Source organism: [Clostridium] cellulosi (assembly GCF_036762875.1).
In the GTDB taxonomy this organism is placed as follows: domain Bacteria; phylum Bacillota; class Clostridia; order Oscillospirales; family Ethanoligenentaceae; genus Ruminiclostridium_D; species Ruminiclostridium_D cellulosi.
In genome coordinates this window covers 1-115,343 of sequence record NZ_JBAIZF010000002.1, presented here as the reverse complement: position 1 = coordinate 115,343, position 115,343 = coordinate 1, and the positions used below count along the sequence as shown (strand labels likewise).

Below are 115,343 nucleotides of genomic sequence, written 5' to 3'. Positions count from 1 at the left end.
AGTCACTTATGAAAACCAGAGAAGAAGGCAAACCGCTGGATTTGGAAGTTGCTAACGTAGTAGCTAACGCCATGAAAGAATGGGCCATTGAAAAGGGCGCGACCCATTTCACTCACTGGTTCCAGCCGATGACCGGTATTACAGCGGAAAAACACGACAGCTTCATTTCTCCTATGGATAACGGAAAAGTTATTATGGAGTTTTCCGGCAAGGAACTTATTAAAGGGGAACCTGATGCCTCCAGCTTTCCGTCCGGCGGGCTGAGAGCCACTTTTGAGGCCAGAGGCTATACCGCCTGGGACCCAACCAGTGACGCATTCGTGAAAGATGGAACATTGTGCATTCCCACTGCGTTTTGTTCCTATGGCGGCGAAGCGCTTGATAAAAAAACGCCTCTTCTCCGCTCCATGGAAGCAATCAACAAGCAGGCCTTGCGCGTGCTTCGGTTGTTTGGCAACACGACTGCCCGTCGTGTCATCACCACGGTCGGCCCGGAGCAGGAATACTTCCTCATCGATAAAGCGCAATACGAAAAAAGGAAAGACCTGATTTATACCGGCCGAACCCTGTTCGGAGCGAAACCCCCGAAAGGTCAGGAACTGGAGGACCATTATTTCGGCGTAATTAAGCCGCGCGTCGCCGCTTATATGAAAGATTTGAATGAAGAACTCTGGAAGCTCGGTATCTTTGCGAAAACAGAGCATAACGAAGTTGCCCCGGCACAGCATGAACTTGCACCGATTTTCACTTCTGCCAACATCGCCACCGATCACAATCAGCTTACCATGGAAATAATGAAAAAGGTTGCAGCAAAGCATGGGCTGGCTTGTTTGCTTCATGAAAAACCATTCGCTGGCGTCAACGGCAGCGGTAAGCACAACAACTGGAGCATTTCCACAGACACCGGAATCAACCTGCTGGAACCCGGTGACTCTCCGCGTGAAAATGCGCAGTTCCTGCTCTTCCTCGCCGCCGTCATCAAAGCAGTAGACGAACATCAGGACCTTATACGCGCTTCCGTTGCCACCGCGGGTAATGATCACCGTCTGGGCGCGAACGAGGCTCCTCCCGCAATCGTCTCTATATTTGTCGGAGATGAACTGGAAAAAATTCTGGAATCCATTGAGAACGGAAGCGATTACCATCATAAGGGTAAAACATTCATGAAAATCGGCGTTGACGTCCTTCCGGCCATTCCGAGGGATACAACTGACCGCAACCGCACCTCTCCGTTTGCTTTCACGGGCAATAAATTTGAATTCCGCATGCTTGGCTCTTCTCTCTCAATCGCCTGCCCGAACCAAATTCTGAACATTATTGTTGCAGAGTCCCTTTGTGAATTTGCGGACGAACTTGAAAAAGCGGACGATTTCACCGACGCTTTGAATAATCTCATTCGCAGAACCATTAAAGAACATAAGCGTATTATTTTCAACGGCAACAACTATTCCGAAGAATGGGTCGCAGAAGCGGAAAGGCGCGGCCTGCTGAATCTAAAATCCACCCCTGAAGCATTGTCTTACTATATTTCCGAGAAAAACGTTGCCCTCTTTGAAAAATTCGGAGTGCTTTCCAGAGCTGAGATGCATGCACGTTATGAAATCCAGCTTGAGAATTACTGTAAACAGCTTCATATTGAGGCTTTGACTATGATTGACATGATCAAAAAGGATATCATCCCGGCCGTCTGCTCTTACATGAAGGATATAAGCAAGGAAGCCCTCAACAAGAAGCAGCTTAATGCGGAAATTTGCTGTGAGCTGGAAGAAACCTTGCTCAAAAAACTTTCCGCTCTTTCCGCCGAGCTTTACCGTAAGATGGAGGCTCTTGAAAAGGTCGTTAACGAGCAGCCCTCTTTCGAAGATATACTGGAAAAAGCAATGTACTACCGCAATTCTGTGTTCGCTTCTATGGAAGACACACGTGCCACAGCGGACGAAATTGAAAGCCTGGTCGGCGAAAAATACTGGCCGTACCCCACTTACGGCAAGCTCCTTTTCAGCGTGGTCTAATCATTTCGCAATCCCAAAAGGCATGTGTTCCGCGCCTAATCTAATATTCTCTTTTTGTTCGCTATAACGCATATATGCTCATATTTACGCTCTGAAAGTGCACCCCTTGCATAAGCAGGGGTGCCACTTTCCCCTTCCGTCGTGCGTATCACTTGCAATCTCCCATCAGTTTTGTAAACACCTTTTATCAAAAATAATTATTTGATTACTTTTGAATTTTATTATTTATTATTATTCATTTTGTAGTAATCTATAATCAAGCAGCAAAATCAGTATACGAGGTATAAATCAAGCTATATTGGCATTTGTTCAATATTATACAATTTTTTGATTAAAAAGCGAGATACTTTTTATAATTTTTATTTGCAATTTTCAGAAATAAATATTGCAATTTTGCATATACTGTGGTATAGTATATGCAAATTGATGCAGTGATCTGGCAAAGGGGCCATAGTCTACAGTAAAGCGTAATGTAGACGTTGGCCTCTTTTTTATATTTGATTTGCCGGCAGTCAGATATAAAATCTGGATTATTGCGAAAACTCATTTCATCTATAGGAGGGTAATAGCATGAACGCATTAAATTCAGGCGATATATCCTGGTTACTTATATCTTCAGCATTGGTTTTTATAATGACTCCTGGCCTCGCTTTCTTTTACGGAGGTCTGGTTAAACGTAAAAATGCAATCAACACTATAATGTCATCCGCCTTTATCATGGGGCTTGCCTCATTGCTTTGGGTTCTGATTGGTTTTTCGCTTTCCTTCAGCGGAGGGGCGGGAGGATTCATCGGTGACCTGAACTGGTTTGGTATGCGTCTGACGGAAGGCTCAGCGGCCACAGCTTACGCACCCAACACCGTTTGCTTCGCAGTCTTTCAAATGATGTTTGCCATAATTACTCCGGCGTTGATTACAGGTGCCATTGTTGAGCGTATGCGTTTCTCCGCTCTGTTTATTTTCATCGCAATATGGTCCATTATTGTTTATTATCCTTTAGCACACATGGTCTGGGGCAATGGCTTCCTGATGAAACTTGGAGCCATTGACTTTGCTGGCGGCACTGTAGTTCATATTAGCTCCGGTGTCAGTGCGCTGGTAGCTGCCATTGTACTTGGAAAGCGCAAGAATTACGGTAAGGCAACCTATCATCCGCACAACATTCCTTTTGTATTCCTCGGCGCGGCCCTTCTATGGTTCGGCTGGTTCGGGTTTAATGCAGGCAGTGCAGGTGCAGCCAACTCCCTCGCTATACACGCCTTTATAACTACGAATACCGCCTGTGCAACGGCAATTCTTTCCTGGATGCTGATTGAGAAAATTAGAAATAAAAAGCCCACTTTAGTTGGTGCATCAACCGGCGCGGTTGTCGGGCTTGTCGCTATTACGCCTGGCGCAGGCTATGTTCCAATCTGGGCCTCGATCATTATCGGCGCATTGGTCAGTCCTATCTGCTATTTCTTTATTTCTGTTGTGAAGCCAAAGTTAGGCTATGACGATTCGCTCGACACCTTTGGCTGCCACGGTATCGGCGGTATCTGGGGCTCAATCGCTACCGGCCTGTTTGCCAAGAATGGCTTCAACCCCGACCCAAAGTTAGATGCGGTTCAGTGGAACGGGCTTGTTTTCGGCCAATGGCAACTCTTTGTCCGTGAACTGGCGTCAATCGGTATTGCAATTGCGGTTGCCGTCGTCGGTACATTGATCGCACTTGGTATTACTAAACTTTGCGTTAAAAAGCTCAGGGTATCGCCTAAAGAAGAGGATATCGGGCTTGACACTGTTGAGCACGGAGAATCCGCCTATCCATCCTTCAACGGCATGGATTAATTCAGAATTATGGGAGGTGGCACTATGAAGAAGATTGAAGCTTTCATCAGGCCCGAAAAGTTGGAAGAGATTAAAGATGTACTCAAAGCCCTGAACTTAAACGGTATGAGCATCGTACAAGTTATGGGCTGCGGTAATCAAAGCGGGTGGAAAGAAATTGTTAGGGGTTCAGAAGTGGACATAAATTTCTTACCCAAAATCAAAATTGAACTTGTTGTTCAAGATAACCAGCTTGAAGATGTCATCAAGAATATCTGCGAAAAAGCCAAGACTGGCGACGTGGGAGACGGGAAGATATTTATTTCCGATATTTCTGACGCAATTCGTATCAGAACTGGCGAAAGAGGCATAGACGCCATAAAATGAATTTCTTCAATCAAATATGGTTGAACGTATTAAGGCGGTTACATCCTCAATTGGGGATTGTAACCGCCTTTAAAGTTAAGTCTCTTCTTAATTACTTGGTTTCACTCAACTTTTTGTTCATCGCCTGAACCTTCTGTTTCATTTTAGTATACTGGCTGCACCAGATTATTACATAGATAACGACGAAGATTCCGAAGTACAACAATATTCCGGCAGCAGTATGATCCATCCATCTCATTAGATAGGCAATAGGAAATGTAGCGATAGAGCAGATAATAAAATGAGTAACTGTCATTCTCAAAATACTCCAATCTGTATCCCATATGGCAGAGGCACCGCCGAATACTGCTCCATAAAGCATTGAGAAAATGGCCTGAATCAAAACCGCGTTCATCTCTGTCCCGAAATCCGATGCTAATTCGGGCACTATAGCATGGTATCTGCCGTCGTTGACAATCAATGAAATAACTATCGTAACTATGGTGCTGACAGCAAGTCCGATTGGCGCGCCAGCCAAGCAACGCAGCAATATTTTCTTTTTCATAACGGATCACCTCATATCCCTAAAACCTCTTTGATTCTTGATACATATCTCCTTGAAACATACGTAACGGTTCCATCAGTAAGAGTGACGCAGATTGTACCGGTGAAACTAAGGTCAAAGTTTTTAACTTTCTTCAAATTAACAACTTCCGAGTTGGATATCCGCACAAATGATTCCCGTTTCAAACATTCCTCCAGCTCATACAGCCTGTATCTAAGAACATACTCATCTGAGGCAGTGACTGCGTAAACCTTGCCGTTTGCGGCATATATCCGCAGGATATCTCTTTTATCCAGCATGGTAACGGTGTCCCCTTTGAACCCGGCAATCATCTGTGGCTGCGTTCCCGAGATCGTTCTGACAATCTCGTTTATTTCTTCTGTCATCTTATCAGTCACTATAATAATTTTGGGTTCGGAAACAGACTCGTCGATTTTTACTTCAACCTTCACGATTTCACCTCCTGCGCCTTTGTCAATTTCATTATATATAAGAAAAGCGACCAAATCTATTGATTTTCAATAGATGGTCGCTGTGAAAACATAAGTGGTCGAATACGTTAAAGCCACTTCCAATTAAGACTTAATTTCTTTTATTATTTGACCTTAAATGGCATACCATCGAATTGCAATGAGCAATTAGTAAATTTTTAATCAATAAACAAGTTTTCTTCCATCTCTCTTATTTCATTGCGGCGTTTTTCGGTTTCAGATTTGTTAACAGTAACCTCGATGATATCCCCTTCCCTTGCTTCAGCAGGGATGGCGATCCGTGGGATATCTGCAAATTTTCCGTTTTCTAATTCTACAACCGCAAAATTTCCTTCAAAACGATCTATCGTATATTTCATACTAACACCTTAATTCCGGCGGACTAAACTTACTATATGGTTTATCCGCGCGATTTTATGATATTCTTCTGCTATTGGCGTTTGATTAGGGGGCATTTTCCTTAATGCTTGACGCATTTTTATTTACTGTTATTACATTCCCATCTGATGTAAAAATTATTGTACCATATTCATCAGTGCGGTATACTTTGGCACCGACTGACTGCAAACGCTTCAAGCACTGCGCTGTTGGGTGACCGTAACTATTACCTTTGCCAACTTCAATTATAGCATATTTAGGACTTACTTTCTTGATAAAACTTGCACCAGTAGACGTTTTGCTGCCATGATGTCCGACTTTAATGACATCTGCTTTTACATCGGCGGTTATTTCATTTTCTGAAACGTTTCCCGCGTCACCCATAAATAGAAACTTAATATTTCCATATTGTAACATGAGTACAGCAGAATATTGATTCAAGTCGCCATAATTTGTTCCATTTGGCGCTATCATCTTTATGGATAAAGAGCCTGTGTCAACAACCGTTACACCGGATTTGGCTGTATTTATTTTAAGCCCTTTATTTTTTATCGCTGACAACAGATTTTTATAAACCTTTGTTGTTGGCATATCTGAGCTTGAAGTACGCGGCATATATATTTTGCCTATCGCAAATGAATTTACGACTTCTGTCATGCCGCCAATATGGTCAGCGTGGGGATGTGTGCAAATAATATAATCAATTTTATTGTACCCGAGGCCTTTTATGTAGCTTACGATGCCGGCTCCGCGTTCTTGAACCCCAGCATCTATCAACATGGTTTGGCCGTTGGGCAATTCTAAGAATTCACTATCGCCTTGTCCCACATCGAGATAATGAACCTTTAATTTCGCGTTTGAAGCTTGAGCAGAAGATTCAGTTGCCGTGTCTGTTGTCTGTGAAGATGATTGCGCTGGCGCTGATGAAGAGGATGATTCAGATGATGAAGTTGCAGATTTGATAGCGGAACTTGTTTCTGTAGTTAATGTTTTTTCTTTGTCTGTCTGCGCCGGGAATATGCAGGCAAATACTATAGTTATTATTAAAGGGGCTATAACCGCTGCTATTGTGGTTGTTTTCTTAATGTAAAACTTTTTCTTGGCAGTTAATTTTCTAAAAATCGGATTTAGGAGTATTGCCGGAATAATAAAAGATAACAGTCCAGCGCTTGACGGCATACTACATAATCCCGTCAGTACCAAAATGACGCATATGATTGATGTGAGCCATAGGACCGCACTCTTTAGTATTTTCATTGTGCCCTTCCTCTGTTTTGCTTTTATCAATATTGTGATACATAATTGTATCACAAAGCAAATTCAGATTCTATCATAAATATTTGACACCTTAATTTGATAGATAAGTATGGTTTAGTTAGGCTATTGGCGGTTATTGATAGACATAGGATAGTCTCTTCTTTTTTGGTGTAAAAAGGGATATAATGGAGAAAATAAAATATTAGAGGGATTGTAATGATTACAACTGTTATTTCAGCGATTATTTCATCTATTACCGGTTTACTCGGCGCCGCTTTAGGCGGAGTTATAAATTGATCCTTCCTGTAAAACTTTCCTATCCACCGCAGCTCCAAGCAGCAAACCTGCGCAGTCAATCGGTCTGATATTACATAAAAAACGTCCCCGCTAACCGATAGGTCAGCGGGGGTGTTGTTATTTTTATAATCACATATTAGTCCAGCTCAACTGCGCCGGTATAAAGCTGATAGTATCTGCCGCCCATATCAAGCAGTTCTTCATGGGTACCCTGCTCAATAATTTCACCATGTTCCAATACTATAATCCGATCAGCATTTCGGACAGTAGATAGCCTATGGGCAATTACAAATGTGGTTCTGTCTTTCATCAGCCTGTCCATACCGCGTTCAATATATTTTTCAGTCCTTGTGTCGACAGAGCTGGTGGCCTCGTCAAGTATCAAAATTGGCGCTTTGGATATGGCAGCGCGGGCGATATTGAGAAGCTGACGCTCACCTTGGCTCAGATTAGCACCATCGCCTTCCAATACGGTATCATATCCCTGGGGCAGCCTTTCGATAAAGGAATGAGCACATGCCGTCTTTGCGGCAGCAATAACTTCTTCATCTGTTGCATCAAGACGCCCATACCGAATATTCTCTCTGACTGTTCCGGAGAATAAATGGGTATCCTGAAGTACCATCGCTATATTGCTTCTCAGGGAATCCTTTTTAATATTCTTAATATTGATGCCGTCAATCAAGATTTCTCCTTCTTCAATGTCATAAAACCTGTTAATCAGGTTCGTAATGGTCGTCTTTCCTGCGCCAGTAGAACCAACAAAAGCGATTTTCTGGCCGGGTTTAGCTGTTACATTTATATTTTTCAGTATCGTCTTACCGGGCTCATAACCAAAGGTCACGTTCTTCAGCACTACTTCCCCTTTGATTATCTGTGCACCTTCTACCCTGTTTCCTTCGGCACAAATCTCTATCGCATCTTCTGGGTCAGCTTTTTCAGGCGCCTCGTCCATCACTTCAAACACTCTTTCCGCGCCGGCTAATGCAGCAAAAATTATGTTCATCTGCATAGACAATTCATTAATCGGCCTTGAAAAATGTCTTGAATAGTTTGTAAATATGGTGAGGCCGCCGATATCAAAGTTTGCCGTCAAGCACAAGATACCGCCAATTGTCGAAGATAATGCAAAGCTAACTTGGCCTAAGTTACCCATAACAGGTGCTATAATGCTGCCGAAAAATTGTGCCTTCATCTGTTTTTGACGCAAGTCATCACTTAGGAACTCGAATTCCGCCATTGTTGTTTCTTCATGGGAGAATACCTTTATTACCTTCTGACCAGTGACTGTTTCCTCAACATATCCATTGACTGCGCCAAGTGCCTGCTGCTGGCCTATAAAATACTTCCTGCTTTGCTTTCCTATCAAATTTCCTACATAGACTAATAAAGGTATTGTCACAACAATAACTAATGCGAGTATCCAATTTGTGACGAACATAAGTATAACGGTACCAACCAAGTTGATAATACATGAAAAAATCTGAGACAGGGTATTATTGAGCATTTCACCGACCGAATCAAGGTCATTTGTGAAACGGCTCATGACGTCACCATGGGTGTGCGTATCATGGTATTTTACAGGAAGTTTTTGAATCTTGCGGAATAGCTCTTCCCTGATTTTAACCAAGGCATTCTGGGAAACACCTATCATGATTCTTTGCTGCAGGTAAGTACATATAACGCCGACCAAATAGATACACGCCATAGTAAGTATACCGAGTACAAGGTTGCTTATTTTCTCCTGCGCAGTGCTTTTGGCATCAACCAGATTGTTGATGATAGGGCGCAAAAGATAACTTCCTGCCAAATTTGTCAAGGTGCTGCTTAACACACAAGCAAAAACAAACAGTACTTTAATCTTATCCCGTCCAATATAGGCAAGCAGCCTATTAATTGTAGCCATTGCGTTTTTCGGTTTGCCACCGCCTATATGGCCCCGTGGGCCCCGGGGCCCAAAACCGCCTGGCCTTCTTCCTCCGGGAGCAGGCGGTGTTACTTTCCCCGGGCCAGAATTTATATTTTTACTTCCATACCTGCGTAGTAATATTTCTTTTCTTTCTTCACTGATACGACTCATTATGCTGTTACCTTCTTATCCATTTGTGAGTAGTAGATTTCGGAGTATGTTGCACACTTTTTCATTAGCTCGTCGTGAGTACCTATACCGGCAATTTTTCCATCATCGAGAACAATAATCTTATCTGCATTGATTACTGAAGAAATCCTTTGGGCAATGATAATCTTCGTCGTACCTTTCAACACGTTATTAAAGCTTTCCCTGATTTTTGCTTCCGTTGCCGTATCAACTGCACTTGTGCTGTCATCAAGAATTAATATCTTCGGCTTTTTCAGCAATGCTCTGGCAATACATAATCTTTGCTTCTGACCGCCGGACACATTGACACCGCCCTGACCCAGTTCGGTATCATATCCATCCGCAAATGAAGTGATAAATCCATGTGCCTGCGCAATTTCTGCATATTGGGCTACCTCTTCATCACTTGCATCTTCATTGCCCCATTTGAGGTTTTCCTTTATAGTTCCAGAAAACAGAACATTTTTCTGAAACACTATGCCGACTCCGTCGCGAAGATTCTTTAGCGAATAGTCTTTGACATTAACGTCATCAACCAGCACTTCCCCGCTGTCCACATCATATAATCTTGGAATCAACTGCACAAGGCTTGACTTGCCGCAGCCGGTTGGACCTATAATGCCTATCGTTTCACCAGGATTGATAACAAAATTGATATTCTCTAAAACCCATTTTTCACTGTCTTTATAGTATTTGAAGTTAACCCCTCTAAACTCGATTTTGCCGCGCTGAACAGTGAGGTCCTTATGCAGGGCTTTTTCATCAGTAAGGTCAATTTCTGTATTGAGAACCTCATTGATACGTTTTGCAGATGCAAGGGCCCTTGAACCGTTCAGAATAATAAAGGAAACCATCATCAGCGACATGAGGATCTGGACAACATAGTTTACAAATGCAGTTAAAACGCCAGAAGTCATTTCGCCTACAATAATCTGATTTCCGCCATACCATACAACTGCTATAGTTGTAATATTCATCGCAAGGGTCATAACTGGCATGGTAAAGATAACAGCCTTCAATGCACTTAATGTGCTTTCCTTTAAGTCAGTATTAGCTATTTTAAATTTCTTCTCTTCAAACTTTTCTCTGACAAAGGATTTTACAACCCTGATATTTGTTAAATTTTCCTGTGTGGTAGTATTAAGTGCGTCCAGCTTCTTCTGCATGGTTGTAAACCTCGGGAAGGCTACTTTCATAATTAAGTAGATTGCAAGGGATAACAGCGGTATTACGCACAAAATTACTAATGCCAGCTTTGGATTTAATACAAAAGCCATTATCAGTGCGCCGATAAGCATACCTGGCGCCCTTAATGCCAATCTTAACATCATCTGAATCATGTTCTGTATTTGGGTGATATCATTCGTCAGTCTTGTGATTAAAGAACCTGTATTATATTGGTCAATGTTCTTAAATGAAAACTTCTGAATTTGATTAAACAGATCTTTTCTCAAATCGTTAGCAAATCCTGTGGAGGCCTTAATTGCAAAATAAGCGCCGCCTACACCGCCTGCCATCATGCACATTGCGGTCAATACCATAGTTATACCAGTCGTTATTATATATGGAATGCCCCTGCGGCCAACTACTCCGTTATCAATGATATTGCTAAGTAGCAGAGGCATTACAACTTCGCCAATAACCTCCACAATCATTAGAATTGGCCCTATTATAAATGCAGGTAAATATGGTTTAGCATATTTCCAATACCGTTTCATCCATTGTACCCTTTCTTTTTTTGTTTTATTTCATCTTCCATCTTGGCTAAATTGGCATCAAGTTTTTTTAATAAGCCTGATAAAGTATGCTTCTCTTCTTCGGTAAGCCCCTCAAAAACCTTTTGGTCTGCATAGTCAAAAATTTGTTTACTTTGTTCTACAACCTTATTCCCTTTCTCAGTTATTATAATCTTATTTAGGCGGTTATCCTCTTTAACCATCTCTCTCTTAATATAACCTCTCTTTTCTAATTTTTTTAAGGATACCGCTACCGCTGCCGCGGATATATCCATTGACTTTGCAATATCATTCTGTGAAGCATCAGGATTATGAGAAATTACCATCAATAAGCGATGCTGAGAATGATAAACGCCTGTTTCATCCAAATAACACTGCATAATCTTCCTATGTTTTATAACAAAATCAATTAATTGATGAATAATCTCCTTGTTGCTGACTTTATGCGTGCTGATTTCCATATTTTATTATTTCACCTCCATACATAAAAAGTTATTATTAACTTATTAATCATTATCGTCATAATTATTAGCTAGTTAACATTCACATATTTTATTATACCTTTTGGCTTATGTCAATAGTTATTTTACTTGCTTTTTCAATCTGTGACGAAATTTGTTTCCATAAAAACAAAACGCCAATAAAATACCGTCTGATAGAAATCAGGCGGTGCTTCTTTAAATTAGCGTCATAATGCACGGGATAACAATCACACAGGCAACGGAAGTAATCGCCGTCGCAAAACTGGCGAATTTATAATCAGACCCATATCCTTTTGCTACAATACTAATGTTTGTCATAACCGGCATGGCGGATTGGATTATAAAAACCTTTGCCATAAGCTCGGGCACGTGGATAAAATGCAAAAGTATAAAGACAAGCAGAGGGGAAAAAATGAACCTTCCAAAAAGGACAAGCAATATGTCCTTGTCTATCCTCCATTCAGATAAATGAATTGAATATAATACAAAACCGATAAAAAGCAGCGCAAGCGGTGTCGTCAGGTTCCCAAGGCTGTGGAAGCTGTCCATCGCGAAATGTGGCAAAGAAACTCCTAAAAAAATCAAGATTAACCCGATGATAAAACCCAATAGTGCCGGCGTTGCGATTTTCTTTAAAGAGGACAAGGATAACAGCGGGACGGCGGACAAACCGTCTTTGCTGATTTCATAGACGCCAAGTGTCCAGAACAGAGTGGTATTAACTATGTAATACAAAAGGACATAGGGAACACTTTTTTCACCGAACAACGCCAAATTGATGGGCAAACCGACAAAAATCGTATTGGAGCAGAAAAATGCGGTCCGGAAAACCCCTCTTTTCTCCCTTGGAATCTTGAACAATATACTGAGTAAAATGGATACTACATATCCGATCAACATGGAAAGAAAAGGGATTAACATGCCGCTGAAAAGCATCAAAAACTTATCCCGGTCGAAAGAATTTGTTATATTCCAAATCATGTAGCATGGCAGAGAAATGTTTAAAATGATTTTGGTAAAAGCATTCCCGATTTTTTCATCAATCCAGCCTATGCGGGCAGAGCAGTAACCGACAAGAATCATAACGACAACGGGTAAAATGCTGTCGACAGAGGTTCGGAATGTTTGAAGCATAAAAGTTCACCTGCTTGCAAGATTAACGGTTATATCATAGCACGTCAGGCGGACTAATGCAAAAAATAAAACAAGGTACTTCATTTTTCTTACAAGCTCGTTATTGACATCAATTGCTTTACGAGTTATATTGAGAGTATTATTGGAAGCCATTATTGTCAGGGAGGTTAACGGCATGCCCAAAATTGGTCTTGTTTTAGAGGGAGGCGGGATGCGAGGAATAATTATCATCAAAATTATTGACTAGTTAAGTATGTTGTTTTTGTTGACGTGTTTGACTAATGCCACTTTGAAATTTTTTGTGTATTTTATTTCATTGTTATTTTTATAATATAAGTCCGTCTTGATATACATCGGTATAAATGGTATACTTCAATATGTTGGATAATAATGTTTTTTTCGTGATGCTTCTATAAGAAAATCTTACTTATTATGGACCAAATTTGGAGGTAATTAAGTAGATCAGAGATGAAATACATCATTTCCAGAACAAAGTGAAACCTAAAAGCAAAACTGAATTCAATGCAGAGATTTATTGGTGCAAGCTTTTTGCTTGATATGCTTGGCTAATATGGGGAGGGGTTTTGATGGCAGGAAAGTTTAGATGGATGATGTTTAAAGACGTCAATCTATGCGATGATTTTTTTGCCCCTCTTAAAGCCGATTATAAGGATTTCTCAATATGGTTCAAGAAAAAGAGTGATACGGGTGAAAAAGCTCTTGTTTTTCATGATGAAATTGGCGTTGGAGCCTTTGTTTATTTGAAACTTGAGAATGAAAGCATAGTATTGTCTGACCGTATATTGCCTTCTATTCCTCGTTTAAAAATTGGCACATTGCGTCTAGCTGAACGATTCAGAGGGAAACGTTTTGGTGAAGGTGCTTTAGGAGTTTCTCTTTGGTATTGGCAAAACACAAAAACGGATGAAGTATATATAACTACCTATGAAAAACATACAGATCTTATCTATCTATTAAAGCGATTCGGATTTGTTTGTGCAGGCAAAAACAAAAACAAAGAACTTGTATTTATCAAGAACCGGCATACACTTGATTACAGCAATCCATATCTGTGCTTTCCATTCATTAGTCCTTCGATTAAGAAAGCAGGAATCTTGCCCATCTACGATCGCTTTCATGATCGGCTTTTCCCTTATTCTGAATTAAAAGGTCAGAATCAAATCATCGAAGAAACCGCGGGTAACGGCGTCACAAAAATTTATATCTGTGCTCCATACAGCGCCATACAATATAGCATAGGTGAACCAGTCTTTATCTACAGGATACATACTGGATCAGGAACAAAGTCCTACAAATCAGTTGTTACTTCATACTGTACTATTACGAAAGTTGATGTTATCAAAAGCGCCGGTAAAATCATGATGAGTCTCGATGAATTTATCAAAGGTGCTGGAAATAAAACAGTTTTTACTAATCAAGAATTAACAACCCTTTATAACAAAAAGAACAATAATCTAATTATGATTGAGATGGTATACAACGGCTTTTTCGGTAAAGGTAAAAATATTACCTATAGGGCCCTTAGCGATCAAGGGCTATTCCCGACATATCCGTATAACATTCAATATAACAAAGATCAGTTTATTAAAATATTAGAAATGGGTGGCGCAGATGTCTCGAATATTATTATCAATTAATCCGGAGCATGTCAAAAACATACTAATCGGTAAGAAGCGATTTGAATTTAGAAAAGTCCGGTGCAGGTCTGATGTAAATAAAATTCTAATTTATTCTACAGCTCCTGTAAAAAAGGTCGTAGCTGAAGCGAATATTGAGTATATTATTGAAGGTGATATCGAAGAAGTGTGGAATATTACCAACGAATACTCTGGAATTTCTTACGATTATTACGCTTCATATTACGAAGGAAAAAATAAGGCCATCGCCTACAAACTATGTAATGTCAGAAAATACAAGGAACCAAAGTCGCTATCTGAATTCGGTATCCAATATGCACCGCAGTCCTTCGTTTACTTACCATCAAATATTTGATCATTGTCAGGAGGTTAACGGCATGCCCAAAATTGGTCTTGTTTTAGAGGGAGGCGGGATGCGCGGCCTTTTTACTGCAGGCGTGCTTGATTTTTTTATCGACCGGAATATTGATTTTCCGTATATTATAGGAGTATCTGCCGGCGTTTGCCATGGAACCAGCTTTGTAACAAAGCAGCGTGGCCGGACAAGGGATATCAACATAGACAATATCCGCGACAAGCGTTATGTAAGCTTTCAGAATTTTTTAAAAACCGGTTCGTTATTTGGGATGGATTTTATCTTTGATGAGATTCCAAATAAATTGTATCCTTTTGATTTTGACGCATTTAATTCTTCAAAAACAGAATTTATTACCGGCGTTACGGATGTTCATACCGGCAAACCAAAATATTTCGGGCGGGAATATTATAAATGGATTAATACCATCGCTCGCGCATCATCGTCCATTCCGCTTTTCTCTCCAATTGTCGATTTTGAAGGCGGGCAGTATCTTGACGGCGGAACATCCGACCCCATTCCAGTACGCAAGGCATTAGCAGACGGATGCGACAAAGTTGTAACCATCTTGACGCGTGACCGCAGTTTTGTGCGTAAACCCGAAAAGTTTCGCTGGATTTACCGGAGAGCTTTCAGAAATTATCCTGAGATGGTTCGCTGCCTTGATGAGCGGCATAAAGTATACAACAGTACCCGTTCATTCCTTTGGGATCTTGAAAAGCAAGGCAAGGCTTTTGTCATAGCACCGCCAACACCGGTCACTATCAGCCGGTTTGAACGTAACAAGAGCAAACTGCTGGCACTTTATAAGCAGGGCTATGATACCGCAGCAGAGCTTGCCGAGAAGCTGAACGATTTCATGAGCGCAGAGTAAATTTTACGGTACATCATAAAAAAGCCCGCAAAAGCGGGCTATTAATATAGGCTATAAACAGTTTTATATTTTTGTTTAGATTTGTTCCGCTATAACTTGGTTTGTGATCTGGCAATATATTTTGTAACCGTAGACAAATTTTTCATCTCCAAAAAGGTTATCATACTATTTAAAATATGAATGACCGCCAAAGTTTGTCCCAGATATTCGCCATTTTTTGACAAAGGCAAATTGAAACCAATATAGTAATCGTATAAAAATATCCCCGTTGGCTTTGTCTGCCGGCGGGGATTTAATTTATAGTCATAACTTGCACGGTATATTTAAATAACCTGCGGACTGCTAAAATTTAAATCCGTCTTTATAATCCACATAGCCGAACTTTGTTTCCATGCCCTTTTTAGTATTATAGAGAAGCGCATATCTTTTACCAGCGGGATAGAGCGGCGTCGCTTTTTCATACGGGAATATGGTTCCTATCCTATCGTTTCCTGACGGGCTGCCGTAAACCGGTTCATTTGTACTGCCGTTGTGCCACTTATAGTGCCACCGATTGCGAAGCAGATTTTGCAAATTACGAATCCAGCCATGTACCCAGCATGATTTTGCAGGATACAGGACTTCCGCAAGCTGAGTATCATAATTTACGCTGAGGATTATTATTCGGTCACCCTTATATACCTGTCTTCCTTTCACTACTTTCCCATCAGCAGTGCGTACGTCAAAATTAGCGCCGGCTGTTGAATTCCATTCGCAGGGCAAAGATGAGGCTGGCACCTCATAAACATTATTGCGGGAAGATGAATCTGCGAAAGTTTTTACTGCTGTTGGCTTTGCGGCTGGGGCATTATTAATCAATATGTCAGTTGTAAACTCGTCAAGGTCATAGGGTTTATTTGTGTATTGAAATCCTGCCCACTTATCCCATATGCCATTATCACCAGGGGTATTGACGCCGTAATGCGCAACCCACAGCGGTAGGCGTTTAATCTCCGGGGTGAAATGCTGCTTTATAAAGTATGTGTTTGAATAAACACAGCAAGGAATACCGGTTTTCGCCTTAAAATTGTCGGCAAACTGCAATATCTGCGCGGTTACTTGCTGAGGCGTGCCGCCATGATAACCGTCGTCCTCTATGTCAATAGCAAACAGGCAATCAAGCTGTTTCCCCTGCAGAACAGAAGCCGCATTATCAACCTGCGGCTGCACAGAATAGCTCCCTCCGACATGAAAGAAATGATATGCGCCGATTTTCTTGCCGGCGGCTCTGCATTTGGCATAAAGGTCATTAAATGCCGGGTCTTTAGTGTGTTGCCCTTCGCTTGCTTTCAAATAAACTACAGTGCCTGGTGTGGATTTTACGTCGATACCGGATTGATAATGTGATAGGTCACAGCCTTGCATGTTATTTGGGTTCCTGCTTTGCATATATTTATTCCCTCCTATTAAATAATATGAAAAAAGCGCCCCATATGGGACGCTTTTGTATGCTGCCAAGATGTAATTTAATTAGCTTTCCGCCATTTATTGTGATAACTAATGTTACTTGCGGAAAACACTGGCTGACTGCGCAGGCACGACAAGAGTGTTTCCATCCTGCCGTACAGCGCTGTTCAACTGATAGATACAGGTGCCCAGCGTTTGAGCGTATTCCACGCGCTTTTCTTCCGCCGATGGATTGATGATTACCAGCAAGTTCTCATCGCCAGAGGAGCGCAAGTACATCAGTGGATAGCCGGCATGGACAAACTCGATTTCACCGAAGTTTTGCAGTGCAGGATGAGCCTGGCGCAAAGCAATCAGCCTCTGCACCTCGCTTCTAAGGGAAGTCGGGTCTGCCATCTGATCGGCGGCAGTGGGACGGTCGGCTGCTGGATCCAGTGGGATGTAGAGCTTTTCCGCTGGAGCTGTCGAAAAGCCAGCGTTAGTGCTATTATCCCACTGCATTGGAGAACGGGAACCGGTACGCCTGTATCCGCCCTCCACAGAATGCAAGCCTTCCACATAGCGCATACCGATTTCATCGCCATAGTAGATGTATGGTGCACCGGGCATAGTCAGCAGGAAGGCAAATGCCACTTTCAGCTCATCGCCATGCAGTGTCCTCGCAAGGCGGTCTATGTCGTGGTTACCAGAAGGAATGCAGATTAGACCCTTGTTCTTGGTTTTGTTATGATACTCCACATATTTATCTACGAAGGCAGTCACATCGCCCTTGCCACGGCTGGAGAAATACGGTTCTTCGCAGCGGAACAGATCATTGTAATGGGATGGGCCAGATTGAAACAGGAAATCCATGTGGAAGCCGCCTTCCAGCGCTTTGTCCGGCTCCCCCCATTCAGATATTATCGCCGCCTCTGGAAACTCCTTGTCGAGAAATGCACGTACCTTCTGCCAAAGGGCGATGGTTCCCTTTCCGTCTTTGTCGTTCTTTACCAAAGAACCTGCCATGTCAACTCTAAACCCATCGCAGCCGCGAGAAAGCCAGAAACGCATCACGTCCATCATCGCTTCCAGGGTCTTGCGGGGGCCTTCTGCATCTATGGGCTGCTGCCATGGACGCTCGGGGTTAAAGAAGCCATAGTTCAGCGCCGGCTGATGGGTAAAGAAATTCACCAAACAGGAGCCGTCCCTTTCAGAGATACCGCGCAGTGAGCCATATCCTGCGGCCTCCTCCCAAACGCTGTCCGTCCATACATAGCGATCGGTGTATTCATTCCGTTCCGCCTTCATGGAAGCCTTGAACCACGGATGATTCCACGACGTGTGTCCCGGAACCAAATCGAGTAATATGTGCATCCCGCGCTTATGTACTTCGTCAAACAGTTGGATCAGGTCGTCATTGGTACCATAGCGGGGTGCAGCCTTATAATAGTCGGCTATATCATAGCCAGCGTCGAGAAAGGGAGACTCAAAGCAAGGATTCATCCAAATAGCGTTGCAACCCAGATCTTTGATGTAATCCAGCTTGCTTATAATGCCTTGAAAATCGCCAATGCCGTCGCCGTTGCTGTCACAGAAAGACTGGGGGTAAATTTGATAAAAGATGGCGTTATCCAGCCATGCAGGATGTCTGCTCATAATATTTTCCTCCTAATTAGCAGAGTTGTATATTAACTTTATGTATGATAGAATACTCCTGAAAATACATTGATTCTAATACAATATCACAGAATTATGATACTATACTACGATATGGAGAAATAATTATGGAAAAGGCAGATATAAAAGAAAAACGGCAGCACGCAACAGGATGGATACCCTATAGCTACTACGCCAGCGCCATTCCGGATTACTTTGCCAATGTGCCTTTGCACTGGCATGAAGAATTTGAGATAAACTATGTCCTGCATGGGCAGGGCGAGTTTCTCTGTGGTGAGGAACGGTTTATTGCAAAGGACGGTGACATTGTTATAGCCACACCGGGCCTGCTCCATGCTATGTTTCACTGCGAAAAAACCGCTGTGCGCTATGAAACGGTCGTTTTCAGTGCTGACATGCTGGGGATAGAAACACAGGATAGATGCAACGCTACATACATATATCCTCTTGTAAATGGCACATTCGGCATCACTCCGCACATTACGCCTGATACGCCACATTATTCCGAACTGCGTACCTGCGTATCCACAATCATTGATTGTGCCAAAGCAAATAATCCGATGGCAGATCTTTTGATGAAAAGTGCGCTTATGCGTTTTTTCTACATGCTTTGGAATGGCGGCAGCGTCACCGTACGGGACAAGGAGAGTAGATTGAGTGAGATGCTGCGCCCGGCACTGCAATACATCAGCGATCATCTAACAGAAGCACTCACCATTGAGCAGCTGGCCAAAAGTGCTCACATGAGTGAGAGCTACTTCATGGAACAGTTCAAGCATTTAGCCGGTATGAGCGCAATTGCCTATGTGAACCAACTGCGCATCCGCAGAATCTGCGAGCTGCTGCGCACTACCACGCTTACTATTTCCCAAATCGCCTTCGACAGTGGCTTTCGTAATCTTTCCAACTTCAACCGGCAGTTTAGGCGAATGATGGGTTGTACTCCGCAAGAATACCGCAAATTTAATTCAGGCATACAAGAATCTATTGAACCTAAGTAATGGCTGCCTTCTCACCGCTTAAGAGACATAAGAATATTTGCTAAAATGCGTATCCCTAATCAATATCTGGCATATCGTTTAGATATCTTTTACCTATAAAATATACTGGTACAAAATTTATAAAAATTTTTATCATATTTTATTGACAATATATAAAATGGTTGCTATAATTAACGTAAACGATTACTAAAGGATGAATTTTATCAATTATGCACAATGATTTGACATTAAAAGACATAGCTAAAATAGCAAATGTATCAGTAGCAACTGTATCAAGGGTACTTAATAATTTAGGTGGATATTCTGAAGAAACTCGGAAAAAAGTATTAAAGGTTATTGACGAGTACGGTTACCGGCGCAATGCAGCAGCCCGTAATTTAAAGACGAAAAAATCTAACACAGTCGCTGTTTTGCTGCCGCAGGTAGAAACAACCTATTACATAACTATTCTCAATGGAATTGGGGATGCTGCCCAGCAAAATGGATATAGCGTTTTAGTATGCCATGTTGGCGCTTCCGGAAGCCGGACTAAAGAGTATATGAATGTACTTGGCGAACAAAGGGTTGACGGAATAATTGGGTGCAGCCTTCCTCCGAATGAAGAAATAGATTCACTGATGGCAAATTCATATATACCAAGCGTTCTTGTTTCAACTCTTTCATATAACTATACCATTCCGTATGTTAAAGTAGATGACTATAAAGCTGAATATGAAGCTACTAACTATTTAATAAAAAAAGGACATAGAAATATAGCTTTTTTATCTGGCCCAATATCTGATGTTGTCGCAGGTATGCCCCGCCTTCAAGGTTACAAACAAGCACTTGAGGATAATCACATCCCGTTTAGAGAGGAATTGGTAGCCTACACATCATTCAGCTTCGAAACTGGAATCCGTGCTTTTAAAGAAATTCTGAGCAGAAACGTTGATTTTACTGCTGTTGTTGCATGTTGTGATGACGTTGCAGCTGCAACCTTATCTGTGGGATATAAGCAAGGTCTGACAGTACCTCATGATTTTTCAGTCATTGGATTTGATAACACGAGAATATCAGAAATGACTGTTCCGCCGCTTACAACCATTGCGCAGCCATTATATGAAATGGGCACAATTGCTTTTAACATGCTTTTGTATGAAATCGAAACCGGCGTTAAACCTAAGAGCCAAATTATTCCTTTTGAAATTGTGGAAAGGCAATCAGTAAAAAAATTAAGATAAGAGTTATTTTTTCTTACTTACGTAAACGTTTACGTTAAACGTTTAACATATTATTTATAATAATTTAGGAGGATTTCTATGAAAAAAACTAAAACCACACTGGCGGCATTGCTTAGCCTGGCTTTGATTGGTTCAACTTTTGCCGGATGTTCCAACAGTGCTAGCAACAAGGAAAATTCGTCAGGCGCTTCCGGCGGCACAGTCAAACTTGAACTCTTTTCCACAAAAGCCGAAAACCTCGATATTCTGAAAACCCTTGTCAGTACATATGAGAAGAACAATCCCAATGTAAAAATCACAATCACAGCACCTGGTTCCAGTGCCGGTACGGCTCTTAAAACACGCCTTACAAAGAATGATCTTCCTGACATTATCGCTATGGGCGGAGATGCAACTTACACAGAAGTTGAGAGCGCAGGCGTTCTGGAAGACTTGAGCAATGAACCTTTTGCTGCAAACATACAGGATGCTTATAAGCAAATGGTTTATGATGTGCAGGAAAATAGGGAAGAAACACTGTATGGTGTACCATATGCGACCAATGCATCGGGAATACTTTATAATGAAGACATCTTCAATAAATACAACATTAGTGTTCCTAAAACATGGGATGAGCTGATATCTGTCTGCAAAACACTTCAGAGCAAAGGAGTTCAGCCATTCATGTTTACTTTCAAAGATGCTTGGACCAGCCTTTGCCCGTGGAACAGCATGGCGCCTGACCTTTCTCCTGAAAACTTCCTGACCGAAAGGCTTGAAGGAAAAACCACATTTGCTGCCACTCATAAAGAAATTGCCCAAAAATATCTTGAGTTATTGAAATACGGCCAAAAAGATATGTTAGGTACAACATACACAGACGGCAATAAGCTTTTTGCAGAGGGCAAGGCCGCTATGATGATTAACGGTAACTGGACAATCCCAGAGTTCAAGAAAACCAATCCAAACTTTAATGTTAACCTTTTTGCACTTCCTGCATCCAACGATACTTCGAAAAACTATGTAACATCCGGTGTTGATGTACTTTTTGCAATATCAAAGAGTGCATCCAATATTGATGCCGCTAAGAAATTCCTCGAATATATGATGGAACCTGATACTGCGCAGAAATACATAGACAATCAGTTTGCATTTTCGGCAATAAAAGGTGTCACACAGAACGATAAATCAGTTGCAGGTGTCAAAGAAGACATTGCTAACGGAAAAGTCGCAAACTTCCCGGATCATTACTATCCTTCTGGTTTCGACCTCGCCTCTATTACCCAGAATTTTGCGAAAAACGCTCAAGCTGGCATGGATGAGACCAAAAATATAAATGACTTCCTTGCCAAATGCGATAAAGAGTACGACGCTGCGAAATAAGAGTGAGTAAATAACTGCCGGAACAACCCGATTGTTCCGGCAGACCTATCATGGAGATGAAGCGTAAATGAGTAAAAGGCGAAATATAAACCTCGCATTTTATATAATGACAATCCCAATGGCTATTCTGTTTTTTTCATTTCATACAGTCCCATTTTTACAAGGCGTCTTCTATAGCTTTACTAACTGGAAAGGTTATGGGCGTTGGAAATTTGTCGGATTCAGCAATTATATTCACATTTTCAAAGATTCCGATGTAGGCAACGCATATCTTTTCACATTCTTTTTTGCCACTCTCGCAACAATTCTTGTAAATGTTTTAAGTTTGCTCATCGCACTATGCCTGAATGCAAATATAAAATTCAAAAACGGATTGAAAGCCATATTCTTCCTTCCGTACATGCTGGGTAATGTAATCATCGGGTTTATTTTCAATTTTATTTTTGCAAACCTGCTTCCGCCAATAGGAAAATCACTTGGCATTCCAGCTCTCAGCGTCAATATTTTAGGAACAGACAATGCGTGGATTGGGGTATTGTTCGTTACTGTGTGGCAGTCCCTCGCCTTTAATACCCTTATTTATTTATCAGGACTGCAAACGGTCAATCAAGATTTGTATGAAGCGGCCGATTTGGACGGCGCTTCCTCCTGGAAACGTTTTTCAAGCATTACATTCCCCCTTATTGCTCCTTTCTTCACTATTAATATGGTGCTTTGCATAAAAAGCTTTTTAATGGTCTTTGACCAGATAATGGTAATGACAAACGGCGGCCCGGGTAGCGCAACAACGAGTATTTCAGTTCTCATATACAAGCGCGGTTTCCAAGGCGCTCAGTTTGCTTATCAATCTGCAGATGCAGTGCTGCTGTTTGTCATAGTCGCAGTCTTGTCATTCCTGCAGCTTTTTGTACTCCAAAAGAGGGAGGATAAAGTATTATGACCGACAGTTCATATCTCCTCATTAATACAAAAGCGAAAGAAAAAGTTTCATGGCCAATAACTATATTTTTGATTGTTATTGCGATTATTTTTATCTTCTTCCCGCTATATTTAACGGTTGTCATTGCGTTAAAAGATCCAAGTGACATGGTCAACGTTTGTGCTCTTCCAAAAAAGATTAAGTTTCAGAATTTTGTTGACGCTTGGAACATCACAGAATATCCGAGAAAATTCGCAAATACTTTCCTTATAACTGTACTGGCTCTGATACTTACAATAATAACAAACTCAATGGTTGGGTTTGCAATAGGAAGAAACCAAAAAAAGAGCCGCCTTTTTAATTTCTTATACTACTACTTTATCAGCGCACTGTTTATACCGTTTAATGTAATTATGCTCCCTCTTGTAAAAGAAGCAAGTGCTGTTCATATTGACAACATCTTAGGCATTACGTTTTTGTATATTGTTTTCGGCCTGCCAATGAACACATTGCTGTATACGGGATACATTAAAAGCATTCCAAAAGAACTGGATGAAGCAGCAACTATTGACGGCGCAAATACGTGGCAGCTATTCTTTAAAGTCATTTTCCCAACAATGGGGCCAATAAACGCCACAGTTGTTATTTTAACAGTAATGTGGACCTGGAACGACTTTCTTATGCCGCTTGTTTTGCTCAGTAAACCGGAACAGCAAACACTGCAGCTTTCACAATATGTGTTCCAGGGACAGTTCTCGACTAATTACAATCTCGCGTTTGCTTCTTATCTAATGGTATTGCTGCCTGTTCTAATCGTCTATGTTTTTTGTCAGAAATGGATTACTGCCGGGATTACAAACGGCGCGATAAAACAATAAACAGTTGGCCCTAATAAGGCGGGCAGGCAATTAAATCTTAGGATAAGAAATTATCCTTTTTGAAGGTGAACAACTTGAATTTATTAAGCGAAAGCATTAACGTTATCTTAGAAAACCAATCCGATTCCGGCTCATTTATTGCATGTCCAAATTTCAGGACTTATAATTTTTGCTGGATAAGAGATGGAAGTTTTATTGCAAATTCAATGGATGTGGTTGGTAAATATGATTCTGCTGAGAAATTCTTTTCCTGGGTTGATCGGGTAATTACAACTTGTGAACCTAAAATTGAAAATCTAAAGAATTCGCTGAATGAAGGAAAGAAAATCGATAAAAACTGCGTTTTCAATGCCAGATTCACATTGGACGGCAAAGAAGAAAAAGGTTCAAAATGGGGTAATTTTCAGTTAGATGCATATGGAACTTGGCTTTGGGCGTTAGCAGAACATATTGAATATACCAGAAATACTGAACTGCTTAATAAGTTCAGAAAAAGTATTGATCTTACCATTCAGTATATTGATAATTTATGGTATTATCCCAATTTTGATATTTGGGAAGAAAACAGTGATAAGATTCATACATCTACACTCGCTTGCCTTTACGGCGGTTTAAATGCAATCGAAAAGTTAATAAGCAGTGGAGAAATACGAACATTGAAAAACCGCATTCGTTCGTACATACTGACCAACTGCGTTAAGAATTCCAAATTTGTAAAATATGTTGGTTCTGAAGATGTCGACGCAAGCCTGCTCTGGCTGGGCGTTCCATTTAAAGTAGTTGACTTGAATGACCAGATATACAAGAATACCGTTCATAGTATTGAACAAGAGCTTTTGTGCGGCGGTGGCGTACACCGGTACAAAAAAGATACATATTACGGCGGCGGAGAATGGATTCTGCTGTCATGCTTCCTTGGATGGTACTATGTGTTAACAGGAAACATTGAAAAAGCAAAGTCTATTTTGAATTGGGTTGAAGGTACGGCTGACAAAAACGGACATTTGCCTGAGCAAGATTGCTCACATATGCTTGATCCAAACTATTATGATCACTGGGTAAAGCTATGGGGTAAGCCGGCTTCGCCTCTGCTTTGGTCACACGCAATGTATATCATTCTGCTAAAAGAAATCGAAAAGGCTGAACAAGCTCAATTATCTTGACAAGGAAAAGAAATAATATCTGTTATCCATCCGACCACATTTAAAATTGTTAATACTCCCCTTCTTTATACATCATACACAAAGAAAGCCCGTTGAAAAACGGGCTTTCTTTGTGCACGCGCGGGCTTAAAATAGTTCTTCTATATTCAGCTTCGGTTTTAGATATCAGTCTTTTACCTTCTTGCAAAAAAACTGCAATCATTTCCCGCTACTATCACGAATACTTAGTACTTCCCTCTCCGTTTTATAGCGACTCACAGAGAAACATAAGATAATATCGCTCTATATATTAAAATGCAAACAAATATTACACTAATTTAAACATAAAAGCATCCCCGCTGTCCGTGAAACAGCGGGGATTTTTTGAAACTATCTATACCATGTACCGGGATTCATGTTTAATTACATAAAACATTTAAATTTCTGCGCTATCCCTTGCGTCTTTAAGGCTCTTGACATACTCCTCGAGCTGTTTAATATCTCCGGTTTTCTTTAATAGCGCACTTCCGATAAAGCAGCCTTCCGCTTTCGCTTCTGCAACCATTTTTACATCATCAGGTGTGCTGATACCTACACCGGCGTATATCGGATTTTTTATTCCCTTGTCTCTTAAATACTTTACGCATTGAGCAAGAGTTTCACAGCCGGGGCGGACGTTTCCGTCGGGCTTTGCCTGAAGATAAATGAAAGCATTGGAATTGCGGGCGCTTTCAATTTCATTGTCTGGAAGCCCATAAGTGATATAGCATGAGACATTGAAGCCATTCGAAATAAGGGTATCCTTTACGGATTCGTCTTCGCTGCCTACAAGAATGATATCTTTTATGCCGCTCTTGCTGGCACGCTCAATAAACTTGTCGACACCCACGTAATCACGTATGATGTGATCATACATAAGCAGTATTACAGGAGTATCGGCGTGCCTTTTGAGAAGCTCGTCAACAGCGTCGAAAACTGCGTCTGCGTCTTTGAAGTTGTTATAAGCGCATTTCAGAGTATTTCCGATATATTCATTATCTAAATAAGGGTTATCGCAGGGAAAACCGATTTCTATTATATCTATGCCGCTCTTGACGTATGAATCAGCAATCTCCATGCTTCTCTCAACGTCAGGGTAACCTATCGAAAAATAACCTATAAGTTTTGTTTTCACGTTTACACCTCTTATTCAAAAGATAGCAGGACTATTTATTCGCCGTAGTAAACTTTCTTGACAAGTTCTTTCATGGTCGGATGGTCAGGAATAATCGGTGACGTCTTAGTGCAGCCGTCTGCTATTGACTTCTCACTTACAAGATCAAGATATTTTTCAAACTTTTCGTCATCGTTGATTACATCTTTCATACGAGGCGGAATGTTAAGCCGCTTTTGAAGTGAGCAAATCGCATCATAAAGATTCTCTGCGCCTAATTTTTCTGCAATCACATCATATTTTGCCTTTGCGGCTTCGCAATCAAAATTGAATTTCACAATATAGGGAAGCACAATGGCGTTTGCCAGGCCATGCGTTACACCGAAAACTGCACCAAATGAATGGGCTATGCTATGTACTATACCCAATGAGCAGTTTGTAAAAGCAAGTCCTGCTACCATTGAATAAGTGAGCATCTTCTCACGGTAGAGCAGGTTATCCCCATGTTCGTACGCAAGGGGCAGATACTTCAATATTTCAAGAACTGCTTTTTCAGAAAGAGTATCAGTGAGGTCATTCGCACGCCTTGAAACATAGGCTTCAAGTGCATGTGTGAGGGCATCAAACCCCGTCTCTGCTGTAAGTTTTGGCGGCATTGTTGCAGTAAGCTTTGGCTCAAGAAGAGCTACGTCAGGCATCATTTCCATATCGCCGATACCTTGTTTGATATTTCTCGTCTTGTCGCTTATTACAATAGACCGGCTGACCTCACTGGCGGTTCCGCTTGTTGTCGGAATAGATACCATAATAGCCTTGTTTCTCAGCTTTGGTATTTTGTTCGGAGGTGTAATATCCTCAAGGGTTTTCAGCTCCGGATGTTCGTAAAATACCCACATCGCCTTTGCGGCGTCCATCGCTGAGCCGCCGCCGACACCAATAATAATGTCGGGCTGAAACTCATTCATAAGTTCTGCACCCTTAAGCACACTCTGAATGCTTGGTTCAGGCTCAACACCATCAAATGAAGTGCTTTCTATCCCAGCCTTTGCGAGCTTAGATGTGATAAGGTCGAGTGTTCCGTTCTTCTTAAGGAAATCGCCGTTCATAACAATAAATGCTCTTTTGCCCTGCATGGTCTCAAGATAATCAAGAGCACCCTCGCCAAAAACAAGTTTATCACCGGCGAGTTTCATAGGTCTCATCATAATTAAAAGTCCCCTTTTATCTTCAATTATTCCTTATTTCAAGCTATCAACAAGTTCACGCACTTTCGCGCCGTCAATTTTGCCGTCGGTCTTTAAACTTGAACCGACTATGGCAGCGTCAGCAATTGAAAGCTGTGACTTTGCATTTTGTGCATTAAGTCCACTTCCTATGATTACCGGGCACTTTACTGCGGCCTTAACGCGCTTGACTGTCTCAATCGGAGTTTCAGAGCCTGTTGCAAGGCCGGTAACAATTATTGCATCCGCGCCTGAAGACTGTGCAACCTGTGCGGACTCTACAATATCGACATCCTTGATAAGCATATGTGTATGCTTCACCTGAACATCAGCAAAAATCTTGACATTCTCGGCACCTATGCTTTTTCTGTAAGGAACCGCATAGCTGCAGCAGGGTTCGATTATGCCTGCAAAGCATACTACAGTATCGACAAAGACCGCAAGTCGGACAAAATCAGCCATTGCGGCTTTTGCCCCGGCAAGTGCCGCCTTATAATCGCAGAAAGCAGCGTCTATACCGACAGGCAAGTTAGTTTCGTGTTTGATAACCGCCGTAACGGCCGCAAGCGCTGTTGCCTGCTCAATGGTCAACGTCTTTCCATAAGGGGCATCACTGAAATTTTCTACCATCAGCATTTTGATGCCGTTTTCTTTGAGCGTTTTCGCATCTTCAAGGGCACGATTATAAACTTTCTCCATGTCGCCGTCAAATCCGGCACTCCCCGGAAGCGGCAGCAAGTGCACCATGCCAATTAGATTATTGCCTTCTTGGAACATTACAGCATTTGACATCAATACTATCCTCTTTTCTTATCTAGATTTTTTAGAAAGCTATGATTTGTCCTTTCGAAAGTGTTAGCGTTATGCCTGTTTTTCGGTTCAGATAAACTGATTTATCTATTATCGTTTGCGAAGGAATACAGCCCTTCAATGACAACGGTTATAAGTTTTTCTTCCGCCGCAATACGGTCGTCGTCTTTGAGCATGCCTTTGCGCCCTTCGAGGATTGTTGTTACTGTTACAGAGCAGGCCTTGATATTCATTAAAGAACCGAGTGTGAGTATAAGGCTTGTCTCCATGTCTAAGCCGACAACATTGTATTTCTTAAGTTCTGATATCGTTCCGTCTATATCTTTCTGCATCTGCTCGGAAAGCTTTGAACTCTTCATCTCGCTGTAATAGCCATCCATGCTGCATATGATACCATTCGTGTATACGCCGTTTTGTTTCTTTACCGCAGCGTTCATATATGATACAAGCTCTATATCCGCAGCAGCAGGATAACCTTTTTCCACATATGTAGAACTTGTGGACTCACGGCGAATAGCAGCCCGCGGAATGATAAAACCGCCGAGATTATCAATGAGTCCCATAACTGTTCCAAGCCTTACGGCAACTTTCATGCCACATTCATACATTTCCTCCATTGCGATTGCAGCAGACGGGGCGCCGATGCCGGTAGAGGTTACAGTTACGGGCATGCCTTTATAATTGCCGGTATATGTCTCAAATTCACGGTTACATGCGATATTTTTCACATTAGAAAGATGACTGCAAACTTTCTTTACTCTGCCAGGGTCACCTGAAAAGATGACATAATCAGCTATATCTCCTGGTGCAGCTTTTAGGTACAATGTTTTCATAACTATTCTCCCTCAATTGCAGTAGCAACATTATTCATAAAATTTGTAACAGCAATGTGCAGTCGCAATTAGTATTCTTCATTATAAACAGCCTTATAGCGTGCTTTGACTTCATCCATAGTCTTCATATTGGTAAGGCAGCCCTTCTTTTCAACAATAAATGAAGACGTTATTGTCCCGAGCTTTCCGCAGGTCCAGACATCCTTGCCATCCATATAAGCTTTTACAAATCCCGCTATATAAGCGTCGCCTACTCCTGCGGTATCCACCGGTTTTCCGACATCCTGTATCGGTATAGTTTTCATTTTGAAGCTTTCGCCATCTTTTACATAAACATCGCTTCCCCTTCTCCCCTTTGTAACAACAAGTATTTCAGCGGCATGTGATTTAAAGCAGTCAGTAATATCGTCAAGATTAAACGTAGTTTCTATCTTATTTTTCTCAAACTCGTTCATCATGATGATTTTGCAGTGGTGAATCAATTCTTTAAGAAAATCCTTTGGAAATGCGCTTGTGTCCCATTTCATACTAAGCAAAACCGGCACGTCATTTTTTATGCACTTATTCATGAAGTCCCTGTTGTAATCAGCATTTCCGACAGTGATTATTCCGAGCTTGGAGCGTCTAACAATATCTTCATCTATAGAATACGGATACTTTGAGTCCATGGCCCCAGGGTAGAACAGGGTAACATGATCGCCGTTGGGGTTGCTGATAAGATAAGCGCATGACGTATAATCTTCCTCTATAACCTTGACACCGCTCACATCGACATTATTGCTCTCCAAAAATTTCTTGAAGCCGCTGCTTTCAAAATTTTTGCCGACTTTCATTAAAACGGCGCTTCTAAGTCCCATACGCCCGCAGAATGCAGCAATATTTACATTGCATCCTCCGAAAAAGCACTCGTCTGTATAATCTTTTATGATTGATGTTGTGCCTACCGCAATGTCGTTTTCACATTCAATAAGCGTATCCATGCTTGGATATCCGCACGCGGTAATATCTATATCTTTAATCACAGAATTCCACCTTCAAACTTTTCAAACAGCTCGTCCATCGTTACTACATGTCCGAGGTACTTGTTAATATCCTCAAGGTGTACTCGATTTACCGTCTCATCATTTGTTGCCACACATTCAGACACCACATATACTTCATAGTTGAGATAATACGCATCTGTCACCGTTGCCCGTATGCAACAGTTAGTCTTTGTGCCAACAACAATTACATTCTTTACACCATTTTCACGAAGGACCAAGTCAAGGTCTGTTCCAAAGAAACTGCTGTAACGCCGCTTCTTTATCACATAGTCTTTAACAGGGTCAACCTTAAGGGACGGGTCTATTTCGTCGCCGCCTGTACCCTCAATACAGTTTACACGCATTGTCTGCAAATTCTTATCATACTTGTCTTTCCTATAGCTGTTTCTTATAAAGATTATGAGGGCACCGTATTCGCGGCACTTGGCGAGTACCTTCTGGATATTTGGAAGTATTGCCTGATTCTGAGGATAAAAGACCTTTCCGTCAGGTGACGTAAAGTCCCTAACCATATCTACAATAATTAATGCGGTCTTAGCCAATGTTAAAACTCCTTGTCTTTTTATGTTTAATTTCAGTTGCGGAAACTACTGCAAGTACAATAACCATTGTAAGATATGGGACAGCGTCTAAGAGCCCAGATATACCACCAGCATAAATACTCAGACTGGTTGAAAGGGCCTGCGCCAATCCGAAAATCATAGCAAAAAGTGTTGACTTGACAGGTTTTCCTTTACCGCAATAGAAGGCAGCCAGTGCAATAAATCCGCGTCCCGCTGTCATATTATTTGTATAAAGCCCCATTCTCTCTACCGAAAGATTCGCTCCGGCAAGGGCGCACAGCACAGCACCGATTATAATTGCTGCATACTTAATCGCACCTACTTTCATGCCTACTGACTTTGCCGAATCTTCATTTTCACCTACAACCCTGATGTAAAGCCCTAACTTCGTTTTATAGAGTATAACGTATACGGCAATTACCAGCAGAACTGCAATGTATGTAAGTGCAGGGTGCCCACTTAGTATATTGCTGACTATTGGTATATCTTTAATGAGGGGTATGTTTATTTTTAATCTATTGACATCAACTATTGCGCTGAGATTGAGGTTTGCTTCCTGCATATATTGGAGCACAAATGCGCTGAGGGCTGACACAAGGATGTTGATGCCAAAACCGGTAATGATGAAGTTACTCTTCAAATTTACGCTGAGGTATGAAAAGATAAGCCCGAGAATACAAGTCGCAACTACGCCAATGGCCATACCAGCAACAATGCTTCCTGTCATCAGAGTAAAGAGCGCGCCTGAAAAAGCCCCCATCAGCATCATGCCTTCAAGGCCGATGTTAAGTACATTGGCGTTGTATGAAAACAATCCACCGAGTGTGCACAGCACAATAGGCGTGCTGTAATACACTGTGTCATACAGGATACTTCCGAGTAAATTCATTTACTTCGCCGCCTTTCTCTGCAGGGCATTATTCTTCGTTTGGAATTTAGCTTTGATTTTATCGGTAATATGAAACTTCATATCAACTAACTGGAAGGATACAAAGAGTATGATAATACCTTGAACGACCCCAACTATATTCTTTGGTACATTCGTAAACATATCTACATAATCGCTTCCAGTTTGAAGCGCAGCGAAGAATATGGCAGCGATAAGTATGCCTATCGGATTCTTGCGTCCGACAAGCGCTATGAGCATGCCTGTCCATCCGAGCCCCGGATTTCCTGAAAAGTCGAGTGTGTACCTGTATTTCTCACTCATCATGTAGCCTGCGCCGGCAAGTCCGCTTAGCGCGCCACTTATAAGCATAATGATTATGATTTTTTGGCGTACATTCATACCGGCCGCTTCAGAAAATTCTGAATTAAATCCCATTGCCGTTATTTCGTATCCAAGTTTAGACTTCTTAAAGACAAAGTACATTATTATAAACACTGCTATCGCTATGAAGAAGAACGATGTAAGGTTGGAATCGAAAAGCTTTTGAAACATCGCGCTGTTATTAATTGTATAAGTCGAGACATATCCTGAACTTGGGTCCTTGAAAACGCCCTCTGCAAGGTACTGCAGCACGATTACCAAAGCATAGTTGAGCATGAGTGTAACAACCATCTCATCAACATTCAGATATGCCTTGAGCAGCGCAGGAATAATTGTGAAAACCACACCAGCCACGACACCTACTGCCAAGCAAAGTGTGATATGAGCGACCGGTGACAGCCCGGTAATTGAAAATCCGACCACTGCGGCAAAAAAGCCGCCAAGCACAGCCGAACCTTCGACTGCCATATTGTATACATTTGCTTTAAATGTGACTGCAATTGCAAGTGCCGTAAGTATAAGCGGTGAAGCAAAATGCAGGGTTTTCAGTATTCCGTCATAGCTGAAGAGGGATTGCTGTATCATAACACCGTAGGTCGTAAGCGGGTCTTCACCTATGGCAGCAATAACTATTCCACCGACTATAAATGCGGCAATTATGGGAATTATTGTACTTAAAACATTTTTTACGATGGCAATCCGTTTACTCTTATCCATAATATACCCTCGATTGCTTGTTTGAATTATTTTGCTGAGGCGGTTATGCCTGCCATCAACAAACCTATTTCACGGCTATCTGCGCCTTTGCCCGGTACTTCTCCGATTATTCTGCCTTTATACATAACCAGAATCCTATCGCTGAGCCCCATTACCTCGCTCAGCTCACTTGAAACAATAAGCACCGCTTTGTTCGCCATACTGAGTTCAAGAATTTTGTTATGTATAAACTCAATTGAACCTACGTCGACGCCTCGGGTCGGCTGGCTTGCAATAAGCACCTTTGGGTCAGAGTCGAATTCTCTTGCTATGATAATCTTCTGTGCATTTCCTCCGGAAAGTTCTGAAACATATCCGTTCTTGTCTCCAACCCTTATGTCGTACTTCTCAATTAGCCTGTCCATGTTTTGGCTGATAGCTTTGCTGTTCATTATCCCCATTTGACAGAACTTCCGGCTCATATGATAGCCTGCTATGAGGTTTTCAGAGATTCTCATTTGCCTGCAAAGCCCCTGAGCATACCTGTCTTCAGGTATCATAGCTATACCGGACTCACGCAGCTGCCTCGGCCAAAGGTTAGTGACGTCTTTATCATAGAGTTTGACCGACCCTTCCGTACATTCCATAAGGCCCGTCAGCACACTCACAAGCTCACTCTGGCCATTTCCCTCAACCCCGGCAATCCCGAGTACTTCGCCTTCACGGATTTCAAAGTTTATATCATCGAGTACCTTATCGCCTGAAGAATTTTCAGCGGACAGATGCTCTACCCTATAAGCTACTTTATTCTTACTGACATCGTTATACTTTTTATTTACCCTCAAAAGGACCTTTCGTCCAACCATCATGTCAGCAAGCTGTTCTGGATTCGTTTCCGATGTAGGCATTTCACCGATTACCTTGCCGCGCTTTATAACGATAACTTCATCGCTGACATCCATGACTTCCTGTAACTTATGCGTTATTAGTATTACGGTTTTGCCTTGGCTTTTCAGTTTCCTCAAACTTTCAAGGAACTGTTCTACTTCCTGAGGTGTTAAAACAGCAGTAGGTTCATCAAAAATTAAGATATTGACATTCCGGTACAGCATTTTGAGGATTTCAACCCTCTGCTTTGCACCGATTGAAATCTTTGCTACAACATCATCTGGGGAAAGCGCAAACTTGTAATGGTCAATTAACTCCTGAACCTTGCGCTTCTCCTCTTTCGCATTTATGATAGGGGTTTTTAAACTTAACTTACCGAGCTTAAGTTTTTTATTTTCTTCTATTCCAAGCATGATGTTCTCAAAAACTGTGAGGCTGGGCACCAGCTTAAAATGCTGGTGCACCATACCCAATCCACAGTTTATCGCATCAAGAGGTGAAGAAAAATGAACCTTTTTCCCTTTTATATAGATTTCCCCGCTTGTCGGTTGCTCAAGGCCATAGAACATGTTCATGAGCGTGCTTTTGCCTGCCCCATTTTCTCCGACAATAGCCGTGATTAAGCCCTGCTTAATCTTAATGTTGATATTGTCATTCGCCAAACATCTGCCGTAATTCTTTGTCAAATTGACTGTTTCGATTATGTTCATAATATTCCCCTCAATACGATACGGCTGCCGCCTTAATAGACAGATATTATTCGTTAGGCATTACAACATTTTTAAGCGAGCTCTTGTCAAATTTTTCGCCTGCTTGTGCATTGACAACCTTAATTTCACCAGAGCTAATCTTCGCTTTAACATCATTAAGCTCGTCAAGGATTTTATTCCATGTCTCTTTGTCGGTAACCTTTGAAGCAATTGTGCTCAGGTCGGTAATGCCAGTAGCGCCGCTTCCGAGGTCATAAGTCAGAACTTTTCCGCCTTCTTCTGAAAGCTTGCCTTCGTTATAATACTTGGAGATTTCGACAACTGGTACTTCAGTGTTCTTAATAACACTGGTAAGAATATAGCCTGGCTGGTTCGAATCCTTGTTCGCGTCAACCTCGATAGAAAGTTTCTTAACTTCTTTTGCCTTTGAGTCAATACCATCGCAGACTGAACCCGCACAACCATAGATTATGTTTGCGCCGTTGGAGAAGAAGGTGTTAGCCAATGTTGAGCCGGCTGCTGAATCGGTGAAACCAGCGTCATAGTTGGTGTAGATAGTGTATTTCTTGCCAAGCTTCTGTGCTTCATAGTTTACGCCTGATGCAAATCCATAGCCGAATACTGTTATACCGTTTGATTTTGAGCCGCCGATAAAGCCGAGTTTATTGCCGGCATCACCTTTCGTGAATGAATAGTCTGAGGAGCTGAAAAGTTTGTCAGCGTTTTCATTTACAAGTACGCTGAGCGCACCGGCAAGGAATGATGACTCGTTAACGTTAAACATTACAGAGATAACATTTTTGTGAAGCACATTGCCGGACGAATCAACGTTCGGGTTGTCGTTGAAAACGACAAAGGTTGTGTCAGGATACTGTTCAGCGATCGGCTTTTTGCCGCCCACGCCTTTAATCAGCGCATCGAAATTGTACTCAAGGCTGAAAATTAGCTTATAACCCGCTTTTGCGAGCGTCTCAAGGCTGCCGGGAATATCAGTTGATTCTACAACCTTGTAGTTGATGCCCATTTCTTCCTTAACTTTCTTAAGGCCATTGATTGCAGACTCGTTGTAGCCGTTATCATTGGCTCCCGCTGCTGAACAAACAAGGGCAATCGCTTGCTTGCTTGATTTCGCTGTCGATGCTGATGAGGTTCCTGATGATGTTCCTGCTTTACCACATCCAGCCAAAACCGACATAACCATAACTGTTGATAACGCCAAACAAACTAACTTTTTAATCCTTTTCATTTTTTCCCCTCCAAAGAGAAAATCTTATTATTAAAGCCCGTGTGGCTTCAAATGCTGGAAAGAAACTTAGTGTTTGCCTTAGTGTATATTTGAAAAACAGTAGTTGTCGTTCACATGTTGTCGGTTTAGGCTTTTTGCACCTAATTTGGATCGCAGGCTCATCATTTAACTTATTATCTTGCCTGCTTAATAAAGAACTTCATCTTATCTGAGCGATAAAAACTTTTGAAAGTCTCGATAGGACGTTCAGCACCATTTACCCTGCCGAATGTTATTCCTCTGAACAACAAGACTGGAGCATTTTCTTTCATGTTGAGATAGTCAGACACCTCATTCTGCACGGTTACAGCCTCTAAAGTGCGTTCAGCCGTCAGAATTTTGACCGCATAATGCTTCTCCATGACGTCGTAAACTGATTCTTTTTCCCAATCAAATTTCTCGATATCAGGGAAAATCTTGTATGGAAGATATATGGTCGTATAGTTCAGCGGCTCTCCGTCAGCATAGTAAATGCGCTTCGCATAGAAAACTTTATCACCTTCTTCAAGCTGTAATCTTCTCTGACGAACTTTATCTGCTTCAATTACTCCCGACTCAATTATCTTTTTGGTCGGTTTCATACCCATTCTCTTTATTTCCTCTGTACAACTTGTGAGCTGAAATAGATCTTGGTTGAATTCATCACCTTTTACATATGTACCTTTCCCTTGCACCCGATAAAGATATCCTTCGTTTACAAGGTCATCAATAGCTTTTCTGACAGTGATACGGCTAAAACCGTATTTTTCCATTAGCTCACGTTCGCTTGGAATCATGTCATTTTCCTTGAGCTCTTCACTGTCGATCATTTCGACAATTTTCCTCTTCAGCACATAATACTTTGGCAACATTTCTAACATTATCTGACACTTCCCTTTGTAATATTGTCTATACATCATGTCGGTATGTTGTCATGACCACCTGACATTATGATAGCATGGCTTATATGTAATGTCAATAGCTTTTTTTAATTTTAGCGCTCTTTTATAATAAAATTGAACAATATTTTTATTTGCGTTATCCGCGTTAAAATAAGGAAGCGCATTAAAGTAAACATCTTGAATCATGAGATAATAGCTATTATAATTTACCATAATGATATTGTTGGGGCACTTGGTATGCTATTCATAACATATAAGGTAGATGGAACATGCCTAAAGATCTGTATATTAAAGAGATATCACTAAAGAGGGACAAGATTGAAAATTACAATCAATACCCATTCTCCCTGCCTATAATCAGGCATTTAGACACTTTAAAACTATCGAAAAACGTATCCATTATTGTTGGTGAAAACGGCAGCGGGAAATCAACTCTTTTAGAAGCTATTGCCGTAAATTTGGGATTTAACCCTGATGTGGCACTAAGAACTTTGTTTTTTCATCCTATGACACTCATTCACCACTGTTTGACTATGTGACAGTCACAAAAGGATATATGCGTCCGAAAGACGGGTTTTTCCTAAGGGCCGAAAGCTTTTATAATGTAGCAAGTTACATTGAGAAGTTGGACATGTCAACTAATGCGCCCATACCCTTCAAAGATTATTACGGCGGTTCATTGCACGAAAAATCACATGGAGAAAGCTTATATCCCTCGTGCAGAATAGATTTGGCGGAAATGTACTCTAATTTTGGATGAGCCTGAAGCTACACTTTTCCCCATCACGGCAGCTCACGCTGATGGTTTTAATAAATAATCTGGTGAAAAAGAATTTCCAGTTTATTATCGCGACTCACTCGTCTATATTGCTTGCCTTCCCTGATGCAGACATTTTTGTATTGAGTGAAGAAGGAATTTCTAAAAAGCCATATTATGAAACAGAACATTATATGCTGACAAAGCAATTTTTGAATAACCCTGAAAGAATCTTAAAAGAATTGTTTAAATAGGTGAAAGCAGCAAAAAAGCCATCGTCACAGGTTGAAAACTGCGACGATGACTTTGTATGTTATCTTATTTTGGACAAGCTATATGCGTAATATTGACAAGCCCTATTTCATAGCATATAATAAAAGCAAAGGGTAAAACCGTATAAACGGTTAGCCCAGTTTCACGGAAAAATAACCGCTTCCATTGGACCGGAGGGCGGTTATTTTTTTACGCTTTTTATGTATCCTGTAGCAACAATCAATAAAATAATTACGGCTACAATATACTCCATGCGCATCACCTCCCTTTCGGGAGAGTGACTAACCGCCCATACGTTACCCTTTGCATATGCCATTATAACAGAATTAATATATTTTTGCAATTAATTTACATAAAATTATGTGTCCTGAACCGAATTTAAAACAACCGCCTCAATAAAGGCAGCCTGCTACAAGGAACAATATATTTGAATGTATGGCTGTGGCTTCTGCTGCTAAAGCAGAAGCCACTTTTTATATCTTAAAATTATTTACCGTTCGTTATTTATCTGAAGCTTCCAGAAACACCGATATATGCTCCGGCTTGGCGCCCAGATAGACGATGTCGCCCTCGCTGAAACGTGCCGCTTCGCCGCTCATCAACACAACTTCCGCATTATCATCGCCGAGAGCGACAGAGAGTTTACACAACGCACCTGAAAATATCTTAGTGAGAATCTTGGCTTTGCACAGTCCGGGCTTTTCGGTATCCGATACAATAAAATTCTCGCCCCTTATCGCCGCTGTTGCGCGGATCCCGTCTTTTGCCCCGTACGGTTCTCCGACAGCAAAACTCCAACCTCTGCCCTGCAAGATAAAGCCGTCACTTGTCTTTTTGAGCGTTCCGCAAAGGGTGTTTGCATGCCCTAAAAAGTTCGAGGCGAAAACGCTTACAGGATTGTTGTAAAGCGTCCGCGGGTCAGCTTTTTGTTCAATCGTGCCGTTGTTCATCAGGATTATCTGGTCGGACATCGACATAGCTTCTTCCTGGTCGTGAGTGACAAAAACCGTTGTGATGCCGAGCTTTTTCTGGATATTCCTGATTTCTTCCTGCATTTCCGCCCGAATCTTGCGGTCAAGTGCAGACAGGGGTTCGTCAAGGAGCAGAATGTCCGGTTGGATGACAAGAGCGCGGGCAAGCGCTACTCTTTGCTGCTGACCGCCGGAAAGCTGTGTTACCTTTCTGTCCTCCATGCCCGACATTCTGACCAAGTTGAGGGCCCATTTGACCTTTTCTTCGATTTCTTTCTTTGGCATATGCCGGACCTTGAGGCCATAGGCGACGTTGCCAAACACCGTCATATGGGGAAACAGGGCGTAATTCTGAAATACCATGCCTAAGTTTCTCTTTTCGGTCGGCAGGTTTAATATACTGACTCCGTTTATCAGCACTTCCCCGCTGTCGGGCTGTTCGAGCCCTGTAATTATCTTAAGTATTGTCGTCTTTCCGCATCCCGACGGGCCGAGAAATGATAAGAATTCGCCGTCATTTACTTCAAACGAGATGTTATTCAGCACTTTTGTTTGGCCGAACGACTTGCTGAGCCCTCGGACTTCGAGCTTTGCCAAGCTACCACCCCAATTTCTTTTCACATCGCTTGTTTGAGCATTGTTCTGTGCCTATCATGAAACGCTTCAATGAGCAGAAAATACAGAACCCGGATTAGCTAACCCTTCTTATCATTAGCAGAAGCCTGTATGTGCCTATAACGGTTTCGGGATGACCAATATTCGCTGAAGGTTTTGCGTTTGGCGGTCTTTTTATCGGTGGCCGGACGCCCAGCAAATCCGCTGTCCGAACGAACTTTTGGATGGGACAAATGCTGCGCACGCGCAATTTTTCCCCGGAAATCCTTGCAAAACCTTACTCCATCTGCGGCAGACCGTAACAAGTTTTTCAACATTCCGTTTTGCCCCCAAAACCGTTTTGTACTCCTGTCTTGAACCGCCGGGTTAATCCACTGGCTTATTCATGTTGCTTCTTAAATTTGAAATATGACCGGCTTTGAAACCCAGCTTAGATACCAAAACGACGAGTATTACCGAAAACAGCATGATAATAGAGGCAAGCGCGTTCATGTCTGGTTTGTACCCGACGCGAACCATGTTGTAGATTTCAAGCGGCAGTGTCCTTACTCCGAACGGCGCAAGATAATACTGCACTACAAAGTTATTAAAACAGACTACAAACGCCATCAGCCCGCCGGACAGAATCGCCGGGAAGGCTTCCGGCAAAGTTATGTCTATAAGTATGCGAAGAGACCCGGCGCCAAGCGTTCGGGCAGCTTCTTCCGGCATCGTATCCGTTCCTGACATGCGTCCATAAACAACAAGAACAACATAGGGTATTACAACAGTGAGATTGCCCAAGAACATGTTGATGTAAGAGCGCCCTATGCCTACTGCATTAAACAAAATAAGCAGAGCTGTTGAGAGCACAAGCCACGGAATTATAATCGGCACGTTCAGCAGCGTTGAAAACATATTCAGCGCCTTCTTGCTCATTCCCCTCATGCCGATTGCGGCCATGACGCCTATAACTACGGCGGCTAAGGCGACTACGAATGAAAACCATATCGACAGCCATGTCGCCGACAGCAGATTGCTCTCGGTGAAAAGCAAAATATACCAGTCAAGAGTAAATTTTATCGGGAAAGTGCCGTATTCCGACTGGTTAAATGACATCAGAACAACTATTACGATAGGAATAAACAATATCGCGTAGACTATGTAGAGCCAGATGCGGCAGAAGCGGTTAAAACCTCTCATTATACTTCCCCTCCCACACGCCGGCTGAGAAATTTAAATATCAGGTTGATGATAGTCACGAGAATCAAAAGTATAATGAGAAATGCAAGCGACAATGCTGCGCCATAGCACATATTGAGAGACATGCTGAAATTGGAGTCAATAAGCGAGCCTATCATCATTCCATTCGGGCCGCCCGCAACAGCAGGCTCTACAAAACTGCCGACAGCAGGCACGAATACAAGCAGTATGCCTGTAAGCAGCCCCGGAAGCGACAGCGGGAACACTATCTTGCGCAATGTCGTAAAGGTTCCTGCGCCGAGCGTCGACGACGCGGCAAGCAGTGCGTCGTCTATCTGCTCAAACGACGAATAGAGCGACAATATCATATAGGGCAGATATTCATAAACAAGCAAAATCACCACGAAGGGCCTTGTATATACTATAGATTCTGTCGGGTCGGCGAGATGGAGAAAACCGAGAAGTGACATTAGAATGCCTTTCGACTCAAATACCACCATAATTGAATAGATGAGCAAAAGGTGTGAAGTAAAAAACGGTATTATGATGAGCATAACGCCAAAACTGCGGCGGGTGGCCTTGACCGCTTTCGCCAGCGCCCATGCCGCCGGTGCTGAAATGACAACGCAGAATACCGTCACCTCAAGCCCTATAATTATCGACTTAAGCATAAGTTTATAAAAAATAGGGCTTGTGAGCATTTCCTTATAATTAGCTGCTGAAAACGATGTCGGTATCCCCGCAGTGATATTTCCTTTTGAAAAACTGTATAGGATAAGCAGGCATATTGGAAAGATTATCATTAAAAGCAGCAATCCCTGTGAAGGCAGCGCCATCAAAGGGCTATTTAGAATTGTTTTTCTTTCTTTTTTCAAGTTAATCTGTCCTTTAATGCAAAAAAGGCCAATTACCAATCATAATGATGATAATTGGCCTTCCTAAGTTATCTCCAGTTTTAGGAAGCCTTTACTTCATCCCAGAGTTTCTGCCACTTTTCAGTGGTTTCATCGGGAAGTGACTTCTCCATTACCAAGTTTGTCGGGACTGACGGATAAACCCAAAGCGCTTTTTTCTGTTCATCGGTCATTGAATCGAACACCTTTTTGTTTGCCGGAATAGGAGGCTGGTCCTTTGGATTTGATGTGAACTTCTTCTGGAATTCAGTTGACGTCATAAAATCTATCCATTTATACGCCAGATCCTTGTTGGGCGCATTTTTAGCTATGCACCAGGTATCCAGCCAAGCGACAGTACCCTCTTCAGGATATATGTATTCAATCTTTTGGCCTTCGGCTTTAAGCTCTGTGGCTGCGCCGGACCATACGTTGCCAAGTATAACCGAGCCTGAGGTATATGCCTTTGAAAAATCATCATAGCTCGACCAGAGCAGCTTGCTGTTCTGTTTTGCCTTGATAAGCACCTCTTTGACTTTGTCGAGGTTTGGATTGTATGGATCCTTTTCTTTAAGGTACAACGCAGCAGAAAGCACTGCACAGGTATAATCATCATTAAACGCAATTTGTCCCTTGTATTTTGGATCCCACAAAACCGCAATGCTTGTAGGCTTTTCCTTAATCTTGTCCGGATTATATCCGATTGAGGTAGTACCCCATACCCACGGAATACCGTAAACTTTGCCGTTTGAGTCCCTTAAATCCTTTTGATTTCTTAAATCTTCTATAATATCATTGTAATTTTTAAGTTTCGATAAATCGATTGGCTCTGCCAAATTTTGCTTTATAACACGCTGCATATAACCGAGATTAGGGAGCATAACGTCGATTTTGCCGATGCCGCCCTGTTTGAGCATATTCAAAAGCCCGTCTTCGGAATCGTAATACTGATGTACGATTTTGCAGTTATTCGCCTTCTCGAACGTGTTGATTGCATAGGGCGTGTCTGAACCGTACCCTTTCCAATTCGCAATTACAAGCTGCCTTGTCTTTTTGCTTGTACTCGCCTTGGTGCATCCAGCGGCTGTTACACCTAAAATTAAAGTCAGTGCCAAAATTGTCGATATAATTCTGACTCTTTTCATGTCAAAACACCTCTTCTAACTGTCATTGGCTTAAGGTGAGTGAAGCGTTATAAAAGCTATAAAAGAAGCGTTGAATATTAATTTTATATTATTTAGTAAATTAACCTTGTTATATTTATTACATTATAATGTATTATTCTCTCTATGTCAACAATTTTTTACACTTTATGTTATTTATCTGATATAGTTTGCTTTTATTTTTTGTAAAAAATAGCCTTATCCTTTGTTATTTTAAAGCGCAGGGTCCAGAACACTTTTTTAGTATGCACAGGGTACTGGGCGTAGAATAGAAATTTGCCGCTGACAGCATAAAAAAGCAGTCTCAAAACAGAGACTGCTGACCGGCAACTACATACTTAAAAATACTGCTCCAACTATAATCGACGCTACACCGAACGCCTTTTTCACCGTTATCTTTTCTTTCAGGACAATCCTTGAGATAATCATTGTCCAGATATATGTTATCGCTGTCATCGGCAGTACGACTGAATACTGCATGTACTTTAAGACCCATATATTTAACAGTGCAGAAGCGATATAGATTATTCCGCCGATATAAAGCTCCTTATTCTTAATAATCGAAAGGATGGAACCTCCCGCGCTGCTTCGCTTAAAGAAAAATCCGCCCAAAGCCCCAAGCATTGTCATAAATATAATAACTGCTATCAGAAATATCTTATTCATCGCCGACACCTATCATTGCTACGCCGAAAAGAATAAACAGCACACCTATGGCCTTCTGCGGCGTTAAAGCTTCATTCAAAAAAAATAATCCTATAAACAGTGCAAAAACATACCCTAAAGTCTGCATTGGGTGCAAAACCGAAAAACTGCCGAATCTAAACGCTGTAATCATACACAACGCGCCTATACCGTACAAAGCAAACCCGACAAGCAGCAGGAGCAGATTATTTGTTCCGGCAAGCTTCCAGAAATACTGACCAAACGCAGACGCGAGCGCAGAAAAAACCATTATCAGCATGCCTGTTTTATTCTTATTTATAGAAGAGATGAGGCGGTTCAAACGAATTCCCCTTTTCACTAATTGATTGTAGCGCCCTTTTCTGCCCTTATTATTTTTTCATCATAGCTTTGGGCAATATGTGTACCTTTGGGCACAATAAGGAATCTGTCATTGTCCCAGTTCCCGTTTATTAAATCTGAAAGCAAGGATAAATCACCGCGGTACTCTTTATACTCCCAGCCGAAATAATCTGCGGCCTCCTTTGTAAATTGGGCATATTCATCCCGCTTGAAACCAGTGTCAATATATGCGGCACGCTTGTAATTCCGAAGGTTCAATTCCTCGCTGTGGATTAAAAACTGTGCGTTGTCGACGCCGTACTTTTCCTTATACATCTCGTACTTCATCTGTGACGTTTTTTCGCACGGCATAGGACAGTTTTCTATCCACCCAGGGGAATACCAATAGACGCCGCCGCTGCATTCGTCAAATATTCTCCTGTACTCTTTCGCAGAACCGAGAAGCAGCGTCACGCAGTCATGCGCACGAGGTACCACGATTTGATACCTCTCTGATGAAATACCGACAAGGCCGTTTGAGCATAGCCCAAAACCCAAAAGAATCGCGTCAAAATCCATCCCTTGAGCATTGCATGAATGTGTGTCAATCCGTTTATCAATGCGGTCGATTTCGCGTTTTATTATTTCATTTAGTTTTGCCGGCTCGTTATGATACCCCTGCCTTATGAACGTAACATCTATATAATTTTCACTTTTAGCAATTAGTCCTGATATTTCCCTGCATATAACTTTGCAGGCAATAAGCTTTAATCTCAATTTTACCTCGATCCATATTACTTTAGTCAGGCTGTTTACATAAACAGCCTGTCTTTTATATTAAACCATAATTAGTTAAAATTCAATTACCCTTTTGTAAACAATCCAGAAGTAACTCGGCTCTAAAATGTAAATCACAAAGAGTTTTGACACACAGTTTTATGTATAAACGGGAAAGAATACAAAACTGCACCCAATAAGATCCCGGGTGCAGTTGCTTTATATGAACATTTATCTAATAATATTTTGTACGTCTGAAAAAACTTCACCTATTGCACGGATAGTTTTTGCTGCATTCTTCTTCATGCGGGCACGTTTGCGCACATCCATAGGACGGGCAATCATACCAACAGCAGTACCGACAGCTATACCTGCAGCTACACCTTTCGAAAAGGTTGCAAGAGTTTTGTTCACTTTCATAGCCTCCATTATAAAGATTTCAACTATATGTTGCCCAGATTCTTCAACTTTAAATCTTGTAATTTATGGCTTGAATATATTTTATCTTCTATAATAGAGGCTCATGATATATGGGGCTATTTGGCAGGTTTTTATCCAAATTATTTCTGAATTTCCTCTTTTGCTGTTTTTACTGTCCGTCTAACGCTTATTAGCATGGCTATGAACGTGCATACAGCGTCAAAAAGCATTATATAAGAAAATCCTTTGATGAAGGAACTGGGGTTAAACTTCCCGCCTGAAAGCGAATTTATGCTCGATTTAGTCGAAAATGAATAGATTAAAACAGAAAAAGCTGCTCCGGACACCAATCCGAGATTCCTAAAAAGCGCGTTTATACCGCCTGCTATACCAAGCTGGTCACGCTGAACGCTCCCCATTACGCTGCTGTTATTCGGCGACTGAAAAGTCGCTATACCGAAACCGAGCAGGCAGAGAAGCAATAAAATTTCCCAGATAGGCGAATTTCGGTGAAGCGTCGAAAGCAGAAGCAAAGATACTGTTGCCGCCGCCATTCCGGTAATTGTGAGCGGCCTGTAAGTAAGCTTGTCGGACAGCCATCCGCTTATAGGCGCCACAATCGCAGTCGTCAACGGATAAACAGAGATAATAATGCTCGCATGCAAAGCGCTGAGTTTCAGAAGATTCTCCAAATAAAACGGCATGAAAAATAGCACCGAAATCAGCGCGATAAATGACAGATATGCCGCTACAAGCCCGTAAGAAAACTCGTGGATTTTAAAAAGCTCAGGGTCAATCAGCGGGTTTATACTCTTCTTCTCAACAAAAACAAAAAGAATAAATGCAGCCGCTGCAATAATTATGGCCGGTATTAAATATATTGTCGGAATTGTTCCCTGCTGGACAAACAAAAGCCCCAGGAACAGTACAAGCACCCCAAAACTGAAAAGCAACGTGCCCTTTAAGTCAAAATATTTTACATCTTGCACTTCAAATATTTCAGGTATAACAATAGCCGACGCTATCAGCCCGATAATGCCGATAGGCACGTTAATGAAGAATATAGCCTGCCAGTTGAAAAAGTGGAGCAGTATTCCGCCGAGACTCGGGCCGGTCATATTGCCGAGCGCAACCATGGCCCCTACAAATCCGAGCGCTTTGCCTCGCTCCTCCGGCGGGAAAGTACCGGTTACAATGCCCTGACTCAGTGACATCATGGCGGAAGCACCAATGGCCTGCACAATTCTTGATATTACGAGAAACTCAAGCGTATGCGACAATCCGCACATGCCCGAGCCCAGTGCAAAAATTATAAAACCTGATGAAAATATCTTTTTCTTGCCGTAGAGGTCGGACAATTTACCCCAAACGAGCAAAAGCATCGATATCGTCAGCAGGTAACTTGTAACCACCCATTGAATCTGGCTGATTGAAACCTTTAAATCTTTTGAAATTACCGGAAGAGCGATGTTTACAATGCTTGAATCAAGTGTTGCCATAAATGTTGATATTGATGTGATTACGAGAATCAACCATTTCTTTGAGCCTGTAATTTCCAAAACTAAAATATCCTCCAAACAAACATACCGTCGAAATATGTTGACTTATAAAGTTGAGCAATCAAATTTGCAAATACTATTTTACCGCTGGAATTTTCATTTTAAAATAATAGTTTTTAACCACTTTATCATTAAAATCAGAATATTTTTAGTCAAAAAGCAAACCGCGAACAGCTTTTTAACTGTTCGCGGCTTTATTGCTTTTAAAATAATTAGTATTTTTTCCTTGCGACATAAGAAGTGTGAAGGACTTCATGAGCCTTATGGCTTCCCGGCTCCCCAAGATACTCGGCATAGAGAGCCTTGATAGTGGGATTCTCATGTGACTTTCTGAGAGGCAGGTTTTCGTCCTCAGCGTAAAGTGCAGCGCCGCGGATAGCCTTAAGGTCAACGGTGTTGCGTACACTTGCAGGTTGAGTCGGTTGACCGCCGCCGTTTACGCAGTCGCCCGGGCAAGCCATGACTTCGATGAAGTCATATTTCTTCTCGCCCGCCTTGACGCTGTCGAGGAGACGTTTCGCGTTTGCAAGTCCGCTTGTGACCGCAACTTTAAGTTCAAGGTCACCAATCTTGTATGTTGCCTCTTTAATGCCCTCAGTGCCGCGAACTTCATTGAATTCGACTTTTTCAAGCGGTTTTCCTGTGAGGGTTTCGGCCGCTGTACGGAGGGCAGCTTCCATAACGCCTCCGGTTGCACCGAAAATAGCACCTGCGCCAGTTGAATCGCCAAGCGGCGAATCGAATTCCTCATCCGGAAGAGAAGCAAAGTCAAGTCCAGCACGCTCGATCATGCGGGCAAGCTCACGTGTTGTAAGAGCAACATCGATATCAGGATAGCCTGAAGCTGCCTGATTCTCTCTGCGCGCCTCAAACTTCTTTGCAGTGCAAGGCATGATGGATACAACGAAGATATCCTTCGGGTCAATGCCCATCTTCTGCGCATACCATGTCTTAGCTACTGCACCGAACATCTGTTGAGGTGATTTGCAGGTTGAAAGGTTGTCTATAAATTCTGGATAATAATACTCGCAGAACTTTATCCATCCAGGTGAGCAGGACGTAATCATCGGCATCTTTCCGCCGTTTTTAATGCGCTCAACGAGCTCGTTAGCTTCCTCAACGATTGTGAGGTCAGCAGAAAAGTCGGTATCGAATACCTTATCAAAACCGAGCCTGCGGAGAGCCGCAACCATCTTGCCCTTTACGTTTGTACCGATCGGCATGCCGAAGCATTCACCGAGGGTTACACGGACAGAAGGAGCAGTGTTGACAACAACATGCTTTGTCGGATCAGCAAGAGCTGCCCAAACCTTATCTGTATCGTCCTTTTCATGCAAAGCGCCTGTCGGGCAGGCCACTATGCACTGGCCGCATGATACGCAAGGAACATCCTTGAGCTCACGGTCCATAACGCAGCCGATATGTGTATCAAAACCGCGGTCGTTAGCGCCGATTACACCGACAGCCTGCAGCTTTGAGCATGCAGCAGAACAACGGCGGCAAAGTACACACTTGGAATTGTCGCGGACAATAACGCCTGTTGAATCGTCAACTGCAGAAACTGGCATATCGCCTTTGAAATATTCAGCGTCATCAACGCCTAATTCACGGCAAAGCCTCTGAAGCTCGCAATCTCCGCTGCGTACGCAGGAAAGGCACTCGCGTTTGTGTGTTGAAAGAATGAGTTCAAGGGTTAATTTGCGGGATTTGCGTACCCTTTCAGTGTTTGTGAATATTTCCATACCCTCGTTAACTGGGTAAACGCAGGCCGCTACGAGTGATCTCGCATTCTTTACTTCGACGACGCACATTCTGCAGGCGCCGATTTCATTTATATCCTTGAGGTAACAAAGTGTCGGTATTTTAATGCCTGCCTGCCGCGCCGCCTCGAGTATAGTTGAGCCCTTCGGCACGGAAAGAGGCATGCCGTTAATTTGTATATTAACCATATCATTAGACATAGAACAGCACTCTCCTTCTTATTTCTTGAGAACGGCGCCAAATTTACATTTCTGCTGGCAGACACCGCATTTTATACATTTAGATTTGTCAATGACATGAGGTTTCTTGACAGTGCCGGTAATAGCACCAGCCGGACAGTTGCGTGCGCAAAGTGTGCAGCCTTTGCACTTATCAGGATCGATTACATAGGAAAGGAGATCCTTGCAGACTCCCGCCGGGCACTTTTTCTCATTAACATGAGCCTCGTACTCGTCGCGGAAATATCTCAGAGTAGAAAGCACCGGGTTAGGAGCTGTCTGTCCAAGTCCGCAGAGTGCGTTATCTTTAATGTAATGGCAGAGCTCTTCGAGCTTTTCGATGTCTCCAGGCTCACCCTTACCGGAAGTTATCTTGTTAAGCATTTCGAGGAGACGCCTTGTACCGATACGGCAAGGTGTGCACTTACCACAAGACTCATCAACCGTGAATTCAAGGAAGAACTTCGCGATATCGACCATGCAGGTGTCCTCGTCCATAACGATAAGTCCACCTGAACCCATCATTGAACCGATAGAAATAAGCTGGTCGTAATCAATTGGTGTATCTATGAGTGAAGCAGGAATGCATCCGCCGGAAGGACCGCCTGTCTGAGCAGCCTTGAACTTCTTGCCGTTCGGAACGCCGCCGCCTATTTCTTCTACGATTTCACGCAAAGTTGTACCCATCGGGATTTCAACAAGTCCCGTATGCTTAATCTTACCACCGAGAGCAAAAACCTTTGTGCCCTTTGATTTTTCTGTACCGACAGAAGCGAACCATTCTGGACCATTGAGAATAATCTGCGGGATGTTAGCATAGGTCTCGACGTTGTTGAGGATTGTCGGCTTGCCGAACAGTCCTTTGACAGCCGGGAAGGGAGGACGTGGATGCGGTTCGCCGCGGTGACCTTCAATTGAAGTCATAAGGGCTGTCTCTTCACCGCAGACAAAAGCGCCTGCGCCGAGTCTAAGGCCAATATCAAAATCAAAACCGGTGTTGAATATGTTCTTGCCAAGCAGTCCATATTCATGTGCCTGCTCGATAGCTATGCTCAGTCTCTTAATAGCAATCGGGTACTCAGCACGGACATAGATGTAACCCTGATTTGCGCCGATTGCATAACCAGCGATCGCCATAGCTTCAAGAACAGAGTGCGGGTCGCCTTCGAGAACTGAACGGTCCATAAATGCACCCGGGTCGCCTTCGTCAGCATTGCAGCAAACATATTTCTGATCTGCGTCATTCATGCGGGCAAGCTGCCATTTGCGGCCAGTCGGGAAACCAGCACCGCCGCGTCCGCGGAGACCGGATTTCAGAACTACGTCGATAACCTCTTCCGGAGTCATCTCGGTGAGCACTTTTCCGAGCGCCTTGTATCCGTCCCTCGCTATGTATTCGTCAATATCTTCAGGGTTGATTACACCGCAGTTGCGAAGCGCGCGGCGCATCTGCTTTTTGTAAAACGGAGTCTCGTTGAGGGATTTGACTTTATTGCCTTCATCGATTGTCTCATGATAGAGAAGTCTCTTGACAATACGGCCTTTCAGCAAATGTTCTGAAACAATTTCGCTGACGTCTTCTGTTGTTACCCTGCTGTAAAATGCACCTTCAGGATAAACGATAACAACCGGGCCTAATTCACATAATCCGAAGCAACCGGTTCTTACAACCTTTACTTCATCGGAAAGCCCGTTTTTTTCTATTTCACTTTCAAATGTTTTTATTATCTGCTCGCTGCCAGAAGATGTACATCCGGTACCGCCGCAGACAAGGACATGTGAGCGTATCATATTATCTTAACCTCCTTATTTTGCGACCGCGCCGATTGTGTATTCATAAACTACGTTGCCGTTGACAATATGATCGTTAACCATTCTAACTGCTTTCTCGGGCGTCATTTTGACATATGTGACCTTCTCTTGTCCAGGTACATAAACTTCAACTACAGGCTCATACTGGCAGATGCCGATGCAGCCTGTCTGAGTAACAATAACATCCTTAAGGTTTCTTTTTGCGACTTCCTCGGCAATCTTATTAAGAACAGGACGAGCTCCGGCAGCGATACCGCATGTTGCCATGCCGACCACTATGCGGGTAACGTTAGAGCCGTGTTCTCTTATGTTGACTTTGCTTTGCATCTTTTTTCTGATTTCCTCAAGCTCAGCAAGAGTTTTCACTGCTCAATCTTCCTTTCCGTATAAAAATTAACCGACTCACTGAATCTCAGCTTCACCTTCGCGCAAAAAATCCTTTATCCAAAGGATTACTTCGTTTGTATTTAGTGCCACACCCTGCAATACTTTCCTTAGTTCACGAGTATCAAGGGTAAAACTCTTTTCATCACGGCGCCTTTTGTAAACAAAATCTATATCCGGGTTGCAGTAAATCAGCATTGATATTGTCTCATTGATGTCTCCGAGCGGCATGCGGTCAATGTGTGAAAGCCCGAAAACACCGCATATCCGGGTTCCTTTTCCCGGCTCTGAACTGATTTCAAAACTACCGCCGGACATTTCTGCCGCCATCTTAAAAAACGGCACTCCAAGACCTACCTTACGCGTTGTCCGCGTCGTATAAAACGGATCTGTTACCGATTTAAGCTGCTCTTGTGACATTCCGCTGCCGTTATCAACAATTGTCACAGTTAAGGTATCGTCTTTATGCGACTCTTCAACTGAAATCTCAATAAGATCCGCCTTTGCCGCAATAGAATTTTGCGCGAGATCAATAATATTCAGCGATATTTCCTGCATATGCGCAATTAGTTGTATTTCTCAAGTATCTTATCGACATCATCCGGAACCAGTCTTCCGTAGACATCGTCGTTTATCATCATAACCGGAGCAAGTCCGCATGCACCAATGCAGCGGGTTGCGTCAAGCGAAAACTTTCCGTCTGGTGTAACCTCGCCCGGCTGGATATGTAACTTCTCACTGATGCGGTTGAGCACCTGCTGTGAGCCTTTTACATAGCAGGCTGTTCCGAGGCAGACAGAAATACTATATTTCCCTTTCGGATTCAATGTAAACTGCGCGTAAAAACTGGCAACTCCATAGACTTCTTCAAGGGGAATATCCAAGCTTTCCGCAATTATCTCTTGAACCTCAATCGGAAGATAGCCATAGATTTCTTGAGCTTTCTGAAGAATCGGCATGAGCGCGCCTTTTTCGTTCTTTAACTCTTCAATAACCTTGTAAAGACGCTCCTCCTGCTCCTTCGTGCCCTTGAAAGGCACGGTCGTTTTGCGTTTTTGCATTACTTCGTCCTCCCTCAAGGTAAATGTTAAAATTTTATCAAATAAATGCACACCGACTTAAAGTATTATATCATAAAGCAATAATAAAAACCATATAAATTTGTGCCTTATTTGTTAAAAATTTAATCATTGTTTTTGTCAATGAAATCAATGATGCTCGTTCTGTCATTGCAAACATTCTGAAGAAAGTATTTACTTTCACTGATGTCCCAAAGATAGTGGGCGTCCGAATCACGGAGAATGCGAAAATTCCGAAGATAAGGGTTCGATTTCAAGAAACTGTCCTTATCGCAGTTCAGCGAAAGCTCCACTGTTTTAAAACCTGCCTCCGGCGGTATCGCACCCAGTATGCCGATTATGCCGTTGGCAATCTTGTCTGCGTGAGCTGGAAAAGCGGTTCCCCCAAACTGTCTGGCTAAGTCAAGAGCACTGTCAACGCTTATTCCACTGGCGTTTATAAGCAGCGTTTCCTCTTGACCTATCGTATTGTCCATATCATCGAGAATCAACTGCTCACCGAAGATTTCAGGCCGGTTTTTTATTTTGGGCAGTGTCTTTTTCACTTCTTTTTCAAATTGGAGCGCTCCATCAAGCGTTTTGAACAGGCATACGACATGAATATCCTCACTTGTGCAAAGCTCCATTCCAGGCAAAACCGTAAGACCTGTCCTTTCGCCGACCTTCATCGTTGCTTCACAGTTGCCGCAGGTGTTGTGGTCAGTCAAAGCTATTGCGCCGAGTCCTTTTAGTTTTGCCATATTTACAATGTTATTCGGTGTCATATCCTTGTCGCCGCACGGCGAAAGGCATGAATGGAGGTGGAAATCATAATAGATTCGGTTATCACGTATCATTTCTGAGTGCCTCTCCGACTTTCAAAGCCGTTTCAAAAGCGCCTTCTCCGCTTTTCAGTATTGCTACATCGTTTTCCTTTGCACGCAAAAGCGCTTTTTCGTCAATCTCAGCTCCCTGTGCGAGTATAATGCAGGCAACCTCGGTTAAAACTGCCACTGCGACGGCATTTTCGTTTCCCATTACCGTAATCCATGCGCTACCGGAAGCAGCACGTCCCATGACCCAGCTTAAAAGGTCACCGCAGTAACCACCGGTAACTTCTTTTTTCAGAGAAGCGCCTCCCTGTAATATTTCAAAACCGCAGTGCTCCGCGAGTTCCGAAACAGTTATCTTTTTATCACTCATTGACTAATCTACCTCGCCGTTATTAAGATTAATATGGTTAAAATAATGCCGTTATTTCTGTTCGCCTTCAGGTTGGTCTGGTTTTCTGAACGGCGGGGGCAGATACCCCTCAAGCAGCGAAAGCTCGTCGACAAGCTTATTTATCCGCTCACGCAGCTTGAATATGCAGTCGCCCTTGTCTGCCATTCCGCGTATTACATCCTCGCAGAAAGCGCGGCATGATGGGGCTCCGCAGGAACCGCAGTCAAGCCCGGGCATTTCCTTCAGAAGTGTATCAATAGCCATGAGTTTTTTCATTGCCACGGAAACGTCGTTATCGAGCTTCAACACCGGAATATATTCGAGCGGGAGCGTCCACATTACGGAAGCAGGCACTTCCCCGTCCACATGATTGCGGGAGACAGGCAAGTATTTTCTGAGACGCTGAAGCCTTGCTTTAGCGATATAGGGATTTTCAACGGTAAGCACACCGCCGACACACCCGCCGCTGCACGCGTTAAGCTCAATAAAATCTACTTCGCTGAGCTTCTCATCCTCGACTTCTTCAAGAACTTGGATGACATTTTCTATTCCGTCAGCGGCAAGATACTGTTCTTTTAAAAGCGCAGATGCTTCGCCGCCCGAACCTGCCCATCCAACTCCGATAATACCGGAATGGGACAGCGGCTCGGGGTCGTCCATGTGTTTTATTATTCCGGCAATTTTAGGATAGATATCGCTAATCGCCAGCACATAATTGATTTCAGATTTTCTTGTGCCGAGAGGAGTGCGGACGTATGTAACCTTTGCCGGACAAGGCGAGATGAAAAAAATCCCGATTTCATTTGCCTTCAAGCCGGTCTTTTTTACAGCTTCACGCCTTGCCATCATAGCAGCTACCTCGACCGGCGCAAGCACCGGAAGGACATTTTGGCAGAGGTTCGGGAAACGCACTCGTATAAGCCTTGTAACAGCCGGGCAGGCCGAGCTGATGACCGGCCTTGGAAGTTTGCCTGTGCTCATTAGCTTTCGCGTGCAATCCGATACGATTTCCGCAGCGGAACTCACTTCGAACACATCGTCGAAACCAATTCTTTTAAACGCCGTCAAAACTTTATCTATATTATCAAGATTGTTAAACTGGCCATATAACGACGGGGCGGGCAACGCAACTTTCCACTTGAACTCTTTTAAGCAGTCAAGTGAATCGAAAACCGCCTTTTTCGCGTGCTGAGGGCAAACTCTTATACATTCGCCGCAGTCAATACAGCGTTCTGGAATAATAGAAGCCTTGCCGTTTCTGACTCTGATAGCTTCCGTCGGGCAGCGTTTAATACAGTTTATGCAGCCTTTGCAGCGGGAACTGTCGAGTGTCACCGAATGATAGAAATCACTCATAATTCCACCTCCCTATCTACTATGAGCTATCAGTTCAGTTCTTTACGACTACCGCCATATGCACCGTTGTGCCTTTTCCAACTTCTGTCTCAATTTCAAGCTCATCGCTATATTTTTTCATATTGGGAAGTCCCATACCTGCGCCAAATCCCAGTGCTCTTATTTTGTCGGGCGCGGTCGAATAGCCTTCCTTCATAGCAAGCTCAACATCGGGAATGCCGGGCCCATGATCAGTGAGCGTTATGTCTATCCTTTTAGGCGTTATGATTACAGACGCCTCTCCACCGCCGGCATGAATTACCATATTTATTTCGCCTTCATACATCGATATCGTGGTCCGTCTTATAACATCAGGGTCAAATCCCAGCTGCTTGAGTACCATTTTAACGTTGCCTGAAGCCTCGCCTGCATGCGTGAAATCATCTCCGGGCACATTATAAAAAAGACGCATCTCGTCAGAATTTAATTCTTTCCCCGTCATTCCTTCACTGTTCCCCCTCGCAGTCCATGAGAGTATAAAAGGCCGCAGGCGACGAACATTCTGTGTTTGGTACACAACAAAATAATGCCGCGTTCGTTCGCCAACGATATAACAGAACTGTCAGGTCTCTTCCCCCTTACAAATATTATACAGCGCATATCCATCATTTCTGCTGTGCGGACTACCTGTGGATTTACAAGACCTGTGAGCAAAACTGACTGGTCTTTGACAAAGGCAAGAACATCGCTCATCATATCGCTTCCACAAGCCGATTTTACTTCTGTATCGAGCTTATCCGCCCCAGTAATAATTTCCGCGTCCAAAATATCCCTTATTTCGCTGACAAGCATATGGGAACCTCCTGATGTGTTTTCATTGTTTTACCGTTATTTTATGTATGCTATATTCTTTATAAAAAAAAAGCCCACATCTATTATATCATTGGGCATAAAAATACACAATATATTGTTTGCTCCGGGGCAATTGTAAGATATAGCATTTACTTCTCATCATTTTCCGGTAAACAGCCTTTTATAGTTATACAAAACATTTCCCTCCGGCTTTTCCTCATCAAACAGCTTATACCGCAGCCAATCGTCGGCATATATCGCAAACGACATAAGGAAAAACCACGCTATTGTCATAAAAAGGCAGATTTGTCCGTGAAAATTGTATGGCATAGAACTATAGTCCCAAATGTTGCGGTGAAGGACTATATTGAGCACATAGCCGGAAATGAATTCGATTACATCGGTGATAATCGTACCGAGCAGACACTGCTGCCACATCAGCCTGTTATAATACGCAGGATGTTCGTTCAATAGCCCGACAAGGACGCCGACCAATCCTCCTATCCATAACATCTGAACATATGTCACGCCCCTGAACAGCAATTCCAGTGTCGTATAACCCATTCCGAGCAAAATCCATAAAACCAGCAGCCGCCACAGATGTTTTAGAAATTTCATACGACCACCCCTGTATTCTGAAAAAATGTACTTAACCGCTCTCATGAAAGAGAGGTTCTGATTTATGGTTACCGACTAAGGCGCTGCATATACAAAAATTTTTCCATATTAAGCTGCAATTAAATCAGCGTTTTCAAGTGTTTGTTCTGAATTGAGCAAAACAAAACACGCCCGGTAGTAAACCGGGCGTGTTTTCAGCATCTTTTATTTTTAATTTGCTTTTACAAGCTCAGTATTCTTAACCCATTCACAATGAGAACCATTATCTCCGATAAACTCAACAAAACTCTTCTCGAATGGTTTCAATATGCGAATGAATCCTTGACCAAACTTAGGATGCTTTACTTTTTCACCAGCATGAAATATTTCTTTGCTCACTTTTGTCTTCCTTTCGTTTTTGCTTTTTTTAATGTATGGTATTTATATTAAAGCTGTATTAAAGTGCCTTAAAAACCATTAGCCTGACGTTCCATATTTTCTATAACAATATCATGGATATCGCCCAATGAAGCACAATACTCAAGCACTTTCCAAGGTTCGTTGGTGTGAAAATGAATTTTAATCAGTTTCTCATCGCCAACGACGAGTAAGCAATCACCTTCAATGTTTTTCACAATATTTTCGTATATTTCATCTTCAGAAAGACCGTTTCCTTCAATCAATAGCTGTGTATCAAATCTATATAAAAGCATATATACCCCATTTTAGTTGTTCTGCTTTATACTTGATAATTACTTAACATTCTAGCATTACAGTGTATAATAATACTATTTTATCCGACTCATGTCAACATTTTTTTAATTCCATTTCTGTCTAATTTTAATGCAAAACTATCATATCCCCGCAAATTTCTGTCGCCGACTCCGTTGCCGTATCGCTGAAAATAGTGCGGTTTTTATCGCGCAGTTCCACCTTTATGGTGTCATCGCAGCTTTCGGTTATTACCCTTTTCATATCGCCTGCCAACGGCGCCTTGAGCGGCGAATCTGCTCCCCTTAAAATACTGACGGTCAGTTCCTGCCGCGGTGATCTTACGACGATTTCCAACGCATCACCGCAATATTTCATTGAATGGACACGCGCGCAGCCATAGGTGGTAAAGGTGTGAAACCTGTTGTTTTCATAAAGGTAAGCAATAAGCCCGTTTATCTTTTTCCCCATTAGCGGTACAATTGCAGCAGCGAGCATAAACGACGCGTCGTGGTTTAAGAAGCCCGATGATTGCGTCCAAAGATATTTTTCTGTGAAAGAAACACCCCAATCCTTTTCTATATACCCGCTTCCGCCGCTTAAATCAATATCCTCGCCGTTTAAAGCCAATCCGCCGCAAACTTTGCTTTTCACACAGATTACCTCATGGCGGCATTCGAGCATTGGGAAATAGGACAGCGGCCCCATTATTCCGGGGCTCCAGATACTCTTTGGATAACGTACCCTGTCATTAAACACTACTCTGCCGAAGGCCGAATCCTCGCCTTTGATATTTATTCTCAAACCCTCATCGGAGAATGAATTTTCGCCTATTTTTATAAGAAACCTATCCCTTGAGTATTCAAAATCCGAGAGCGGGTATCTTTTATAAATGATAAGCCCGTTTGAGTCAAGCAACTGAACAAAGCAGTGGGAATCATTTTTGCATAAAGAAATCCCGGGTATGACGGATATAGACCGCCCATTGCCTGAAACCATGCGGAAATACCAGCCCTCAAAATACGGGGCTATATGCCCCTCACCCATAAAAATTGCTTGATTAAATATACGCATAATAACACCTTTCGACAATTTTCAGTTTTTATATTGTTTACTACATAAATATGTTTCATTCATAAATCCAACATAAAAAGCCGCACCAAAATGCGGCTTTTTTATTTATCGCCGAAAGGCGTTGCCTATCCTGACAATTACAGTTTTCTGATAAATTTTTCTGCAAAAAAACTGCCTCCACAACTTGTTTTTGGGAGGCAGTCTATCTTTTTTATTTTCAGTCGATGGGGGCATATTTTTTTATGATTGATTCGGCGGTTCTGAGCCCGTCTACCGCCGCGCTGACAATGCCGCCAGCATATCCGGCACCCTCGCCGGCGGGGTATAGCCCGCTCACCCCGAGGGCTTCAAAGGTTTCATTGTCGCGCAGGATTCTGACAGGAGACGACGTGCGCGTTTCCACGCCTGTCAGAACTGAATCGGACGCCGCAAAGCCGCGAAGCTTTTTGTCAAAGGCCCGGATACCACACCTCAACATTTCAGTTATATATTTTGGGAACAACTTTTCAAGGTTATATGGATTTACCCCGACAGAATAAGTCGGCACGACCCGCCCAAAATGAGCGGTATTGGTCCCCGCCAAAAAATCACCGACTGTCTGGCACGGGGCGCGAAAACCTCCGCCGCCGGCGGCGAAAGCTGCCCTTTCAAGCCTTTCCTGAAAGTTTATTCCATCGACAGGGTTCTGCCCAAAGTCTTTTGGCGATACCGAAACGGCAAGGGCAGCGTTAGCATTGGCCCCGTCACGCTTATAATAACTCATGCCGTTAGTGACGACTCCGCCCTCCTGTGACGCCGCCGCCACCACCAGGCCGCCCGGGCACATACAGAAAGTATAAACCGCTCTCTCGCCTTTTCTCAGCGACAGTTGATATTCCCCTTTCGGTAAAGCCGGATGGCCGGCAAATTCACCGTAAAGTGCTTTGTCAATCTCCTTTTGAAGATGTTCGATTCTTACCCCTACCGAGAAGGGTTTTGGCACGATTGATATGCCTTTTTGGAGCAGCATGCTGAAAGTATCGCGGGCGCTGTGGCCCAGAGCCAATATAACAGCACCGGCCTCCGTTCTCTCACCGTCTATAAATACCGAACTTACTTTCCCGCCGTTTATCTCTATATCCGTCAGCTTGCTGTTAAATCTGACTTCTCCGCCGAGGCTGATAATTTTATTGCGGATATTTTTAACAACCGTTCTTAAGTTATCTGTCCCGATATGGGGCTTGGCCGCCTGCTTTATTATTTGGGGCGCGCCGTTTTTGACAAATTCATCTATGACCATGTCGCACCGAGGGTCGGATATTCTCGTCGTCAGCTTTCCGTCCGAGAATGTGCCGGCTCCACCCTCGCCGAATTGCACGTTTGTGTGTGCATCAAATGCTCCGCCGCTCCAAAACCGTTCGACAGCGGCAACCCTTTCCTCAACCGGAGCGCCTCGCTCGATAATAAGCGGACGGTAACCGTATTGGGCGAGAAGCAGCCCCGCGAACATACCCGCGGGGCCGAAACCAACAACTATAGGACGGGCAGACAGCCTTTCCGTACCTACTTTTAGACTGTATTCCGTCTTGGCACGATACCTGACGTCTTTGTCATTCGCAGCGGCTACAGCGGCTCTTTCGTCTGCCTCATGCACAAGTTCAATACCAACTGAATACACAATGCTGATATCCTTGTGCCTTGCGTCAACTGACTTTTTTATTATATACGCGTTGACCGCTTCACCGCGGCTTCTTTTTATTTTGGAAAGCGCTATGTCTATTACGTCGTCTTCATTCTTCGAAAGTCCTGCTCTTATATTACTAACTATAATAGCCATTTAATCTTCCTTTTCTGGGAGAAAATTCAATCATCATTATTTTCTTATACTTACAACAGCGCTGTAAGAACCGGTTACCCAATAGCCCGACCTGCCGGGTACTTTAAAGGTTACAGGAACCTCATACTGCCCTGTACCGTTTTGAACATTGGACAAATTAATAATTGCGTTTATTGTAGTCACGTTGTCTATATCGGAGGACGGCCCGAAAAGCTTAATATTTTTAATCTGTTTCGTCTTAACTGTTACCCTGTAACCGGCAGGCTGCCCGACAACTGTAAAATTACTTGTGCTCATCATTTTTGTAGACGTATTCTTGAGCATCACCTTTACATATGCCGTCTCCACGTTCTCTATATTCATTATTCCTTCAATATTCGGAATATTCATCATTTTGGTTGATGTAATGTCAAGTTCCTCAAAGTTAATGCTGCCCATATTTATTTCATTAATAGCGTCAATTTTGTCAGCGTTTCCAGCTACATCAATTGAGCTGGGCGTTACCTCATACATGATATTATTCGTATCAAATCCTTCTGGTATATTTGTAAAACTAACTTTTAACGGCAATTGTTTTGTCTTTAGTATCGGCACAGTAATCTGCACAGATGACTGGCTCATCTGAATGTGCTCCAAATTTAGCTCATTGCCCCCACTGTCAAGCAAGATTATCTTGCTGTTAATCACTGTGGTTTCTTTGGTGTTATCGCCTATTTTAACCTTTGCTTGTGCTTTGGCAACTTGCGACAGCTCGCTTGTGGGGCCTGAAATGGTAATTGTTTTTGGGTTAGATTCTGCAGTCTGCATGATATATCCATCGGGGACTTTGTTGTCTTCAACTTGGACATTGACAGGCAGATTTTTTACCTGCATCGTATCAAACTTTACTGTTACATATGCGGGGCTGATTTTAGTTATCCTCACTCTGTTATCCGGCGATTTCAGAACAGCATTCAGCTTAAGTTCATAACTGCCGGCCTTAGAAATCATACTAATTACCGGAGTAACGCTGAAGCTCGAACCTGTCAGCCTGCCTATTACATTTCTGGGGCCTGTTACTGTTATACTAACCTTATCGGTAGACTTATCAACCACATGGAGACCCAAGGCCGTAAGAGACTGTGAATTCTCCTCTATGCTGATTTGTGCGCCGTAAATCGTACGCTTATAGTCTGGGCTTACATTAATTACTACAAAAAGCCAAAACAGTATAGCCACAACGACAGATGACACAAATATAAATTTATTGTTGTAAAGCAGTCGTCTTGTCACGTTATTCTTCATTTCGCAGTCACCTTTGATGCAGACTTCTTCTCTTTCTTGTCCTGCGGTTTTTGAGGAAGCAGACCTTTTTCAAGGGCTACTCTCAATGTATCTATATTAAGATTGCGCTTTATTACACCATTCTGAACAAGCGAAATAATGCCCGTTTCCTCTGAAACAACGATTACAAGGGCGTCGCAGCTTTCACTGATACCGAGAGCAGCACGATGCCTTGTTCCGAGTTCTCGGCTCAAATCCGGATTTTGTGAAAGCGGCAAAAAACAGCCGGCAGCGTAAACTCTGCCGTCCCGCAAAATCATTGCTCCATCATGCAAGGGTGCTTTAGGATAAAATATGTTGCAGATTATTTCGGAGCTCATATCGGCGTTGATAATAGTGCCGGTCTTTACAATCTCACCGAGCTTTGTTTTGCGTTCAAAGAGTATAAGTGCGCCAATGCGGTCCCTTTGCAGCCACTGAACCGCCTCGCATACCGCATAGATTTCATTCCGAATTTTGTTAATCTCGGTTTTATCATCATCAATTTTAAATAATCTGAATTTGCCGACACTTGACCTGCCGAGGTGTTCAAGCGCACTTCTAAGCTCCGGCTGGAATACCACAATAAGGGCAAGAACACCGAACTGGAATATGTTTAACAATATAAAAGACATCGCTTTGAGGCCCAGTATCATTGAAAAATAATAGGCCACAACGAATAAGATAATACCCTTAATAAGCTGTTCTGCTCTCGTCTCGCGGATAAGTTGAATCGCTTTATATATAAGGAACGATACAAGAATAATATCGATTATATCCAGTATGGAAATCGTTTTTATTACACTGATAATTGACTGGAAGAAATTATTTATGAAATCCATAAGTTACTGCACCCTTCTGGATTTTTGATATCTTATACTGCTTTTCTTCAAATTTTTGCGAAGTAAATATCACATATTGTATATATTGTACCATAAATTTTAAATGAATAATAGGGCTTTCGCTGTTTCAAACTTACTTTTGCTTAAAAGAAGCCTTGATTTTCCATCACCCCGACTGCTTGTCCACCATTTCAGCGCCAAAAATTTATCGCTTCTCAGCGGCGTAAAATTTTATTTCTTCATCTGTTTTGCCAATTGGGCAACTGCCGCAGAGAGCCTTATAGCATCCCTTTTTGTATTAAACGCGCCAAAACTCGCCCTTACCATGCCCCTATGAAGCGTTCCAAAGCGCTCATGCGCAGCCGGTGAGCAGTGCAGTCCGCCCCTGAGCGCGAACCCGTATTTGTCCAGTGCAGAAGCAAGTTCACCGCTTGCAACACCGCGTATATTAAATGAAATTACAGGAACATACCCATCGTCCGGCAAGGGTGTATACAGCTCCACTCCATCAATTTGTGACAACGATTTATAAAGAGCGCGGGCATATTCCATTTCACTGAGTTCTATGCCGCCGGAAAGAATCTTTGAAGCAAAACGCATACCTGCACGCAGGCCCGCTATGCCCGGTGCATTTAGTGTTCCGCTCTCCAGCCTGTCTGGCATAAAATCAGGCTGGGAATAGCTTTCCGAATTGCTCCCTGTTCCTCCCTCAATAATCGTATGCAGCTTTTCGCCTTCCGACGTAATAAGCAGACCTGTCCCCATCGGCCCGTAAAGGCCCTTGTGGCCCGGCATGCAAAGATAATCAATGCCGCATTCCTTCATATCTATCTTGACAACACCAGCAGTCTGGGATGCGTCAACCAAAAATTTTAATCCGTATTTCTTGCAAAGCTTTCCAAGCCGCTTTATCGGAAGTATCTTCCCGCAGACATTGGACGCGTGAGTGCAGGCTATCATCACCGTATCATTATTTATCAGGCGTTCAAATTCCGCTACCGTTTCATCGTCGTTGTCAAGGCTTACATATGCCTTTGAAAAACGCACCCCGCGTTCCGAAAGCTTATAAAGGGGGCGCATAACCGCATTATGTTCAAGGTCAGATGTTATAACGTGGCCGCCTTTTTTATAAAGAACACCTTTTAATGCCATATTGATTGAATGTGTCGCGTTGAGCGTAAAGGCAACACACTCCGGCCCGTCGGCGTTGAACATCTCCGCCGCGGCGCTTCTGCATGCGTATACCTCATATGCCGCCGCCATAGACATTTTATGACCGCTGCGCCCGGGATTTGCCCCTTTATCTTTCATAAAATCATATACGGCCTGCGCAACGGATGCAGGCTTTGGATAAGTTGTTGCAGCGTTGTCAAGATATACCATAATTGCCGCCCCCGACACTGATTATTTTGATATGCGCATGATCCAGAATCCTGATTGCCCTATCCAATGAGGCATTGCCGATCCTTATGGCATAATGGCACCCACATTCCGAAATCTCGGTTGGAGCACGTTCAACCGAGGCCCTGATACCTTTCCGTTCCAAAATTTCCTTGCCTTTATATGCATATGTGATGGAGCTTACAATAATATATTGTCCGCTCACTTTTATCACCTCACGGCTCATATCTCTATACATTGTATGCGATGAAATCGATAAACGGAACAACAGCGGCAATTCTATAAAATTAGGCAAAAAAAGACTGCTGCAAACAGCAATTTTGCAACAGCCTTTGACAAAATAACAATATATTCACACGTATGTAGTTTTTTATACAAGCAGACAAACTGCATGAGCGGCTATTCCCTCAGACGCTCCTGTAAATCCCATGCCTTCCTCAGTTGTAGCCTTGACATTGACATTTTCGGCCGCAGTTTCGCATGCCGAGGCGATATTTTCCCTCATTTTCTCAAGATATGGCTTCATTTTCGGCGCCTGGGCGATTATTGTTGCGTCTATGTTGCCGACCATAAGGCCCTTTGACTTTACTTTAATGAATACCTTTTTCAGCAGTTCTATACTGTCCGCATCTTTATATTCAGGGTCGGTGTCCGGAAAGAGGGCGCCTATGTCAGGAAGCCCGGCTGCACCGAGGAGCGCGTCCATTACCGCATGCACTAAAACATCGGCGTCAGAATGACCCAGCAAGCCTTTTTCGAAGGGTATTGTAACACCGCCGAGGACAAGCCTGCGCCCTTCCACCAGTCTGTGCGCGTCATAGCCATGTCCAATTCTCAAAAAGCGTCACCCCTCGCCCTTAGGATTGCTTCTGCCTGAAGGATATCATCTTTAGTGGTTATCTTGATATTTGTATAATCTCCTTCGACAAGCTGGACGCGGCCGCCCGACGCTTCGACAAGCTGGCAGTCATCCGTATAATCCTTATTTTCGCGCTGTGCCTTTTCCAGTGCGGCGCGGTATATATCCACTCCAAAAACCTGAGGGGTTTGGACAGCCCAAAGCGACTGCCTGTCAGGAGTTGATATAACTACGCCGTTTTTGTCTGCTATCTTCACGGTATCCTTAACCCTGACCGCAAGTGCCGCTGCTCCGTTTTCGAACGCGCTCTCAATCGCCTTATCGATAAAGGAAGATGTGATAAGGGGGCGCGCGCCATCGTGAACGGCGACAAATTCCGTTTCCTTGCTTATAGCGTTGAAGCCACGCGCAGCGGACTGCTGTCTCGTTTCACCGCCGATAACGATGTGCTTTACTTTATCAAATCCGAATTCCTTGACAACTGAGCCGACTTTCATTATGTCAAATCTATTCGTAACGATAACAACTTCCCTGACAAGCCTGCTTTTTTCAAATGCAGAAAGCGTCCTTGCTATCGCGGCAATACCGCAAAGCGGTATAAATTGTTTGCTTTTTCCTATACCCATCCTGACGCTTTTTCCGGCCGCTACAATAATTGCAGTTACAAAAGAACTTTTATGCTGCGGTTTTATTGAATTGGCCGCAAAATCTAAAAAGTTCAAAAATGCTCAATCCTCGTCATAAAATATTGCAATCATATTATAGCAGTATGTCTTTTTTTTATCAACACAAAAGCAAAACAGCATTTTATTTGTCAAAATCAGGCACCGAGCAACTTCTTGCCTGCTTTATTTCTCATCTCCCTGCGCATTTCAAGCATATCGCAGAATGCCTCAAGCCTTGTGATATATCCGGCTTCTGCCGTCTGTTCGTCAACTATAAGAGTCATTATGGGTACGCCGTATTTCTCCTCAATGTCGCGGAATGAGCTTTGCGCAATTATTTCCGGCATACAGCCGAATGGGTATATCTGTATTATCCCGTCGAGCCCGTCTTTGCTCATAAGGGCGGCGTTGCCTATCGTATTGATCCCGTGGCCGCCGATATCATCTATATGCATATAGGGCTGCGCGGCGTCGACGGCTTTATCCCTGCCGTGAATAGGCACTATCGCCTCGACAAAATGCTTTTTAATCCACATGCTGACGCCCATTGTATTATAGACGTCCGCACCGAGGCCGCCCAGTTTCTTTTCAATATCAAGATTGCATGAAGGCTCACTGGCAATAAAGATTTCGCCGACAAGCCCAATTTTTAGCGGGTTTGCATTTGGGTCGAGTTCTACCTTTTCAAGGGCATTTCGCGCTTCTAAAATAGCGTCCCTGATATTATGAAAACCGCGTTCGGTCTGCACTCGTTTCTCAAAGTGCTGCATTATGCGGTTGGCTTCTCCGCGATTTATTTCCCGCGGCCGGATATGCGCCGCCTTTTTATACAGCCCATCGACGGCAAATACAGTCCACGCCGCTTCTGTCACCGCCTTTGTGACCGTTGTTTTTGTCCTGCCATGCAGAAAAGGGCCCAATTTATCCATGATTTCTTTATAGGTCAGGTGATTCAGCGTCAAGTGAATATAGTTGAATTTATAACCCATGCTCTTCAAAATTTCCTTGTGAAGATCGCCGTAATAACTAAGCCGGCATTGTCCGCTGCCGCCGCCGAACAGTATCGTGTCGGCGCCGTGGTCAAGCCCGTCGAGGAAGTTGCCGAGTATCGTCTTGAACGGCAGGCACATGAATTCCGGCGAATTCTCGACTCCGCGCTCAAAAGACGCCCTGTTCCCGACAGGGGGCATGTAATAATCGAGCCCAAGCCCGTCAAGAAGAACCTTAACGGCAACATAAGCATTGCCCATATGCGGAAATGTAATTTTCATAATCCCCTCCATAAATTTTAAATTGCTTTAATGTTTTCGGCTTATGAAATCATATCAAGGAATGCCTCTATTCTGGTATCAAAACCCGCTTCGCCTGTATGCTCGTCAACAGTCAATATCATCAGCGGTATTTTGTTCCCTATTCTCCGGGAAATAAACTCGGTGACAAGTGAATCAACCCCGCAGGCAAACGGAGTTAAGTATATTATTCCCGCCACATTCGGATTTTTTTCGCAGATATAGGCGCAGCCCAAGTTATCGCTGCCTATGCCATAAAAATTTCTCTTTCCGAAGTAAGGGTAAGCGCTTTCAATTCGTTCATCATGGGGCAATGTATCCGGGGTAATAACATTTAGATGGGCGGCCTTGAGCTTGCCAATAAGGTTCATGCTCAAAAACCGGTCATAAATCATATATGGGTGACCGAGCACTGCGACGGTTTTTGATGCATTGAAACTGCCGATCTCCATCTCGCTTGTCAGCCTTGCGCGGGCGTCCGCATTGAGTTTGTTTTTCACTGCGTGCTCAAAGGCCTCCTCCGCCGCTTTCTCGGAGATATTCAGGCGGTGAGCAATTTCGTCAAGTGTCTTATTCGTCCTTTCATAGCCCTTGTCCACATCGATAATTACCTCCATAATGTCGGCCCTGCCCCTGATATTCATTCTTATCATATCTGGAAGCCCGCAGAGTTTCGGGCAGCACTTCTCATGCTTTGCCGTGCTCATATACCTTGGGATAAACACAGTGTCGCACTTATCTGCAAGCTCCATAACATGACCGGCCATGACCTTTACCGGCAGGCAGGTCTCGTTGCTGCAAACCGACACGCCCCTGTCGAGTATTCTTCGGTTCGTTTCGGGCGATACCCGGACATTACATCCAAGCAGCGTGAAAAAGTTCTGCCACAGCTTGCCGTGCTCATAATATGTCATGGCACGCGGCAAACCTACGGTTATTTTCGCCGAAGTGCGCTCATTTTTGTCTTCCCTTTGCCTGAGCATATAATGTATTATTCCATTTAAACCGTTCATGCAGATTTACATGCCCCCTTATGCCGACGCGCTCAAGTTCGACCATTTCCCGCATTTGTCACCCCAGCGGGCAACAACCTTTCCGCCCATGGTTATTTCTATGACCTCACAGTTGTTAGCGCAGCCGCCGCATTCCCTGCTGTTTGTCTCATAGTGTGCGCAGGCGTTTGCAAATCCGCGGAAGGCAGTCTTTTCCCCGCTCTTCTCCATCTTTTTCTGGGCAAGCATTGCCGCGCCCCATGCGCCCATGACGTCATAATACTGGGGAATGATAATCTTCTGGGACAGCGCTTCCTCAAACGCCGCGACGATACCGGCATTTGCTGCCACTCCTCCCTGAAACATTACCGGACCGGTAATCTCTTTGCCGCGCGCAAGATTGCTGAGATAGTTTCTGACAAGGGCCGTACAAAGCCCCGCAATAATGTCCTCTATTCTGTGCCCCATCTGCTGTTTGTGTATCATATCCGATTCCGCAAAAACCGCACAGCGCCCCGCAATCCGCGTCGGCGACTTTGCCGTCAGCGCAAGCGACCCGAATTTTTCAATGGGAATACCGAGCCGCTCAGCTTGGCGGTCTAAAAATGAGCCTGTTCCGGCGGCGCAGACCGTATTCATCGCAAAATCAGAGACAACGCCGTTTTTGAGAAAAATAATCTTTGAGTCCTGACCGCCTATTTCCAGAATGGTCGAAACCTGCGGAACTACACGCTGAGAGGCGACAGCGTGTGCAGTTATCTCATTCTTAACAATATCGGCGCCACATATTACCGCAGCAAGCTGTCTGCCGCTGCCTGTCGTTCCGACACCTAAGATTTCCTCATCCGATACTTCTTTGCAGAAGTCTTTGAGACCGGCGGTCAAAATATCAATCGGCCTGCCGCCTGTCCTGAGGTAAGCTTTTTTTACTATTTCACCATTCTGCGACATCAGCACTATATTAGTGCTCACTGACCCAACATCAATACCGAGATAATATCCGTCCTTCATGTTTAAACCCCTTTAAGTCGGATTATATAACCGCTTCGTAGTTATGCTTATTTTATGAAGTTAAACCGTCAAAATTCAGCATTTGGATTGCTTTGTTAACTTCATAAGCATTACACTTGATTATTTGCATTGTTGGGTTATTTTATTCAGCAATATCGCAGCGTCACAGCATAAAGCACATTATTGTCCGACTCTTATAATTCAGACGCAAAAAAGCACTTTTATTTTTAGCCCGATTATGATACCCTTATAACAGACATCATAGATACTACCTTTTTGTATTAGATATGAGGAGGACGGAAAATGCCAGGTGACGGATTCATAGAGGGCGTCGAACCGGGAGGACTTAAAGATATCAGTGAAATAAAAATCCTCATCTGCTATCTGCTGAAATCAGTCGGCAAGCCACTCTCATTCAAAAGTCTCAACGAAATTGTCCAGCACGACGGCCTTTGCAATTACTTTGCCTTTGCAAGCGCCCTTCATGAGCTTTTAGTCTCAGGTCATATCGACATCGTAAAAGATGGTAATACTGAGCTTTATAAAAATACAAGCCTCGGAGTTGAAACTGCGGAGCTGTTTGAAAGGCGTCTGCCCGCCTCAGTTAGGGAAAAGGCTATAGGCACCGCCGTCAAGCTGCTTGCCAAAATCAAGCGCGAGTCGGAAAACCGCGTCGAAATCGAGGAAAATCCGTCGGGCGGGTATAATGTTATCTGCAATTCTTATGACATGGGCGATACGCTGATGTCTATAAAGCTGCTTGTTGTGGACAGAGACCAGGCGGAGCTTATAAAAAAGCAGTTCCAGTCGGCCCCTGAAATCGTATATAAGGGCGTTCTGGCCCTTTTGACCGGGGACACAAAAGCCGCCGCGGAGCTGATAAAGCCCGCTGAAGAATAGAAATACATATCGCCGCAAAAAAATCGGCTGCCTTGTTTTGAGGCAGCCGATTTTTTGTATCTCTTTTAATTCTGTTTGTTTAACATCTCGTCTTTTTCAAAGATGCATTTAAAACTCCGACCGATTATCTTTAAATCATTCAAAAACGAAAACTCCTGCACATACTGGCGGTTAAGCTTCATCTTGGCGGGCAATATTTCTTCGACATACTTGCGTTCCGGGTCGTCACAGCCCGCCAGCATGTCGTTTTCATGCCTGTAGGCGATGGCAACCGGCGAGGTAAGCCCGGGTTTCATAAGCAGGGTTGCGTAATCCTCCGGGGTATAAAGTTCGACATAATGCGGAACCTCCGGCCGGACGCCGACAATCGACATCGAGCCCGCGAGCACCTGAAAAAGCTGCGGGAACTCATCGAAATTTGTGGCCCGCAGGATTCTGCCGACGCGGGTTATGCGGCTGTCGGTGCTGCCCACTGTGATTTCCCCGCTCTTATCGGCCCCGACAACCATTGTGCGCAGTTTGAGGACGTATAGTTCGCGGCAGTCTTTCCCAACGCGGAGCTGCCGGTAAAAAACAGGCCCTTTGGTGGTCTTAACCATAGCGACCGCTATCAGAAAAAACGGGAACATCACAATAATACACAGCAGTGAGGCAAAAATGTCAAAAACACGCTTGGCGACAAGACCCGCTGCGTGATTCTTGAGATGTTCGCGGTAAGGGTCAAGCGATTTATCGAGCATGTTTTGCCGAAATTTCACAAACTGCGTCTGCGACATAGTTCACATCCTCTTCAGTCATAGATGGGTAAAGCGGAAGCGAGATTATTTTTTCAAAATACGCCTCCGTATTGGGCAAATCACCCGGCTTTGTGCCGTAATGTTTGCGGTAGAACGGGTGCAGGTGGACGGGAATGAAATGCACACTCGTTCCGATATTCATTGCATTTAGTTCCTCGATAAACTCGTCCCTGTCTATATTGAGTTCGTCTTTCTCTATCTTTATTATGAAAAGGTGTCTTGAGCTGCGGCCGTTTGTCGTCTCCGGCAAAAGGCTTACGCCCCTGACATCCTTAAGACGCTCTTTATATATCCTGTAAAGCGATTCACGTCGCTGCTGCATAAACTCCAGCCTGTCAAGCTGGCAGATACCCAGCGACGCCTGAATATCCGTCATATTGTATTTATAGCCCGCAACCTCAACATCGTAGCGCCATGTGCCGCCCTTCGCGTATCTGTTCCAGGCGTTTTTGCTCATGCCGTGGGAAGTGAATACGCGCGCCTTTTCGGCGATCTCCTCGTCGTCAGTGGCGAGCATGCCGCCTTCGCCCGTCGAGATGTTTTTGGTGGCGTAAAAGCTGAAAGCGGCCGTATTCTTTGACCCCACAAGCCTGTCGCCGCACTTTGTATAGAGCGCATGGGCCGCGTCCTCGAGAATAAAGAGTCCGTGCTTTTCCGCTATCTTCTCTATCCTCGACATATCGCAGGGCTGCCCCGCGTAATGGACGGGAATAATCGCCTTGGTCTTTTCGGTTATCCGCTTTTCTATTTCATCAGGGTCGATAAGCCCGGTGTCCGGCGATATGTCCGCGAAAACCGGGGTCGCGCCGCAATGTGTTATTACGTTGACTGTGGAACAAAACGTCATCGAGGTTGTTATCACTTCATCGCCAGGGCCAATACCCTTGACCGCAAGGGCTGTATGAAGCGCTGCTGTGCATGAATTAACTGCGACGGCATATTTGGCCCCGACATATTCGGCAAACTTCTTTTCAAATTCCGCGGTTTTTGGCCCGCGGGACCACCAATTTGATTTTATTGCGTCCTGCACAGCGCTAATTTCTTCGTCGCCCCAGTATGGCAGGCAATACGGCAGGAATTTATCTCTTTTCTTCATTGTTTTCACCTGTTCTTATCTTAAAAGTCCTTGTTATCTTAGTGCGTCAAGAAATTTTTCAGCGAGTACGGCATAATCGTTGTTTTTTAAAACATATTCGCGCCCGCGCCGGCCCATTTCTTCCCGCTCCTCTTCCGTTGCAGACATAAGTTTGCGCACCGCTTCTGCAATAGACTGCGGCGTGCCATCAGGGGCTGAAACGCCGCATTGAGCCTCCTCGACAGGATTGTTTGAGGAGTCAACTGCGTAGATTATGGGCCTTGCGGCCAGCATATAGTCAAACAGCTTATTCGGGCTCACGCCGTAATGGAATAACCGGCATTTTGAAAGTCCCATATAGGCGGCGTCAACATTTGAAAGAAGCTGTCCCATATCCTTTTTTGCCACAGGGTCAAGAAAAATCACGTTGTCCGGTGATTTCTCTTTTGCAAGCTTAATGAGGCGCTCCTTTTCATTGCCGCTGCCGACCAGCACAAATTTTACTTTTTCATCTTTCAAAAGGGCGGCGGCACCGATAAAATTCTCGAGGGCATTCGCGGACGCGTGATTTCCCGTATACGCCGCGATAAAGTAGCCCTCTTGCCGCAGTTTAGACAGGGTTTCCGCCTGGCTGCATAGGTTTGTGTTGGTTTCGATTTCAGCAGGGATTACCCCGTTCGGGACATAAGTAAATTTATCTCTTGAAACGCCCCGCTCCTCCATGTGTATATATGCGTGGGGCAAAATCGAGATGACCTTTTTGGCATTTTTAAATGAGAAATCCTCAGCCTTCTGGAGCATGCGGACATACGGGTTCGACGTTTTCAAACCGTAGATTTCTATCTGCGTCAAAGGCCAGAGATCATGTATCTCAAAATAAAATCTTCCGCCTGACAAATCTGCAATTTTTTTCGCAACATAACTGTCGAACGGATATGTCGACGAGGCTATAACCGCTTCCGGTTTATACTTTTGGGCAATCTGTTTAGCATGTGCCTTCAGTTTAAAATAAAAGGCCGCGATATTCAGCGCTCTGCCTACGCCGTTGCCGTGGTATGAAGGCGTTTTCACCCAAAGATATGTTATGCCGTCGATATTTTCTTCCGTAAAATCAGTCTTAATATCCGGATTTTTCTTTCTGAGGTGGCTGAAGTCCGCCGCCAAAATGGTGACCTCGTTGCCACGTTTTACCCATTCCCGCGCCATATAATACGGCCGGAATTCCATGCCGTGATATACCGAACCAGCATAGTGATTTATTAGCAATATTCTCATATTATCCCCCATCTTAGGGTCTTAATTTAACTGTTTCTCCTATTCATCATCAATGACGACATTGCCGTTTCTGTCAGGGCGTTTTCCATCTTCCTGACACAGTCTGACCATTCGTAACAGTCCTGAACATGGCGTCGGCCAGCCTGTCCCATAGTATACCGGAGTTCAGGCGAAACGGCGAGCGTAAACAGCTTGTTGGCAAGCAGCACCGGGTCGCGCCGTGTCACTATAAACCCCGTCTCATTGTTTATTACAACTTCCTTGAAACCGTCGACGTCACTCACCACGACGGGAACCTCGCACGCCATGGCTTCAACCGCCGCCACACCGAAACTTTCGCTGTCCTCCACGCTCGGCGCGCAGAATATATCAAAGCTTGACATTATGCGCGGCACATAGGCGTGCGGAACAGCACCGTGGAACTGCACTTCCTCTTCGATATTGAGCTCATGGGCAAGCGCTTTTAACGATGGCAAGAGGCTGCCGTCCCCGTAGATCTCAAGTTTTATACCATTTGGCGGCATCTTGTTCTCTTTAATCATACGGTTTTTGAACAGCGAAAAAGCGCGTATCAGGTACTCAACCCCATATTTCGGTTCGAGTGCCTTGACGATACCTATGGTTATGCGGTCTTTTGGAGGCTCCCCGCAGCGGCAGAATACCGAAGTATCGACACCGAACGGCGTTATATATATCTTCTTGTCGGTCAAGTGAACCCTTCTGACCTGTTCCGCCATCGCGTAGCTGGTCGAAGCGATCGCTGTCGCAGCCTCTAAATTTTTGATAAGCATTCTTTTGTTGATTTGGCCGGCATTGGGAAAATCATAGACATCACTGCCCCAAACCGAGAGCAGGACGGGCTTTATGCCGCACAGTCTTCCGAGAGTACCGTACCCGGAAGCATAATGCACATTTAAAACATCCGGCCGAAACTGCAAAAGCTGTTTCTTCAATTCGCGGGCACAGAGCCAATAACCCGCAACACCGCCCCTGTGGAGGTAATGAACCCTTATGTCGTCAAGCACACCTGGCGGCGCCTTTTGGTCCGGCAGTGAAAAGAGCTTAACTACGTGCCCGTTCTTGGCAAAAGCCTTAACCCATTTTATCGTGTGAATAGACTTTGCCGCGGCAAGAACTGCAATTCGCATAATAGCCTCCAAATCTTAATTTAATATCTCGTCGGCTGCCTGACGCGCTCTGTGAATCCAAAGGTTGTTCTGCCGTAATGTATTTATCGCGTTGACTCTGCAAAGCCGAAGCTGCCTTCTATCGTCGATTATAGATTTGATGGCTGACGCGTATGCTTCCGGGTTATCCTCAGATACCACGCCTATGCCGTTTCGCAGCACAAATCCGGCGGTTTCCCTGCAATTAGTCGCGACGACGGGCAGCGCCCGGGACAAATACTCAAACAGCTTGACAGGCATGCAGAAATCCATATAAAAATCGCGCCTGCTTGGATAAAGCGCTATGTCGCAGTCCTCATAAAGCGGCCTTAGCTTTTCGTCGCCCGACAGGTGGACTATATTAAGCCACGGAGCGCCCTTATAGGCATCGAAAAAGTCTTTCATCTCATTCTCACGGCAGCATACAGTAAGCTTTATGTCGGCTTTCATTTCATCGTTAAGTATACTAAAGGCTTTGAGCATTATGTCTGTGCCGTAAAATTTTGAAACGCCGCCGATATAGAGAGCCTTGCGTCTCGTTTCATGCTCCGGAACAACGAGGTCAGTACCGGCAGGCGGCAATACGCTTTTGCGTTTCAAGTCAAACAAATCTGCCATGCTTTTCGTTGGAAAAAACACAACTTTGCAGGTTCTTTTGATGATAAATATGTCAAACCTGTGCATCAGCGTAAGGAAAAACCTTTTTACGCCTTTAACCGGCCACCAGTCCGCAAACAGCCAGTAGGCGTCGCGGTAGAAAAGCCCTATTGGTACCTTTTTAAATTTAAGGTAAAGCAGCAGCAGATGGTCGCAAAGGTTGAAAAATGGCCCACTGGGCGGCTCAACATAACAAAAATCCGGCAGGTTGTGCCGAATTTCACGATACTTTTTAAATACCCGATGCCAGCGCTCTCGTTTCCGGTTTTGAAGCCCAGAGAGAAGGTCCACTTCGTATCCCAGCTTGACAAAAGCATCATACATGCGTTGAGGCCTGACGCTTGAGCCTGACTTCATATCACCGAAATCTATAAAACTAATCAGCAAAAGGCGCGGCATCAGTCACACTCCTCATTAAAGAGTTTTTTGAAAGAAAATTGCCTGTTTTCTAAAGGTATATCATTGTTGAATAAAAGCTTATCCGCAGCAAAGAGGATTCCGAACAGAACCCATAGGACGCTTATATGTAAAGCGTCCGACGGCTGCAAGCTTTCAAACTGAAAGGCAAGCAACATCAACAAGCACAGTATGCTAAAAAAGCCGTGTCTGCTGTTTGCCCTTGATTTTTTGTAAAAGTCAACGGCAAGAAATATTACCATCAATACATAGATTAAAAAGATAAATATGCCGAACTCGGCGAGAATTTCAAGCGGTGTATTATGCAGGTTTATAGGGCGTATCTCGGCATATTTGGGGAGCAGCGGCACGCTGTTGCCTACGCCGACTCCTGTCAGCAGGTGCGCGGCAGACATTCTAAGACCGCTTATCATTATGGTCAACCGCTCATTTACTGAATAATCTTTCCGCGTAATGGTTTGAATCTTAGTGAAAAGTGTGCCATTTTTGATTTCGGTCAGCCTGAGGATTAATTCGGCAAAGGGCAGACCCAGTATGAATGATAGGGCGGCAGACGCAAATTTCCTGTAGTTTTTTACAGTTAAGCAAACTAAAAGAATCAATATGGAAAGAGAAAAAATAACGCCAAAACTGATTCTTGCACGCCCTCCCAGCAAATTCATAAAAACAAGAACCGAAAGGGCAAAACCGCATATTTTGCCGGCAATGCCGCCGACCCAGTCAATCAGTGCAAATATCGCAAAGGGCGAAAAAAGCGTGAAGAATGTCGCCAAGTCATTCGTATTATAAAAAGACACGCAGGGGTATTTGTGCCCATATACGTTGACTTTTGAGAGCATTGATTCGCTTGGGTCAAAGAGGTAATTTCCCGAATACATTTCGTAGATACCGATAACAGCCGTTATCGCGAGGCAAACAGTCATAACCCGCAAAAAGTTCTTTAAATCGCCCTCATCTTTTAAAAATACTGTAATGTAGAATACCGTTGCAGCGCCAAAAAGCTGGAATACAACCTGATTAAGCGATGTTTGAAAATCTATTGCGAACCTCAAAGAGAAAAGCGAATAGAGAACCAATATGGCAATCGCCGCAAAATAACGTGCCGACCTTCCAAATCTTATGCCATTCACGCCTTTTTTAATTATATATATAACGGTAAGCGCACCTAATATTATCCAATAGATATGCGCCAACGTCAGATAACAAGAATCCATAAACTCTGCAATAATCACATGCGAGGCAAAAAGCAGTACCGGAGTAAGTAAAAGAACTAATATTTTTATGAGTTTTTCTATAATTTCAGTTCCTTTATTTAAACTTTCCAGTGGAAACACCCCTAATGGAAGATATGCTTTTTAATATCGAAGCATGATAATAAACCGAATTTTATTAAGTGCTTCATATCTATATTTATTGACAGAAATTTTATTATTCTTCAGTTTGCGCGGAAAATCTGCGCCTATTCTCGAGTATATGAGCATAAAGCTGCACAAGCCTTTGGCAAATATAACTTTTTCCGAAACGCTTCATGCAGTCCTCCCGCAGCACGAACGGGTTATAGCTTTTCGCTCGCCGATACATGTAGATGAGCGCGCGTTCCATTGAAAGCTCGTCCCCGGGGTTAATAAGCAGCCCGTTTTTAGAATTGACGATACTTTCTGGGCCGCCGCACCTCGTTGCTATTACAGGCTTGCCGCAAGACAGCGCTTCAATCAAGGAAATACCAAAGGTCTCAGTGTAACTTGAGCATACAAAGCAATCGCAGCCGTTGTAAAATTTCGGCGCCATAGCCCTGGTTAAGAAGCCGGTTAAATGGACACTGTCTTGGAGTTTTAATTCGGTTATAAGGTCTTTGAGCGCCTGCTCCTGTTCACCTGTCCCGGCTATGTAAAGCTTTGCGCCGGGCATGTGGCGATAGGCTTTGGCAAAGGCGCGAATTAAAATGTCATAGCCCTTGACCGGCACGAGATTGCCGACAGCACCAAACACAAATTCCCCAGTTGGTTCCACATTCGGGATAATTTTAAAACTTGATGTATCAACCATATTGGGAATAAACAGCGTATCCGGCTTTTTTGAAACCATGCGCGCCTTTAAGTCCTCGCTGACCGCAATTGCACAGTCGCATGCCTCAAGTGTCTTTTCAAACTGATATTTGAGGTCATCGTCCATCTGGCCCAAAATGCCGCTGTAATGCTCAGTATAAACGAGCGGAAGGTTGTGATTACGGCAGAGATTTATCGCCGCTATCCCCATACGGCATGAGTGCAGATGGACAATATCCGGCTCCCCGATATCGCGGCATACCCTATCGTACAAGGCCTCCAGCATTTTTGTGAGCTGAGGCCATCTGCCGCGCTCTTTAAAGGGAGTTAAAGTACGTTTCCTGTAAATGTATGTAGGCACCTCGGCGTCATAGTCCCTGTAAATGCCGCGGCGTAACATGCCGAGCTTGAACCTCAGGTCTGGGTATGCAACAACTACGTCGACTCCGCTTTCAGCGAGCGACTCGGCCTGCTCCTTAAAAAATATTCCATTGTTCGGTTTGTCCTCTGTCACATACCATGACGGAATAATCAGTAATCTCATTGCACTTCCTTCTCATCTGCTTCTATATCTTCGCCGTCGAGGCTAACTATCGAATTACTTTTCCTGCGTTCCAATTTATTGCAGTAATATCTTAAATAAATGACCGCGGCAACGGACGAGATTATATAACCAATCAGCAGCCCATAAGCCGCACCATTTATACCGAAGCTGTAAGTCATCGCCCAGCAAATACCTATATGCACCGTCGATGAGAAAATAGCGTTGGCTATATTAAAACGCACCTCGCCGATTGCCGCAAGTATATTGCCGACGGGCAATCTTACCGCGCTGTTGATGGCAAATGTTATGAAGAATACCCGCATAAGGCGAATTGCATTGTCAGTTTTAAATCTGCTGCCGAAAACAAGCACAATCTGCGGGGAGAATATAATACCCACCAGCGATATTATGCCCATGGCGGCAGATATCCCGAGGATTACCTTTTTTGTGTTTTTGAAAATCCATTTGCCGTCGGTATAATTCTTTGCAAAATACGGGTAAATAAAAACCACAACAGAACTTGAAATGAACTGGATACTCGCCGGAACAAGCTGCGCTACCTTGAAATCGTTGTAGAGCAGCTTTGACACCATCATACTTAAAACAATGCTCTCATTATATGGCATCATCAGTGAAAAAGCATTCGCAATAAGCGTATTGAGAGCATATTTTATAGCGCCAACCTTCTCGGTTCTGCTCAGTTTAAGCGGCTTTTCCTTGAATGCAGGAATTGAGCGAATTGTTTTGAATATTATGATAAGGACGATAACATAAGCTATATACCGCCCGAGAACCGCTCCCTGCATTGTAAGCCCAAAGGCGCTGAAAACAGCCGCCAGAATGCACGGTATTAGGGCATAGGATAACGAGAATATAACGGAGCTTCTTGCATATTTTTTGTTTTCCCGATTCGTACGCAGAAAATTCTGCATTGAGTTGAACAAAAAATCGAGAAAAAGCGAAAACAACATCAGCCCGAGAATCTTATCGGCGCCGAATCTGACAATATAAATGCCGAACAGCTCAGGCAAATACAGCAGCAATCCATAGACTAATAATAACGCTATATCAGAGATAATTCCGAATTTTATGGCAAAATTGAAATAACTCTTTTGTTCTTGAGGCGTGTCAAACGCCGAACAGTACCGCAGTATGACATTCGTCATACCGAGCCCGTTGGCAATCAGCAGATAACTTAAAAAATCGTCAGCAAGCTTGAATGTCCCGTAAGAGTCCCCCATTATGCGGGGAAACAGCAAAACAGAAAGAGCAGAAACAACTTTTACAAGCGTGTTGCCGCCCAAAATATGAAAAAAACCATTCCTGGAGCCTTTTTTCGCAAGTTTTTTGCCGGATTTTATTCTGTTTTTTAAGGCACCAAAAATACTATCGGCTTCGAAACTCATATCATTACCTTTCCGCCTTTTTATCAAAGCGGCCCGTAAAATCAACACTTGCGCAATGTTCCAGAGGAAGCTTCACAGGGCCTCCCAACGCCGCGGATTTGTATATGGCAAGGACAAGCTCAAGGGCAGCGCGCCCCGCTTCGCCAGAAACGTAAGGGTCGCGGTCGTTCTTTATGGCGCTGGCCATATCGGCATAAAGCGGCGTATGCCCAAAGCCGTAAACATTCGGCGGATTTTCGCTGAAGGTTTTTATTACGTCCTCCCTTTCAGCCATATTATCTGCAAAGCTCCACTCTTCAATTCGGTTCACGGATTTTCCCCCGGCCTTTACCGTTCCTTTCTCGCCGAAAATATAAAGTGTCTCCTCAAGATTCTTCGGAAAGACATTTGTTGTGCCTTCAATGAGACCGTATGCACCGTTTTTGAATTTGACTATGGCAAGTCCCAAGTCCTCCGCCTCAATATAAGGATGGGCAAGCCTGTCTGTATATGCCATGACTTCAACCGGGTCACCGAGCATCCAGCGGAGCAGGTCGATATTGTGAATACACTGGTTCATAAGGGCACCGCCGTCGCTCGCCCACTTGCCGCGCCAGGACGCCTGCCTGTAGTAATCCTCCACGCGGTTCCACCTGATGTGTGCCGCCGCATGGTACAACTTTCCGAAGCGCCCTGCCTCGAGGGCGGCGCGGATTTTCTGTATTGATTTGTTAAAACGGTTCTGATGGCAGGCGCAGAGCTTAACGCCCTTTGCCTTTGCGGCTGCAATCAGCCTGTCGGCGTCGTCGAGGGACATGGCAATTGGCTTTTCCACTATAACATTGCAGCCGGCGTTTATGATTTCCAGCGCGATTTCTGCGTGTTTCCCGCTGTCCGTCGCGACCGCCGCAAGGTCTGGCTTTTCTATTTTAAGCATTTCGCGGTAATCTTCATACCTTTTTATCTTGCTGTTTTCAAGGCCGAATTTTGCAAGCAGTTTTTCCATGTTTTCAGGTATAATATCACAAACCGCGGCAATTTCAAGCTCCTTATCGTTTGCGAGAGCCGCCGCAATATGGTTCGGCGCTATCCTTCCGCATCCGATAAGTACATATTTAATTTTTTTACTGGGGTTATCCATTTTTCCTCCGTTATTGCAACGCTGCGTTTGAAGTCAAGATATTATTTTAATATAGACGCAAGCGTGCCGCAAATTTTTTCTGCGGCATTGCCGCCGCCGTAATAATCTTTCCACATCAATGGGTCTGGTTTTGTATTTGCCGCCTTGTTTATAATATCCTCAGTCTCGGCATGCGCAAGTACATTCCAGCTGCCCATGAGGGTTTCGACCCATTCCGTCTGTTCCCTTACAGTGACGCAGGGAACTTTCAAGAGGTAGGCCTCCTTTTGAAGCCCGCCGCTGTCGGTTATAATCTTTTTTGCGTTATACTCAAGAAAAATCATATATAAGTATCCGACAGGCTCGACAAAATGGATATTTTTATATTTGCTTTGTTCTATAATTGTATTGATAATTGTTCTTGTGCGCGGATGAACTGGGAAAATCACTGGAAAATCAAGATTTTCGAGCGCTGAGAGTATATTCTTGACTTTTTCCGGCCCGTCAGTGTTCTCTGCCCGATGGATTGTTGCGAGATAATACCCGTTTTCTAAACTTGATTCAGGTTTATCGTAAATATACTTAAGCTCACTGAAATTATAATGCCGTTTTTCAGCGGCAGCTTTGTAAAAATACAAGGCGTCGCACATCACGTCGCCGACATTATAGACATTGTCCTCTATGCCTTCATTTTTAAGGTTGTTGACGGCCGCTACGGTCGGGCAGAACAGCATACTCGAGATATGATCCGTCAAAACCCTGTTTTGTTCCTCGGGCATAAGTTTATTATATGAACGCAGCCCGGCCTCGACATGAGCGACCGGAACGTGAAGTTTTGAAGCTGCGAGGGCTCCCGCAAGCGTTGAGTTTGTATCTCCGTAAACAAGCATGGCGTCGGGCTTTTCGGATAACAGAAGCTCTTCAATCTTTATGAGCATTTCTCCTGTTTGCTTGCCATGGGAAGCCGAGCCGACGCCCAGATTAAAGTCCGGTTTTGGAATGTCCAATTCCTCAAAAAAGATATTGGACATATTTTCGTCATAGTGTTGGCCTGTATGAACAAGAATTTCTGTATTCTCTTTTCTGAGCGCCCGCGATACCGCAGCCGCTTTTATAAACTGCGGGCGCGCTCCGACTACTGTCATTATCTTCATATTGCTGCTCCGTTAGTCTTGATTTTTCAAAAGCTGCTGTGAAGGCACATTGCGCAGTTTTTTTGCCGGATTGCCGGCGACAATCTCTTCTTTGTTTACATCCTTTGTGACAACTGAGCCGGCTGCCGCAAAGCTGTCGTTTTCAATAACACGGCCCGGCAAAATGACAGCGCCCGCTCCGATACGCCCGCCGCGTTTAACCGTTACCCCGCGGTAGGCCCCAAAGCGCTCCTTTGAACGCCCGGCAAAGTTATCATTTGACGTAACGACACACGGCGCTACAAAGCAGTCATCCTCGATGACAGAATAGGCGGTTATATAGGCGTTCGTTTCGATTTTGCACCGCGCGCCGATCTTACAGTGGTTCTCGACAGCCGCACCGCGGCCTATTATAGTTTTTTCGCCTATCTCTGTGTCTTCCCGCACTGTCGCCATATCGGCCACAAGGACATTGTCGCCTATGACGCTGCCCGCATAGATTATGGCTCCTGTGCCGATTATTGAGCCGCTGCCGATTCTGGCAGGCTCGGCTTTTTTTGCGTCCGTTGCCGCGCTCAAGGCTGCTTTCATCGGCTGTTTTCCTATATCGGCAAAATCGTCTATCCTCACGTTGTCGCCGATAATTGTGCCGGCCCGTATGACTACATGATGCCCTAAGACACAGCCCTTGCCTATTACGGCGCCCTCTTCAATTACGCAATACTCGCCCTTTGTATATCCTTCCGTCATAGCAGCTCCACGTTGTCGGCGTCAATGCCGGCCATGAGGTTTCTCGTATCAAAAACGCGTTTTGCGTTTTCGGCTATGAATTTGGGGTCATAACAGCTATGGTTTGTTGTTACCACCGCAATATCACAGCTTCTGAGCAACTCCGCCGTCAGTTCCGCCGACTTATATTCCTTTCCGTTATGTTTAAAGGTGGGAATATACGGGTCGTTTACAATAACATTTGCGCCGGCATTTTCAAACAGGGTAATAATCTTGAGCACCGGCGATTCGCGCAGGTCGTCGATATCGGGCTTGTACGCTGCGCCGAGAAGCAGTACCGTTGAGCCGTTGAGGGGCTTTTTATCCCTGTTAAGTATACGGCTTACGCGCTCGACAATATATTCAGGCATAGCGTTGTTTATTTCGCCGGCACATTCGATAAGCCGCGTATGGTAATTATATTCCCGGGCTTTCCAAGTCAGGTAAAACGGGTCGAGCGGTATGCAGTGGCCTCCGAGGCCCGGGCCGGGATAGAACGCCATGAAGCCATAGGGCTTGGATTTGGCAGCGTCAATTACCTCCCAGACGGGGATATTCATGCGGTTGCACAGTATTGCCATTTCGTTTGCGAGCGCAATATTTATATTCCTGAAGGTATTCTCAAGTATTTTTTCCATTTCCGCTACTTTGGGGCTTGAAACCTCATAAACTCCGCCTTCAAGAAAACTTGAGTAAAGCAGTGATGCAAGGGCGGTACACTTACGGGTTACGCCGCCGACAACCTTAGGGGTATTCTTTGTTTTATACTGTTTGTTGCCGGGGTCAACCCTTTCCGGTGAAAACGCGAGAAAGATGTCTTCCCCGACCTTCAGCCCTCTTTCTTCAAGCAGCGGCTGTATGACTTCCTCAGTAGTGCCGGGATAGGTAGTGCTTTCAAGAACCACCAACATTCCCTTGTGGGCATAGCGCGCCACTTCCCCGGCGGAAGCCTTAACATAGCTGATATCCGGCTGCTGGTAAGCGTCAAGCGGCGTCGGAACGCAAATTGATACGCAGTCACATTCTTGGAGCTTTGAGAAATCTGAAAATGCTTTTAGTTTGCCGGAAGCAGCAAGGTCCTTTAAGTCCTTGTCAACAACATCCCCTATGTAATTGTGTCCTGCATTGACCAGGTCAACCTTTTTCTGCTGGACATCAAACCCATAAACATTGAAGCCCGATTTTGCCATTTCTACAGCGAGCGGCAGCCCTACATATCCGAGCCCAATCACGCCCAGCTTCGCTGTTTTATTGCTTATAGCTTTCTTTAAATCATCAAAATACACTTTTATAGGCCCCCAACCTATATCTTTTCTTTATTATACTTGAACGTCGGGACAAGGCGGCTTACACAGCTAAACATGCCCTGCTCGTCTCCTTTGTTGATGCGATCTTCAAGCTGTTTTATAAGTTCGCTTAATTCCCGCTCATTATATTCAACTGGTTTGCATATATAAATCTTGTTATTGGGCGTCTTGACAACGTCTTCTTCTGCAAGGCTGATTTCCTCAAAGAGTTTTTCACCCGGGCGCAGGCCTGTAAATTCAATCTTGATATCCTTCTCCGGCTCATATCCGGAAAGGCGTATAAGGTCACAGGCAAGGTCATAGATAAGCACAGGCTTGCCCATATCGAGAACAAATATCTCACCGCCCTTAGCCATTGCACCCGCTTCAAGCACCAACTGAACCGCTTCGGGAATCGTCATAAAATACCGGCGCATTTCGGGATGCGTTACTGTCACCGGCCCGCCTTTCTCAATCTGCTTTTTGAAAAACGGAACGACGCTTCCGCTGCTGCCCAGAACATTGCCGAACCTTACTGCGGCAAGATCTGTCTCACTCATGCGGTTAAACAGTTGTATCGTCATTTCGGCAATGCGCTTTGTGGCACCCATTATATTGGCCGGATTAACCGCTTTATCCGTCGATATGAGGATAAACTTTTCGGCCTTGTATAATATCGCCGCCTGCGCTACATTTATAGTACCGAAAACATTGTTTTTAACCGCCTCGCTCGGGTTAAATTCCATCATCGGTACATGCTTATGCGCCGCAGCGTGAAATACTACCTGAGGCCTGAATTCATCAAAAATCTCGTTTACACGGTTGCGGTCCCTTATTGAACCGAGTTTAATTAAAAAACGGCTTTTGTCATATTTTTCTTTTAGCTCATTCTGGATATCAAACAGGCCGTTTTCGTGAATATCAAAAATAATGAGCTTTTTTGCGCCAAACGAAAGCACCTGACGGCAGATTTCCGAACCTATCGAACCTGCGCCGCCGGTTACAAGGACAGTTTTTCCCTCAATAAAGCCTTTAACGACCTTCATGTTAAGCTGAATGGAATCACGGCGGAGCAAATCCTCAAGGTTTATGTCCGAAATGTGGGCGTTTGCAAGGGTTTGTTCATTGACATCGTCAATCGTGCCGAAACGCTTTAAGGCGCAGTGCATTTTATGGCACTTTATCAATACTTCTTTGACGGTTTCGCTGTCAGCCGTCGTCATAGCCATGATTACTTCTTTTATTCCATAATCATTGATTACGGCCTCTATCTTATCTTTTCCGCCGACAACGGGAAGCCCCGCAACCTTCTTGCCCCAGAGAGCCTGATTATCATCAATAAAACATACGGGACGCAGGTCATCCTCCGGGTGCCCTTCAAGCTTATGGACAAGGTCTATACCGGCTTGTCCAGCGCCATAAATTAATACGCGTTTCATTCTGTTCCGGCGGCGGATAAGTGAAAGCCTTAGATAAAACCAATAGCAAAATCTTATCGCAGCACGAACAGATGTTATAAACAAAAGCTGCAACATAGCAACAACCGCTATGTATTCAGCCGACAAGGGAAGCTGTTTTACAACGATAATAATGGACATCGTAACAGTATTTAAAACTACCGCTACAACGAGCCTTGTAAATTCGCCGATACCTGCCCGGCGCCAAACACCTGCATAACAGCCGCACAGCAAAGTGCTCAGAATGACGATTATGATAGAAAGGACAGTATACTGCTGCAGAAATTTAATGTCATTTTCCTGAAGCCCATGATATCCGTACCGGATACCAAAACCAATCAAAACAGCGCCGGCAGCAGAAGCACAATCCCAAATCATTAGGGATAAAATCGAAAGTATTTTATACAGCGTATTTATCGTAAATATCTTTTTTACCATATCTTTAGCACTTATACGAGACGGTTTCCATTTGCGCAATATGTGCATTGATATATTCTCTCCTTATTCGCCGTCCTGAAAAATATACTTTAAATTTTATCAGCGCGAATTAAAAACCTTCGTGATCCAATCTGAGGGCTTATCTCTCCTGAAGGGCGAAGGTTCCGATTATAATCTTTATTCAAATGTTGTAAAAGTCAGCTTCTTGATCCACAAAGACATCCAAACTTAGTACAATTATACGTTCGCTCAGTCCCTTTGTCAAATATTTAAAACCTACGCTAATTGCATTGAACTTTGAATTAAAATATAATAAAGGACGAATGAAAAATCATTCGCCCTAAAGGAGATTACTATATATGAAAAAATTTATTGAGGAATTTAAGGAGTTTGCCGCCAGAGGCAATGTAATAGATCTTGCCGTCGCTGTTATAATCGGCAACGCCATCAATAAAATCGTATCAAGTCTCGTCAACGACATCTTTACACCAATACTCGGTATTTTCGTCGGAAGAATCAATATTACGTCATTGTCCCTTACCATAAGTTCGCGTCTTACCGGCGGAAAAAACCTTGTAATTGGCTACGGCAACTTCCTACAGTCCGTCATCAACTTTCTGACTATTACATTTTGTATTTTCATCATTCTCAAGGGCCTGAACAAGCTGCGGGAATTTAATTTCATTAAAGCAAAGGAAAACGAAGCGAAAGAAGATGAGCAGGAAAAGCCTACAACCGAAGAACTGCTGATGGAAATACGCGACCTTTTAAGGGAAAGGCAAAACAAACCGGACACCGTTTCAGATATTCCAGATGATCTTGAGGAAAAGCAGTGAAATAACTCCCGGCAGGCCAAGTAATGCCGCCACTGCAAGTGTCCAAACGCTCACCGCAATATAAATGCCGGTAAAAGCATATGTAAGGTCAATAACCGCAAGCGTCATAAGGCCTGTCGCCGAGCTTGCGATTATTTTTTTGAGAATACCTGGGTTCCTTATAATTGCAATAGCAATCCCGCATAAAAGAGCAACTGCGGCAATTATTAAATATGTCTCCATAGTATACCTCCGTGCCGGATAAAACGGCTATGTCAAAAAGTCCTAAAACTTTAAATTGCTATTCGTTATAAATGTGTTGTATGCTCCAGTGCATCAACGCTTTTCGTCAGTCCCTGATTACGGGCTTCCCTTAATAAATACCGGTAGCGCGCCGTAAGAGATTTCATTTCGTAAATGCAGGCTTCGACTAAATCAGGGTCGCTCTGGCTTTCAAAATTGGCTGATACTGTCTCAAGCCTTAACTTAATCAGTTGAATTTCGTCCAGTAAATTTAATTTTGATTCAGACTTGTTCTTTTTGTTGAACACTGTTGCAATAACACCAGAAATGGCTTTCTCCATTAAATTTACCGCCCTTCTTTTAGCAAAGCACCATACCTCCGTATTTCATTATTTGATAAAATATGCGGAGTTCCTCAGGAAGCTCTGCTATATAATATATGCTATATTTTGGACATAAATTATCCAATTTATACCACATTTCACAACAAAGTTTATTTTTGATACAGTCGCATATACTACTAAAACCGGTACTTTCATTTTTGTATAAATTCACAGAACAGAAACAAGTATGGTCAGGCAGTACACGTTTTCACAAGTTCGAGCAGCACTCAAAGCTGTTCTGACTAAATTAAAATGTACCTGATAATTTTAAATATGAGCGGAGGTAATTATGTCAGATCAAGAAGGAATTAAGTCTGTGATTGAAAGATACTGCCCGGTGGTTAAACACAATGTAGCCGTTGAAGTAACACGATGCGGTAATAAAGAGCTCGGCTCCAGTTGTCTCAACAAAGCTAACTGTGAAAAGCAAAACGGCGGCTGCTCAAACAGTTTTATAAATTAAATCTATTATACAAAAAGACTGCCTCATAAAATGTACTGTATTAAATTGCCTGCATGCAATTTTGCGTTGCGGCAAAACAGCCTTTTTATGAAGCAGTCTTTAGTTTTTATCAACTTTTTACTTTTAGTATCCGCTTTTAGCTATCAAATTAATGTGAAATCAATACGTCCTGACGGGATGTCAGTGCCAGCCAGTATGACATTTACCTCGTCGCCGACGGTATACGTCTTTCCTGTAGCCCTGCTTTTTAGCGTCATATTCTGTTCATCAAAGTCATACCAGCCCGGCATATTTTCTATTCTGACTAAGCCTTCCACTGTATTCTCCAGCATTACATACATCCCAAAGCTCTTGACCGATGAAACATGCCCTGTAAACTTTTCGCCGATATGTGACGACATATACTCGGCTTTGTACGCGTCCTCGCAGCTCCACTCTATCTGCATTGCGGCAATCTCGCGTGCAGATGAGTTTTCGGACGCATGCGTCACAAAGGTGTTGTAGCGTTTAGCAAGCTCTTCAGGGGTTTTATTGAGCAGCAGGTCGCTGAGAATACGGTGAATTGCAAGGTCGGGATAACGCCTTATCGGCGAGGTAAAATGGCAGTAATACTTGAGCGACAACCCGAAGTGGCCGATACAATCAGGGCTATAACGCGCTTTTGACATTGAGCGCAGAATGACATTGTTCAGCGCTTTCTCTTTGGGAGAACCTTTTATCTTTTCAAGTACATTTTTAATATCGGCGGGTTTAAGGCCCGGGTGTATTGCCCTTGTGTCTATGCCCGCGGCATTTAACGCCGCCGCAAGTTCCATTAGTTTTCCCTCTTCAGGTGCCTCATGGATACGATAAACAAAAGGCAGCTTCCGGGAAAAGGCAAATGTCGCGACAGCCTCATTCGCACACAGCATGAATTCTTCTATCAGGCGTTCGGCTTCACCGCGTTCGCGCCTTTTGATGTCTATCGCTTTGCCGTCCTCACCTATTATTATTTCCGATTCATCGGTCTCAAAGTCGAAAGCTCCCCTGTTTGAGCGCACCTTACGCAGCAAAGCGGCTAACTTCCGCATTATTTTAAGTGACGGCAAAACTTCACTGTATTTTTGCAGCAGTTCGTCATCGGCTTCACCGTTAAAAATCTTGTTGACCTCGCTGTAAACGCCCTTGACCCTTGACCTGATAACGGACTTTGCCAGTTTATACGATACCAGCGAACCGTTTTTGTCAATATCCATGAAAGCCGAGAAAGTCAGCCTGTCTTCTCCCGGGTTAAGGGAGCATATGCCGTTTGAAAGCTCTTTTGGAAGCATGGGGATTACTGAGTTGCCAAAATAGATGGACGTTCCCCTCAGATATGCCTCCTCATCAAGTGGTGAATTGGGCTTTACATAGTGTGACACGTCCGCGATATGGACGCCGAGCCTGTAACCGTTTTCAGTCTCCTCCACCGAGACGGCGTCGTCAAGGTCCTTTGCCGTTGCCCCGTCGATTGTGAAAATCGGAAGATGCCGTAAATCGAGTCTGTCACCATCAATTTCAAATTTGCTCGAAACCGTTTTAGCCTCGTCTAAAACTTCGTTCGGGAAAACTGTCCTTGCGTGGTATCTGTCAAGAATAGACTGGCAGCAAGCACTGGCACTGTCTGGCGGCCCATAGGATTTGATGATTGTAGCCTTTGCCTCACATCCGCGTTTCTCATAGTTTCGCATTTTTGCGAATACCATTTCTCCGTCATTGATGAAACGCGTTTCTTTGGGATTAACCTTGATTTTTCCTTTATATTTCGCGTCCGGTACCACATACGCATGCTTGCCTATCCTGTGAAATATTCCTGTGAATTCGCAAAATCCGCGTTCTACAATAGTCATAACAACTGCCTGACGGCGGGCGCCTTTCCGCTTTATAATCTTCACTTTTACAGTGTCTGAAGGCATTGCGCCGTTTAAATCTTCAGGAAAGATAAAAACGTCAGTATTATCTTCGGAAAGTCTTGCGTATGCCCCGTTTTTGCCAACAGAAAGAATCGTCGCCAGTTCATTTTGCCCTTTTTCATTGCTGATGATTTTTCCGTTCGGCGTGAATTCTATTTGACCGTCTACCCACATCTTATTCAGAACTTTGAAAAATTGAGCCCGCGATTTTACCGGAATATTTAATTTTACTGCTATTTCATGCACTGTTGCGGGTCTGTAACCTTTTGCTTTTAGAATTTTATTTACCTTAGAAGCCAAATTTTTTGTGCTCATTATTTCCTCCGTTTTTAAATAAGCGCTTTTCTATTATTCTGACCTTAATTTTATGTTGTATTTATACCGAATTTAATTCTCTAAAACAAAAACGCCCCGCACAGGAAAGGCGGAGCGCTTAATTTTATGAGAAGAAAATCTGGGATATGTTTAGGATAACGGTCAATGCAATAAATATAACCGCTATAACGCGGGTAATTTTCGTTAACATGCTATCTATAGTACGAGCTTTATTTTTTCCAAGGAACGATTCAGCAGCACCGCCTGCAATCGCATTGCCGAGGTATGGGTCCTTGCCCTGCTGTGAAAGGACTATAATTACCAGTACAACCGAAAAGATAAAAAGTATTATACTGACAACTATCTGAAAAGCGGTCATTACTTTTTCACCTCCAATGTAATATCCAAACGCAACAACATTAAAATAAATAATACCACAGTTGCTTCATCATTGCAAATAATTTTTCAATTCTGTTTTAAACTTAAGTAAATATTATAGCAAAGCTGGGTAAAATATTAATGGCAACATGGATTTATTTAAACTGCGTTTGCACTTCACGTTGCCACAGGCCGCCGGAAATACCGGCGGTTTTTTCATTTTGACTCAAAAGCTATCAGCTAAAAGAAAGCTGTTCGCCGGCCAAATCGTCATTCGATGGAATAGAACCCGCTCCCGGCAGGTTTTTGACCATATAGCGGTGAGGATTTTTAAACATGCCATCGTTATATTCCTTTACAGATATGACCGATTGTCCGCGCTTCAAAGTCATTGCGGAAACGCCCTGGGTGCTGCGGGTGGTTTTTGGTGAAATGGCGCCGGTATGAACTATAAGCATTTTTCCGGCAGACGAGGTCAGAACAAATGCTTTATCCTCCTCAATCTTTGTGGCCAGCACAAGCGGTGACTTATCGCTGTAAGCCCCGATAAGCTTACGGCGATTTTGTTTTGTCGCGTATGACTTCAGTTCCACCTTCGCCACCTTGCCGTTTGCAAAGAAGAACAGCATATATCCCGAGTAATCGGTAGTCACTATCATGCGGCTGACATTTTCGCCCTCATCAAAGCCGAGTTTTGCCGGGATATACTCACCGAGCAGGCTCGCTTTCATATCATCGAAGTCGGAGGCCTTTGCCTTATATACCTGACACTTATCAGTAAAGAACAAAAGCTCGCTGTTATTTGTCGCCTCAATTTCCTCGGTAATCTCGTCGCCTTCCTTGAGCTTTTGCTCACCAGACATTCTGAGCGACTGGGGCGTAATCTTCTTGAAATAGCCCTCTTTTGTCATAAAGAGATGCACCGGATAATCAGGTACCTCTTCTTCTAATATGCCGTCGTCATCGGGAACATCATACATAATCAGGGTTTTGCGCGGTTTGCCATACTTTTTAGCAACTTCCTGAAGTTCATCGGCTATAACATCAAGAATCTTTGAACTGTCCGCAAGGATATCCTCAATCTCACGTACTTCTTGCTCGAGTTTTTCGATTTCCTCCGTCCGCTTTAGGATATACTCGCGGTTTAAATGCCGCAGTTTTATTTCGGCAACAAACTCTGCCTGAGCCTCGTCGATACCGAACCCGATCATAAGGTTTGGGATGACTTCGCTTTCCTCTTCCGTCTCGCGGATTATCTTAACAGCCTTGTCAATATCCAGCAATATCTTTGACAAGCCTTTCAGCAAATGCAGTTTATTCTTCGCTTTCCCGAGGTTATGTGTCAGTCTGCGGCGGACACAATTAGTCCTGAATGAAGTCCATTCATTCAGCAGTTCCCTTACGCCCATAACGCGCGGCATGCCGCCGATTAAAACATTGAAATTGCATACAAAGGAATCTTCGAGCGGAGTTAGTTTGAACAGCTTCAGCATAAGCTTATCAGGGTCAGCTCCGCGCTTAAGGTCTATTGCGATCTTAAGTCCTGTAAGATCGGTTTCGTCACGTATATCTGAAATTTCCTTGACCTTATTTTCTTTGACAAGCTCTACAATCTTGTCAATTATAGCCTCAACAGTAGTTGTGGGCGGAATTTCGGTGATTTCAATACAGTTGTTGGATTTGTCATAAGTATAGCGCGACCTCACCTTAAAGCTTCCGCGGCCGGTTTCATATATCTCATCGAATGCTTTTTTGTCATACAAAATAATGCCGCCGCCTGAAAAATCCGGCGCTTTAAGGGTCGAGGAAATATCGTGTTCCGGGTCTTTTATCAGTCTCGCGGTTGTTTCACACACCTCCGCAAGATTAAACGAGCAGATGTTTGACGCCATGCCGACGGCAATACCTGTGTTTGCGTTGACCAGCACAGACGGGAATGTAACCGGCAGCAGCGTCGGCTCTTTCATTTTGTTGTCATAGTTGTCTACAAAATCAACGGTGTCGCTGTCTATATCTTTGAAAAGCTCCTCGCAGATAGGGTCAAGCCTTACCTCCGTATAACGCGAGGCGGCATATGCCATGTCGCGCGAATAAGCCTTTCCGAAGTTGCCCTTTGAATCTACATACGGATGCAGCAGCGCGCCATAGCCGCGGGATAAGCGTACAAGCGTTTCGTAGATAGCAGCGTCACCATGAGGGTTAAGTTTCATGGTCTGCCCTACAACATTTGCTGATTTGGTGCGCGCACCGCCGAGCAGCCCCATTTGGTACATTGTATACAGCAGTTTGCGGTGTGACGGCTTAAATCCGTCGATTTCCGGTATTGCCCTCGACACGATGACGCTCATCGCATAAGGCATATAATTTATCTCAAGTGTTTGTGTTATCGGCTGTTCAATTACAGCACCCGCGCCCTTTATTTCCGCCTTAATGCCGCGGGGCTTTTTCATTTCTCTGTCATTGCTGTCTTTGCGGCGGGACATTCTATCACTCCTGTATTTCGGGTAGTTTCAGCATTTCTCGGCATAAACGGACATCAGCTAACATCGGCAAGATCAAGATACATATATCCCTTTTCAGCTATATATTCCTTACGGCCCGTAAGGTTATCGCCGAGCAATAGGTCAAATATTTCTTCCGTTTTCTTCGCGTCCGCCGGGGTTACTTTAATAAGCCGTCTGGTCTCCGGATTCATAGTGGTTTCCCACATCATATCCGGTTCGTTTTCGCCAAGGCCTTTTGAACGCTGAACTGTGTATTTCTTGTTGCCAAGCTGCGCGATAATTTCAGCCTTCTCCTTATCAGAATAGGCAAAATACGTCATGTCTTTTGTGTTTATCTCATAAAGCGGAGACTCAGCAATAAATACATAGCCCTTCTCGATAAGTGTCGGGACAAGCCTATATAGCATTGTGAGAATCAGTGTCCTTATCTGGAAACCGTCGACGTCTGCATCGGTGCAGATAATTATTTTGCTCCAGCGCAGCGCGTCGAGGTTGAAGGACTGCAAATCCTTGTTTGCCTTTGAACGCACTTCAACTCCGCAGCCCAGCACCTTTATAATATCCGTTATAATATCGTTTTTAAAAATACGCCCGAAATCTGCTTTCAGACAGTTTAGAATTTTACCTCTGACCGGTATTATCGCCTGAAACTCCGCGTCGCGTCCCAGTTTACAGGCGCCGAGGGCCGAATCGCCCTCAACAATGTAAAGCTCGCGGCGCGAAACGTCCTTTGTGCGGCAGTCAACAAATTTCTGCACGCGGCTTACAAGGTCAAGCCCGCCGGAAAGCTTCTTTTTTATGTTCAGTCTTGTCTTTTCCGCGTTCTCGCGGCTTCTTTTGTTAATAAGTACCTGAGCGGCGATCTTCTCAGCGTCGGCAGGGTTTTCAATAAAGTAAACTTCCAGCGAATGCTTGAGAAAATCGGTCATCGCTTCTTGAATAAACTTGTTAGTTATCGCCTTTTTGGTCTGATTCTCATATGACGTCTGCGTCGAGAATGAGGAGGTTACGAGGAGCAGGCAATCCTCTATATCCTGAAAACTTATCCTGCTCTCGTTTTTGAGATACTTGTTATTCTGTTTGAGATAGGCGTCAATCTGAGACAGAAAAGCGCTACGGACTGCCTTCTCCGGAGCGCCGCCGTGCTCCAGCCAGCTCGAGTTATGGTAATACTCAAGCATATTTGCGCTGTTGTGGAAACACATCGCCACTTCTATCTTCACTTTGTACTCGGGCTTGTCCTCTCTGTCACGGCCGCGCCGCTCTGTCGTCCAATACTGCACCGGCGTCAGCGCATTTTCACCGGCTATTTCCTCAACATAATCCTTTATACCGTTTTGATAACAGAATTCATAGGTTTCAAAGCCGTTAGGGGTTTCATTGCGAAGTATAAACAAAATTCCCGCATTTACCACAGCCTGGCGCTTCAATGTATCTTTGTAATATTCCAGCGGCACCGCTATATCGGTAAAAACCTGCAGATCGGGTTTCCAGCGTGTTTTTGTTCCGGTTGTTGTGTCAGAGGTTTTTCTCTTTTTAAGGCCGCCGATATTTTCACCATGCTCAAAATGAAGATTATAAATATAGCCGTCCCTTTTTACCTCGACGTCCATGTATTCGGAGGCATACTGCGTTGCACAGGCACCGAGTCCATTCAGGCCGAGTGAGAATTCGTAGCTTTCGCCTTCCTGCGTGTTATATTTTCCGCCTGCGTATAATTCACAATATACAAGTTCCCAGTTATACCGCTGTTCGCTTTTATTATAATCAAGGGGTACACCGCGCCCGAAATCCTCTATCTCAACGGAATTATCCATATATCTTGTAACTATAATCCGGTTTCCATAGCCTTCACGAGCCTCGTCAATGGAGTTTGAAAGTATTTCGAAAATGGAATGTTCACAACCCTCAAGTCCATCAGAACCAAAAATAACGCCCGGGCGTTTTCGAACCCTGTCGGCGCCTTTAAGCGATGTTATGGACTCGTTGTCGTAATTTCCAGTTCCCTTCTTTTTTGCCATTATTGTCCTCCGTTATCTATTGAATCAAGTAATGAATTTACATTATATAATGAAACATTTACTAAAGCGTTATTTATTACTGTAAACAAAAAAAGCCGAATTGTCAAGTATTGCAGCCTCAAGGCAGGCCTCGCTATCTATCAAGATTTCCATTAATTATTATAGCAATAACTGTCAAGTTTTACTGCAAAAAGCACTTCCCTGCCGAATTTGGGAAGTGCTTTGGAATACGGTTATGTAGTGGGCGGGTAGCCATTTATCCAAAACGAAAGCCTATAGAATTGTTTTGCCCGCTTAATAATACAAAAAGCACCGGCTGCTTTGCCGGTGCTGATTGCAATTCTTTTATTTTAAAGTACATGTGCCGAAAACCGCTGAACCTTTTATCATAAGAAACGGCAGTCCATTTGTCGGCGGAACTATGGGGGCGTTGTTAATGAATGTTCCGAACACCGGTGTAACATCCGTCCTATAAGGTATGTTTCTCGGCATTATTATTATAATAGAACCGAATGTAGCAGAAATGTCGATTATCGCATTGCTTTGTATCGCTATTTGGCTGAGGTCAATTGTTATAGTTCCAAAAGTCGACGTGATATGTCCGCCTTTAAAACTCTTAGAGGAATTGGCTATTTTAACGTTGTTAAAGCTGTTGCTGAAATGGATAAAATCGTTCATATCGGCAGAGGTGCTATTTCCAACAACCGACGCTTTTACGGCGTTGTAAACGATCCACATACCAAAAGCTATAATGATTATAGCAACCAGAGTTAAGAAGGTATGTCTGCCCAATAACCCCAAATCGTTTATGATTATCCAGCCGCCGATAATCAGAAAAACTACATTATAAAAACGGACGCCCCGGTGAATTATACTTGTAATTGCTACCGCCATGATAACCAAAGCCCAAAAGCTTGCAGCGGATATATCTAAGGTCCATCCGAAAAGTGCCTTAAACAGAGTAAGCATTCCAAGCGCTATAACAAAAATACCTGCAACAATCTCGGACGCCGTTTTCCTGTTCAAAGAATCCACCTCAATTTCATTTTGACGTCTTATGCTATAGGCGCATCTGCAAGCCCTTGAATGCCGCCCACAGGTCCAGGGCCGTTGTCATCCTCAGCGAAGTATTTCTCAAACTCTTCGCCGGACATTTTCTCGTGTGTAAACAGGTACTGAGCAATCTGATAGAGTTTATCCTTCTTCTCCTGAAGGATACTACGGGTCTTTTCATAGGCCTCGTCGATAATATTCTTAATCTCTGAATCTATCTCAGCCGCGACGTTTTCAGAGTAGTTTCTCGCCTGAGCAAAATCGCGGCCCAAGAATACCTCGTCATGCTCGGAACCATACACAATCGGCCCAAGTTTTTCGCTCATGCCGTAAGCAGTGACCATCTTGCGCGCAATATTGGTTGCGCGCTCAATATCGTTCGAGGCACCTGTTGAGATATCGCCGATAGCAATGCTTTCGGCAACCCTGCCGCCCAGAAGGGTGCAGATCTCTTCAAACATCTCTGTTTTCGAGTTATAGTATCTATCCTCAACAGGAGGCGAAAGCGTAAAGCCGCCGGCACGTCCTCGTGGAATAATTGAAATCTGCTGAACAGGATTCTGCGTCGGAAGGAATCTTGTGACAACCGCATGACCTGCTTCGTGGAAAGCAGTAATGCGTTTTTCTCTTTCGGTAATTATCCTTGACCTTTTCTCCGGTCCGACAATTACTTTGACAGTAGCTTCCTCAATTTCAGCCATGTTTATCTCTTTTTTGCCTCTTCTGGCAGCGAGAAGTGCCGCTTCATTGAGGAGGTTCTCTATATCTGCGCCGGTAAATCCGACTGTTGTCTTCGCAATTTCTTTAAGGTTGACATCACTTGCAAGGGGCTTACCTTTAGCGTGAACTTTAAGAATCGCCTCTCTGCCCTTTATATCCGGCACACCGACATAAACCTGTCTGTCGAAACGTCCGGGACGCAGCAACGCCGGGTCAAGTATATCCGGCCTGTTAGTCGCAGCGATTATAATTACGCCTTCATTTGCGCCGAAACCGTCCATTTCAACAAGCAACTGGTTTAACGTCTGCTCGCGTTCATCATGCCCGCCGCCAAGACCGGCTCCGCGGTGGCGTCCGACTGCATCAATTTCATCTATAAAGATAATGCATGGTGAATTTTTCTTTGCCTGGTCGAACAGGTCACGGACACGCGACGCGCCGACACCAACAAACATTTCGACAAAATCTGAGCCGGAAATTGAAAAGAACGGCACGCCTGCTTCACCGGCGACAGCCTTTGCAAGCAGGGTCTTACCGGTACCCGGAGGGCCGATAAGCAGTACACCCTTTGGTATTCTCGCACCTAATTCATTAAATTTACGAGGATTTTTGAGAAATTCAACAAGTTCTTGGAGTTCCTCTTTCTCCTCATCTTCACCGGCTACATCGTCAAAAGTGGTGCGCTTCTTTTCATCATTCACCTGCTTTATTCGGGCTTTCCCGAATGACATGACTTTACCGCCGCCAGCACCGCCAGTCTGATTCATGATATATACCCAGAAAGCAATCATGGCTACAGCAAAGATAATCCATGGCAGCAGGCTGAACCACCATGGAGCCTGCCAAGCCTGAATGTAATCATATGTTATACGGTTGCTCGGATTCTTTTCATTATATTGTTCAACAATTGGCTCAACTGTCTTTAAGAACACTTCAACGCTTGGAACGGTGTATCTTACTTTGGTATTATCGCGCAAAGTTATAACAGTTTCGCCGCTGCCGAGGTCAAGTGTAAAATCCTTGACGTTATTCGTCTCAAAATATTCTACAATTGTAGAATATCTCAGCTTTTTCTCGGCCGGTTGTTGATTGAAAAGGCTCAGAGCAAGTATGCCTATGATTATCAAGATAATATATATGGCGATACCGCGCATATTTTTTTTGTTCAAATATAATCACTCCTTATGCCGTTCGTTCGGCACTCAAAGGTTGCCTTATTTTTCATATATCTCCGGTTTCAGGACTCCGACAAAAGGCAGGTTGCGGTATTTTTCCGCATAGTCCAGCCCATAGCCGATAACAAATTTATCTGGGATTTCAAACCCACAATAATCTGTCTTGACTTCAACTTTGCGGGAATAAGGTTTATCAAGAAGCGTGCAAATTCTTATACTATTCGGGTTTCTCGATTTAAGCAAATCTATAATGTAATGCAAAGTAAGCCCGCTGTCGAGTATATCTTCTACAATCAAAACATCATATCCTTGGATCGGATTATCCAAGTCTTTAATTATTTTAACCACCCCTGAGCTTTTCACGCCCGCGCCATAACTTGAAACGGACATGAAATCAATGCGCGCAGGAATAGTGATATGTTTCATCAAATCAGACATAAAAACAACGCAGCCTTTAAGGATACCTACTAATAACAGATTTTTGTCCTTATAGTCCTCACTTATCTTTTCTCCGAGTTCAGCAACTTTTTTTTCAATTTCTTCTTTAGTAAGAAGTATTTCAGCAAGATCGTTTAACAAAGTTATACCTCCAGGTGTTTTATTTCAAGCAGGAATGCGTTTTCTGTATCTTCTGTCACTTTGCATCGTTCGTCAACCCCAATTCCGCCAGCCCATATTACGCCTTCGTCATCATAAGCTACCGGAATGTACGGTCTTAGTTCAACAGGGACTTTGTTCTCGTTGAAGAGCTTCTTAAGCGTCTTGGTAACATTCCTGCCCGCAGGTTTGATTTTGTCCCCTTTAGATTTACCATGAACCAATGCGTTACCTCTTATTTTATCACAATCTACTGCATTTTTAAAATATCGTTTGTTAATATTTTTAAAATTTTTCAGCAAAGTCCGTGAAATCGGCGAAATAACTAATTTAAACTTTGGGTTTTCATATATTCCGACCTTGAAGGGGAAACAAAAGTCCGCACCAGGAGTATCCTTGATGTTATTGTTCGTAAATATCAATCTGCCGTTTGCAACATTTGCGAAACATCCGCCCCTTATTTCGGTTTTGCCTTTGCCCTTTTTCATTAATTCAATTATTTTTGCAATGTGGAGCGCTTCTTGAGACTTTCCCGAAAAAGCTGATGCAGCAAGCGAAACACACCGGTTTAATACCGCACTGTTGCAGTCGTTTAAGAGCTTATCTACAAGATATTCTCCCTCTTTAATTTTCGCGCTGGCCAGCTTTTTTTCAGCCTCACTCTCAATGTAGTCCCTGTCTTCTTCAAGGGAGTCAAACAGCCTTGCCGCCGCCTTATCAAAGGACGGATTAATCCGGTAAAGCTCAGGGATAACATCAAGCCTTATGCGGTTTCTTGTATAATCACGAGTAAAATTCGTACTGTCGTCTAAATATTTTATACCAAAATATTGGCAATATTCCTCAGTATCATGTCGTGTGCAGCGAATAAGCGGCCTTATTATGTTACCTCTCACAGGCGGTATGCCGCATAAGCCGCGCAGCCCTGTGCCGCGGGCAAAATTGATGAGGAAAGTTTCTATTGAATCGCTGAGCGTATGTGCCGTCGCGATTACGGCGCCGATTTCACTCGCCTTTTGTTCAAAAAAGCTGTATCGGACCTTTCGCCCTGCCTCTTCGACAGTTTCACCCTCGTTTTTGGCACGCCCGATGACGTCCGCGTGGAGCAAAAATACGGGGACATCATGCTCGGCGCACCAATCTTTCACATAATTCTCGTCTCGCTTTGCCTCTTCACCCCTAATTCCGTGGTTTACATGGGCCGCATAAACCTTAATACCGGTTTTTTCGCGGATGGAGCATAGATAATGCAGCAATGCCATCGAGTCGGCGCCGCCGGAAACACCGACAAGCACCGCACTCCTGTCCGCAAGCATATTATATCGCTTTATCGCCGCTTCAGCTTTGCCGACAAGCGGCGGTAGACTCTCATTATTGTTCATTGCGGTACCTCTCCGCAGTAGTAAATCTTGTATGTGCGCCGTCCCAATGCAGAGGGATTTCTCCTACAGCGCCGTGACGGTTTTTGCCGATTATGCAGGTCGCCTGATTATGGTTTTCCTCATTTTGTTCATAATAATCCTCACGGTAAAGGAAAAGAACAATATCAGCGTCCTGCTCGATGGAACCGGATTCACGCAGGTCCGACAACATCGGCTTATGGCTGGTTCGGGATTCGGTTCCGCGGGACAACTGCGACAGCGTAATAACAGGCACATCGAGGTCTTTTGCCATAATCTTCAGCGCCCTTGTTATCTCTGAAACCTCCTGAACACGGTTCTCTATTCTGCGTCCGGAGGACATCAGCTGCAGATAGTCGATAACGACAAGGTCAAGCCCTTTGATTCGGCGGCATTTCGCCTTTATTTCAGGCACTGTTATGCCGGAGGTGTCGTCAAAATACATATTGCATTTTGACAGCGTGTCCGCCGCCTGCGCAAGCTTTACCCAGTCGTCGTCATTGAGTTCGCCGGAACGCAGGGCAGTGTTTTCAATCATACTCTCAGAGGATAACATACGCGAGACATTCTGCTCGCTTGTCATCTCAAGCGAGAAAAAGGCTACTTTATAGCCCTTTTTGGCCACGTTCTGCGCAATGTTCAGCGCAAACGCGGATTTTCCCATTGCCGGACGGGCTGCTATCAGTATAAGGTCGGAGCGGTTAAGTCCGGATATATATCTATCAAGTTCCGAAAAACCGGTAGGGATGCCGAGGTATTTGCTCTTCTCCTCGCTGCTGATTTTATGGAGCCTGTCATAAGCTTCAAGTATGACTTCCTTTACATGCTTAACGCCGTCTACCGTTTTATCCTGTCTTATATCATAAATCTTCTGCTCAGCAGCGTCCATTATCGCGCGGACGTCATCCGTTTCCTCGGACGCAGACGCGATTATCTCCTTAGATGCGTTAATAAGGCTCCTGAGAAAATATTTATCCTGAACGATTTTGGCATATGCCATTACGTTGGCAACCGACGGGACAACTTCGGCTAACTGGAGAAGATATGCTTTTCCGCCCGCCTCGTCATAAACTCCGTTTGCTTTAAGTTCGTCAAGCAGCGTTACTATATCTATAGCGCTGCTTTGACTGAACATAGAGACCATTGTCGTAAAAATTTCACGGTGCTGAGGCAAATAAAAATACTGCGGCTTTAGGACTTCAAGCACCTGATAAAGGCATTGCGGGTCTATTAGAATCGAGCCTAATACAGACTGCTCTGCCTCAAGGCTGTAAGGCTGCTTTATATCCTCAAGATTTACCGGAACAGCACCTTTTTCGTTAGGCATCATTGACCTCCTTGGCTTTTTCGAAATACCACATATGTAAAAACGTAAAAAACTGTCCTAAATTTTTGAAAGTCCATTAAATCCTCACAGGGATAATTCAAGACATTCGATTATTTAGGACAGTTGTTGAATTAGTCGGCAGCTCCTACTATAACATGAAATTTAGCCGTAATGCCGCTGTAAAGCTTCGCTTCAGCCTGAACAGCTCCGTATGTCTTTATATCGTCCTGCAATACAATTTTCCTTTTATCTATATCAAGCGAAAATTGCTCCTTTATCGCCTGAGCAACTTCCTTAGATGTAACGGAACCGAACAGCTTTCCGTTTGCGCCAGCCTTTGCGTAAATTCTCACTGTCTTGCCCGAGAGTTTTTCTGCCGCTTGCTGGGCGTTAGCCTTTTCAACCTCTTTGCGGTATTTTTCAGACTGTTCTTTATTGTGCAGCTCATTGAGCGCTTTGTTATTGGCTTCAACCGCAAGCCCGCGGGGTATCAGATAATTTTTCGCGTATCCGTCAGATACGTTGACAAGCTGCCCCGCCTTTCCGGAACCTTTTACGTCAACTTTGAGTATAACCTTCATTATAATGCCTCCCGAGTTTGGTTTCGGCCGTTTTCAAATAACAAAAGGCCAAAACGCATATATCAATCGTTGTTAGAGTGTGTTTTATTCTCTTCGAAATATTTGTCAATGGCGTCAATCAGCTTTTCCTCAGCGCCTTCCAAGTCGGTGTTTTTAAGCTGCGCGCCCGCCATTGTCATATGACCGCCGCCGCCCAACTTTTCCATAACAAGCTGGACATTGACCTTGCCCATTGAGCGTGCCGAAATGTAGATGCCGCCGTCGACGGCATACAGGACGAACGAGGCCTTTACGCCAGCAATCTGCAACAGTTCGTCAGCCGCCTGCGGAGCAATCAGCCTGAGATTCTTGTGGACTTCACTTTTGCCGAGCACTATGGCGCAGCCTTTATAGATATTCGCCGAGGCGACGAGCCTTGCGCGGGTCACATAATCCTCCATGCTGCCGGAAAATAGTTCTTTGACTTTTGCAGTATCGGCGCCTTTGCGGCGGAGATAAGCCGCGGCTTCAAAAGTGCGCACGCCTGTACGGACAGAAAAGTTGCGGGTATCGAGGGTAATTCCCGCGAGCAGTGCGGTCGCTTCTGTAACAGTTATCGACTTGTCCGCTATATACTGGACAAGTTCCGTCACCATCTCCGACGCAGACGAGGCATAGGGCTCATGGTAGAACAGAACGGCATTGTCGATGAAATCAACCATTTTGCGGTGATGGTCAATAACCGCTATGGTCTTTGCTACTTTGTAAAGCTCGGGGTATTCGACAAAGCCCTTTCTGTGTGTATCGGCAACAATAAGCAGTGTTTTAGGCGTTACAAGGAAAAGTGATTCCTCAGGTTCAATAAACGCCTCGCTGTAGCCTTCCTTTTCGAGCTGGTTAATCAGCCCTTTCGCAAGGCTGTCCCGCTTTGACAGAACAATCCTTGCACTGCAGCCGCGCGACATGATTGCCTTGTAAAGCCCCGCGGCAGCACCGACAAAATCAAGATCGGTGGCCTTATGGCCCATTATCAATACATTATCGCTGCCGTCAATAAGCTCTGAAAGAGCGGACGCGATAATTCTTGTTTTTACCTTTGTCCTCTTTTCAACAACTTTAGATACGCCGCCGTAAAACTCATAGCCAGCGGATGTCTTAACCGCCGCCTGGTCACCGCCGCGGCCCAATGCCATATCAAGAGCCTGACGCGCCATATCCTCGTTTTCAGCGAGGGTAGCGCCGCCGCGGCCAACACCGATAGACAGGGTGGCCGCCATGTAATCACCGATAGATATCTGTCGTACTTTGTCGAGTATGTCAAAACGTGTTTCGATAAATTTCTGGTAATGCCTTTCTTCAAACACAAACAGGTACTTGTTGCGGTCGGTTTGGCGCAAGAAACCAGTAGTCTGGGAAACCCAGGCGGTCAGCAATTTTTCAATCATGCTGACGATTTCCGCCCTTTCGCCCTCTTTAGCATTCTGCATCAGCTCATCGTAGCTGTCTATCATTATGATGGCAACAACCGGCCGCGAAAGCATATATTCAGTAGCAGTATTTTTAAGCTCAGTATTGTCAATAAAGTAAAGCTGATAGCACCCGTCTTTACGCTTTGAACCGTAAACGGTGTACTTTTTTGCAGTTTTTGCTTTATCATCAGTAACACTGGCGATATCGACACCGCGAGGCAATCTCTTAATGAAATCATCCGGAATGTCTGCCATTATTGTTTTAAGCTGTGTTCCATAGCAATCCTGGCATCTGAGCACATCAGTCCTAAAGAGGTTGTTGTACCAGATTATCTCACATGAGTCGTTAATTACAGCAACAGGCAGCGGAAATGCCTCAAGCGCCTGCTTGTCAGTCAGGGCAAGGTTCCGCACAGTTTCCTGCATAAGCTGCCTAACATCAAGCTTGAACTTATGCAGCCGGTAAAAAATCAATACAATTGTAACCAATACTGCTGCAAATTCCGCTGCGGCAATACGGTAGTCCCAAAAAAGACTTATTATTGGCAGCAGAACAAGAACACCAATGCCTAAATACAAGACTCTTCTTGATTGCCACAGCTGTTTGTTTTTCAACGGTGTTCACCGCTCTCCAATCTCTATTTTATATGCAAAATGATATTTCAGCGTATGTTTTTATCGCACTGAAACGAAATGCGCATAAGAGTTTATGACTGCATTTCATATCATCTTATGTTAATTTATGATATATGTCAACCCTGATGATTTGCGATTTTGACCTTATTATAGCTTATCTTGAGAAATAAAACAACGGTCTTAAGTTAAAGATATAACTATTAATGCTTAAAATTTAAAATTTAGTACATTTAATTAAAGATGACATCAATTTCAGTATACAAATCAGCCAAAGGACAGGCCACCGCGAAGCGCTATCCTCACAGTGGCCTGTCCTTGCATTTTACTGAGCTATTATAGGTTGTTATGTCACTTTTAAATTTCCATAATTACAGGAAGTATCATCGGGCTGCGTTTCGTTCTTTCGTATAACAGCTTTGAAAGAGCATCTTTTACATGGGATTTAATTGTTCCCCACTCTTTTATGCCGTTTTCAGCACATTCTTCAAGCACATCTTTTGCTACACGGCGTGTCTCATCCATCAGGCTTTCAGATTCCCTTACATAAACAAAGCCGCGTGAAACGATGTCCGGACCGGATACTACTGTTCCGGCGACGCTGTCTATTGTAGCGACAACAACAATCAGACCGTCCTGCGCCAGATGTTTGCGGTCACGGAGCACGATGCTGCCGACGTCACCGACGCCGAAACCGTCAACAAGTACGCGTCCTGATGGAACAGTGCCGACAACTTTGCATGAATTAGGGGTAAGCTCAATTACCTGGCCTATTTCCGTTATCAATATATTTCTCTTGTCCATGCCCATTGAAAGGGCAAGATTCATGTTCTTCCTCAGGTGCTTCTGCTCACCGTGGACAGGTATGAAAAACTTCGGACGTGTCAGGCCAAGCATAATCTTAAGCTCTTCCTGACATGCGTGGCCTGAGGCATGGACTTCGGCCAGCGATTCATAAACAACCTCTGCACCGAGCTTTAAAAGTTCATTGACCATTTTTGAAACGGTTTTTTCATTGCCCGGAATCGGGTTTGCCGAAATTATTATAAAATCATTCGGCCCAACCTCTATCTTATTATGGTCGGAAAACGCCATGCGGTACAGAGCCGACATAGCTTCACCTTGACTGCCGGTCGTTACTATGACCATTTTTTCAGGTGGATAGCGATTGATTAGATCAAGGTCAACGATAAGGCCTTCCGGAACGTCAAGATATCCGAGTTCAATAGCGATATTTATTACATTGACCATACTGCGCCCAGATATTGCCACATGTCTGCCGTAACAGGCGGCAGCGTTGACAATCTGCTGAACGCGGTGAACATTTGAGGCAAATGTAGCTATAATAATGCGCTTGTTCTGGGCGCGCTGGAAAAGCGCGTCGAAGGATTCTCCGACTTTTCTCTCTGACATTGTGTAGCCAGGGCGCTCAGCATTCGTTGAATCCATAAGTAGGGCAAGCACACCGTTTTTGCCAAGCTCGCCAAACCTTGCAAGGTCAATCATGTCTCCAAGTATCGGCGTGCAGTCTATTTTGAAGTCACCGGTTTGAACGATTACACCGGACGGTGTCTTTATTGCAATTGCGAGAGAACCGGCAATGGAATGGGTTACATTAATAAATTCAACTTCCATGCACCCGAATTGGACCTTATCGCCCGGCTCAACGACATTCAATTCTACTTTGCCGAGAAGCCCGTGTTCTTTAAGTTTTCCTTCAAGGATACCGAGGGTAAGCCGTGAACCATAAACAGGCATATTGATGTTCCTCAATACATATGGAAGCCCACCTATATGGTCCTCATGACCGTGAGTCAAGACAATGCCTCTAACTCTGTCGCTATTTTTTTCAAGCCATGTAACATCAGGTATCACAAGGTCTATGCCCAGCATATCGTCGTCCGGAAACGCAAGTCCACAATCTACAACAAATATATCATTTCCGCATTCAAACACTGTCATGTTCTTGCCAATCTCGTCAAGACCACCAAGCGGAATAATGTGTACGGGAATCGCTGGCTTTTCTGCTTGTTTGCGAGTTCGTGTTGTTCTGCGCTGTGTAGCACGAGTCCTTACCGTAGTTTTTACTGTTTTTGCCGATGCCAAAATTGCCGTTTTTGCCGGCATGGCTGCCGAAGAATTTTTAACCACTATATAACCTCCATTTATATGTTATCCGCCTTTGCAGATATAAAGTGCAATGCCATTTCTTAATAAGATTGTTATAATATTTCAAATAAATTAATCATTTCCAAGAAAAAACATATTAATATAAGCTCACTTTACCTTTATTATACAGACATACTACATTTTTCCTTAATTACCGCAGAAATCAACACACTCAAAAACACTAATTTTTGAGAAATAGTGTTAAACATACATAAAATCGTACAGGTATTCCCGCCAAGCAGTCATTGAAACTGTTTTTAATTATGCCTTCCGACTACAGCCGTTTAAAGTTCCAATCACCGAAGAAGAAATAACCCGTTTTGTTTTAGGCATAGAGCCATTAAGAACAGTTCTATCAGCCAAACCGTTCATCTAACCGGACTTATAGAATCTTTTTAAACAATAAACCGCTAAAGGTCCCCCGATTCACCGCGGAACCTTTAAATAAAAGCGAAAAACTTTGTCCGACCAAAAATCCGCTCAATTAAAATACGCCTATTAAACAATGCAAAAAATAAAATAAAAATTTCCGCACCAACATCTGCTTTCAAAAAAAACAGATGTGCAAATTAATGCCTAAAACCCGAAAGCATTAATTAAAAACTGTTAGCCATAAATTAAAACGATTGAATCCGTACACCCAAATACTCTTTATAGTTTAGCTTTTTTTACCGTTCTTGTCAATAGCTTTAACATTGTTTTGAAGTTCCCGCGCGATATCCGAGCAAAGTTCGCCGGCTGTCTCCATATCACCTGCTTCAGCGACAATTTTAATCCCTGTTCCGCGCTTGAGCGGGCTTATAAGCACCCTGCCTTTTCCCCTTGTCAGGACCACACCCTCGGCAGGCTGTGCCGAAATATCATCGGTAAAACTGCGCAGCAAAAGGCTCGGGTTGACGTCAAAATTTATTGACTTGACTGTAACGGCAAACTTGGGAAGTGACGCCTTCAGCGACGCTATCGTTCTGTCCCTGTCTTTTGCAAACGACAGTATACGCAGGGCATTTTCTAGCCCATCCCTTACCCAAGTCTGTTTTAGGGCAAGCCTGCGCGCTTGTGAATCGGCGTTGTCGGCTGGACATTCGAAATAGCGCAGCACGTGGCGCCCGTATCTTTGCGCAATTACATCAATTATTCTCGGGGCGTCGAAAGGCAGCGCAACGTCCTCGCCGTTTTCAAAAGCCACAATGCAGCCAAGCGCCAGCGTTTCTTCCGGGCTTGCAAATGACCCATCCTCGCATATAAAAGAGGCATGCGTGCCGAAAGCGTCGACGTGCACACAGATATCGCCGGTTGTCCCTGTCTGAACCCGGCACCCGTTTTGTTTCAAAATACTGATGAGCATTTTTTGAATTTCGCGGTTTGCCGACCTTACTGATATTGACGTACCAAAGTCTTTAGGCGCATATTTTTTAAGCTCACGCTGATAGACGGCCTTTATACCCTGCATTACAAACTCTTCGCTGTAATCCTCGGGCATACATCTTGAGATTTCACCAGTGGACACTGCCGCCTCAATCTTGCGTTCCACCGCCCTGCCTATTCCAAGGCCGCCAGCGCCGACAAGTTCAATCTTAACTTTGCCGCCGGACATTCGTACAAATATTCCGATATCAAGCCCAAAAAAGGTTACCGCAAAATTAAACAGCGACTCAAAGCAGGCACCAAAATCGCATACACGTGCCCCCGACGACAGTGCTCCCGCCGCGGTTGCAGATTTAAGGACGTTAGCAGCAACGCTGCCGTCGCTGGCAATACCGATATGGCCGGATTCAAATACGCCGCCGATTGCCGCGCCAAGTTTAGCGCAGTTTTCAGGGGTCAAATCCGCACCCGGTTCGCCGGTTATGCCGTCGTCGTCGAATATACCGCGCCGGATTCGCCCTTCTTTTATGTTCTGCGATACGCGCACACCGTCGTCTACAATCTTGCCGGGCCAGATACGCACGCCGGGGCTTACGGACGCGTTTGCCCCTATTACGCTTCCCGCTCCGGCAACTGAGCCTTCGTACATTCCGACTCGCTTCTTAAGTTTGGCGCCGGCGCACAGAAGAGCACCGCGCAGTTCCGTATAATCCCCGGCATATGCGTCTGGCAGCATAACTGAATGTTTTATGCTTGCGCCGGTGCCTATGGTACAGCCGTCGTCGATGACTGCATATGGTCCGATGACCGAATAGTCGCCTATGTGAACACCGCTGCCAAAATAGACGGGCGGTATCACGGTGTAATTTCCGCTGGGCAAGTTTTTCTTATAATAGATCCCATCGCGCTTTTTGGCCTCAATACGACAGTCGACCCTGTTTTCAAGCATGTCGAACTGGCATGAGGTATAGGCGCTGATGTCACCGATATCGCACCAGTAACCCTCCGCCTCAAAGCCGTAAACCCTCATGCCCCTTTCGAGCATAAGTGGGAACAAATCCTTTGCAAAATCAAAGGGATGGTGCTCGGGTATAAGCTTCAGCGCCCTTTCATTCAAAATGTATATACCAGTATTTACCGCGTCCGTTACAGCCTGCGCCCAGCCCGGCTTTTCGACAAATCCTTTGACGGCGCCGGACGCGTCGGTAACAACCAGTCCGTATTCCCTCGGATCGGCTACCCTCGACAGCAGAAGAGTCGCGTCAGCCCTCTTTTCAAGGTGAAATTTCATAGCTGACTTTAAGTCAAAATCGCACATTGCGTCGCCGCTTATGACAATGAAGTCCCCGCTGAATCCTTTTGCAGCATTGAGTACCCCTCCAGCAGTGCCTAAAGGCTTGTCCTCTTCAACAAAATGCAGTTTTACGCCACAGCAGCTTCCATCGCTGAAATAATCTGTAATCGCTTCAGGCAGGTAACGCAAGGTTACCGCCGCCTCATCGACACCGTTCCGGGAAAGCAGGTCAATTATATGTTCAATTGCGGGACGCCCGCAGAGTCTTGCCATTGGTTTCGGTAAATTGCAGGTCAGGGGGCGCAGTCGTTTTCCTTCGCCTCCTGCCATGATTACGGCTTTCATCAGAAAAAACACCCTCCTGCGTCTTTTTTTAAGTAGTATTTCACCGCAATCAGTTTTTATTTACCTTCACCATAATATTGGCAAGCTCGCACTTTTACCGCAAAACTTTATGTTCCCGACGCCGTCAGAATAAAAAGCATAAAAAGTGTGCCCATGACAATGCCGACCACAGCGGCACGCGGCCTTTTGTAACGCTCCGACGCCGGCACAAGTTCGCCGAAAGCAATATAGACCATTATCCCGGCGACCACCGCGAATACCCCGCCGAGTGAAGATGTATTCAAAAACGGAGCAAGGCACAGATACGCTATAAGAGCGCCGAGCGGTTCCGAAAGCCCTGACGCTGCCGAATACAAAAACGCTTTGCCGCGTTTGCCGGTTCCGAAATATATGGGAACAGATACCGCGACACCTTCGGGAATATTGTGCATTGCTATGGAAAGTGCCACAGGCAAACCAATCTTTATGTCCGAATACCCTGCCATAAAGGTAGCTATTCCCTCCGGAAAATTGTGAACAGTTATCGCAATCGCCGTAACTACACCCATATGCAGCAGTGACGCCCCGGAGCGGTCAATGCCTCCAGAAATTCCGATATCCGAAGGAATCAGCATGTCTATAATAGCGGCTAATGCCACCCCTGTGGCGAGAAAACAAAGGGAGATTGCCGGACCGTACCTTGGATTTGATACTGAAATGTTTTTTTGTGCTTCTGGAAGAAGCTCGGCAAATGATACCGTTATCATTACCCCCGCCGAAAATCCGAGAGCAGCAGACATAAATCTTGTGTCATTCTTTTTTGAAAACAGCGCAATAAGGCTTCCGATTGCCGTTGACAAACCCGCTATCGTCGAAAGCAACAGTGCAGGGAGAACACCGCTTGTCATTTTGTCCCCTCCTATAGTTTTGCGACTTTGCCTGTAATTTATTTTGCAGCCAGCAATAAAACCAGGCTGAGCAATGACTTTATAAAACAGAATTTATACCCCGTTATGCCTACAGCTTCAATACTTCCTAAAACATAACTATTCGTATTGTTTTTTACTGATAATTTGATACAATATTAAATTGAGTTGTTTTTATGCCATGTCATTAAATAATGGGAGTAACAGATGGAACTAAAGCATGTCGAAATATTTACAGACGGAGCCTGCCGCGGCAACCCCGGCCCCGGCGGATATGGGGTAATCCTCCGTTACGGCAAGCATGAAAAGGAGCTTTCCGGAGGTTATTCAAATACAACCAACAACCGGATGGAACTGCTCGCAGCCATCACCGGCCTTGCTGCCCTCAACGAACAATGCCGTGTAACGCTATATAGCGACTCCAGTTACCTTGTCAACGGCATTAAAAAGGGCTGGGCAAAAAAGTGGAAGGCAAACGGCTGGATTAAAGGCGACAAAAAGCCCGCCCTAAACGCAGACCTTTGGGATAAACTGCTCCAGCTAATTGATAAACACGAGGTTGAGATAGTCTGGGTCAAGGGTCACGCCGGCCATCCGGAAAACGAACGCTGCGATAAACTCGCTGTTGAAGCGGCATTAAAATCAGCAGGCGACGGCACAACATTTTTATAAAACCTGCTCGTCTCTTTACCAGTTAATCAGAATATGCCATAAATAAAGGCGATTTTTTTTGCACATTATATAATTATTCGATAATTCTTAAAATAAGACTTGAAATTTATACTCAATTAGTATAATATTAATGAAGTCAAAGAATTACATTGTAATCACCGGTTTTACACGATAGAAAATTTGAATGTATTCCGGCATATTCGGTTTTAAGCTAAAACCCGGCAGTTTAGCTTAAATGCACTTAAATTAACGGAATTAAGAGGTGGACTCTATGGATAAGTTTGTATATGCTGACAACGCTGCGACAACACCTGTCACAAAAGAGGTACTTGACGAGATGCTCCCGTATTTCTGCGACAAATACGGCAATCCGTCAAGCATTTATTCAAAAGGCCGCGAAGCCCATGAAGCTATTGATATAGCACGGAAAAGAGTGGCCGATGCGCTGGGCGCCGATGAGCATGAAATATTCTTCACCTCCGGCGGCTCAGAAGCCGATAACTGGGCAATACGCGGTATTGCTCACGCCAATGTCAAAAAGGGCAAACACCTTATCACAACTAAATTTGAACATCACGCCGTCCTGCATACAATGAAAGCGCTTGAAAAGGAAGGCTTTGAAGTTACTTATCTTGATGTCAATTCGAACGGTATCGTAAAACCGTCTGACCTTGAAGCGGCAATCAGACCCGATACAACCCTTGTTTCCATAATGTATGCAAACAATGAGATAGGCACAATTCAACCTATTCCCGAACTTGCAAAAATATGCTCAGATAAGGGCGTTGTTTTTCATACTGATGCCGTACAGGCTGTCGGCCATATTCCAATCAACGTAAAAGAAGAACATATCGATCTGCTGTCGCTTTCAGCCCATAAATTCCATGGCCCGAAGGGCGTAGGAGCTTTGTATATAAGAAAGGGCCTGCGTTTCCCGAACCTTATCGAAGGCGGCGCTCAGGAGAAAAACCGCCGCGCCGGCACAGAAAATGTCCCCGGCATAGTAGGACTCGGAAAGGCAATTGAACTTGCATGTGCCTCAATGGACGAAAACGCCAAAAAGGTCATCAAGCTCCGCGATAAGCTTATCGACGGCATACTCAAGATTCCGTATACAAGGCTTAATGGTGACCGCACAAAGAGGCTTCCCGGAAATGTCAATGTATCCATCGAAGGTATTGAGGGCGAATCTTTGCTGCTGCTGCTTGACATGAACGGTATCTGCGCGTCATCAGGTTCTGCCTGCACCTCTGGTTCACTTGACCCGTCGCATGTTCTGCTCGCGATTGGCCTTAAGCATGAAGTCGCACATGGGTCCCTCAGATTTTCACTGTCCGAGCTCAACACTGAGGAGGACATCGACTATATACTCGAAAAGCTGCCGCCAATCGTTGAGAGACTGCGCGCTATGTCCCCTGTTTGGGAAAATATGATGAAGAATAAGTAATCTAAAATTATAAAGGAGTGAAGCACTCATGGCATATAGTCAAAAGGTCATGGACCATTTCATGAATCCCCGTAACACAGGTGAAATTCCTGACGCCGACGGTGTCGGTGAAGTTGGCAATCCTGTCTGCGGCGATATAATGAAAATGTACCTTAAAATAAAGGATAATGTTATTACTGACGTCAAATTCAAAACATTCGGCTGCGGTGCCGCTGTCGCTACATCTTCAATTGCAACAGAAATGATAAAAGGCAAAACAGTAGATGAGGCTTTGAAGCTCTCCAATAAGGCAGTTATCGAGGCTCTTGACGGTTTGCCGCCGGCAAAAATCCACTGTTCTGTCCTTGCCGAGCAGGCGGTTAAGGCCGCACTTTCGGACTATTATCGCAAACAGGGCATTGACCCACTGCCGATAGTCGGTCCTATTGAAGACTGTGAAGCATGTCACCTGCATGAGTCAAAAAACTGATTGTCTATGCAAACGGGCTGCCATATATGACTGTAGATTATCCGCACGTCGTATAGCAGCCCTTTATTTTGTGTTCTAAAATAGTAATCTGTAAAGCGTCAAATTAATTGTTAATATTTACTAAAAGTGGATATCTTGTATTTACACAAATCAAAACATATGTTATACTTAATTTTACACTGTATATTAAAGTGAATAATTATGTGCTATTAAACAGACTATTACTGGGAAGTTCTTTTGTATAGCATTTGACACTATTCACCTAATGCATGTGACGTTTGCTTTTGTCTTGTACCCAATTTTTTGACAGGAGGGAGATCATTTGGCGGAGCCGAAATCAAAAAACAAGAAATTTCTGACATATAAGGGCAGGCCCCTTGTCCGGTCTGGAAATACAATTTATTACGGCAACATGTGGGAAAAATACGTCGTAATAATGCAAATAATCAACACGAAGCCGCTTTTCGGCCAAGACATATCAGGAACTGTAGTGGTCCAACTCGTTTCTACCGATAAGAATCTTAAAATTAGTGAGAGAATAGTGAAGCAGGCAGAAAAAAACGGTCTTTATAACGCAATTGATATCGGGACTATCTGGCTTGAAAGAGCACTCAACGAATCCTGATTGATAAATTTAGGTCATATTAAAAAAGCTGCCAGCTTCGGCAGCTTTTTTTCTGAATATCTTTCACAATACTGGCTATTTAAGCTCGAGGTGTCGATATGGATTTTAATTTTTTCATGCCGGTTAAAGTGGTAAGCGGCTATGGCTGCTTTGAGAATTCCCAAGATGAACTCAAACCTCTTGGAAAAAGGTGTCTCATTGTTACCGGCAAAAATTCCGCAAAAACAAACGGCGCTCTTAAAACTGCTGAAAAAGTGCTCAAAGACGCGGGTATAGACTATCTAATTTATGACAAAATAATTCCGAACCCGCTGCTGTCATCGTGCTATGAAGCCGGAATCATGGCAAGAAAATTCCGCGCTGACTTTATTCTTGGTATAGGCGGAGGCTCACCGCTTGATTCTGCTAAAGCGGCTGCTGTCTTTGCAAGCAATCCTTCAATGCAGCCTGAAGACATTTATAAATGCAATTTTTCAAAGGCCCTGCCGATTGTTCTTGTCGGCACAACTGCAGGCACTGGAAGCGAAGTCACCGCAACCGCAGTTTTGACGATAGACAGCAAAAATATCAAAAAAAGTATTACTCACAAATGCTGTTATGCAACACTTGCTTTTGCCGACCCAAAGTATACTGAAACCTGTCCCTATAATCTGACTGTATCGGCGGCACTCGACGCACTATGCCACGCCATAGAGGGGTATTATTCAAAAAGAGCCGGTGATATTGCTCATGCCGCAGCTCTCGTCGCAGTTAAAAAGCTGTGGCCGAATATGATGTGGCTGCGCCAGCACCCGGACACGCTGCCGGACGGAAAAGCGCGTGAAGAGCTTTACTACGGCTCGCTGTGGGCCGGAATAACACTCAACCTTTCCGGAACCGGTTTCCCCCACCCTGCCGGCTATCCGCTGTCGGTGGAACTCGGTATACCGCATGGAAAGGCATGCGCTATTTTTTTGCCTGACTACATAAGACATAACGCTCCTGCTGCACCGGAGCTTACTGTTAAGCTTATCAGTGCGCTCGGCTGCGGCATAGATCCGTTTTGCGAAGCAGTTAAAGACCTCACCGCGGTAAGAGGCGTTAAACTTTCACCGCAAAAGTGTCTTGAATACGCAAAAATGCTGGAAGGACGGAAAAACCTTACTAACGCCGTTAATCCCTCGACAGTTGATGAAGTACATTCTATCTATCTGAAGCTGTTAGGATAAGCATAAAGCTGATTGACGGCGAATACCGCCTGCCTGCTGTAAATTCCCCGAAAGGTTAATCCTTTCGGGGTTTTATTTTTATCAAAAAAATCTATCAAGCACGCCGGATAAATCGGAAATTATTCTTTGAAATTAAAAAGTTACAGAGCTAAATGATATCAGGCCGATTTCATTAAAAAAACATTGCACAAATTGCCAATTGAACAGCGGGATATTAAGACACTAAGAAATCACTATTATGCGATTAACTATTATTTTATCGCTTTGCACAATTGATAACCTCTTGCAAGTTATGAAATCCAACCTATTTCACGCTAATTTCTTTTTTATATAATTTTTTGTTATGTGCTATTTACATTTTTCCCAAGACGAGCTATAATAATGTCAAAATATTTTATATTTTTACTTATTTCGGTAATTATCTTTCATTTATGAAAATTGCATGCATTGCCAATAATCTGTTAGGAGGTAATAAAATGAAGAGAAAGATTTCAAGTCTTTTAGTTGCTGTAGCATTTGGCGTTATGTTTATGCTCAGTGTCGCCGCTGCAAGCGGTTACACGGGCAGTTGTAAATGTATAGGTAACCATCAAAGTGCATGAGTTAATTGCCTAGCGGTTGCCACCGCTGGGCAGTTTTTTGAAAAAAACCACCGAAATAAAAACAGGTGGCTTGACTCAGCTTTTCAAACCCCACTCACCAAGTCAAGAAACTGATAATAGCTTGACCCGAATAAAAAGAACCCTGCCAGAGTAGATGAAGGTTTGGCCAACCACATCTAAAACGGCAGGGTCGTTTTCCCGTAAATATTGCCTTAACAGTTCGCCTTTCGGCGCAGTTTCAACTGTCTTATATCGCTCCCAAAGAATTTGAGCAGCTTGAACTCGCCGATAAGCCGCGAGAATATGCGTTCACCGTATCTTGATTCAAGCTCCTTTTCAGTCAAATTAGTGCTGACAATCATCGGGCGGTGATGAAGCATGCGGGTATTGATGATATTATACAGCGTATTTACGGCAAACGGCGAGGCATAGTCGGGAAGCTCGTCAAGAATCAACAGATCACAGTCAAAAACTGAGAATGTATATTTCTTGTCACTTCGCCCGAAATTCTCATCTTCCATCTTCATGAAAATATTTTGGGCCGTATCGTATACGACGCCGAATCCCTGTTCAATAACGGCGTTTGCTATGGAAAGCGCAAGATGCGTTTTCCCGAGCCCTGTTTTGCCAAGCATCAGCAGGCTTGTATCCGCGTGCTTGAAATCGGCCGCATAATTCTTGCAGTGATTCAAAACTTTTTCCATATGCCACCGCACATTAAAGTCAAACCTATCGTCATGCTCGTCTGGGTAGTAGCTTAAGTCAAATGTATCAAACGTAAAAAGCGGCAGGGGCGAGCCTGCATTCGCCCGCTTGCAGGCTTCCTCCCGCAGAAGCGCCCTTAAGCAGTCGCAGACAGAATCGCCGCAGTAACCGGTATCGTGGCATTTCGGGCAAAAGTAATTGATAGCAAGTATTTCCTTAGGGTAACCGTTCGCAACAAGCAGTTCCGCACGCTCGGCCTGAAGAGAAAGGTTCTGCGAACGGAGCTTTTCAAGTTTTGACGAGGTATCGCCGCTTGAATTTAAAATTTCTTTTGCAACTTTTATGCCGGTTTCGGCAAGTTCGCGTTCTATCTCAGCGAGTCTCGGTATTTTCTTATATAGCTCATATTTTATGCGCTCGTTCTCCTGAATAGCTTGCGCACGGCGCTGCTCTACCCTTCTTAGCGCCGCTGCGAAAACTTCAGAATCATATGGCATAGAGCGTCCTCCTATTCATCGTGCAGAGATTTCATTGAAAGCCGTACGTATTCGTCAATGTCATAGGACGGCGTCTTATCATCCACTGCTCTGCTCTTTTTGTTTTCATTGCGGGCCTGCTCAACCGTAGTAAAGCCTTTTTCATGCCACGCATTCAAAATCGAATTTATATATGAAAAAGATAGTTTTCCGGTTCTCGTAACGCCTATATCATAAGCGAGTTTGACGAGGTCTATCGGCATCTTCCAACTGCACCAGCGCGATATATGCTGTCTTTCAGTAGGTGTAAGGGCACGGTCAGTTATACCCATGATTGAGCGGACCTGACCTTCATATCCCCTGCGCTCCTCGAGTTCCTTTATCTTGTTTTCCGCTTTTTCATGGGTATCAATACCCTCTTCCGCCCAGCTTATTGCCATCTTTTCTATGTACCGCATATTGCCTTTGCCGAAGGAGGCACAGTACCCTACCAGCATTATGATAACGTCCGCAGGAAGCCCCGCGCCCTCGTATAAATAGACAAGCGTCGAACATTCCGAGGGGGACAAGAGCCTTCCAAGCTGGTGTGGAACCGCTTCAAGCAAAAACTTAATTTCCGCGTTCTCCTGCGATTTTTTCGCGATCTCTTCCTGCCCGTACTGAGTCGGCATATCTATAATCCTGTGAGCGGCAGTTTGCTCACGCGCTTTTCCGGATTCGCTTACTTGTTTGTCCTGCTTCTTATCTTTTTGGAGATTACCGTCAACCTTAATGAGTCCAGCCTTTTCCCAGAACAAAAGCGATTTTTCAAGCTGATCTTCAGTAATCTTCAAAGCGGCGCAAATTTCTGACGTATCAAGCGTTCCGGTTGAATTGCGAAAAACATATAAGAGCACTTTCAAATCGCTATGCGAAGCTTCGTTTATGTATTTATCCACCGCCTCGGCGGGCAAGGCCATAACGCCATTAAAGCAGTTGATTTTCAATTTTAATTTCATCACGTGACACCTTTCGACGTCTCAAAAAAATAACTCAAAATTGCAGCAGCACAACTTGCGGCAAGTATCCGCTGTTGATTTTTATAATGAATACTTGCTCTCACTGCTGCTGTAACTTTTATTATAGCATATTGAGCGTTAAGCCGAAAGTATCAAATTAATTTGATATACCCATCCTGTAGGTTTGTCAAAGATATGTTACACCGAGGGACAAAAAATCATGCAGTACCTTTTTAGGTGACTGCCATTTAAGCGGACGCATAGGAAAAGCATTATATTTACGGTTATGAACAGCCAGTTGAGC

The 115,343-nt window shown here is 43.9% G+C and carries 107 protein-coding genes and 1 pseudogene (1 of these 108 running past the window's edge); 22 read left to right on the top strand and 86 right to left on the bottom strand.

Annotation, left to right across the window (positions count from 1 at the left end):
- From V6C21_RS00660 to V6C21_RS00650, 3 genes are all read left to right on the top strand, one after another.
- Positions 1-2,012, top strand: partial view of a glutamine synthetase III family protein gene (locus tag V6C21_RS00660; RefSeq protein WP_479268072.1) — the 3' portion only. Its footprint begins 82 nt before the window's first position; the window shows 2,012 of its 2,094 coding nt (coding positions 83-2,094); its start codon lies off the left edge, out of view; its stop codon occupies positions 2,010-2,012.
- Positions 2,013-2,582: 570 nt separating this feature from the next.
- Positions 2,583-3,842 (top strand): ammonium transporter, encoded by a 1,260-nt coding sequence (locus V6C21_RS00655; protein WP_479268071.1) that lies wholly within the window; start codon positions 2,583-2,585, stop codon positions 3,840-3,842.
- Between the two features lie 24 nt (positions 3,843-3,866).
- The gene (locus V6C21_RS00650; protein ID WP_034839199.1) at positions 3,867-4,208 is read left to right on the top strand and encodes a P-II family nitrogen regulator; all 342 of its coding nucleotides are present in this window, start codon (positions 3,867-3,869) and stop codon (positions 4,206-4,208) included.
- Positions 4,209-4,299: 91 nt separating this feature from the next.
- Here the strand turns inward: V6C21_RS00650 and V6C21_RS00645 are convergent, their stop codons facing one another.
- The 8 genes from V6C21_RS00645 to V6C21_RS00610 all read right to left on the bottom strand — a co-directional run bounded on the left by V6C21_RS00645 (position 4,300) and on the right by V6C21_RS00610 (position 12,625).
- A complete protein-coding gene (locus tag V6C21_RS00645; protein WP_034839197.1) occupies positions 4,300-4,752 on the bottom strand; it encodes a DUF3021 domain-containing protein in 453 nt (150 codons plus the stop codon).
- Positions 4,753-4,763: 11 nt separating this feature from the next.
- Complete coding sequence (locus V6C21_RS00640) at positions 4,764-5,204, bottom strand: LytTR family DNA-binding domain-containing protein (RefSeq protein ID WP_034839194.1); 441 nt, start codon at positions 5,202-5,204, stop codon at positions 4,764-4,766.
- A 197-nt stretch (positions 5,205-5,401) separates the two neighbouring features.
- On the bottom strand, positions 5,402-5,602 hold the full coding sequence (locus V6C21_RS00635) for a DUF3006 domain-containing protein (RefSeq protein ID WP_034839192.1): 201 nt from the start codon (positions 5,600-5,602) through the stop codon (positions 5,402-5,404).
- Positions 5,603-5,687: 85 nt separating this feature from the next.
- Positions 5,688-6,878, bottom strand: coding sequence for a ComEC/Rec2 family competence protein (locus V6C21_RS00630; RefSeq protein WP_479268070.1), 1,191 nt, complete (start codon positions 6,876-6,878; stop codon positions 5,688-5,690).
- 433 nt (positions 6,879-7,311) lie between these two features.
- Complete coding sequence (locus tag V6C21_RS00625; RefSeq protein WP_034839187.1) at positions 7,312-9,255, bottom strand: ABC transporter ATP-binding protein; 1,944 nt, start codon at positions 9,253-9,255, stop codon at positions 7,312-7,314.
- Positions 9,255-10,991 (bottom strand): ABC transporter ATP-binding protein, encoded by a 1,737-nt coding sequence (locus tag V6C21_RS00620; protein ID WP_034839184.1) that lies wholly within the window; start codon positions 10,989-10,991, stop codon positions 9,255-9,257. Before V6C21_RS00620 ends, V6C21_RS00625 begins: the two co-directional genes overlap by 1 nt.
- Positions 10,988-11,470 (bottom strand): MarR family winged helix-turn-helix transcriptional regulator, encoded by a 483-nt coding sequence (locus tag V6C21_RS00615; RefSeq protein WP_034839181.1) that lies wholly within the window; start codon positions 11,468-11,470, stop codon positions 10,988-10,990. Before V6C21_RS00615 ends, V6C21_RS00620 begins: the two co-directional genes overlap by 4 nt.
- Before the next feature lie 216 nt (positions 11,471-11,686).
- The gene (locus V6C21_RS00610) at positions 11,687-12,625 is read right to left on the bottom strand and encodes an AEC family transporter (RefSeq protein ID WP_034839179.1); all 939 of its coding nucleotides are present in this window, start codon (positions 12,623-12,625) and stop codon (positions 11,687-11,689) included.
- 587 nt (positions 12,626-13,212) lie between these two features.
- On the opposite strand from V6C21_RS00610, the gene V6C21_RS00605 reads away from it, so the two are divergent.
- The 3 genes from V6C21_RS00605 to V6C21_RS00595 are packed head-to-tail and all read left to right on the top strand — an operon-like array spanning position 13,213 to position 15,512.
- Positions 13,213-14,283, top strand: a complete 1,071-nt coding sequence (locus tag V6C21_RS00605; protein WP_479268069.1) for a hypothetical protein — start codon at positions 13,213-13,215, stop codon at positions 14,281-14,283.
- Positions 14,258-14,638: an ASCH domain-containing protein gene (locus V6C21_RS00600; protein WP_045085388.1), complete on the top strand. Its 381-nt coding sequence runs from the start codon at positions 14,258-14,260 to the stop codon at positions 14,636-14,638. The genes V6C21_RS00605 and V6C21_RS00600 overlap by 26 nt, the downstream gene beginning before the upstream one ends.
- Positions 14,639-14,660: 22 nt before the next feature.
- Positions 14,661-15,512, top strand: a complete 852-nt coding sequence (locus V6C21_RS00595; RefSeq protein ID WP_479268068.1) for a patatin-like phospholipase family protein — start codon at positions 14,661-14,663, stop codon at positions 15,510-15,512.
- 342 nt (positions 15,513-15,854) lie between these two features.
- Here the strand turns inward: V6C21_RS00595 and V6C21_RS00590 are convergent, their stop codons facing one another.
- Positions 15,855-16,940 carry a GH25 family lysozyme gene (locus V6C21_RS00590; protein WP_479268067.1) on the bottom strand — a complete coding sequence of 362 codons (1,086 nt, stop codon included), beginning with the start codon at positions 16,938-16,940 and terminating at the stop codon, positions 15,855-15,857.
- A 114-nt stretch (positions 16,941-17,054) separates the two neighbouring features.
- Positions 17,055-18,593, bottom strand: coding sequence for an alpha-amylase family glycosyl hydrolase (locus tag V6C21_RS00585; RefSeq protein WP_479268066.1), 1,539 nt, complete (start codon positions 18,591-18,593; stop codon positions 17,055-17,057).
- Positions 18,594-18,721: 128 nt separating this feature from the next.
- On the opposite strand from V6C21_RS00585, the gene V6C21_RS00580 reads away from it, so the two are divergent.
- The 6 genes from V6C21_RS00580 to V6C21_RS00555 all read left to right on the top strand — a co-directional run bounded on the left by V6C21_RS00580 (position 18,722) and on the right by V6C21_RS00555 (position 25,157).
- Positions 18,722-19,615, top strand: a complete 894-nt coding sequence (locus V6C21_RS00580) for a helix-turn-helix domain-containing protein (RefSeq protein ID WP_479268065.1) — start codon at positions 18,722-18,724, stop codon at positions 19,613-19,615.
- Between the two features lie 209 nt (positions 19,616-19,824).
- The gene (locus tag V6C21_RS00575) at positions 19,825-20,835 is read left to right on the top strand and encodes a LacI family DNA-binding transcriptional regulator (RefSeq protein ID WP_479268064.1); all 1,011 of its coding nucleotides are present in this window, start codon (positions 19,825-19,827) and stop codon (positions 20,833-20,835) included.
- 78 nt (positions 20,836-20,913) lie between these two features.
- Positions 20,914-22,197, top strand: coding sequence for an ABC transporter substrate-binding protein (locus V6C21_RS00570; protein WP_479268063.1), 1,284 nt, complete (start codon positions 20,914-20,916; stop codon positions 22,195-22,197).
- Positions 22,198-22,264: 67 nt separating this feature from the next.
- Positions 22,265-23,137 carry a carbohydrate ABC transporter permease gene (locus V6C21_RS00565; protein ID WP_479268062.1) on the top strand — a complete coding sequence of 291 codons (873 nt, stop codon included), beginning with the start codon at positions 22,265-22,267 and terminating at the stop codon, positions 23,135-23,137.
- Complete coding sequence (locus V6C21_RS00560) at positions 23,134-23,994, top strand: carbohydrate ABC transporter permease (RefSeq protein WP_045085381.1); 861 nt, start codon at positions 23,134-23,136, stop codon at positions 23,992-23,994. The genes V6C21_RS00565 and V6C21_RS00560 overlap by 4 nt, the downstream gene beginning before the upstream one ends.
- A gap of 74 nt (positions 23,995-24,068) precedes the next feature.
- The gene (locus V6C21_RS00555; RefSeq protein WP_479268061.1) at positions 24,069-25,157 is read left to right on the top strand and encodes a glycoside hydrolase family 15 protein; all 1,089 of its coding nucleotides are present in this window, start codon (positions 24,069-24,071) and stop codon (positions 25,155-25,157) included.
- A gap of 415 nt (positions 25,158-25,572) precedes the next feature.
- Here V6C21_RS00555 and V6C21_RS00550 read toward each other — a convergent pair whose 3' ends face one another.
- From V6C21_RS00550 to V6C21_RS00500, 11 genes are all read right to left on the bottom strand, one after another.
- The gene (locus V6C21_RS00550) at positions 25,573-26,310 is read right to left on the bottom strand and encodes a tryptophan synthase subunit alpha (protein WP_479268060.1); all 738 of its coding nucleotides are present in this window, start codon (positions 26,308-26,310) and stop codon (positions 25,573-25,575) included.
- Positions 26,311-26,345: 35 nt separating this feature from the next.
- A complete protein-coding gene (locus tag V6C21_RS00545; protein ID WP_034839150.1) occupies positions 26,346-27,494 on the bottom strand; it encodes an iron-containing alcohol dehydrogenase in 1,149 nt (382 codons plus the stop codon).
- Positions 27,495-27,527: 33 nt separating this feature from the next.
- Positions 27,528-28,304: a BtpA family protein gene (locus V6C21_RS00540; protein WP_045085379.1), complete on the bottom strand. Its 777-nt coding sequence runs from the start codon at positions 28,302-28,304 to the stop codon at positions 27,528-27,530.
- A gap of 101 nt (positions 28,305-28,405) precedes the next feature.
- The gene (locus V6C21_RS00535; RefSeq protein WP_479268059.1) at positions 28,406-29,155 is read right to left on the bottom strand and encodes a nucleoside phosphorylase; all 750 of its coding nucleotides are present in this window, start codon (positions 29,153-29,155) and stop codon (positions 28,406-28,408) included.
- Positions 29,156-29,223: 68 nt separating this feature from the next.
- Positions 29,224-30,177, bottom strand: coding sequence for a PfkB family carbohydrate kinase (locus V6C21_RS00530; RefSeq protein ID WP_051492439.1), 954 nt, complete (start codon positions 30,175-30,177; stop codon positions 29,224-29,226).
- Positions 30,174-30,740, bottom strand: coding sequence for a cysteine hydrolase family protein (locus V6C21_RS00525; protein WP_084228703.1), 567 nt, complete (start codon positions 30,738-30,740; stop codon positions 30,174-30,176). The genes V6C21_RS00530 and V6C21_RS00525 overlap by 4 nt, the downstream gene beginning before the upstream one ends.
- Positions 30,733-31,650 (bottom strand): ABC transporter permease, encoded by a 918-nt coding sequence (locus V6C21_RS00520; protein WP_479268058.1) that lies wholly within the window; start codon positions 31,648-31,650, stop codon positions 30,733-30,735. Before V6C21_RS00520 ends, V6C21_RS00525 begins: the two co-directional genes overlap by 8 nt.
- Entirely contained in the window at positions 31,651-32,748 is a 1,098-nt protein-coding gene (locus tag V6C21_RS00515; protein WP_479268057.1) for an ABC transporter permease, read from the bottom strand.
- 26 nt (positions 32,749-32,774) lie between these two features.
- Complete coding sequence (locus V6C21_RS00510) at positions 32,775-34,325, bottom strand: ABC transporter ATP-binding protein (protein ID WP_034839139.1); 1,551 nt, start codon at positions 34,323-34,325, stop codon at positions 32,775-32,777.
- A 46-nt stretch (positions 34,326-34,371) separates the two neighbouring features.
- Positions 34,372-35,571, bottom strand: a complete 1,200-nt coding sequence (locus tag V6C21_RS00505) for a BMP family lipoprotein (protein WP_479268056.1) — start codon at positions 35,569-35,571, stop codon at positions 34,372-34,374.
- Positions 35,572-35,744: 173 nt separating this feature from the next.
- Entirely contained in the window at positions 35,745-36,470 is a 726-nt protein-coding gene (locus V6C21_RS00500; protein WP_034839134.1) for a GntR family transcriptional regulator, read from the bottom strand.
- Positions 36,471-36,760: 290 nt separating this feature from the next.
- Between V6C21_RS00500 and V6C21_RS00495 the strand changes: the two are divergent.
- Positions 36,761-37,502 (top strand): annotated as a pseudogene (locus V6C21_RS00495) (AAA family ATPase).
- 519 nt (positions 37,503-38,021) lie between these two features.
- Here V6C21_RS00495 and V6C21_RS00490 read toward each other — a convergent pair.
- The 34 genes from V6C21_RS00490 to V6C21_RS00325 form a co-directional block, all read right to left on the bottom strand.
- Positions 38,022-39,089 carry an ATP-binding cassette domain-containing protein gene (locus tag V6C21_RS00490; RefSeq protein WP_034839132.1) on the bottom strand — a complete coding sequence of 356 codons (1,068 nt, stop codon included), beginning with the start codon at positions 39,087-39,089 and terminating at the stop codon, positions 38,022-38,024.
- Between the two features lie 98 nt (positions 39,090-39,187).
- A complete protein-coding gene (locus V6C21_RS00485) occupies positions 39,188-39,424 on the bottom strand; it encodes a hypothetical protein (protein WP_034839129.1) in 237 nt (78 codons plus the stop codon).
- 49 nt (positions 39,425-39,473) lie between these two features.
- Positions 39,474-40,289 (bottom strand): ABC transporter permease, encoded by an 816-nt coding sequence (locus tag V6C21_RS00480; RefSeq protein WP_479268055.1) that lies wholly within the window; start codon positions 40,287-40,289, stop codon positions 39,474-39,476.
- Complete coding sequence (locus V6C21_RS00475) at positions 40,289-41,092, bottom strand: ABC transporter permease (RefSeq protein WP_479268054.1); 804 nt, start codon at positions 41,090-41,092, stop codon at positions 40,289-40,291. The genes V6C21_RS00480 and V6C21_RS00475 overlap by 1 nt, the downstream gene beginning before the upstream one ends.
- 152 nt (positions 41,093-41,244) lie before the next feature.
- On the bottom strand, positions 41,245-42,327 hold the full coding sequence (locus tag V6C21_RS00470; RefSeq protein WP_045085374.1) for an ABC transporter substrate-binding protein: 1,083 nt from the start codon (positions 42,325-42,327) through the stop codon (positions 41,245-41,247).
- A gap of 348 nt (positions 42,328-42,675) precedes the next feature.
- Positions 42,676-43,011 carry an EamA family transporter gene (locus V6C21_RS00465; RefSeq protein ID WP_034839118.1) on the bottom strand — a complete coding sequence of 112 codons (336 nt, stop codon included), beginning with the start codon at positions 43,009-43,011 and terminating at the stop codon, positions 42,676-42,678.
- A complete protein-coding gene (locus V6C21_RS00460; protein ID WP_034839116.1) occupies positions 43,004-43,351 on the bottom strand; it encodes an EamA family transporter in 348 nt (115 codons plus the stop codon). The genes V6C21_RS00465 and V6C21_RS00460 overlap by 8 nt, the downstream gene beginning before the upstream one ends.
- A 17-nt stretch (positions 43,352-43,368) precedes the next feature.
- Positions 43,369-44,127, bottom strand: a complete 759-nt coding sequence (locus V6C21_RS00455) for a DUF1638 domain-containing protein (RefSeq protein ID WP_034839114.1) — start codon at positions 44,125-44,127, stop codon at positions 43,369-43,371.
- A 231-nt stretch (positions 44,128-44,358) separates the two neighbouring features.
- On the bottom strand, positions 44,359-44,541 hold the full coding sequence (locus tag V6C21_RS00450; protein WP_034839113.1) for a hypothetical protein: 183 nt from the start codon (positions 44,539-44,541) through the stop codon (positions 44,359-44,361).
- Positions 44,542-44,687: 146 nt separating this feature from the next.
- A complete protein-coding gene (locus tag V6C21_RS00445; protein WP_479268053.1) occupies positions 44,688-46,106 on the bottom strand; it encodes an MFS transporter in 1,419 nt (472 codons plus the stop codon).
- Positions 46,107-46,318: 212 nt separating this feature from the next.
- Positions 46,319-48,067 carry an NADH-dependent [FeFe] hydrogenase, group A6 gene (locus V6C21_RS00440; protein ID WP_479268052.1) on the bottom strand — a complete coding sequence of 583 codons (1,749 nt, stop codon included), beginning with the start codon at positions 48,065-48,067 and terminating at the stop codon, positions 46,319-46,321.
- A gap of 18 nt (positions 48,068-48,085) precedes the next feature.
- Entirely contained in the window at positions 48,086-49,876 is a 1,791-nt protein-coding gene (locus tag V6C21_RS00435; RefSeq protein ID WP_034839109.1) for an NADH-ubiquinone oxidoreductase-F iron-sulfur binding region domain-containing protein, read from the bottom strand.
- A gap of 15 nt (positions 49,877-49,891) precedes the next feature.
- Positions 49,892-50,263, bottom strand: a complete 372-nt coding sequence (locus tag V6C21_RS00430) for a (2Fe-2S) ferredoxin domain-containing protein (protein WP_034839105.1) — start codon at positions 50,261-50,263, stop codon at positions 49,892-49,894.
- Between the two features lie 36 nt (positions 50,264-50,299).
- Entirely contained in the window at positions 50,300-50,839 is a 540-nt protein-coding gene (locus V6C21_RS00425) for an ATP-binding protein (protein ID WP_045085370.1), read from the bottom strand.
- A gap of 8 nt (positions 50,840-50,847) precedes the next feature.
- A complete protein-coding gene (gene nuoE / locus V6C21_RS00420; RefSeq protein WP_034839093.1) occupies positions 50,848-51,342 on the bottom strand; it encodes an NADH-quinone oxidoreductase subunit NuoE in 495 nt (164 codons plus the stop codon).
- A gap of 122 nt (positions 51,343-51,464) precedes the next feature.
- On the bottom strand, positions 51,465-52,196 hold the full coding sequence (locus V6C21_RS00415; RefSeq protein ID WP_479268051.1) for a PHP domain-containing protein: 732 nt from the start codon (positions 52,194-52,196) through the stop codon (positions 51,465-51,467).
- The gene (locus tag V6C21_RS00410; protein ID WP_479268050.1) at positions 52,186-52,542 is read right to left on the bottom strand and encodes a DRTGG domain-containing protein; all 357 of its coding nucleotides are present in this window, start codon (positions 52,540-52,542) and stop codon (positions 52,186-52,188) included. Before V6C21_RS00410 ends, V6C21_RS00415 begins: the two co-directional genes overlap by 11 nt.
- Before the next feature lie 51 nt (positions 52,543-52,593).
- Positions 52,594-53,919: a [Fe-Fe] hydrogenase large subunit C-terminal domain-containing protein gene (locus V6C21_RS00405; protein ID WP_479268049.1), complete on the bottom strand. Its 1,326-nt coding sequence runs from the start codon at positions 53,917-53,919 to the stop codon at positions 52,594-52,596.
- Between the two features lie 34 nt (positions 53,920-53,953).
- Complete coding sequence (locus V6C21_RS00400; protein ID WP_034839076.1) at positions 53,954-54,400, bottom strand: ATP-binding protein; 447 nt, start codon at positions 54,398-54,400, stop codon at positions 53,954-53,956.
- Positions 54,397-54,750: a DRTGG domain-containing protein gene (locus V6C21_RS00395; RefSeq protein ID WP_034839073.1), complete on the bottom strand. Its 354-nt coding sequence runs from the start codon at positions 54,748-54,750 to the stop codon at positions 54,397-54,399. Before V6C21_RS00395 ends, V6C21_RS00400 begins: the two co-directional genes overlap by 4 nt.
- 159 nt (positions 54,751-54,909) lie before the next feature.
- Positions 54,910-55,368, bottom strand: a complete 459-nt coding sequence (locus V6C21_RS00390; protein ID WP_479268048.1) for a putative ABC transporter permease — start codon at positions 55,366-55,368, stop codon at positions 54,910-54,912.
- A gap of 210 nt (positions 55,369-55,578) precedes the next feature.
- A complete protein-coding gene (locus V6C21_RS00385) occupies positions 55,579-55,746 on the bottom strand; it encodes a hypothetical protein (protein WP_479268047.1) in 168 nt (55 codons plus the stop codon).
- Positions 55,747-55,814: 68 nt separating this feature from the next.
- Positions 55,815-56,060, bottom strand: coding sequence for a dihydroxyacetone kinase (locus V6C21_RS00380; protein ID WP_034839061.1), 246 nt, complete (start codon positions 56,058-56,060; stop codon positions 55,815-55,817).
- Positions 56,061-56,187: 127 nt separating this feature from the next.
- Positions 56,188-57,105, bottom strand: coding sequence for a tocopherol cyclase family protein (locus tag V6C21_RS00375; RefSeq protein ID WP_479268046.1), 918 nt, complete (start codon positions 57,103-57,105; stop codon positions 56,188-56,190).
- 244 nt (positions 57,106-57,349) lie between these two features.
- Entirely contained in the window at positions 57,350-58,948 is a 1,599-nt protein-coding gene (locus tag V6C21_RS00370; RefSeq protein ID WP_045085365.1) for an NAD(P)/FAD-dependent oxidoreductase, read from the bottom strand.
- A gap of 36 nt (positions 58,949-58,984) precedes the next feature.
- Positions 58,985-60,232, bottom strand: a complete 1,248-nt coding sequence (locus V6C21_RS00365) for a CdaR family protein (RefSeq protein WP_045085364.1) — start codon at positions 60,230-60,232, stop codon at positions 58,985-58,987.
- A complete protein-coding gene (cdaA, locus tag V6C21_RS00360; RefSeq protein WP_045085363.1) occupies positions 60,229-61,092 on the bottom strand; it encodes a diadenylate cyclase CdaA in 864 nt (287 codons plus the stop codon). The genes V6C21_RS00365 and cdaA overlap by 4 nt, the downstream gene beginning before the upstream one ends.
- Before the next feature lie 231 nt (positions 61,093-61,323).
- A complete protein-coding gene (locus V6C21_RS00355; RefSeq protein ID WP_479268045.1) occupies positions 61,324-62,475 on the bottom strand; it encodes an aminotransferase class V-fold PLP-dependent enzyme in 1,152 nt (383 codons plus the stop codon).
- On the bottom strand, positions 62,462-62,731 hold the full coding sequence (locus V6C21_RS00350) for a putative Se/S carrier protein (RefSeq protein WP_479268044.1): 270 nt from the start codon (positions 62,729-62,731) through the stop codon (positions 62,462-62,464). Before V6C21_RS00350 ends, V6C21_RS00355 begins: the two co-directional genes overlap by 14 nt.
- A gap of 132 nt (positions 62,732-62,863) precedes the next feature.
- Positions 62,864-63,331, bottom strand: coding sequence for a 2-C-methyl-D-erythritol 2,4-cyclodiphosphate synthase (ispF, locus tag V6C21_RS00345; RefSeq protein WP_045085360.1), 468 nt, complete (start codon positions 63,329-63,331; stop codon positions 62,864-62,866).
- Positions 63,328-63,978: a 2-C-methyl-D-erythritol 4-phosphate cytidylyltransferase gene (gene ispD, locus V6C21_RS00340; RefSeq protein ID WP_479268043.1), complete on the bottom strand. Its 651-nt coding sequence runs from the start codon at positions 63,976-63,978 to the stop codon at positions 63,328-63,330. The genes ispF and ispD overlap by 4 nt, the downstream gene beginning before the upstream one ends.
- A 194-nt stretch (positions 63,979-64,172) precedes the next feature.
- Positions 64,173-65,288 carry a hypothetical protein gene (locus V6C21_RS00335; RefSeq protein ID WP_034839031.1) on the bottom strand — a complete coding sequence of 372 codons (1,116 nt, stop codon included), beginning with the start codon at positions 65,286-65,288 and terminating at the stop codon, positions 64,173-64,175.
- Between the two features lie 41 nt (positions 65,289-65,329).
- Positions 65,330-66,319, bottom strand: a complete 990-nt coding sequence (locus V6C21_RS00330; protein ID WP_479268042.1) for an acyl-CoA dehydratase activase-related protein — start codon at positions 66,317-66,319, stop codon at positions 65,330-65,332.
- 18 nt (positions 66,320-66,337) lie between these two features.
- Positions 66,338-67,309 carry an acyl-CoA dehydratase activase gene (locus tag V6C21_RS00325; RefSeq protein ID WP_034839030.1) on the bottom strand — a complete coding sequence of 324 codons (972 nt, stop codon included), beginning with the start codon at positions 67,307-67,309 and terminating at the stop codon, positions 66,338-66,340.
- 303 nt (positions 67,310-67,612) lie between these two features.
- Here V6C21_RS00325 and V6C21_RS00320 point away from each other — a divergent pair, with 303 nt between their 5' ends.
- Positions 67,613-68,209: a DUF4364 family protein gene (locus tag V6C21_RS00320; RefSeq protein ID WP_034839029.1), complete on the top strand. Its 597-nt coding sequence runs from the start codon at positions 67,613-67,615 to the stop codon at positions 68,207-68,209.
- Between the two features lie 65 nt (positions 68,210-68,274).
- Here the strand turns inward: V6C21_RS00320 and V6C21_RS00315 are convergent, their stop codons facing one another.
- The 13 genes from V6C21_RS00315 to V6C21_RS00255 form a co-directional block, all read right to left on the bottom strand.
- Entirely contained in the window at positions 68,275-68,949 is a 675-nt protein-coding gene (locus tag V6C21_RS00315; RefSeq protein ID WP_045085952.1) for a sugar transferase, read from the bottom strand.
- Positions 68,939-70,102 (bottom strand): DegT/DnrJ/EryC1/StrS family aminotransferase, encoded by a 1,164-nt coding sequence (locus tag V6C21_RS00310; protein WP_034839028.1) that lies wholly within the window; start codon positions 70,100-70,102, stop codon positions 68,939-68,941. Before V6C21_RS00310 ends, V6C21_RS00315 begins: the two co-directional genes overlap by 11 nt.
- Positions 70,103-70,135: 33 nt before the next feature.
- The gene (locus V6C21_RS00305; RefSeq protein ID WP_034839027.1) at positions 70,136-71,356 is read right to left on the bottom strand and encodes a glycosyltransferase family 4 protein; all 1,221 of its coding nucleotides are present in this window, start codon (positions 71,354-71,356) and stop codon (positions 70,136-70,138) included.
- A gap of 26 nt (positions 71,357-71,382) precedes the next feature.
- The gene (locus V6C21_RS00300; RefSeq protein WP_479268041.1) at positions 71,383-72,504 is read right to left on the bottom strand and encodes a glycosyltransferase; all 1,122 of its coding nucleotides are present in this window, start codon (positions 72,502-72,504) and stop codon (positions 71,383-71,385) included.
- A gap of 15 nt (positions 72,505-72,519) precedes the next feature.
- Positions 72,520-73,578, bottom strand: coding sequence for a glycosyltransferase family 4 protein (locus V6C21_RS00295; protein WP_479268040.1), 1,059 nt, complete (start codon positions 73,576-73,578; stop codon positions 72,520-72,522).
- Positions 73,578-74,810 (bottom strand): O-antigen ligase family protein, encoded by a 1,233-nt coding sequence (locus V6C21_RS00290; protein ID WP_479268039.1) that lies wholly within the window; start codon positions 74,808-74,810, stop codon positions 73,578-73,580. Before V6C21_RS00290 ends, V6C21_RS00295 begins: the two co-directional genes overlap by 1 nt.
- A gap of 214 nt (positions 74,811-75,024) precedes the next feature.
- On the bottom strand, positions 75,025-76,185 hold the full coding sequence (locus V6C21_RS00285) for a glycosyltransferase (protein WP_045085357.1): 1,161 nt from the start codon (positions 76,183-76,185) through the stop codon (positions 75,025-75,027).
- Complete coding sequence (locus V6C21_RS00280) at positions 76,182-77,591, bottom strand: MATE family efflux transporter (RefSeq protein WP_479268038.1); 1,410 nt, start codon at positions 77,589-77,591, stop codon at positions 76,182-76,184. The genes V6C21_RS00285 and V6C21_RS00280 overlap by 4 nt, the downstream gene beginning before the upstream one ends.
- A gap of 4 nt (positions 77,592-77,595) precedes the next feature.
- A complete protein-coding gene (locus V6C21_RS00275; protein WP_479268037.1) occupies positions 77,596-78,711 on the bottom strand; it encodes a Gfo/Idh/MocA family protein in 1,116 nt (371 codons plus the stop codon).
- Positions 78,712-78,752: 41 nt separating this feature from the next.
- Positions 78,753-79,844, bottom strand: a complete 1,092-nt coding sequence (gene wecB, locus V6C21_RS00270) for a non-hydrolyzing UDP-N-acetylglucosamine 2-epimerase (protein WP_479268036.1) — start codon at positions 79,842-79,844, stop codon at positions 78,753-78,755.
- 12 nt (positions 79,845-79,856) lie between these two features.
- Positions 79,857-80,573 (bottom strand): DapH/DapD/GlmU-related protein, encoded by a 717-nt coding sequence (locus V6C21_RS00265; protein ID WP_479268035.1) that lies wholly within the window; start codon positions 80,571-80,573, stop codon positions 79,857-79,859.
- Complete coding sequence (locus V6C21_RS00260; protein WP_045085353.1) at positions 80,570-81,883, bottom strand: nucleotide sugar dehydrogenase; 1,314 nt, start codon at positions 81,881-81,883, stop codon at positions 80,570-80,572. Before V6C21_RS00260 ends, V6C21_RS00265 begins: the two co-directional genes overlap by 4 nt.
- Before the next feature lie 11 nt (positions 81,884-81,894).
- Positions 81,895-83,820 carry a polysaccharide biosynthesis protein gene (locus tag V6C21_RS00255; protein WP_051492435.1) on the bottom strand — a complete coding sequence of 642 codons (1,926 nt, stop codon included), beginning with the start codon at positions 83,818-83,820 and terminating at the stop codon, positions 81,895-81,897.
- Between the two features lie 311 nt (positions 83,821-84,131).
- On the opposite strand from V6C21_RS00255, the gene mscL reads away from it, so the two are divergent.
- A complete protein-coding gene (mscL, locus tag V6C21_RS00250) occupies positions 84,132-84,608 on the top strand; it encodes a large-conductance mechanosensitive channel protein MscL (protein WP_045085352.1) in 477 nt (158 codons plus the stop codon).
- On the opposite strand, the gene V6C21_RS00245 is transcribed toward mscL, so the two are convergent.
- Together V6C21_RS00245 and V6C21_RS00240 are read right to left on the bottom strand one after the other, a co-directional pair.
- Positions 84,573-84,830: a pro-sigmaK processing inhibitor BofA family protein gene (locus tag V6C21_RS00245; RefSeq protein WP_034839004.1), complete on the bottom strand. Its 258-nt coding sequence runs from the start codon at positions 84,828-84,830 to the stop codon at positions 84,573-84,575. The two genes, mscL and V6C21_RS00245, sit on opposite strands and share 36 nt — an antisense overlap.
- 65 nt (positions 84,831-84,895) lie before the next feature.
- A complete protein-coding gene (locus tag V6C21_RS00240; protein WP_045085351.1) occupies positions 84,896-85,171 on the bottom strand; it encodes a DUF2508 family protein in 276 nt (91 codons plus the stop codon).
- Between the two features lie 331 nt (positions 85,172-85,502).
- On the opposite strand from V6C21_RS00240, the gene V6C21_RS00235 reads away from it, so the two are divergent.
- Positions 85,503-85,676, top strand: coding sequence for a hypothetical protein (locus tag V6C21_RS00235; RefSeq protein WP_479268034.1), 174 nt, complete (start codon positions 85,503-85,505; stop codon positions 85,674-85,676).
- Positions 85,677-85,819: 143 nt separating this feature from the next.
- Here V6C21_RS00235 and rnr read toward each other — a convergent pair whose 3' ends face one another.
- The 14 genes from rnr to zupT all read right to left on the bottom strand — a co-directional run bounded on the left by rnr (position 85,820) and on the right by zupT (position 107,819).
- On the bottom strand, positions 85,820-87,922 hold the full coding sequence (gene rnr, locus V6C21_RS00230) for a ribonuclease R (RefSeq protein WP_479268033.1): 2,103 nt from the start codon (positions 87,920-87,922) through the stop codon (positions 85,820-85,822).
- A gap of 124 nt (positions 87,923-88,046) precedes the next feature.
- Positions 88,047-88,301 carry a preprotein translocase subunit SecG gene (gene secG, locus V6C21_RS00225; RefSeq protein WP_034838999.1) on the bottom strand — a complete coding sequence of 85 codons (255 nt, stop codon included), beginning with the start codon at positions 88,299-88,301 and terminating at the stop codon, positions 88,047-88,049.
- 235 nt (positions 88,302-88,536) lie between these two features.
- Complete coding sequence (locus V6C21_RS00220; RefSeq protein WP_034838997.1) at positions 88,537-90,783, bottom strand: DNA gyrase subunit A; 2,247 nt, start codon at positions 90,781-90,783, stop codon at positions 88,537-88,539.
- A gap of 53 nt (positions 90,784-90,836) precedes the next feature.
- The gene (locus tag V6C21_RS00215; RefSeq protein ID WP_034838994.1) at positions 90,837-92,825 is read right to left on the bottom strand and encodes a DNA gyrase/topoisomerase IV subunit B; all 1,989 of its coding nucleotides are present in this window, start codon (positions 92,823-92,825) and stop codon (positions 90,837-90,839) included.
- Positions 92,826-93,170: 345 nt separating this feature from the next.
- Positions 93,171-93,851, bottom strand: coding sequence for a hypothetical protein (locus V6C21_RS00210; protein ID WP_479268032.1), 681 nt, complete (start codon positions 93,849-93,851; stop codon positions 93,171-93,173).
- A 29-nt stretch (positions 93,852-93,880) separates the two neighbouring features.
- Positions 93,881-95,752, bottom strand: a complete 1,872-nt coding sequence (ftsH, locus tag V6C21_RS00205; RefSeq protein WP_034839399.1) for an ATP-dependent zinc metalloprotease FtsH — start codon at positions 95,750-95,752, stop codon at positions 93,881-93,883.
- A 60-nt stretch (positions 95,753-95,812) separates the two neighbouring features.
- The gene (gene hpt / locus V6C21_RS00200) at positions 95,813-96,352 is read right to left on the bottom strand and encodes a hypoxanthine phosphoribosyltransferase (RefSeq protein ID WP_479268031.1); all 540 of its coding nucleotides are present in this window, start codon (positions 96,350-96,352) and stop codon (positions 95,813-95,815) included.
- A 2-nt stretch (positions 96,353-96,354) separates the two neighbouring features.
- Positions 96,355-97,752, bottom strand: coding sequence for a tRNA lysidine(34) synthetase TilS (gene tilS, locus V6C21_RS00195; RefSeq protein ID WP_045085348.1), 1,398 nt, complete (start codon positions 97,750-97,752; stop codon positions 96,355-96,357).
- A complete protein-coding gene (gene dnaB, locus V6C21_RS00190; RefSeq protein ID WP_034838982.1) occupies positions 97,742-99,097 on the bottom strand; it encodes a replicative DNA helicase in 1,356 nt (451 codons plus the stop codon). The genes tilS and dnaB overlap by 11 nt, the downstream gene beginning before the upstream one ends.
- A 131-nt stretch (positions 99,098-99,228) precedes the next feature.
- Positions 99,229-99,678 carry a 50S ribosomal protein L9 gene (rplI, locus tag V6C21_RS00185; RefSeq protein WP_034838980.1) on the bottom strand — a complete coding sequence of 150 codons (450 nt, stop codon included), beginning with the start codon at positions 99,676-99,678 and terminating at the stop codon, positions 99,229-99,231.
- 62 nt (positions 99,679-99,740) lie between these two features.
- On the bottom strand, positions 99,741-101,741 hold the full coding sequence (locus tag V6C21_RS00180; RefSeq protein ID WP_479268030.1) for a DHH family phosphoesterase: 2,001 nt from the start codon (positions 101,739-101,741) through the stop codon (positions 99,741-99,743).
- A 375-nt stretch (positions 101,742-102,116) separates the two neighbouring features.
- The gene (locus V6C21_RS00175; RefSeq protein ID WP_479268088.1) at positions 102,117-103,886 is read right to left on the bottom strand and encodes a ribonuclease J; all 1,770 of its coding nucleotides are present in this window, start codon (positions 103,884-103,886) and stop codon (positions 102,117-102,119) included.
- Positions 103,887-104,586: 700 nt separating this feature from the next.
- The gene (locus V6C21_RS00170) at positions 104,587-106,932 is read right to left on the bottom strand and encodes a sugar phosphate nucleotidyltransferase (RefSeq protein WP_052659842.1); all 2,346 of its coding nucleotides are present in this window, start codon (positions 106,930-106,932) and stop codon (positions 104,587-104,589) included.
- 107 nt (positions 106,933-107,039) lie between these two features.
- Positions 107,040-107,819 (bottom strand): zinc transporter ZupT, encoded by a 780-nt coding sequence (gene zupT, locus V6C21_RS00165; protein ID WP_045085346.1) that lies wholly within the window; start codon positions 107,817-107,819, stop codon positions 107,040-107,042.
- A gap of 225 nt (positions 107,820-108,044) precedes the next feature.
- On the opposite strand from zupT, the gene rnhA reads away from it, so the two are divergent.
- From rnhA to V6C21_RS00135, 6 genes are all read left to right on the top strand, one after another.
- Positions 108,045-108,509, top strand: coding sequence for a ribonuclease HI (gene rnhA / locus V6C21_RS00160; protein ID WP_045085345.1), 465 nt, complete (start codon positions 108,045-108,047; stop codon positions 108,507-108,509).
- A gap of 271 nt (positions 108,510-108,780) precedes the next feature.
- Positions 108,781-109,956, top strand: a complete 1,176-nt coding sequence (gene nifS, locus V6C21_RS00155; RefSeq protein WP_034838971.1) for a cysteine desulfurase NifS — start codon at positions 108,781-108,783, stop codon at positions 109,954-109,956.
- A gap of 28 nt (positions 109,957-109,984) precedes the next feature.
- Positions 109,985-110,425: a Fe-S cluster assembly scaffold protein NifU gene (nifU, locus tag V6C21_RS00150; protein ID WP_034838968.1), complete on the top strand. Its 441-nt coding sequence runs from the start codon at positions 109,985-109,987 to the stop codon at positions 110,423-110,425.
- Between the two features lie 322 nt (positions 110,426-110,747).
- Positions 110,748-111,050 carry a hypothetical protein gene (locus tag V6C21_RS00145; RefSeq protein WP_034838966.1) on the top strand — a complete coding sequence of 101 codons (303 nt, stop codon included), beginning with the start codon at positions 110,748-110,750 and terminating at the stop codon, positions 111,048-111,050.
- A 98-nt stretch (positions 111,051-111,148) separates the two neighbouring features.
- Positions 111,149-112,258 carry an iron-containing alcohol dehydrogenase gene (locus V6C21_RS00140; RefSeq protein ID WP_052659841.1) on the top strand — a complete coding sequence of 370 codons (1,110 nt, stop codon included), beginning with the start codon at positions 111,149-111,151 and terminating at the stop codon, positions 112,256-112,258.
- Between the two features lie 476 nt (positions 112,259-112,734).
- Positions 112,735-112,860 (top strand): hypothetical protein, encoded by a 126-nt coding sequence (locus V6C21_RS00135; protein WP_479268029.1) that lies wholly within the window; start codon positions 112,735-112,737, stop codon positions 112,858-112,860.
- A 212-nt stretch (positions 112,861-113,072) separates the two neighbouring features.
- Here the strand turns inward: V6C21_RS00135 and V6C21_RS00130 are convergent, their stop codons facing one another.
- Positions 113,073-114,062: an ATP-binding protein gene (locus tag V6C21_RS00130; protein ID WP_034838962.1), complete on the bottom strand. Its 990-nt coding sequence runs from the start codon at positions 114,060-114,062 to the stop codon at positions 113,073-113,075.
- An 11-nt stretch (positions 114,063-114,073) separates the two neighbouring features.
- The gene (locus V6C21_RS00125; protein WP_034838959.1) at positions 114,074-115,039 is read right to left on the bottom strand and encodes a DnaD domain protein; all 966 of its coding nucleotides are present in this window, start codon (positions 115,037-115,039) and stop codon (positions 114,074-114,076) included.
- Positions 115,040-115,343 lie beyond the last annotated feature (304 nt).

Coding starts and splice junctions, on each gene's coding strand:
- V6C21_RS00220 (WP_034838997.1), bottom strand. CDS start 90,783: ATGTCCCGCCGCAAAGACAGCAATGACAGAGAAATGAAAAAGCCCCGC.
- V6C21_RS00335 (WP_034839031.1), bottom strand. CDS start 65,288: ATGAAAATTACATTTCCGCATATGGGCAATGCTTATGTTGCCGTTAAG.
- V6C21_RS00575 (WP_479268064.1), top strand. CDS start 19,825: ATGCACAATGATTTGACATTAAAAGACATAGCTAAAATAGCAAATGTA.
- V6C21_RS00395 (WP_034839073.1), bottom strand. CDS start 54,750: ATGCTTGTCAGCGAAATAAGGGATATTTTGGACGCGGAAATTATTACT.
- V6C21_RS00290 (WP_479268039.1), bottom strand. CDS start 74,810: ATGGATTCTTGTTATCTGACGTTGGCGCATATCTATTGGATAATATTA.
- V6C21_RS00605 (WP_479268069.1), top strand. CDS start 13,213: ATGGCAGGAAAGTTTAGATGGATGATGTTTAAAGACGTCAATCTATGC.
- cdaA (WP_045085363.1), bottom strand. CDS start 61,092: ATGGATTTCATAAATAATTTCTTCCAGTCAATTATCAGTGTAATAAAA.
- V6C21_RS00440 (WP_479268052.1), bottom strand. CDS start 48,067: ATGTCTAATGATATGGTTAATATACAAATTAACGGCATGCCTCTTTCC.
- V6C21_RS00130 (WP_034838962.1), bottom strand. CDS start 114,062: ATGCCATATGATTCTGAAGTTTTCGCAGCGGCGCTAAGAAGGGTAGAG.
- V6C21_RS00435 (WP_034839109.1), bottom strand. CDS start 49,876: ATGATACGCTCACATGTCCTTGTCTGCGGCGGTACCGGATGTACATCT.
- V6C21_RS00295 (WP_479268040.1), bottom strand. CDS start 73,578: ATGCCGCGCCTTTTGCTGATTAGTTTTATAGATTTCGGTGATATGAAG.
- wecB (WP_479268036.1), bottom strand. CDS start 79,844: ATGAAGATAATGACAGTAGTCGGAGCGCGCCCGCAGTTTATAAAAGCG.
- V6C21_RS00425 (WP_045085370.1), bottom strand. CDS start 50,839: ATGCAGGAAATATCGCTGAATATTATTGATCTCGCGCAAAATTCTATT.
- secG (WP_034838999.1), bottom strand. CDS start 88,301: ATGACCGCTTTTCAGATAGTTGTCAGTATAATACTTTTTATCTTTTCG.
- nifS (WP_034838971.1), top strand. CDS start 108,781: ATGGATAAGTTTGTATATGCTGACAACGCTGCGACAACACCTGTCACA.
- V6C21_RS00285 (WP_045085357.1), bottom strand. CDS start 76,185: ATGAGATTACTGATTATTCCGTCATGGTATGTGACAGAGGACAAACCG.
- V6C21_RS00635 (WP_034839192.1), bottom strand. CDS start 5,602: ATGAAATATACGATAGATCGTTTTGAAGGAAATTTTGCGGTTGTAGAA.
- V6C21_RS00400 (WP_034839076.1), bottom strand. CDS start 54,400: ATGACGGGGAAAGAATTAAATTCTGACGAGATGCGTCTTTTTTATAAT.
- V6C21_RS00500 (WP_034839134.1), bottom strand. CDS start 36,470: ATGTTAGAAATGTTGCCAAAGTATTATGTGCTGAAGAGGAAAATTGTC.
- V6C21_RS00330 (WP_479268042.1), bottom strand. CDS start 66,319: ATGAACGGTTTAAATGGAATAATACATTATATGCTCAGGCAAAGGGAA.
- V6C21_RS00520 (WP_479268058.1), bottom strand. CDS start 31,650: ATGAATTTACTCGGAAGTATCCTGTATGACACAGTGTATTACAGCACG.
- V6C21_RS00510 (WP_034839139.1), bottom strand. CDS start 34,325: ATGAACATAATCGAAACAGTCAATTTGACAAAGAATTACGGCAGATGT.
- V6C21_RS00475 (WP_479268054.1), bottom strand. CDS start 41,092: ATGATAATCTTTCCAATATGCCTGCTTATCCTATACAGTTTTTCAAAA.
- V6C21_RS00175 (WP_479268088.1), bottom strand. CDS start 103,886: ATGCCGGCAAAAACGGCAATTTTGGCATCGGCAAAAACAGTAAAAACT.
- V6C21_RS00350 (WP_479268044.1), bottom strand. CDS start 62,731: ATGTATAGAGATATGAGCCGTGAGGTGATAAAAGTGAGCGGACAATAT.
- V6C21_RS00590 (WP_479268067.1), bottom strand. CDS start 16,940: ATGCAAAGCAGGAACCCAAATAACATGCAAGGCTGTGACCTATCACAT.
- V6C21_RS00310 (WP_034839028.1), bottom strand. CDS start 70,102: ATGAAGAAAAGAGATAAATTCCTGCCGTATTGCCTGCCATACTGGGGC.
- V6C21_RS00410 (WP_479268050.1), bottom strand. CDS start 52,542: ATGAGTGATAAAAAGATAACTGTTTCGGAACTCGCGGAGCACTGCGGT.
- V6C21_RS00300 (WP_479268041.1), bottom strand. CDS start 72,504: ATGCGAATTGCAGTTCTTGCCGCGGCAAAGTCTATTCACACGATAAAA.
- V6C21_RS00265 (WP_479268035.1), bottom strand. CDS start 80,573: ATGACGGAAGGATATACAAAGGGCGAGTATTGCGTAATTGAAGAGGGC.
- V6C21_RS00275 (WP_479268037.1), bottom strand. CDS start 78,711: ATGGATAACCCCAGTAAAAAAATTAAATATGTACTTATCGGATGCGGA.
- V6C21_RS00135 (WP_479268029.1), top strand. CDS start 112,735: ATGAAGAGAAAGATTTCAAGTCTTTTAGTTGCTGTAGCATTTGGCGTT.
- V6C21_RS00305 (WP_034839027.1), bottom strand. CDS start 71,356: ATGAGAATATTGCTAATAAATCACTATGCTGGTTCGGTATATCACGGC.
- V6C21_RS00375 (WP_479268046.1), bottom strand. CDS start 57,105: ATGGGTGAGGGGCATATAGCCCCGTATTTTGAGGGCTGGTATTTCCGC.
- V6C21_RS00365 (WP_045085364.1), bottom strand. CDS start 60,232: ATGAAGAATAACGTGACAAGACGACTGCTTTACAACAATAAATTTATA.
- V6C21_RS00465 (WP_034839118.1), bottom strand. CDS start 43,011: ATGAATAAGATATTTCTGATAGCAGTTATTATATTTATGACAATGCTT.
- rnhA (WP_045085345.1), top strand. CDS start 108,045: ATGGAACTAAAGCATGTCGAAATATTTACAGACGGAGCCTGCCGCGGC.
- V6C21_RS00235 (WP_479268034.1), top strand. CDS start 85,503: ATGTCAGATCAAGAAGGAATTAAGTCTGTGATTGAAAGATACTGCCCG.
- V6C21_RS00320 (WP_034839029.1), top strand. CDS start 67,613: ATGCCAGGTGACGGATTCATAGAGGGCGTCGAACCGGGAGGACTTAAA.
- V6C21_RS00355 (WP_479268045.1), bottom strand. CDS start 62,475: ATGGTATATCTTGACAACGCTGCAACAACTTATCCAAAGCCTGCATCC.
- mscL (WP_045085352.1), top strand. CDS start 84,132: ATGAAAAAATTTATTGAGGAATTTAAGGAGTTTGCCGCCAGAGGCAAT.
- nuoE (WP_034839093.1), bottom strand. CDS start 51,342: ATGCAAAAACGCAAAACGACCGTGCCTTTCAAGGGCACGAAGGAGCAG.
- V6C21_RS00245 (WP_034839004.1), bottom strand. CDS start 84,830: ATGGAGACATATTTAATAATTGCCGCAGTTGCTCTTTTATGCGGGATT.
- V6C21_RS00480 (WP_479268055.1), bottom strand. CDS start 40,289: ATGAGAGGTTTTAACCGCTTCTGCCGCATCTGGCTCTACATAGTCTAC.
- V6C21_RS00140 (WP_052659841.1), top strand. CDS start 111,149: ATGGATTTTAATTTTTTCATGCCGGTTAAAGTGGTAAGCGGCTATGGC.
- V6C21_RS00545 (WP_034839150.1), bottom strand. CDS start 27,494: ATGATGAGACCTATGAAACTCGCCGGTGATAAACTTGTTTTTGGCGAG.
- ftsH (WP_034839399.1), bottom strand. CDS start 95,752: ATGCGCGGTATCGCCATATATATTATCTTGATAATCATAGGCATACTT.
- V6C21_RS00390 (WP_479268048.1), bottom strand. CDS start 55,368: ATGAAATTTCTAAAACATCTGTGGCGGCTGCTGGTTTTATGGATTTTG.
- V6C21_RS00600 (WP_045085388.1), top strand. CDS start 14,258: ATGTCTCGAATATTATTATCAATTAATCCGGAGCATGTCAAAAACATA.
- V6C21_RS00540 (WP_045085379.1), bottom strand. CDS start 28,304: ATGTCAAATGCTGTAATGTTCCAAGAAGGCAATAATCTAATTGGCATG.
- V6C21_RS00240 (WP_045085351.1), bottom strand. CDS start 85,171: ATGGAGAAAGCCATTTCTGGTGTTATTGCAACAGTGTTCAACAAAAAG.
- V6C21_RS00215 (WP_034838994.1), bottom strand. CDS start 92,825: ATGGCAAAAAAGAAGGGAACTGGAAATTACGACAACGAGTCCATAACA.
- tilS (WP_045085348.1), bottom strand. CDS start 97,752: ATGAACAATAATGAGAGTCTACCGCCGCTTGTCGGCAAAGCTGAAGCG.
- zupT (WP_045085346.1), bottom strand. CDS start 107,819: ATGACAAGCGGTGTTCTCCCTGCACTGTTGCTTTCGACGATAGCGGGT.
- V6C21_RS00380 (WP_034839061.1), bottom strand. CDS start 56,060: ATGCTTTTATATAGATTTGATACACAGCTATTGATTGAAGGAAACGGT.
- V6C21_RS00560 (WP_045085381.1), top strand. CDS start 23,134: ATGACCGACAGTTCATATCTCCTCATTAATACAAAAGCGAAAGAAAAA.
- nifU (WP_034838968.1), top strand. CDS start 109,985: ATGGCATATAGTCAAAAGGTCATGGACCATTTCATGAATCCCCGTAAC.
- V6C21_RS00325 (WP_034839030.1), bottom strand. CDS start 67,309: ATGAAGGACGGATATTATCTCGGTATTGATGTTGGGTCAGTGAGCACT.
- V6C21_RS00620 (WP_034839184.1), bottom strand. CDS start 10,991: ATGAAACGGTATTGGAAATATGCTAAACCATATTTACCTGCATTTATA.
- rnr (WP_479268033.1), bottom strand. CDS start 87,922: ATGAGCACAAAAAATTTGGCTTCTAAGGTAAATAAAATTCTAAAAGCA.
- V6C21_RS00515 (WP_479268057.1), bottom strand. CDS start 32,748: ATGGATAAGAGTAAACGGATTGCCATCGTAAAAAATGTTTTAAGTACA.
- V6C21_RS00170 (WP_052659842.1), bottom strand. CDS start 106,932: ATGAAAGCCGTAATCATGGCAGGAGGCGAAGGAAAACGACTGCGCCCC.
- ispD (WP_479268043.1), bottom strand. CDS start 63,978: ATGGGTATAGGAAAAAGCAAACAATTTATACCGCTTTGCGGTATTGCC.
- V6C21_RS00655 (WP_479268071.1), top strand. CDS start 2,583: ATGAACGCATTAAATTCAGGCGATATATCCTGGTTACTTATATCTTCA.
- V6C21_RS00595 (WP_479268068.1), top strand. CDS start 14,661: ATGCCCAAAATTGGTCTTGTTTTAGAGGGAGGCGGGATGCGCGGCCTT.
- V6C21_RS00505 (WP_479268056.1), bottom strand. CDS start 35,571: ATGAAAAGGATTAAAAAGTTAGTTTGTTTGGCGTTATCAACAGTTATG.
- V6C21_RS00415 (WP_479268051.1), bottom strand. CDS start 52,196: ATGATACGTGATAACCGAATCTATTATGATTTCCACCTCCATTCATGC.
- V6C21_RS00585 (WP_479268066.1), bottom strand. CDS start 18,593: ATGAGCAGACATCCTGCATGGCTGGATAACGCCATCTTTTATCAAATT.
- V6C21_RS00650 (WP_034839199.1), top strand. CDS start 3,867: ATGAAGAAGATTGAAGCTTTCATCAGGCCCGAAAAGTTGGAAGAGATT.
- V6C21_RS00565 (WP_479268062.1), top strand. CDS start 22,265: ATGAGTAAAAGGCGAAATATAAACCTCGCATTTTATATAATGACAATC.
- V6C21_RS00610 (WP_034839179.1), bottom strand. CDS start 12,625: ATGCTTCAAACATTCCGAACCTCTGTCGACAGCATTTTACCCGTTGTC.
- V6C21_RS00615 (WP_034839181.1), bottom strand. CDS start 11,470: ATGGAAATCAGCACGCATAAAGTCAGCAACAAGGAGATTATTCATCAA.
- V6C21_RS00370 (WP_045085365.1), bottom strand. CDS start 58,948: ATGGCTATTATAGTTAGTAATATAAGAGCAGGACTTTCGAAGAATGAA.
- V6C21_RS00280 (WP_479268038.1), bottom strand. CDS start 77,591: ATGAGTTTCGAAGCCGATAGTATTTTTGGTGCCTTAAAAAACAGAATA.
- V6C21_RS00630 (WP_479268070.1), bottom strand. CDS start 6,878: ATGAAAATACTAAAGAGTGCGGTCCTATGGCTCACATCAATCATATGC.
- V6C21_RS00405 (WP_479268049.1), bottom strand. CDS start 53,919: ATGAGTGATTTCTATCATTCGGTGACACTCGACAGTTCCCGCTGCAAA.
- V6C21_RS00485 (WP_034839129.1), bottom strand. CDS start 39,424: ATGTTGAAAAACTTGTTACGGTCTGCCGCAGATGGAGTAAGGTTTTGC.
- V6C21_RS00125 (WP_034838959.1), bottom strand. CDS start 115,039: ATGAAATTAAAATTGAAAATCAACTGCTTTAATGGCGTTATGGCCTTG.
- V6C21_RS00625 (WP_034839187.1), bottom strand. CDS start 9,255: ATGAGTCGTATCAGTGAAGAAAGAAAAGAAATATTACTACGCAGGTAT.
- V6C21_RS00315 (WP_045085952.1), bottom strand. CDS start 68,949: ATGCTCGATAAATCGCTTGACCCTTACCGCGAACATCTCAAGAATCAC.
- V6C21_RS00645 (WP_034839197.1), bottom strand. CDS start 4,752: ATGAAAAAGAAAATATTGCTGCGTTGCTTGGCTGGCGCGCCAATCGGA.
- rplI (WP_034838980.1), bottom strand. CDS start 99,678: ATGAAGGTTATACTCAAAGTTGACGTAAAAGGTTCCGGAAAGGCGGGG.
- V6C21_RS00535 (WP_479268059.1), bottom strand. CDS start 29,155: ATGAAAACATTGTACCTAAAAGCTGCACCAGGAGATATAGCTGATTAT.
- V6C21_RS00570 (WP_479268063.1), top strand. CDS start 20,914: ATGAAAAAAACTAAAACCACACTGGCGGCATTGCTTAGCCTGGCTTTG.
- V6C21_RS00470 (WP_045085374.1), bottom strand. CDS start 42,327: ATGAAAAGAGTCAGAATTATATCGACAATTTTGGCACTGACTTTAATT.
- V6C21_RS00255 (WP_051492435.1), bottom strand. CDS start 83,820: ATGCACATATTGCGCAAATGGAAACCGTCTCGTATAAGTGCTAAAGAT.
- dnaB (WP_034838982.1), bottom strand. CDS start 99,097: ATGCCTAACGAAAAAGGTGCTGTTCCGGTAAATCTTGAGGATATAAAG.
- V6C21_RS00580 (WP_479268065.1), top strand. CDS start 18,722: ATGGAAAAGGCAGATATAAAAGAAAAACGGCAGCACGCAACAGGATGG.